Source organism: Ruegeria sp. CG11 (assembly GCF_056537245.1).
Genome location: NZ_JBQFRE010000008.1, coordinates 55334 through 141834, shown reverse-complemented (window position 1 = coordinate 141834; position 86501 = coordinate 55334). Strand labels below are relative to the sequence as shown.

General features: G+C 60.5%; 79 protein-coding genes and 1 pseudogene (1 of these 80 cut by a window edge). 45 read left to right on the top strand and 35 right to left on the bottom strand.

Annotated features, from left to right (window positions below):
* The 4 genes from ACR0KW_RS16725 to ACR0KW_RS16710 all read right to left on the bottom strand — a co-directional run.
* Positions 1 to 106, bottom strand: a 106-nt coding sequence (locus tag ACR0KW_RS16725; protein WP_480806022.1) for a hypothetical protein, incomplete at its 3' end; no start/stop codon positions are given.
* A 55-nt stretch (positions 107 to 161) separates the two neighbouring features.
* Positions 162 to 1577: a polysaccharide biosynthesis/export family protein gene (locus ACR0KW_RS16720; protein WP_480806016.1), complete on the bottom strand. Its 1416-nt coding sequence runs from the start codon at positions 1575 to 1577 to the stop codon at positions 162 to 164.
* The gene (locus ACR0KW_RS16715; protein WP_480806015.1) at positions 1567 to 2220 is read right to left on the bottom strand and encodes a YjbF family lipoprotein; all 654 of its coding nucleotides are present in this window, start codon (positions 2218 to 2220) and stop codon (positions 1567 to 1569) included. Before ACR0KW_RS16715 ends, ACR0KW_RS16720 begins: the two co-directional genes overlap by 11 nt.
* Complete coding sequence (locus ACR0KW_RS16710) at positions 2217 to 4274, bottom strand: YjbH domain-containing protein (RefSeq protein ID WP_480806014.1); 2058 nt, start codon at positions 4272 to 4274, stop codon at positions 2217 to 2219. The genes ACR0KW_RS16715 and ACR0KW_RS16710 overlap by 4 nt, the downstream gene beginning before the upstream one ends.
* 344 nt (positions 4275 to 4618) lie before the next feature.
* Here ACR0KW_RS16710 and ACR0KW_RS16705 point away from each other — a divergent pair, with 344 nt between their 5' ends.
* Entirely contained in the window at positions 4619 to 4921 is a 303-nt protein-coding gene (locus ACR0KW_RS16705; protein ID WP_480806013.1) for a hypothetical protein, read from the top strand.
* Positions 4922 to 4978: 57 nt separating this feature from the next.
* Here the strand turns inward: ACR0KW_RS16705 and ACR0KW_RS16700 are convergent, their stop codons facing one another.
* The gene (locus ACR0KW_RS16700; RefSeq protein WP_480806012.1) at positions 4979 to 7114 is read right to left on the bottom strand and encodes a polysaccharide biosynthesis tyrosine autokinase; all 2136 of its coding nucleotides are present in this window, start codon (positions 7112 to 7114) and stop codon (positions 4979 to 4981) included.
* A gap of 96 nt (positions 7115 to 7210) precedes the next feature.
* Positions 7211 to 7897, bottom strand: a complete 687-nt coding sequence (locus tag ACR0KW_RS16695) for a sugar transferase (RefSeq protein WP_480806011.1) — start codon at positions 7895 to 7897, stop codon at positions 7211 to 7213.
* A gap of 522 nt (positions 7898 to 8419) precedes the next feature.
* Between ACR0KW_RS16695 and ACR0KW_RS16690 the strand changes: the two genes are divergently transcribed.
* The 8 genes from ACR0KW_RS16690 (at position 8420) to ACR0KW_RS16655 (ending at position 18930) form a co-directional block, all read left to right on the top strand.
* Positions 8420 to 9409: a BMP family protein gene (locus ACR0KW_RS16690; protein WP_480806010.1), complete on the top strand. Its 990-nt coding sequence runs from the start codon at positions 8420 to 8422 to the stop codon at positions 9407 to 9409.
* Between the two features lie 38 nt (positions 9410 to 9447).
* Positions 9448 to 10959 carry an ABC transporter ATP-binding protein gene (locus ACR0KW_RS16685; RefSeq protein ID WP_480806009.1) on the top strand — a complete coding sequence of 504 codons (1512 nt, stop codon included), beginning with the start codon at positions 9448 to 9450 and terminating at the stop codon, positions 10957 to 10959.
* Positions 10959 to 12029, top strand: a complete 1071-nt coding sequence (locus tag ACR0KW_RS16680; protein ID WP_437436619.1) for an ABC transporter permease — start codon at positions 10959 to 10961, stop codon at positions 12027 to 12029. The genes ACR0KW_RS16685 and ACR0KW_RS16680 overlap by 1 nt, the downstream gene beginning before the upstream one ends.
* On the top strand, positions 12029 to 12970 hold the full coding sequence (locus ACR0KW_RS16675; protein ID WP_480806021.1) for an ABC transporter permease: 942 nt from the start codon (positions 12029 to 12031) through the stop codon (positions 12968 to 12970). Before ACR0KW_RS16680 ends, ACR0KW_RS16675 begins: the two co-directional genes overlap by 1 nt.
* Positions 12971 to 12978: 8 nt before the next feature.
* A complete protein-coding gene (locus tag ACR0KW_RS16670) occupies positions 12979 to 14262 on the top strand; it encodes an amidohydrolase family protein (RefSeq protein ID WP_480806008.1) in 1284 nt (427 codons plus the stop codon).
* A gap of 224 nt (positions 14263 to 14486) precedes the next feature.
* Positions 14487 to 17756 (top strand): adenylate/guanylate cyclase domain-containing protein, encoded by a 3270-nt coding sequence (locus tag ACR0KW_RS16665; protein WP_480806007.1) that lies wholly within the window; start codon positions 14487 to 14489, stop codon positions 17754 to 17756.
* A gap of 10 nt (positions 17757 to 17766) precedes the next feature.
* Positions 17767 to 18069 carry a hypothetical protein gene (locus ACR0KW_RS16660; protein WP_480806006.1) on the top strand — a complete coding sequence of 101 codons (303 nt, stop codon included), beginning with the start codon at positions 17767 to 17769 and terminating at the stop codon, positions 18067 to 18069.
* Complete coding sequence (locus tag ACR0KW_RS16655; protein WP_480806005.1) at positions 18070 to 18930, top strand: hypothetical protein; 861 nt, start codon at positions 18070 to 18072, stop codon at positions 18928 to 18930.
* Here the strand turns inward: ACR0KW_RS16655 and ACR0KW_RS16650 are convergent.
* Positions 18927 to 22517, bottom strand: coding sequence for a flavoprotein (locus ACR0KW_RS16650; RefSeq protein ID WP_480806004.1), 3591 nt, complete (start codon positions 22515 to 22517; stop codon positions 18927 to 18929). The genes ACR0KW_RS16655 and ACR0KW_RS16650 overlap by 4 nt on opposite strands.
* A gap of 491 nt (positions 22518 to 23008) precedes the next feature.
* Here ACR0KW_RS16650 and ACR0KW_RS16645 point away from each other — a divergent pair, with 491 nt between their 5' ends.
* Complete coding sequence (locus tag ACR0KW_RS16645) at positions 23009 to 24115, top strand: saccharopine dehydrogenase family protein (protein WP_480806003.1); 1107 nt, start codon at positions 23009 to 23011, stop codon at positions 24113 to 24115.
* A gap of 18 nt (positions 24116 to 24133) precedes the next feature.
* Positions 24134 to 25630 carry an L-piperidine-6-carboxylate dehydrogenase gene (amaB, locus tag ACR0KW_RS16640; RefSeq protein WP_480806020.1) on the top strand — a complete coding sequence of 499 codons (1497 nt, stop codon included), beginning with the start codon at positions 24134 to 24136 and terminating at the stop codon, positions 25628 to 25630.
* A 35-nt stretch (positions 25631 to 25665) separates the two neighbouring features.
* Here amaB and ACR0KW_RS16635 read toward each other — a convergent pair whose 3' ends face one another.
* On the bottom strand, positions 25666 to 27243 hold the full coding sequence (locus ACR0KW_RS16635; RefSeq protein ID WP_480806002.1) for a DUF5928 domain-containing protein: 1578 nt from the start codon (positions 27241 to 27243) through the stop codon (positions 25666 to 25668).
* Between the two features lie 141 nt (positions 27244 to 27384).
* Here ACR0KW_RS16635 and ACR0KW_RS16630 point away from each other — a divergent pair, with 141 nt between their 5' ends.
* On the top strand, positions 27385 to 28203 hold the full coding sequence (locus tag ACR0KW_RS16630) for a sulfotransferase family protein (protein WP_480806001.1): 819 nt from the start codon (positions 27385 to 27387) through the stop codon (positions 28201 to 28203).
* Positions 28204 to 28400: 197 nt separating this feature from the next.
* On the opposite strand, the gene ilvD is transcribed toward ACR0KW_RS16630, so the two are convergent.
* Complete coding sequence (ilvD, locus tag ACR0KW_RS16625; protein WP_480806000.1) at positions 28401 to 30233, bottom strand: dihydroxy-acid dehydratase; 1833 nt, start codon at positions 30231 to 30233, stop codon at positions 28401 to 28403.
* Positions 30234 to 30340: 107 nt separating this feature from the next.
* Between ilvD and ACR0KW_RS16620 the strand changes: the two genes are divergently transcribed.
* From ACR0KW_RS16620 to ACR0KW_RS16605, 4 genes are all read left to right on the top strand, one after another.
* On the top strand, positions 30341 to 30904 hold the full coding sequence (locus ACR0KW_RS16620; RefSeq protein WP_480805999.1) for a helix-turn-helix domain-containing protein: 564 nt from the start codon (positions 30341 to 30343) through the stop codon (positions 30902 to 30904).
* Positions 30905 to 30933: 29 nt separating this feature from the next.
* A complete protein-coding gene (locus tag ACR0KW_RS16615) occupies positions 30934 to 31203 on the top strand; it encodes a CBU_0592 family membrane protein (RefSeq protein ID WP_170327862.1) in 270 nt (89 codons plus the stop codon).
* A gap of 80 nt (positions 31204 to 31283) precedes the next feature.
* A complete protein-coding gene (sseA, locus tag ACR0KW_RS16610) occupies positions 31284 to 32138 on the top strand; it encodes a 3-mercaptopyruvate sulfurtransferase (RefSeq protein WP_480805998.1) in 855 nt (284 codons plus the stop codon).
* Positions 32138 to 33322 carry an amino acid aminotransferase gene (locus tag ACR0KW_RS16605; protein WP_480805997.1) on the top strand — a complete coding sequence of 395 codons (1185 nt, stop codon included), beginning with the start codon at positions 32138 to 32140 and terminating at the stop codon, positions 33320 to 33322. The genes sseA and ACR0KW_RS16605 overlap by 1 nt, the downstream gene beginning before the upstream one ends.
* Before the next feature lie 133 nt (positions 33323 to 33455).
* Here ACR0KW_RS16605 and ACR0KW_RS16600 read toward each other — a convergent pair whose 3' ends face one another.
* The gene (locus ACR0KW_RS16600) at positions 33456 to 34781 is read right to left on the bottom strand and encodes an ammonium transporter (protein WP_480805996.1); all 1326 of its coding nucleotides are present in this window, start codon (positions 34779 to 34781) and stop codon (positions 33456 to 33458) included.
* Between the two features lie 34 nt (positions 34782 to 34815).
* Complete coding sequence (locus ACR0KW_RS16595; RefSeq protein ID WP_480805995.1) at positions 34816 to 35154, bottom strand: P-II family nitrogen regulator; 339 nt, start codon at positions 35152 to 35154, stop codon at positions 34816 to 34818.
* Between the two features lie 259 nt (positions 35155 to 35413).
* Between ACR0KW_RS16595 and ACR0KW_RS16590 the strand changes: the two genes are divergently transcribed.
* Positions 35414 to 37600: a transglycosylase domain-containing protein gene (locus ACR0KW_RS16590; protein WP_480805994.1), complete on the top strand. Its 2187-nt coding sequence runs from the start codon at positions 35414 to 35416 to the stop codon at positions 37598 to 37600.
* 58 nt (positions 37601 to 37658) lie between these two features.
* On the opposite strand, the gene leuB is transcribed toward ACR0KW_RS16590, so the two are convergent.
* Positions 37659 to 38762: a 3-isopropylmalate dehydrogenase gene (gene leuB / locus ACR0KW_RS16585; protein ID WP_480805993.1), complete on the bottom strand. Its 1104-nt coding sequence runs from the start codon at positions 38760 to 38762 to the stop codon at positions 37659 to 37661.
* A gap of 132 nt (positions 38763 to 38894) precedes the next feature.
* On the bottom strand, positions 38895 to 39788 hold the full coding sequence (locus ACR0KW_RS16580; protein WP_480805992.1) for a LysR family transcriptional regulator: 894 nt from the start codon (positions 39786 to 39788) through the stop codon (positions 38895 to 38897).
* Between the two features lie 83 nt (positions 39789 to 39871).
* Between ACR0KW_RS16580 and ACR0KW_RS16575 the strand changes: the two genes are divergently transcribed.
* On the top strand, positions 39872 to 40762 hold the full coding sequence (locus tag ACR0KW_RS16575) for a Rossmann-fold NAD(P)-binding domain-containing protein (protein WP_480805991.1): 891 nt from the start codon (positions 39872 to 39874) through the stop codon (positions 40760 to 40762).
* A gap of 6 nt (positions 40763 to 40768) precedes the next feature.
* On the opposite strand, the pseudogene ACR0KW_RS16570 reads toward ACR0KW_RS16575, so the two are convergent.
* From ACR0KW_RS16570 to leuC, 5 genes and pseudogenes are all read right to left on the bottom strand, one after another.
* Positions 40769 to 41799: pseudogene (locus ACR0KW_RS16570) on the bottom strand (endonuclease/exonuclease/phosphatase family protein).
* The gene (locus ACR0KW_RS16565) at positions 41796 to 42575 is read right to left on the bottom strand and encodes a hypothetical protein (protein ID WP_174826192.1); all 780 of its coding nucleotides are present in this window, start codon (positions 42573 to 42575) and stop codon (positions 41796 to 41798) included. Before ACR0KW_RS16565 ends, ACR0KW_RS16570 begins: the two are co-directional and overlap by 4 nt.
* A gap of 410 nt (positions 42576 to 42985) precedes the next feature.
* On the bottom strand, positions 42986 to 43591 hold the full coding sequence (gene leuD, locus ACR0KW_RS16560) for a 3-isopropylmalate dehydratase small subunit (protein WP_480805990.1): 606 nt from the start codon (positions 43589 to 43591) through the stop codon (positions 42986 to 42988).
* Between the two features lie 42 nt (positions 43592 to 43633).
* Positions 43634 to 44188 (bottom strand): HdeD family acid-resistance protein, encoded by a 555-nt coding sequence (locus ACR0KW_RS16555; protein WP_480805989.1) that lies wholly within the window; start codon positions 44186 to 44188, stop codon positions 43634 to 43636.
* Positions 44189 to 44225: 37 nt separating this feature from the next.
* A complete protein-coding gene (leuC, locus tag ACR0KW_RS16550; RefSeq protein ID WP_480805988.1) occupies positions 44226 to 45629 on the bottom strand; it encodes a 3-isopropylmalate dehydratase large subunit in 1404 nt (467 codons plus the stop codon).
* Positions 45630 to 45869: 240 nt separating this feature from the next.
* Here leuC and ACR0KW_RS16545 point away from each other — a divergent pair, with 240 nt between their 5' ends.
* The 4 genes from ACR0KW_RS16545 (at position 45870) to ACR0KW_RS16530 (ending at position 48748) form a co-directional block, all read left to right on the top strand.
* Positions 45870 to 47222, top strand: a complete 1353-nt coding sequence (locus ACR0KW_RS16545) for a mechanosensitive ion channel family protein (protein WP_480805987.1) — start codon at positions 45870 to 45872, stop codon at positions 47220 to 47222.
* 164 nt (positions 47223 to 47386) lie between these two features.
* Positions 47387 to 47746 carry a ribosome silencing factor gene (gene rsfS / locus ACR0KW_RS16540; protein WP_480805986.1) on the top strand — a complete coding sequence of 120 codons (360 nt, stop codon included), beginning with the start codon at positions 47387 to 47389 and terminating at the stop codon, positions 47744 to 47746.
* A gap of 44 nt (positions 47747 to 47790) precedes the next feature.
* Positions 47791 to 48261, top strand: a complete 471-nt coding sequence (gene rlmH / locus ACR0KW_RS16535) for a 23S rRNA (pseudouridine(1915)-N(3))-methyltransferase RlmH (protein ID WP_480805985.1) — start codon at positions 47791 to 47793, stop codon at positions 48259 to 48261.
* A 1-nt stretch (position 48262) separates the two neighbouring features.
* A complete protein-coding gene (locus ACR0KW_RS16530; RefSeq protein WP_480805984.1) occupies positions 48263 to 48748 on the top strand; it encodes a flavodoxin family protein in 486 nt (161 codons plus the stop codon).
* Here ACR0KW_RS16530 and ACR0KW_RS16525 read toward each other — a convergent pair whose 3' ends face one another.
* Together ACR0KW_RS16525 and ACR0KW_RS16520 are read right to left on the bottom strand one after the other, a co-directional pair.
* Positions 48749 to 49096 (bottom strand): hypothetical protein, encoded by a 348-nt coding sequence (locus ACR0KW_RS16525; RefSeq protein ID WP_480805983.1) that lies wholly within the window; start codon positions 49094 to 49096, stop codon positions 48749 to 48751.
* A gap of 35 nt (positions 49097 to 49131) precedes the next feature.
* The gene (locus tag ACR0KW_RS16520; protein ID WP_480805982.1) at positions 49132 to 49842 is read right to left on the bottom strand and encodes a DUF599 domain-containing protein; all 711 of its coding nucleotides are present in this window, start codon (positions 49840 to 49842) and stop codon (positions 49132 to 49134) included.
* Between the two features lie 81 nt (positions 49843 to 49923).
* Here ACR0KW_RS16520 and ACR0KW_RS16515 point away from each other — a divergent pair, with 81 nt between their 5' ends.
* From ACR0KW_RS16515 to ACR0KW_RS16485, 7 genes are all read left to right on the top strand, one after another.
* Positions 49924 to 51372, top strand: a complete 1449-nt coding sequence (locus ACR0KW_RS16515; RefSeq protein ID WP_480805981.1) for an FAD-linked oxidase C-terminal domain-containing protein — start codon at positions 49924 to 49926, stop codon at positions 51370 to 51372.
* A 25-nt stretch (positions 51373 to 51397) separates the two neighbouring features.
* Positions 51398 to 52498 carry an FAD-binding protein gene (locus ACR0KW_RS16510; protein ID WP_480805980.1) on the top strand — a complete coding sequence of 367 codons (1101 nt, stop codon included), beginning with the start codon at positions 51398 to 51400 and terminating at the stop codon, positions 52496 to 52498.
* Between the two features lie 4 nt (positions 52499 to 52502).
* The gene (gene glcF, locus ACR0KW_RS16505; RefSeq protein ID WP_480805979.1) at positions 52503 to 53819 is read left to right on the top strand and encodes a glycolate oxidase subunit GlcF; all 1317 of its coding nucleotides are present in this window, start codon (positions 52503 to 52505) and stop codon (positions 53817 to 53819) included.
* 118 nt (positions 53820 to 53937) lie between these two features.
* A complete protein-coding gene (locus tag ACR0KW_RS16500; RefSeq protein ID WP_480805978.1) occupies positions 53938 to 54729 on the top strand; it encodes a trypsin-like serine peptidase in 792 nt (263 codons plus the stop codon).
* The gene (locus ACR0KW_RS16495; protein WP_480805977.1) at positions 54726 to 55541 is read left to right on the top strand and encodes a trypsin-like serine peptidase; all 816 of its coding nucleotides are present in this window, start codon (positions 54726 to 54728) and stop codon (positions 55539 to 55541) included. The genes ACR0KW_RS16500 and ACR0KW_RS16495 overlap by 4 nt, the downstream gene beginning before the upstream one ends.
* 122 nt (positions 55542 to 55663) lie before the next feature.
* Positions 55664 to 56131: an Hsp20 family protein gene (locus tag ACR0KW_RS16490; protein ID WP_480805976.1), complete on the top strand. Its 468-nt coding sequence runs from the start codon at positions 55664 to 55666 to the stop codon at positions 56129 to 56131.
* Positions 56132 to 56438: 307 nt separating this feature from the next.
* Positions 56439 to 56990, top strand: coding sequence for a tetratricopeptide repeat protein (locus ACR0KW_RS16485; RefSeq protein WP_480805975.1), 552 nt, complete (start codon positions 56439 to 56441; stop codon positions 56988 to 56990).
* 56 nt (positions 56991 to 57046) lie between these two features.
* On the opposite strand, the gene ACR0KW_RS16480 is transcribed toward ACR0KW_RS16485, so the two are convergent.
* Both ACR0KW_RS16480 and ACR0KW_RS16475 read right to left on the bottom strand, forming a co-directional pair.
* Positions 57047 to 59230 carry an esterase-like activity of phytase family protein gene (locus ACR0KW_RS16480; protein ID WP_480805974.1) on the bottom strand — a complete coding sequence of 728 codons (2184 nt, stop codon included), beginning with the start codon at positions 59228 to 59230 and terminating at the stop codon, positions 57047 to 57049.
* Positions 59231 to 59358: 128 nt separating this feature from the next.
* Positions 59359 to 60834, bottom strand: a complete 1476-nt coding sequence (locus ACR0KW_RS16475) for an NAD-dependent succinate-semialdehyde dehydrogenase (protein WP_480805973.1) — start codon at positions 60832 to 60834, stop codon at positions 59359 to 59361.
* Positions 60835 to 61107: 273 nt separating this feature from the next.
* Here ACR0KW_RS16475 and ACR0KW_RS16470 point away from each other — a divergent pair, with 273 nt between their 5' ends.
* The 7 genes from ACR0KW_RS16470 to ACR0KW_RS16440 all read left to right on the top strand — a co-directional run bounded on the left by ACR0KW_RS16470 (position 61108) and on the right by ACR0KW_RS16440 (position 68547).
* A complete protein-coding gene (locus tag ACR0KW_RS16470; RefSeq protein WP_480805972.1) occupies positions 61108 to 62187 on the top strand; it encodes a hypothetical protein in 1080 nt (359 codons plus the stop codon).
* A 337-nt stretch (positions 62188 to 62524) separates the two neighbouring features.
* A complete protein-coding gene (locus ACR0KW_RS16465) occupies positions 62525 to 63643 on the top strand; it encodes a hypothetical protein (RefSeq protein WP_480805971.1) in 1119 nt (372 codons plus the stop codon).
* A gap of 86 nt (positions 63644 to 63729) precedes the next feature.
* Complete coding sequence (locus tag ACR0KW_RS16460; protein ID WP_480805970.1) at positions 63730 to 65661, top strand: AAA family ATPase; 1932 nt, start codon at positions 63730 to 63732, stop codon at positions 65659 to 65661.
* The gene (locus ACR0KW_RS16455) at positions 65658 to 66284 is read left to right on the top strand and encodes a hypothetical protein (protein ID WP_480805969.1); all 627 of its coding nucleotides are present in this window, start codon (positions 65658 to 65660) and stop codon (positions 66282 to 66284) included. The genes ACR0KW_RS16460 and ACR0KW_RS16455 overlap by 4 nt, the downstream gene beginning before the upstream one ends.
* On the top strand, positions 66284 to 67621 hold the full coding sequence (locus tag ACR0KW_RS16450) for a DUF6638 family protein (RefSeq protein WP_480805968.1): 1338 nt from the start codon (positions 66284 to 66286) through the stop codon (positions 67619 to 67621). The genes ACR0KW_RS16455 and ACR0KW_RS16450 overlap by 1 nt, the downstream gene beginning before the upstream one ends.
* Positions 67622 to 67888 (top strand): hypothetical protein, encoded by a 267-nt coding sequence (locus ACR0KW_RS16445; protein ID WP_170405867.1) that lies wholly within the window; start codon positions 67622 to 67624, stop codon positions 67886 to 67888.
* Between the two features lie 11 nt (positions 67889 to 67899).
* Positions 67900 to 68547, top strand: a complete 648-nt coding sequence (locus ACR0KW_RS16440; protein WP_480805967.1) for a DUF1523 family protein — start codon at positions 67900 to 67902, stop codon at positions 68545 to 68547.
* A 38-nt stretch (positions 68548 to 68585) separates the two neighbouring features.
* Here the strand turns inward: ACR0KW_RS16440 and ACR0KW_RS16435 are convergent, their stop codons facing one another.
* From ACR0KW_RS16435 to ACR0KW_RS16410, 6 genes are all read right to left on the bottom strand, one after another.
* Positions 68586 to 69680 (bottom strand): flagellar basal body P-ring protein FlgI, encoded by a 1095-nt coding sequence (locus ACR0KW_RS16435; RefSeq protein ID WP_480805966.1) that lies wholly within the window; start codon positions 69678 to 69680, stop codon positions 68586 to 68588.
* Complete coding sequence (locus ACR0KW_RS16430) at positions 69677 to 70684, bottom strand: flagellin (RefSeq protein WP_480805965.1); 1008 nt, start codon at positions 70682 to 70684, stop codon at positions 69677 to 69679. Before ACR0KW_RS16430 ends, ACR0KW_RS16435 begins: the two co-directional genes overlap by 4 nt.
* Positions 70685 to 70686: 2 nt before the next feature.
* The gene (gene flgK / locus ACR0KW_RS16425) at positions 70687 to 72138 is read right to left on the bottom strand and encodes a flagellar hook-associated protein FlgK (protein WP_480805964.1); all 1452 of its coding nucleotides are present in this window, start codon (positions 72136 to 72138) and stop codon (positions 70687 to 70689) included.
* Between the two features lie 33 nt (positions 72139 to 72171).
* Positions 72172 to 73467 (bottom strand): flagellar hook protein FlgE, encoded by a 1296-nt coding sequence (locus tag ACR0KW_RS16420; RefSeq protein ID WP_480805963.1) that lies wholly within the window; start codon positions 73465 to 73467, stop codon positions 72172 to 72174.
* Between the two features lie 98 nt (positions 73468 to 73565).
* Entirely contained in the window at positions 73566 to 74402 is an 837-nt protein-coding gene (locus ACR0KW_RS16415; RefSeq protein ID WP_480805962.1) for a flagellar motor protein MotB, read from the bottom strand.
* An 81-nt stretch (positions 74403 to 74483) separates the two neighbouring features.
* Positions 74484 to 75803 carry a FliI/YscN family ATPase gene (locus ACR0KW_RS16410; protein WP_480806019.1) on the bottom strand — a complete coding sequence of 440 codons (1320 nt, stop codon included), beginning with the start codon at positions 75801 to 75803 and terminating at the stop codon, positions 74484 to 74486.
* 105 nt (positions 75804 to 75908) lie between these two features.
* Between ACR0KW_RS16410 and ACR0KW_RS16405 the strand changes: the two genes are divergently transcribed.
* The 9 genes from ACR0KW_RS16405 to ACR0KW_RS16365 are packed head-to-tail and all read left to right on the top strand — an operon-like array spanning position 75909 to position 80467.
* Positions 75909 to 76295, top strand: coding sequence for a FlgB family protein (locus ACR0KW_RS16405; protein WP_480805961.1), 387 nt, complete (start codon positions 75909 to 75911; stop codon positions 76293 to 76295).
* 12 nt (positions 76296 to 76307) lie between these two features.
* Entirely contained in the window at positions 76308 to 76694 is a 387-nt protein-coding gene (flgC, locus tag ACR0KW_RS16400) for a flagellar basal body rod protein FlgC (protein WP_480805960.1), read from the top strand.
* Positions 76695 to 76706: 12 nt separating this feature from the next.
* On the top strand, positions 76707 to 76997 hold the full coding sequence (gene fliE / locus ACR0KW_RS16395) for a flagellar hook-basal body complex protein FliE (RefSeq protein ID WP_480805959.1): 291 nt from the start codon (positions 76707 to 76709) through the stop codon (positions 76995 to 76997).
* Between the two features lie 4 nt (positions 76998 to 77001).
* Entirely contained in the window at positions 77002 to 77274 is a 273-nt protein-coding gene (locus tag ACR0KW_RS16390) for a flagellar biosynthetic protein FliQ (protein WP_058282142.1), read from the top strand.
* Positions 77274 to 77984: a flagellar hook-basal body complex protein gene (locus tag ACR0KW_RS16385; RefSeq protein WP_480805958.1), complete on the top strand. Its 711-nt coding sequence runs from the start codon at positions 77274 to 77276 to the stop codon at positions 77982 to 77984. The genes ACR0KW_RS16390 and ACR0KW_RS16385 overlap by 1 nt, the downstream gene beginning before the upstream one ends.
* A gap of 22 nt (positions 77985 to 78006) precedes the next feature.
* The gene (flgG, locus tag ACR0KW_RS16380) at positions 78007 to 78792 is read left to right on the top strand and encodes a flagellar basal-body rod protein FlgG (protein WP_480805957.1); all 786 of its coding nucleotides are present in this window, start codon (positions 78007 to 78009) and stop codon (positions 78790 to 78792) included.
* Positions 78792 to 79208, top strand: coding sequence for a flagellar basal body P-ring formation chaperone FlgA (flgA, locus tag ACR0KW_RS16375; protein ID WP_480805956.1), 417 nt, complete (start codon positions 78792 to 78794; stop codon positions 79206 to 79208). Before flgG ends, flgA begins: the two co-directional genes overlap by 1 nt.
* The gene (gene flgH / locus ACR0KW_RS16370) at positions 79208 to 79939 is read left to right on the top strand and encodes a flagellar basal body L-ring protein FlgH (protein WP_480805955.1); all 732 of its coding nucleotides are present in this window, start codon (positions 79208 to 79210) and stop codon (positions 79937 to 79939) included. The genes flgA and flgH overlap by 1 nt, the downstream gene beginning before the upstream one ends.
* Positions 79940 to 79951: 12 nt before the next feature.
* Positions 79952 to 80467 (top strand): flagellar basal body-associated protein FliL, encoded by a 516-nt coding sequence (locus ACR0KW_RS16365; protein WP_480805954.1) that lies wholly within the window; start codon positions 79952 to 79954, stop codon positions 80465 to 80467.
* Positions 80468 to 80491: 24 nt separating this feature from the next.
* Here the strand turns inward: ACR0KW_RS16365 and ACR0KW_RS16360 are convergent, their stop codons facing one another.
* The 7 genes from ACR0KW_RS16360 to ACR0KW_RS16330 all read right to left on the bottom strand — a co-directional run.
* Positions 80492 to 80875, bottom strand: a complete 384-nt coding sequence (locus ACR0KW_RS16360; RefSeq protein WP_480805953.1) for a hypothetical protein — start codon at positions 80873 to 80875, stop codon at positions 80492 to 80494.
* Positions 80872 to 81960: a flagellar type III secretion system protein FlhB gene (gene flhB / locus ACR0KW_RS16355; RefSeq protein WP_480805952.1), complete on the bottom strand. Its 1089-nt coding sequence runs from the start codon at positions 81958 to 81960 to the stop codon at positions 80872 to 80874. The genes ACR0KW_RS16360 and flhB overlap by 4 nt, the downstream gene beginning before the upstream one ends.
* Positions 81957 to 82730, bottom strand: a complete 774-nt coding sequence (locus tag ACR0KW_RS16350; protein ID WP_480805951.1) for a flagellar biosynthetic protein FliR — start codon at positions 82728 to 82730, stop codon at positions 81957 to 81959. Before ACR0KW_RS16350 ends, flhB begins: the two co-directional genes overlap by 4 nt.
* Positions 82727 to 84754, bottom strand: coding sequence for a flagellar biosynthesis protein FlhA (flhA, locus tag ACR0KW_RS16345; RefSeq protein WP_480806018.1), 2028 nt, complete (start codon positions 84752 to 84754; stop codon positions 82727 to 82729). Before flhA ends, ACR0KW_RS16350 begins: the two co-directional genes overlap by 4 nt.
* A 69-nt stretch (positions 84755 to 84823) precedes the next feature.
* Positions 84824 to 85516, bottom strand: coding sequence for a lytic transglycosylase domain-containing protein (locus tag ACR0KW_RS16340; RefSeq protein WP_480805950.1), 693 nt, complete (start codon positions 85514 to 85516; stop codon positions 84824 to 84826).
* A 73-nt stretch (positions 85517 to 85589) separates the two neighbouring features.
* Positions 85590 to 86018, bottom strand: a complete 429-nt coding sequence (locus tag ACR0KW_RS16335; protein ID WP_170327810.1) for an Lrp/AsnC family transcriptional regulator — start codon at positions 86016 to 86018, stop codon at positions 85590 to 85592.
* A gap of 35 nt (positions 86019 to 86053) precedes the next feature.
* Positions 86054 to 86501, bottom strand: partial view of an MFS transporter gene (locus ACR0KW_RS16330; protein WP_480805949.1) — the 3' end only. The gene runs 485 nt beyond the window's last position; only the last 448 of its 933 coding nucleotides appear in the window; the start codon falls outside the window, past its right edge — the gene reads right to left on this strand; the stop codon is at positions 86054 to 86056.

Here is an 86501-nt window from a genome sequence, read left to right as displayed (position 1 = left end):
TCACGCGGTCCTCTGACACGTCCAGAGCCACCACGTTGTGGTTCTGCGCCAGCAGCACCGCGTTGGACAGGCCCACATAGCCGATACCGGCGACCGCAATCTTCATGGTTGAATTCCTTTTGTAACCTGGGCCCGGACCAGTTGGTGGGGCGATTTCCTTGTTAATTCACAGCAGCGTTGATTGGAGTTGTAATGAGAGAAGGTGTTATTTGTGAGATGGTTCTACCCCATCTTGTGACGGGGTTTTCCGCGATGAAGATGATGTCGTTGTTGCGCAGTTCGAACTGCGCGGCCAGCGTGAGGTGAGCGGCGTTTCTTGTGTCGAGGTGCCAGGCGGTGACGGCGCCGAACTCGCGGGGGTCCTGGGCGGCGCGCAGGACGTAGACCTCCGACGCGTCGCCGGTTTCCTTGGCCACGCCGCCGCCGGTGTCGTAAAGCGCGTCGGCGAGGGTGGCGGAGTGGTTGAAGGGCAGGGCATAGCGGCCCTGGGTGCGGACCTCGCCGGAGAGATAGACGTAATCGCGGTCGATCGCGTCCAGTTCGATGGACTGGATGAAGTTGTCGCGGCGTTCATCCAGGTCGGCGCGGCGCAGGTTGACGGCGGTGTTCAGCTCCTGCAGCGCGGTCTGGCGGCCTTCCAGCACGGTCTCGCGCAGGGCGATCTGCTGGGCAAAGTAGCGCTCGGCACGGTCCAGATCATAGTCGGTGTCGACAAAGACCGAGTCGTCCGCGATCAGGTTGAGATTCTGCAGTTCGGTGCGGGAATAGAGGTCTTCCAGCGGGATTTGATAGACATTGCCGTTGCGGTAGATGCGCACCGAGGAGTTGTCGATATCGCTGACCGAGACCGAGCCTGCGGCCGAGAGCGCCTCGCCCAGGGTCAGCTGGGTCAGGGTGATGGGCTGCACGCCGGGCTGGCCGACGGCGCCGCCGACCGAGACGCGGCGGGAATTGAACTCGGCAATTTCCAGGCTGAAGGTTGGGTCGATCTGGTTTTCCACCAGGCGCTGGAACAGCAGCGCCTCGGCCTCGTCCACGGTCAGGCCGACCAGGCGCACGCGGCCGACATCGGGGATGTTGATGGAGCCGTCATCCTGCACGGTATAGCCGTTGCGGCTGTTCTGCGCGGCCAAGAGGCCCGACAGCTCTCCGGCAGTGCCTTGCGTCGAGGGCGTCGACAGCACCAGCACGTCGCCGATGCCGATCGTGTAGGGGCCGGGATTGACCTGAGGCGGCGGGTCCAGCTGCAGGCCGGCGCGCGATCCGTCTTGGGTCGAGGGCGCCTCGGGCAGCGGGCCGGTGCCGCGCAGGCTGTTGGAGGAGCCCGATCCGGCCGACAGCGCAAAGACCGAGGGCAGGGTCTTGGGCGCATAGGGCGAGCGGTTGGCCACCAGCACGGTCTCGGGCGTCACCGGCACGACGCGGACCTTGCCGGCCTCCGACACGCCTGCGGTCACCGAGGGGCTGCGGTAGATGGTCGAGCATCCGGCGATCAGGCCAACTGCGGCCAGCGCGCTGAGGAAAAGGGGGATGTGGCGCACGATGCGTCCTCCGCTGTTCAAAACCTTAACTATCATCGGGCACTGCCTTTATGAACATGTTGCCCAGGAAATCGCCGATCCATTGCGAGGACTGGACGATGCGGCCGGTGCCGGTCTGCACCCAGTAAATGTTGGTGAACTGCTGGGCCAGCCCATAGCAGTCTTCCTGCTGTTTTTGCGTGGCGACGGGGGTGCCGCCCAGCACGACCATGTCCGCGCCCAGCGGGGTGATCCGGCATTTATAGGCGTGCAGCTCGATCTCGTCATCGCCGTTGAGAAAGCTGTGGAACCGCTCGGCGTGGCCCGAGCCGCCGGTCAGGATCAGCGCGGCGCTCTGGCGCAGATCCGACCCGGACATGCCGCCGCCGAAGCCGATGGCCGAGGTCAGCAGGCCCTGTTCCAGCGTGATGGTGGCCCCATCCGCGGTCAGCCAGGTCTGAACCCCGTCGCGCTCGGTCTCCAGCAGCATGACACCGGCCAGATCGCGGCTGGGGAAGCCGACCTCGAGCCGGGGCGGGATAGGGCGGCGCGCGGCCAGTACCTCGGCGCGCGGATGGAAGCGTGGCGCGTTGGGAAACAGCGCGCCTTTCAGCAAATCGACATCCTCCTGTGCCTCGCCGCAGGAGATCAGCATCAGGGCCAGCAGGGCCAAAGGGGCAGGACGTCGCAGGGCCTTCATCGCCAGAACCTCCCCCAGCCGCGGGACAGGTCCTGCGCGCGGGCCTCACGGGTGACGCCGTAAAGCCGGTTGCGCACGTTCAACCGCGCGCCGCCGTCGCGCAGGACCGGGCGGATGGTCTGGGCGATCTTGTTGCGCGAGGGGCGCCCGGTGATCCACGAGACGGGAACCTCTATCCGGATGCCCTTGTCGAACGAACCTTCGCCGAACTCCTCGGAGCTGACATCGGTCAGGGTAAAGAAGGCGCCGACCTTGAAGCCGTTGTTGAACTCGCGATCCAGCGCAAAGGTGGCGCCATAATCGCCCGCCAGATAGCGCCCGACATCGACCTGCGCGTGATAGTCGCCGGGCAGGTCGTAATAGGCCGAAACGTGCCCGGTGGCGACATTGTAATCCTGAAAGCCGAACAGAACGTCATAGTCGCGTTGGGCCACGTAATTGGCCTCAACCCCCAGGGCCAGGCGGCTGTCGGTGGGGTACCACAGCAGCTCGGTCGAAAGCCCGCCGAACATGGTCTCGAGATAGCCCAGCGTGGTGCGGGCATAGAGATCCTTGCCCGGCCGCCACAGGTACTCGGCGGTCATATGTTCGACGCGCAGGTTGGATTCGCGGGCATAGATCGCCCAGTCCGAGCGCACATGCTGCAGCGGCGAATCCGAGACGCGGGTGCTGTCATCCAGCGTGCTGAGGATCGGCTGGCGCAGCCCGGTCGACAGGGTGAAGCCGGGTGACAGGGTATAATCCAGCCCCAGCGCGGCCCCCAGCTCGTACCGCAGCGGATCGTCGGGGTCGAAGAAAGAGAAGTTCAGATAGGGCCCGAAACGGTAGGAGAAATGCGGATAGGCATCGCTGAGGATGCCGCCCTGCAGCAGCGGGATCGTGTCCGAGATCTCGGCCCGGGCAAAGCTGCGCCAGGCGTTGTCGGGGTCGTGTTCCAGCTCGTAGAGGTCGTCGCGATTGACCCGCACCGCACTCAGCGGCACGCCGTTCGACATCAGCGCGATGTCGAACTGTTCGGTTTGCGGCGGTTCTTCGTTGGCCAGCACGCGGGCGGTGCGTCCCAGCGCCTGGGCGGACTGGCCATAGCGATTGTTTTCGACCCCGACCTGAACGGTGTCGCCGGTCTCGGACAGGTAGACAAGCCGCAGCCCTTCCTGACCCAGCGCGCGCTGCAACCGGTAGCGGATGTCGCCTTGGGTGCGGTCTGCGGTGGCGACGGCAACCTGCGATCTGGGCCGCAGCGGCGGCGGCGCGGCGCCCTGCCCACCGGGCGTCACCGCTTTGCGCGGATCGATGAAATAGCTGAAGGTCAGTCCCAGCGTGGTGCCATAGAGGTAAGAGGTGGTCAGCTGGGTGCCGTTCTTGAACCGGTATTGCACCCCGACATTGATCGGCGAGCGAACATCGAACCCGATATTGTCGCCTTCGGCGGTGTAGAGATCGGGGGAATACTCGGCCAGAAATGTCAGTCGGTCACTATACTGCCAGCTGGCGCCACCGAACAGGGCCGCGTCACCGCGGAACCAGTTGCCGAAATCCAGCTGGCCGGTTTCTCCGTCATTCGAGGAAGGCCGGGTGTCGAACCGGTCGCCGAAGACGCCCAGCGGGTTGGAAAACGCGCCGCGCCCGGCCATCCGCCCCCAGCCGATGCCGCCGGTCAGTTTGAACCGGTCCCGAAAGGTTTTTGTGGCCACAAAATACTCCGCGGCATAGATGCCGGTGCCGCCGAAATCGCGCAGCCCCATCACGATGGCCGGGCTGTGCTTGCTTTCCTCGTGCAACCGGAAATGCAGGTCGAAGCTGCGGTCGTAGCGGTCGCCGACCGCACCGTCGAACCCTTTGATATAGGCATAGCGGAAGCTGCCATGCGCCCAGGGCAGCATCTGGAAGGTCATCGTGCCCCGCCCGGTGTCCCGGAACCCTGCGGCGGTGAAGACCAGCGCGCCATCCTCGAACATCTCGGCGGTCGGGATCTCGAGCAGGCCGGGCGTGCCATAGGTCGAGACCGACTGCGCCTGTGCCATGCCGGTCGCCGTCGCGCACACCACTGCCATCAGGCCTTTCCGCCTTGCTGATACCGCTCGAATCTTCACGTCAGATTATCACTTTTTTTCGGCGCCTGATTAGCGGGTTTTGCCTGTGCCGTCTTGTGTCAATTCGCTGCTGCGGGCTTTCCCGCAGCTTTGTGGCCTATCTGCAATTTGGTCGGACGGTTGTGCTGCTTTTTAAGCACGGTGCGGCACAGGCCTGGCGGCGGTGGCGGTTCGGCGGGTCTGTGGCAAGCTGCTGAAAAACAGAAATTTCCCGGCAGATCCGTGCACTTTTTTGCGGATGCGGCATTCTCAGCTCCGGTCAGCTGTGATAGCCTCGGCCCAAGACTTGTTTTAGGAGATTCAAGATGATCAGAACAGCAATTCTGATTCTGGCCCTTTCAGCCACCGGTTCCTATGCCCAGGACGCCTCCGGCGCAGCGGCAACGGCTCAGGCCACCGCTCAGACCGGTAGCGCAGGCGGCGCTAGTGCCGCAGCAGGTGGCGCAGGAGCAGCAGCCGGCGGAGCCGCAGCTGCAGCTGGCGTGACCGGCTTCGTTCCGCTCGTCGCACCCGCGCTCGGCGTGGCCGCAGCCGCAATCGGCGTCGCTGCCGCAGGCAGCGGAGGCGGATCAGCAAACAGCACAACAAGCACCGTCAGCACAAACTGAACCAGACCGTATCAACAACAAGGCGCGCCCCTCCCAATCCGGTGAAGGGGCGCAGCCTTAGTTGTTGTAATAATTGTTGGCATAGTTGCCGTAGGAATACCCGTAATGCCGCGCTCCTCGCGCATTGATTTGACCAAGAACCAAACCCGTCAACCGCTGATTGTCCGTGTGGAACAGGCGCATGGCTTCGGTGAGATCCTGTTCGGACGTGTCGTTCCATTTGACGGTCAACAGCACTGCGTCCGCATTGCGCGCAATCAGGCGCGCGTCAGAAACCAGCAAGGTTGGCGGCGTGTCGATCAGGATGACGTCATACTGCTGGCGCATATCCTCCAGGAACAGCCGGAACCGTTCTGACGCGAAGAGATCCGCCGCATTGGCCGAGGTTTTCTCACCCGCGAGAATGTCACAACCCAGCAGCGGGTCCTGAAAGATGGCTTCTTGCGCCGTCGCATCGCCGGCCAGAACAGACACGATCCCCTTGTTCGGGACGCCATGCAATTGCGCCGTCATGGTCAGGCGTCGAATATCGCCTTCGACCAGCAGTACCTTTTTGCCGATCCCGACAAAGTTCTGCGCCAGAGCCAGCGCGTTTGTTGTCTTGCCTTCGCCCGGCAACGAAGAGGTGATCACCACCACCTGCGGCGGGCGGTCCACATTTGACAACATCAGCGAGGTACGCAGGTTGCGCACCGCCTCGGCCGTGGCAGATGAGGGCTTTTCGGCGAGATATTCCAGAATCTTGCGGCGCCCGCGGGCAGGGAAGACGGGAATCTGACCCAGAACGCTGTACCCGGTTTCGCGTTCCAGCTCTTGTGCTGAACGGAATCCTTTGCGCCGCGACTCGGCCAGCAACACGATACCAGCGCCCAGCAAGAGGCCCAGAATGGCCGACAGCGCGAGGATCATGGATTTGCGGGGCGATGCCGGATTGCCGGGGATCACTGCGCGGGACAGCTGCCTGCTATCCGCTTTCTGGATGCCTTCCTGCGCCGAAGTCTCTTTCAGTCGGGCCAGGAAATATTCATACAGCAGCCGGACCGCTTCGGCTTCGCGCACCAGTTGCTGTAGTGTGATCAGATCCGCATTCTGCTGGGCGATCTGCTGACCCAGCTCTTTGGCCGATTGCGTCAGCGCCTGAACCTGCTGCGCCGCCCGCCGCGCATCGAGCGCAGTGCGCGCGAGCAGGCGCTGGAATGCGGTGTCAAAGGTGGCTTCACCAGTGTCCGAGTCCCCGACCTGTGAATACAGCCGTTGCAACTGCGGGTCCTGACTGGCTTCGGCCTGTGCCGCGCGGGTGTCGGCGGCCTCCAGTGTTTCATACCGGTCCTGAGCCGAGATACGGTTTGCCTCGGCAGAGATGCGGCGTTCCCGCAGGTCTTTCAGCTGAATTTCCTGCAACTGCAACGCCTCGGGCGAGATCAGCGCCGTCGTCGCGTTGAACTCGTTGACTTCCGCTTCGGCGGTTTCCAACTCGACCTGCAGCTCGGCCACCCGGTCGGTCAGCCATGCGGTCGCCTGTTCGGTAGCCTCGAACTTCACTTCGATCTGATTCAGAACGTAGAGCTCGACAATTGTATCCGCGATCAGGGCCGACTTGCGCGCCGCTTCCGTTTCGACCGTTACCTCGAACACCAGGCTTTGCGGTATGTTTCGGATCGAAACCTTGTTCAGCAATGCGCTGATAACATTGTCGCGTGTAATCAGCGCCGCGATGTCAGGCTGGACTTCCACAGGTTCCGGGCTGAGTCCCAAGGCGGATTTCAGGCCACTCTTGATGACTGTGAGGGTCGACGGCGCGGTCAGCGCGCCGTTGAATTCAGGATCAGAAACCAAGTTGAGCTTATCGACAACCTTGCCCATCAGTCCGCGGGACCGGAGCACTTCCAGCTCGGAGTTGACCTCGGCAGTGTCTCCGGCCAAGCCGCCCACCACGCTTTGCAGGTCGACCACGCTGGCCTGATCGGTTTCCAGCATGACCACGGCGGTAGATTTGTACAATGGGACGGCGGCGACAAAGGCGTAGTAGGCCCCCAATAGAATGGCTGCGGCTGTGGTCACCGCGATGATCCACTTGCCACGCCACAAAGTTCCCGCCAAAGCGGCCAGGTCGATGACGTCATTTTGCGGCGCGTCACTTGCCGGGGACCGGTTCGGTTTGAACTGCGCGTCGTGTATCGGAGTTTGCTTCATATCGAATATATGATCCCAAATGCCTGACACACGCGAAACGCGTGTGCCACTGCGCTCTACACGGTCCCCAAGCAAGAATAAAGGTCTGTGCGCCTGTTACCGACCGGTTCTGAGAAGCATGGCCGACGCGGTCAGAGAGATGATCTTGATGTCGCTGAGAAAGCTGCACCGGGTCAGATAGGCGACATCCAAAGCGACGCGCTCGCTGTAGCTGATATCGTTGCGCCCCGAGACCTGCCACAGCCCGGTGACCCCCGGTTTCTGTGCCAGATAGGCCGATGCCGAACTGCCGTATTTGACCAGTTCGATGGCTACAACGGGGCGCGGGCCGACAAAGCTCATCTCGCCTTTCAGCACGTTCCAGATCTGCGGCAGCTCGTCCAGACTGGTCTTGCGCAGGATGCGGCCCAGCCGGTTGATGCGCGGATCATCGGTCAGTTTATGGTCGCGTTCCCACTCGGCTGCGGCTTCGGGATTGGCGTCCAGATAGGCCTGCAGCCGCGCCTCGGCATCGGCCACCATGCTGCGAATCTTCCAGCATTTGAAGGGCTTGGCATTCTGGCCCACACGGGTATGGCCGAAAAAACCGGGACCTCCGTCAAGGCGCACAAGGCACCACAGCACCGCAATGACCAGCGCCACAACGGGCAGCAGCAGCACTGCGAGCACGATGTCAAAGACACGCTTACCAAGACTCGAATACAGCCCAGACGGTACCCGGTGTTGCACCGGCTGTCCCGCTGATCTGTCTTGTGAAGCCGTTGAGGAAGCGAAGTCCAGCATTTAAAAATATCCTGACATCTTGAGAGCAGATGCTAATGCATCAATTAAGCAATCAAACGGCGTCCCGGATAAACCCGCGACGTGAAATATTTAAGGGGCAAAACAACTCTAGGACTAAAAGATTTCTACACCTGCACGATTGTTGCGCAGTTGCATCATTTGCCATCGGGTTAATAAACAACGACTCGGTGATTTGCAACCTAAGATTGAGTTACGCAGCGCATCTCCGACGCGCAAAACCACAGACGCGGGCGAACTTCACACAGATTTTGCGCGGAAAATGCTCATAGCTTCAGTGCATGTCAGGCGTTGGAACGATGTGCCGGATATTGCATCAGATACGTGCTGGCCGCGATCACTCAGAGAAGTGGCGAGCAGTGATGTTCCTACGACCATTACACCCGGTTGCCTAAACAACGTTCGAACAGGCAGTGGATTGGCCGGGGTCCTCGTGTGCGTGGATGAAAAAATTGACTGAACAGTAAAAAAGTGCTGCCATCCCACCACACAGGAGAAAGAGATATGACCAAAAGAACATTTACGCGCAGAGTGTTGCTGGCTGCGGCCGCCGCAGTTTCAATATTGTATTCCGCCGGGCTGGCGGCGGCAGAAACGGTTAAGGTGGCGGCGATTTACACGCTGCCCGTGGAACAGCAATGGATCAGCCGTATCCACAAGGCCCTGAATACCGCGGCCGAACGGGGCGACATTGAATATGTGTTTTCGGAAAACGTCGCCAACACCGACTATGAGCGCGTAATGCGCGAATATGCCGAACAGGGTGCCCAGCTGATTGTGGGCGAGGTGTTCGGTCTGGAACGCGCCGCGCGCAAGGTGGCGAAGGACTACCCGGATACAGCGTTTCTGATGGGTTCGTCCTTTGGTCCGGTTGCCCCCAATTTCTCGGTCTTTGACAACTGGATTCATGAACCGTCTTACCTGACCGGCATGGTGGCTGGCGCTGCGACGGAATCGAACGTGATCGGCATGGTCGGCGGCTATGCCATCCCCGAGGTGAACCGTCTGATGAACGCCTTCATGGACGGCGCGCGCGAGGTGAACCCGGATGTCACCTTCCTCGTGACCTTCATCGACAGTTGGTATGATCCGCCCAAGGCCAAGGAAAGCGCCATCGCGATGATGGATGCAGGCGCTGACATCATGTACGCCGAACGCTTTGGCGTGTCGGACGCGGCGGTTGAACGAGGCGTCAAGGCCGTGGGCAATGTCATCGATACGTCGGGCGATTACCCCGGCACGATCATGGCCTCGGCCCTGTGGCATATGGAGCCGACCATCGACAAAGCGATCGCCAATGTCGCCAGCGGGTCATTTGAGGCTGCGGATTATGGCCAATACAGCTTTATGGGCTATGGCGGCGGATCGATGGTTCTGGATGAAGAACTTGTTCCGGCTGACGTGCTCGAAGCGGTGAATGCGCGTCAGGCCGAGATTCTGGACGGGCTGTTCCGCGTGAACGTCAACGATGACCGTCCGGTCTCGGACAACTGAGTGCAATCGGGCCGGTTTTGCATCGGCCCGCTTTCCCCATGACCACAGTTCTCAAGCTCAACGGGCTGAGCAAGCATTTCGGCCCGGTCATCGCCAATGATGATGTCAGCCTGACCCTGAACAAGGGTGAGGTTCTGGCCTTGCTGGGTGAAAACGGCGCGGGAAAGACCACGCTGATGAATATGCTGTTTGGGCATTATTTGCCCGATTCAGGGTCTATTGAAGTTGCTGATGAGGCGGGTGTTTTGCAGCCTCTGCCGCTGGGCCATCCGCAGGTGGCACTGGCCGCAGGTGTCGGCATGGTGCACCAGCATTTCACGCTGGCCGAGAATATCTCGGCTTTGGACAACATTACCTTGGGGGCCGAACCCTTGTTCGCCCTGCGCCGCAACCGGCGCGCAGCGCAACGCAAGGTCGAAGAAATCATTGCCCAAAGCGGCCTGACCGCGCCATTGGATACGCCGGTCGGGCGGTTGTCGGTGGGGGAACGTCAGCGGGTCGAGATCCTCAAGGCGCTCTATCGGCAGGCGCGGATTCTGGTGCTGGACGAACCCACCGCCGTGCTGACCCCGCAAGAGGCCGACACGCTGTTCGAAAACATCCGCATGATGACGGCCGAAGGGCTTTCGGTCATCTTCATCAGCCATAAACTGCGTGAGGTTCTGGCCTTTTCCGACCGGATCGCCGTGCTGCGCCACGGGCGGAAAGTGGGTGAAATGGCGACCTCTGAGGCCGATGAGAAATCCATTGCCCGGCTGATGGTCGGGGCGGATACACCGGAACTGGCAAGCGCTGCGATGGCGCCGGATGAGCCGGTACTGGCCCTGTCGGGCGTGTCGGTCACTGGCCGCTCCAAGCGCGATACGCTCAACGATGTGGACCTGACGGTGCACGCGCATGAAATCCTCGGGATTGCCGGGGTTTCGGGCAACGGTCAAAGCGGGTTGGCCAATGTGATTTCGGGCCTGACCCGACCTGAACAGGGTCTGATAAAGGTGAATGGCGCCGAAATCGGTGCTCCGAGCCCCTCGGCCATGGTGCAGGCGGGCGTTGGCCGCATTCCCGAAGATCGCCACCACGAAGGTATTGTCGGAGCGATGAGCGTCGCCGAGAACATGATCATCGAACGGCTGGATGACGCGGACGTGCAATCGCGCGGCCTGCTGCGGCGTGAAGCAATTGCAGAGAACGCCGAGCGTCTGGCCCAAGCCTATGACGTGCGCGGACCGGGTGTTGAGGCCCCGGCGCGGCTGCTGTCTGGCGGCAATATTCAGAAACTCATTCTGGCGCGCGTGTTCGATCGGTCGCCGAACCTGATCTTGGCCAACCAACCCACCCGCGGTCTCGATATGGGTGCCGCAGCCGAAGTTGGCCGCCGCCTGCTTGAGGCGCGCGAACGCGGCGCGGGTGTGGTGCTGATTTCCGAAGATCTGGACGAAATTCTGGGCCTTGCCGACCGGATCGTGGTGATCCGCGATGGTGAATTGCACGAGGCCCCCAGCCGCGACCGCGAACAGATCGGGCTGATGATGGCAGGAGAACCGGCATGATCCGCATCGAACCTCGTCAAACCCAATCGCGGACCTTCACGCTGGGCGTTCCTGTCCTTTCCGCCGTGATCGCGCTGGCGTTTGCGGCAATCCCGCTGCTGGCTGCTGGGGCGAACCCAATCCAAGCATACGCTGAGATGTTTCGCGGCGTGTTCGGCTCGGTTTTTGCCTTTTCCGAGGTGCTGACCCGCGCCACGCCGCTGATTTTCACCGGTTTGGCAGCCGCTTTGGCCTTCCGCGCGAAACTGTGGAACATCGGGGCCGAGGGGCAGCTTTATCTGGGGGCGATGGCTGCTGTGGCCATCGGGTCCGGCGCGCTGGATGTGCCCGGCATCCTGCTCTTGCCGCTGATTGTCCTGCTGGGCGCAGCGGCGGGGGCGGCGGGGATGGTTGCGCCCACGTACCTGAAAACCCGCTTCGGTGCAGATGAGGTGGTGACCACGCTGCTGCTGAATTTCATCATCCTGATCTTTGTGCAGATGATGCTGGAGGGGCCGTTGCAGGACCCGATGAGCTTGGGTTGGCCGCAATCAGCCCCTGTTCTGGATCAGGGAATGCTGCCGCCGTTGATGGATCGGATGCGGGTGCATTCCGGTCTGATTGTGGCTCTGATACTGGCCGGATTGGCCCAATTCATGCTGGCGCGCTCGGTCTGGGGGTTCCGGTTGCGGGCGGTGGGAGAGAACGCCGCCGCCGCGCGCCATGCGGGGATCAACGTGAACCGTTCGCTGTTTGGTGTCGCCATCCTGTCCGGAGGGTTGGCCGGTTTGGCTGGCGTCAGCGAGGTAGCCGGGCTTAAAGGTTATCTGACCGCCGATCTTTCGCCCGGCTTTGGTTATACCGGCATCGTTGTCGCGATGTTGGCAGGATTGTCGCCAGCAGGCGTGGTTATTGCCGCACTGTTCATTGCGTCTGTGTTTGTGGGCGCTGACAGCATGAGCCGCGCCATGGGCGTATCCTCGTTTCTGGCGGATCTGGTGGTGTCGGTCTCGCTGCTTTGCGTGCTGGTCGGCGGGTTCTTTGCCCGTTACCGGATTGTCCGGGCCAGCACCACGAGGGCCGCGTCATGATGGACATCCTCAACATTCTGGTCAGCGAAAGCTTTTGGGCGGCCTCCCTGCGTATCGCAACACCTTTGATCTTTGGCGTGCTGGGCGCGCTGATCTGCGAACGGGCAGGGGTGCTGAACCTCGGGATCGAGGGGATTTTCGTCGTCGGCGCCATGTGCGGCTGGATGGCGGTTTGGCTGGGTGCGGGCCTGTGGGGCGGGGTGCTGGTAGCTGCGCTGGCCGGAGCGTTTTTTGGCCTGTTGCACGCGATCCTGACGGTGCCCTTGGGCCTGTCGCAACACGTGTCAGGGCTCGGGATCACGCTGTTTGCCACCTCGGTCAGTTACTACACCTATCGTACGGCACTGCCGAACGTGTCATCGCCACCCCGGATCGAACCGTTTCAACCGCTGGACTTGCCAATATTGTCCGAATTGCCCTTTTTAGGGTCTGTTTTGTTTCAGCAAACGGCCCTCACCTGGCTGGCGCTGCTGATGGTGGCAGTGGTCTGGTACGTGATGAACCGCACCGCTCTGGGCGTGGCGATTAAGGCCGTGGGTGACAATCCGGACAGCGTCGATGCGCAGGGCTTGTCGGTCTACGGGTTGCGGATCGGGGCCATCGTTGCCGGGTCTGCCCTGATGGCGCTGGGCGGGGCCTTCCTGACCATGAGCGCCTTTGACGCGTTTTTCTTTGGCATGGTGAACGGACGCGGCTGGGTTTGTATCGCGCTGGTGATCTTTGCCAGTTGGCGGCCGGGCAAGGCGCTGCTGGGCGCGCTGCTGTTCGGTGCGTTCGACGCGCTGCAAGTACGGCTGCAAACCGAAATTGGCGCGCTGGTGCCCGGTCAGGTGTTCCTGATGGCGCCGTACATCCTGTCGATCATCGCGCTTGTGGTTGCCGCACGGTCGGCGGATTATCCGCGTGCACTGCTTACCCCCTGGTTCAAAGGCCAACGATAGGAGCCGCCATGTTTGATCTGATCGTCAAGAATGCCACCCTGCCCGATGGCCAGACCGGCGTGGACATCGCCTGCAAGGGCGGCAAGATCGCGGCTGTCGAGGCCGGGATCACCGCTGAGGCCCAGGAAGTGATCGACGCAAATGGGCAGCTGGTTTCCCCGCCCTTTGTTGATCCGCATTTCCACATGGACGCAACGCTTTCACTGGGCACGCCGCGGATGAATGTCTCGGGCACGTTGCTGGAAGGGATTGCGCTGTGGGGAGAGTTGAAGCCGATTCAATCCGTCGACGACATCATTGCCCGCGCGATGCGGTATTGCGATCTGGCGGTGTCGATGGGCATTGGCGCGATCCGCAGCCACGTGGACACCTGCGACAACGAGTTGAAGGGAGTGCAAGCCCTGCTACAGGTGCGTGAGCAGGTCAAAGATTACCTGGACCTGCAACTGGTGGCTTTCCCGCAGGATGGCGTGCAACGCGATCCAACCGCTTTGCAGAACACGATCCGCGCGCTGGACATGGGCGTGGATGTCGTTGGTGGCATACCGCATTTCGAGCGCGCGATGACCGACGGGGCCGACTCTGTGCGGCTGCTCTGCGAGATCGCGGCCGAGCGCGGGCTGATGGTCGATATGCATTGCGACGAAAGCGACGATCCGCTGAGCCGTCATATCGAAACGTTGGCCTTTGAAACCCAGCGTTTGGGCCTTCACGGCAGGGTTACGGGCTCGCACCTGACATCGATGCACTCGATGGACAACTACTATGTCTCCAAGCTGATCCCGCTGATGGTCGAGGCCGAGGTTCATGCCATTCCGAACCCGTTGATCAACATCATGCTGCAGGGACGGCATGACACTTATCCAAAACGCCGAGGCCAAACCCGTGTGCGTGAGCTGCGCGATGCCGGGATCACCGTGGGGTTCGGTTCGGATTGCATGATGGACCCGTGGTATTCGCTGGGGAAAGCCGACATGCTGGATGTGGCCTTTATGGGGCTGCATGTGGGGCAACTGTCCAGCCGCGCCGATATGGCGTGGTGTTTCGAGGCGGTCACCGAGAACTCGGCCAAGATCATGGGGCTCGAGGGGTACGGCGTCGCCAAGGGCTGTGCGGCGAATTTCGTGCTGCTACAGGCGGCCGACCCGATCGAGGCAATCCGGCTGCGCGCCCACCGGCTGGCGGTGGTGCGCAAGGGCCGCGTGATTGCACGATCAAACCTGGTCACCTGTGATCTGGCCCTGCCCACCGGGCAAAAAACACTGGACGAGGCGCGGGTACCATTTGCCTGATTCATGCTGATCGCACCGGGTTTGCCTTGGGTCCGTACGGCAACGCCGAATTGATCCAGCGGTCAGACAAGCTCGTTCTGCTGACGGGTTGAGCGCCGAGGCCCGGTGCCCGTATTTCGGGCATATGAACGTACATAAATATTAATTTCGTTAACCATTGCAGACTCAAAGGGGTCTGCTGTGCTAGGTCTGTCTCTGAAGTAAGGGGGCTTCAGAGGGGCGACATGTCTCAGGACCTTAGGGACTGGCTGGGCGCGCTTGGACTTTCTGAATACGCGCAAGCCTTTTTGGATAACAAAATTGATTTCGCAATTCTGCCCGATCTTACGGGCGAAGACCTGATCGAAATCGGAGTGACCGCTGTCGGAGACCGCCGCAGGCTACTGCGCGCGATTTCCGAACTTGAGACCGTTGAAACCGTTCAGCCCTACGAACCCGACACCCCACCCGAACCCGCCAAACGGCAGGTGACGGTGATGTTTGCCGACCTTACCGGATTTACCCGCCTGACCAGCGAGCTGGATGCCGAGGACATGCACGCGCTGCTGAACGCGTTTTTCGCCAAGGTGGATCACGTGGTCGAGAAATTCGGCGGCCGGATCGACAAGCATATCGGCGACGCGGTCATGGCCGTATTCGGGGCGCCGATTTCCCACACCAACGACACCGAACGCGCGGCCCGCGCGGCGCTGGAAATTCACGCGGTTCTGCCCAGCCTGAATCCGCCGGTTTCCTGCCATATCGGCATCGCCTCGGGGCAGGTGATCGCCAGCACCACCGGCAGCGAGGCGCATACGGAATACACGGTGACCGGCGATGGCGTGAACCTGGCCTCGCGCATCACTGACATGGCCGTACCGGGCGAAACCTTTGTCTCACACGACATTCAGCGCGCGTTAGGGCCGCTTTTTGTCGGCGAGAGCATGGGCAAGAAGGACATCAAGGGCCTGAATGAGCCGGTCGAGCTGTGGCGGCTGGACCGGCTGGCGCGCAACATTCGCTCGCGCCGTCACCGCTTTGTCGGGCGCGAGCGCGAGATGTCGTTGTTCTCGGCCACGTTTGACCGCTGCCAGCAGCATGGCAAAGGTGAGGTTCATATCGTTCTGGGGGAACCGGGGATCGGCAAGACACATCTTTCCGAACAAGTGGCCGAGATGGCCGGAGGCCTGAATTATTCGATCCACAATGGCGTCGTCATGGATTTTGGCACGCGCGAGGGGCACTCGGCCATTCAGTCCGTTGCGCGCAGTATTCTGGGGCTTGAGGCCGCAGATGACGCCGCCACCTGCGCTGCAATGGCGCAGGATGCGGTGGCAAAGGGCTGGGTTTCGCCCTCGAACGCCACCCATCTGAACGCGCTGCTGGAACTGGAGCAAGACCCCGGACTGGCCGAGGTCTATGCGGTGATGGATAACGCCACCCGTCTGCGTGGACGGCGGCAGGTGATTGACGAGTTGATCGCCGCGCGCAGCCGTGAAGCGCCGATGCTGATCCAAGTCGAGGATATCCACTGGGCCGCGCCGGATATTCTGACGGCCTGCGCCCATATCGCCGCCACCACGCGGGATTTGCCCTGCGTCCTGCTGATGACCAGCCGCGTCGAAGGCGACCCGATCAACCGTGAATGGCAGATGAGCACGGATGGTGCGCTGATCTCGAAACTGGAACTGGCGCCGATGGGCGAGGATCAGGCCCGGCAACTGGTCGAGGAGTTCACCGGCATCGACCCCGAGCTTCTGGACGCCTGCGTGCAGCGCGCCGGGGGTAATCCGCTGTTTCTGGAACAGCTCTTGCGCAATATCGACGTGCTGAAGCGCGAATCCGTTCCCGGCAGCATTCAGGGCATCGTGCAGTCGCGGCTGGATGCTCTGGACCGCTCCAGCCGTGCGGCGATTCAGGCGGCTTCGGTATTGGGCCAGCGGTTCTCGCCCGAGGTGTTGAACTTCATTCTGGGCGAGGGGCATCTGGATGTATCTACCCTAATCCGCTCGGCCCTGATCCGTGAGGCCGGGACCGATCTGATGTTTGCTCATGCGCTGATCCGCGACGGATCTTATGCGACGCTGGTCAAATCGGAACGCGCGCGGCTGCATCGTCAGGCTGCGAAATGGTTCGAAGACCGTGACGCCACCCTGCGGGCACAGCATTTGGATCGGGCCGGGGCCACCAACGCCGCGCAGGCCTATCTGGATGCCGCTGAGAACCTGATCCGGGCGTTCCAGTTCGACGATGCAAGTCCGCTGATCGAACGGGCGCTGGAACTACCCGCACCGTCTGGGGTGCGGTTCGATCTGTTCTGCGCACGGGGCGAGACGCACCGCTTGCAAGGTTTGTCGGATGACGCCTTGCGCGAATTCAAAGAGGCCGCAGATTTGGCCGAGACCGATGAACAGGTCAGCCGGGCCCATATCGGGTTGGCGCAGGCGGCGCGGCAGGCCAGCTTGTACAAGGACGCGCTGCAAAGCCTCGATACCGCCGAGGAAGCAGCAGAGCGCTGCGGGTCCGAAAGAGACATCGCCCAGATCAACTATGTGCGCGGCAATGTCTATTTCCCGCTGGGCCGGGTTGAGGACGCGATGCAGAGCAATGAAAAGGCTCTAACACTGGCCAGAAAGCTGGAATCGGCCCGGTTGGAGGTCGGGGCGCTCAGCGGATTTGGCGATGCCAATTTCATGAATGCCACGATGCAGACGGCCGCCGGGTTCTATACGCAGGCGGTCGAGCGTGCCCGCGAAAAGGGTCTGGTGCGGGATTTGGCGGCGAACCTGCACAACCTCAGCGTGGCGCGCAGCTATACCGGTGATGTGGCGCAGGGAAAGCGCGACGCACAGGAGGCCATCGAGGTTTCGCAGAAGTATTTTGCCTTTGTTCCGGAATGCGTGGCGCAGACCTGTCTGGGTGTGGCGCACACCTTTCTGGGCGAACTGGATCAGGCGCTTGAAACCTTCACCGTTTCCGCCGAGATCGCCAACCGCGTGGGTGCCAAGCGGCTAGAGGCGCAGGCGCTGGAGCATCTGGCCCGTACGCAGGTCTATGCAGGGCAGTTGGAACAGGCGCGTGCGACCGGTGAGCACGCTGTTGAGATTGCGTTGGAACACGGTCGCAATTTTGTGGGGCCAAAGGCGCTGTCAGCGCTGGCCATGGCCGAAACAGACCCTAACAAACAAGATCAGCACCTGAAACTGGGCGCTCAGATCATTGCCGAGGGCTGCGTGGGGCATAGCCATCTGCATTTCTATCCCGATGCCAGCGCCGTCATGCTGGCGCGGCAGGAATGGGATAGGGCCACGGAATACGCGGATGCTCTGGCCAAGTTCATTGCCGAAGAACCCTTGCCGATGGTCGATCTGTCGATTCAGCACGCAAAGGTACTGGCCGCGTGTGGCGGATGGGGCATTCCGATGTCCGCGCATGAAGACTTTGACGCGCTGGGCGCGCGGTTTTCTGAGATGGGAATTACGCAGTCCCTGGTCGGCAGCTGGACCACGTCATGAGAGGGGATGAATGAGCATCGAAAAGAAGGTTTGGTGGATTTCCGGTGCCCTGACCTTTGGTCTTGCGGTGCTGCTCTTCAGGCTTCTGGTCGCGCTGAACCATTTCGAAGGCGACCCGACCCAGCTTCCGGATCAGGCCTCAGTCGATGATTATCTGAAAAAACTGGGAAATGCGCCGGAATACCGGGTGAAGACCGGCATTTTCATCAAATCCTTCAGCTTTATCGGTGCCAGCGACGTGCATGTCAGCGGTTATATCTGGCAGCACTACGAAGACGGCATCCATGATGCGATCAAACCCGCCGAGGGCTAGGTGGGGTTCATCCTGCCCGAGGCTACCGATGCCGCAAATGGCCTGATCGAAGAGGTCTATCGCATGGACCAGAACGGGTCGGAACTGATCGGCTGGTATTTCGAACAGACCCTGCGGCAGAGCTTTGATTACACCAGTTACCCGTTCGACCACAAAACCGTCTGGGTCCGGTTCTGGCCCGGTGAGTTTGACGTTGATGTGGCTCTAATACCGGACTTTTGGGCCTATCCAGCCACCGGCCCCGAGGATATCTTTGGCATCGATCCGCGCATCGTCATGGGCACATGGGAGCGCGAGAACACCTATTTTGACTATCGTCAGTCCGATCTGGGTACCACGCTGGGTATCGGGGAAAACGAGTTTCAGACCAACTTGCCGGAACTGCACTATAACTTCGTCATCAAGCGGAACTTCGGGAATGCTTTCATCGTCCATATGATCCCGCTGATCGTGGTGACGATGTTGCTGTTCGGCGCGGTGATGACCGTCACCCGCCGCCCCAATCTGGTGGAACGGCACGATTTCAGCACCTCCAGCGTAATCGGCACCTGCTCGGTCCTGTTTTTCGTGATCCTGCTGGCTCATGTGCAACTGCGCGAAGGCTTTGCCGGATCGCCGGTGATCTACATGGAATCGTTCTTTTTCCTGATGTATTTCCTGCTGCTGGCGGTCTCGATCAACACCTACCTGTTCGCGTCCGAGGCGGTGCCCTCGCTGCGGTTCATCCACTACAAGGACAACCTGTACCCCAAGGCCGCGTTCTGGCCCTTTGTCCTGTTGTGCATGGTGGCGATCACGGCCTACAATCTCAGCCTCAAGACCGGGCCCGAGGACGAGGCCGTGATCGAGATTCAGAACTAGGCCGGCGGCTGATAACCCGGCTTGGGCGTGCCCGTGGCCATATCCAGCGTGTATTCGGCGACGACCTCGGATGTGCCCTGCTCCCACTGATCCAGATACTTGGTGGGATGCGCGATCACATAGGTATAGGCGGGTTTTTTCACGCCGTTGATCAGCACCTTGATCCGCTTGCGCACATAGACATTCTCGGGCGAGTCGGGACCGTGGTAACCTTCCAGCTTGTCCAGCTCTTTCATCCCGCTGGATGAGACGCGATAGACCTCACCTTTCACCGCTTTGCCACGGCCTTTCTGGTCGACCAGCGTGGCCATGCGGTGCAGGAAACCGCAGTTGGGGTTGTCGCAATGCGGCTCGTGCGGCACGATCAGGGGCATCCGTTGCCGGGTTATGGCCTCACCGACGAAATCATCCAGCACCTCGGTATGGGCATCGTGGTTCGGGAATCCCTTCTTGAGCGAGCCGTAGGTGAAGTAGAGATAGGTCTTTTCCCTATCCTCGATCAGATCGCTTTCGTCCTCTTCCTCCAACTCAGTCAGGGTGTGGGTGTTGGCCCAGTCGTCCAGCATCTCGACGATCTCTTCCGAGAGCTTGATGCCCCTGGTGTTGTTCGGATTCTGCAGGAAATGGATGCAGGAACTGGCGTCGATCCCGTCGGCCCCCAGCAGGATTTCCACCATTTCGACCGAGTTGTTCATCACCGCCACATGCAGGCTGGTAAATCCGTGGTCATTGCTGGCGTTGATGTTGATGCCCCGGTTGATCAGCGCCTGCGCGGCTTCAAGGTCGGGCTTGCCCAGATCCACCCCGTCATCCTTCAGCTCACCTTGGCCGCCAGCCGCATAGTGCAGCAACGTGTCGCCGTTGCTGTCATCGACGATGTCGATCCCGGCCATGCCGTTGTCGATGGCCTGGAACACCCGTCCCCATTGCGCGAAATTGTCCGAGGCGGCGGCCTCTTGCGCCCATTTACAGATGTTGTGTTCCTGATCGGCCAGTTCCTCGAAGGCTTCGTCCAGCACCTCCATGATCTGGTCCGGGGTGGCCATCATGCCGATCCCCATCCTGCCGTTGGACAGCCGCCCCTTGCGCGGGCCGACTAGATCAATGCCCAGATCGCGCAACTTTTCCACGTTTCGCTGGGTAGTGACGTTGTTCCACATATTTGTGTTGCAGGCCGGGCAAAGGATCGCCGGCTTGTTCCGGTACTGCCACGCCACAAACACCGAGGACAGCAGGTTGTCTGCAATCCCGTTGGCGATCTTGCCCATCGTGTTGCAGGTCACCGGAGCGACAATTACGCAATCGGCCCAGTCGCACAGCGCCAGATGCGAGGCGCGCAGGGGCATTCCGAACTCGATATAGCGAAAGTTCCATTCGTCATCGTCGCGGTAATAGTCGTTGTGCGAGATACATTTCTCGATCCGCTCGGTGCCGAAATCGCGAAAGAATTTCTCGGCCGAGATCGAGGGGATCAGTTTCACGTTGTGACCGGCCTTGGTGATCCGTTCCACCAGTTCCGGCACCTTGTCCGCCGCCGATGATCCGCAGGCACATAGCAGCACATTGCGCTTTTCGGTGGGGGCATCGGTCAGCCCGCCCTTGGGATAGCCAAAGATGTTCTTGTCCAGGCTGGGGGATTCATGGCGCAGCAGAACCGGCAGCCCGGCCTCGTGCACCCGTTCCTGCAAATGCCCTTTCAGGATCATGTCGACAATATCGGTGCGTCGGCCCAAGCATTCGCCCTGAAAGAACAGGTAAGGCGGTTTTTCCTTGCCGGTCAGCACGTTCAGCTGCCGCCGCATCTTCATCACATTGGCCCCGTGGCCTTCGATGTCGATCAGCTTGACGCTGGTGATGCCGATATTGGCCAGAATACTGCGCAGCATATAGGACCACGGGTCTTCATCCGCATAGAACATGACGATCGGGTGGTTCGCCACGATGCGGGCGACGTCGGTCGGGTCTTCGGGCGGCTCATGCTCTTCGATCACCAGCATCGCCGGGTTCTTGAGGTCGCGCAAACCGCGGAAGATATGCCCGCGTGGAGCCTGCCAAACCTGCGAGGTGGCGGGGCTCATGTCCACCACGGTCACCAGATCGCTTTCCTCGTCATAGGCGATGCAGAGGCACCAGAACTCTTCCAGCAGCGCGGTTTCGCGATACACGTTCTCGGGCGGACGGATGACTTCGAACCCCAGCACGCGGTTGAAGTCGATATTGATCATCAGGTGCCGGTCCTGATCGTCGTTCAGGCTGCGCAGCTTGTCGCGGAACCAATCCTCGGGTGACTTGTCGCCTTGACCCCTGCGGGTGGCAAAGCCATGGAAAGTACTGCCAAGATGCACGTCGGGCGACTGGCTGAGATAGCGCTGCGCCAGCGCGTGCATCTCTTTTGCGGTGGATACCCGGCTGAGCGCATCGGTGAAATTGGTTTGCGTTGCAATCAGCAGCTTGTCTTCATCGACCTGCGCATCGCCCAGAATCGCAAGGCTTTCGGCCAGCACCCCCAGTGAGTTCATGTTCGGGCTGGCCCGCCGGAACAGGTTGCGCCGTTTCTTGGGGTCTTTGGCCAGATATTGCGTGCTGTCGACATAGTTGCAGTCCTGCTGCAACGTCTGCAGGTTGGTTTTCACCGCCTCGCGCGCCGAGAACCGCAGGATACCCCGCGACCGCATCGAGGTTCCGTCGCGATCCGACATCCCGGCCCAGATACGATCCACCGTGGTCACCCACAGCTTGCCGTATTTCTCGGGGTGCACGTCCATCATGTGCACCAGCCCGGTGCTGGGGTTACATTTGGCGATGATGGCAAAATGCCCGCCCGGCAAGTTCGGTTTGCCATGGGCAACGCCGACCTGGAAATTCGCCACCAGAATGTCGTTGTCGCCGCCCAGCCGGTTGGATTCGTCAATCGCTTCCAGCAACAACTCGACCGAGGTGGTGGCCTCATCCATGAAATAGGCCTGAACCTGCACTTTTTCGCGCAGTCCTTGCGAGTGAATGAAGGTACAGGCAACGTCATAAAGCTCACCCAGCGAGATACCGTCATTTACGACGAATGAGGTTGGCAGGCCGCATTCGCGGAAGATGTCGTTGACCTCGCAGCTGAATCCCAGCGCCGACATGCTGAGCGCCGCTGCTGTGACACTGCAGCAATTTATGGGCTGCTGGAAGTTTTGCAGATGCACGCTGACCAGATCACCGAACAGGGTGTCGTAACAGGCCTCGCGGATCTTGGTCGGAATTTCGAACCAGTGGTTGCTGGACAGGTAGGCTAGCTTGGTGCCGGGCGTGGCCAGCGCCTCGAGGCTGACGGGGATGTCAAAAATCTCAAGATGTTCTTCGTAGAAATAATCGCCGGTATCGGCGGTGGCCAGAACCTTTCCGTCCTGGCGCAGCTGCACCTCGCCGTCCAGTACAACATACATGCCCCGCGAAGGCAGAACCGTTTCCTCGGACACTTCGAAACACTCGAAATGCGGCCTGATGGCTGACGGGTCATCCGCCGGCAGGATATCCTGTATCAATGCCCATTCGGGTTCGGTTGGAGTAAAGGAAATGGTGTTTTCAATTGGGTCCTTAGGCACGTCTGTTCCCCCCTGAACTTAGCCATGAAACGCATAAAAAACCAACGCTGTATCTGGTGCCTGCGTCAGGCTGCGGTGGTCATACGGAATTTCATGACCGGCCCGACGGGGCGTTCTGCGCTGGCCGGGCCGCGCGGCCGCAGGAAATTGTGCGAACAAATGGGCCCAATTGGCTGTACCGTAGCTTATTCGGACACAAAAATCACGGATGTTGTTGATTTGACTATGCGAGTTTCAACGAGCCCGACCCTAAGCCAGCCCGAGCTTTGATGTCAGCCTTTGCCCGCCCCGGACTCGGAAAGCTCTACTTGCTGACACCGGTGCCGCGTCGGCTCCCAGGCGGTTGCGGTGCACATGGCACGGATCGCATGAGACATGATGACGAAAACATCGTCAAAGTGACGTAACTTTCGGCGTTTTCGTCAAGATACCCCCTGCGGATCGAACAGCCCGCGCCCCATACTTTCCATAAACGTAAGAGGAGGCGCGTTTTGAGCTGGAACATTTGTGTCATAGGGGCAGGCAAAATCGGTCAGATGATCGCTAGCCTGCTGCAATCATCCCCCAATTACTCGGTCACCGTGGCGGACCGCGACTTGGCCGCATTGTCGGTGCTCAACAAGCAGGGAATTGCGACCCGGCAGATTGATGTGGGGGATGAAGCGCAACTGGCGCAGGGGCTGGCCGGGTTCGACGCCGTAATCTCGGCAGCGCCGTTCTTTCTAACGCCCAAAATAGCCAAGGCCGCCAAGACAGCAGGCGCACATTACTTTGATCTGACCGAAGATGTTGCGGCCACCAATGCTGTGCGTGAACTGGCCGAGGACAGCGACACCGCCTTTATGCCGCAATGCGGTCTGGCGCCGGGCTTTGTCGGCATCGCTGGGGCGGCGCTGGCGTCGGAATTCGACGAACTCGACAGCCTGCATATGCGCGTTGGCGCTCTGCCGCTTTATCCGACCAATGCGCTGAAATACAACCTGACATGGTCCACCGACGGGCTGATCAACGAATACTGTAACCCCTGTGATGCTATCGTGAATGGCGAACGTGTGAAAACCGCGCCGCTGGAAGACTATGAGGTGTTGGGCCATGACGGGGTGGAGTATGAATGCTTCAACACGTCCGGCGGTCTGGGCACCTTGCCGGAAACGCTGGAAGGGAAGGCGCGGGCGGTGTCCTACCGTTCGATCCGCTATCCCGGCCATTGCGATATCCTGAAGCTGCTGCTCAAGGATCTGGGTCTGGAACGCCGTCGCGATCTGCTGAAGGACATCTTTGAAACCGCGCTGCCGCGCACCGATCAGGATGTGGTGCTGGTCTATTGCACCGCCAAAGGCACGATCGACGGTGCGCTGCGCGAGAAATCCCTGATCAACAAGAGCTTTGCCCGTGAGATCAACGGACAGGTCTGGAGCGCTATTCAGGTCACCACCGCCGCAGGCGTTCTGGGTGTGGTCGATCTGATGCGTACCGGCGCTCTGCTCAGCACGGGCTTTGTCCGGCAGGAACAGGTGAACCTGTCCGATTTCCTCAACACCGAATTTGGCCGGCTCTATCGCGCCGGTGACGTAACCCAACAGAACAAGGCGGCCTGAGATATGAAAGACATCGTGATGACTGCGCAAACCACCCTCGAAAATCTGGACCTGACCGAGGCTGAGCTGACCGGAGGCACTCTGGCCGTTCGGTCCCCCATCGACGGCAGCCTGCTGGCCGAGGTGCATGAAACGCCCGTCGACGAGATGGATGCGTTATTTGCTCGCTCCAAAGCGGCGTTCAAAGCATGGCGCACGGTTCCGGCCCCGCGCCGGGGCGAGTTGATCCGCCTGCTGGGCGAGGAACTGCGCGCCGCCAAGGACGATCTGGGCGCACTGGTCAGCTGGGAGGCGGGCAAAATCACGTCCGAAGGCCTGGGCGAAGTGCAGGAGATGATCGACATCTGCGATTTTGCCGTTGGCCTGTCGCGGCAGCTATATGGCCTGACCATCGCATCCGAGCGTCCCGGTCACCGGATGATGGAGACTTGGCACCCTGCCGGTCCGGTGGGGGTGATCTCGGCCTTCAACTTCCCGGTTGCGGTCTGGTCGTGGAACGCGGCATTGGCGCTGGTCTGTGGGGATACCGTGATCTGGAAACCGTCCGAGAAAACCCCGCTGACCGCGATGGCCTGCCAGAAAATTTTTGAACGCGCACTGGCCCGGTTTGGCGATGCGCCTGACCACTTGTTGCAGACCCTGATCGGCGGTGCTGCGCTGGGCGAGGCGCTGGTGGCCAGCGAGGACGTGCCGGTCATCTCGGCCACGGGCTCGACCCGTATGGGTCGCGCTGTTGCGCCCATCGTGGCGCAGCGGTTCGGCAAGTGCATTCTGGAGCTGGGCGGTAACAACGCAATGATCGTCGGCCCCTCGGCCGATCTGGAAATGGCAGTACGGGCGATCGTGTTCTCGGCTGTGGGGACCGCCGGTCAGCGCTGCACCACGCTGCGCCGCCTGATCGTGCACAAATCGATCCGCGCGGAACTGGTGAGCCGTCTGAAGAAAGCCTATGCCGGTCTGCCCATCGGCAATCCGCTGGATGAGGGTACGTTGATCGGCCCGCTGGTGGACGAAGCCTCGGGTGCGGCCATGACGGCCGCGTTGAAAGCGGCTGAAGCCGATGGTGGCACCGTGTTTGGCGGCAACCGGGTGACCGAAGATGTGCCCGCTGGCGTTTACATGCAGCCTGCCATCGTCGAGATGCCCGGCCAGACCGCGACGGTGAAGACCGAGACCTTTGCCCCGATCCTCTACGTGATGGAGTATGGTGATTTCGACGATGCCATCGAGATCCAGAACGACGTACCGCAGGGCCTGTCCTCCTGTGTGTTCACGCTGAACATGCGCGAGGCCGAGCAGTTCCTGACCGCAGCCGGGTCGGATTGCGGTATCGCCAACGTCAATATCGGGCCTTCGGGGGCCGAGATCGGTGGCGCCTTTGGTGGTGAAAAGGAAACCGGTGGCGGGCGTGAAAGTGGTTCGGACGCGTGGAAGGCCTATATGCGGCGTCAGACCAATACCGTGAACTACTCGGCCGAGCTGCCGCTGGCGCAAGGCGTCAAGTTCGATATCTGATCATACGGCCCGGCGGCTGCAGAAGCGCCGCCGGGTCAATCCGCAAACAGGTAGTCCAGCCGCATCACGGCTTGTGCCGTGTCTTGTGAGACACCCAGAAACTCGGCCACGGCGGCCTCGTTCTTGGTGCGCGGGCTGGATTCCCGAATACGCAAATACCCGTCAAACCCTGCGCCCCGGATCAGTTCGGATTCGTAGCTGATAGAATTGCGCAGCGTCGGCACAAGTCGCGCAACCCTCGCGGTTGGGCTGTTTTCACCGGCCAGGCCAACCCTGCGGGCGTGACCGATCAGGTATTCGTCGGAATATTCACACTCGATTTCCAGAACGTGGGTCTTGGCCTGATCGGCGCAGAAATCCTGAATGATGTCCAGATTGCCCGGGTCCACGCAGATCACCAGCTTGTCGGTCTCGAAGTGGTCGAACAACATCCGCACCACTGCTCGCCGGTGGCGCGAGCGTTTGAGCAGCGTCGTCTCGATCCCGCCGAGATCGGGCAGGGGAGTTTCTTCTTCGTTGAACAGGTATTCGACGCAGGGAATATCCGTTTCGGAAGTGATCTGATCGACCAGACGTTTGGCTACGTGCCATTTCTTGCAGGCGATCAGGAAAATCTCGCGCTCGGGGCCCAGCGTATTACCGGCCTCCCAGAAGCGCCGCCCGAACCGGCGGCCAACCCGCCCGCGCCCGGTCAGGAAACCATAGAGGTTGCGACCTTCATCCGAGATTTTGAACTCGACCCCTTCGCTGGCGTACAGCTTGCCCAGTCGCTCTTTCAGCTCATGCGCCTCGGGGCTGATTTTGCGGGCGAACAGATAATCCTGCCCCAGCAGCATGTCATAATGGTCGTTGTAGAAGGTCACCGGCATCCCGTAATCCGAGAACATCAGGAAGGTCGGAGTGCGGTTTTCAATCTCTTCCTTCGGGATCAGGTGCCGGACGAGGGTCTGAAAGAAGGTTTCATCCGGAATCCAGGTGGTCGAGAAAAAGCGTTTCACATCCGGGCGCTGTTGCAGAAAGTCGAGGATCATCTCGACCGTGAGGCGACGCAGGCACCACCACTGGCTGCCGATCATGACCTGAATATCCGCCGGGATGTCGCGGGTTAGGCCAAAGCGTTTCTGCAGGTCGTATGAGATGTAGAACAGCTTGCTCTGGGTGCGTTCATTGAAGAAATGGCGATAGATCAGCCGGTCGTCCTTCATGCCGGTCTTGATCCAGTTGCTGGCAAAGAAATCGTGGCTCTCGACAAAGTCCTTGTCGTTTTCGGCCAGAAACCGATGGGCGTATTCGGCCGTTTTGATCGCCATGCAGTCGCCGGACAGCATGTAGAAATGCGTGGCGCGGGGAAAGGCAACCACCGCAGCCTGCAGGGCATTCAGCGTTGCCTGAACCAAAGACCACTCGCCCCAGCCGCATTTGATGCGTTTTGCCGCGAAGGTGACATTCGGATTGTCCTTCAGGGCGGTGCGGATACTGTCATAAGCCGCAGCGCTGGCCCGCGCATCAAAGTGAATGGCCATGCAGTCCCCGGCAGCGGTCAGTTGCTCGGCCTGGGCAATGATCGCCTTGGGGTCTTTGTGGCACAAAAGAATATAGGCAATCTTTGCCATATCGTATCTGTGAAGTCCGTTTTAGCCTGTTTGATCCGTGATACTGAGGAAGAGCGATTGAATAAACAGAATATTTTTGGTTCTTTGGCTACAAAAGCAGGCGTGTTTATCGAGTTTTGACCTGTTAAGGAGGCGCAACATATGGGTTTTCCCGGCACCTGGATGACCGAAAGTGAAAGCATGGTTTACCGTGTCGTGCCGAAATGCGCCTGCTCAACCATCGGGCAGATCATGTATTACTCGGATCATGGCCGGTTTTTTGACGGCGATATCCACGACGCAAAAGACGGGATGCACAAATGGGCGTTCGACCATAGTCAAGATCGCATTTCGGGCAATATCCGCAACCATGCGTCCTATTCCTTTACCTGCGTGCGCAATCCCTACACGCGGATTCTGAGCTCGTTCTTCGACAAGATCTGCGGCATTCAGCGGAACGGGAAACGCTATCGCGGCAATCTGGTCCCGACGCTGATCTACAATTACGGGATCGAAGTGGGGGGCGATGACGGCAAGGGCGAGTTCGACCAGATCGCCAGCTTCCGCCGCTTTCTTCTGTTCGCACGGGATACGATCCGCTGGCGCAGGCCGATGGACCCCGACATCCACTGGTCTGCCATGTCAGGTCATGTCTCGACCTTCATCGTAAATGGTGGGCGGTATGACAGGATTTTCTGGACCGAGAAGTTCAACGACGGGATGCAGGGTGTTCTGGACAATCTGGACACGCCGCACGCGGTGAACCTGACAGACATCCCCCGGTTCAACGAATCCGAGGGCCACGGCCCCAAGCGCGCTCATCCGGTCGAGGATTACTTCGACGATCTGTCGATGCATCTGGTCTATGAGATCTACAAACAGGATTTCGAGCTGTTCAAATACGATTTCGAAAATCCGGCAAACAAGATGCCAACCGGTGAAATTGATCTGGATGAGGTTCACGCCAAACTCGGCGACTGACCCCGCCTCAGAGCGCTCCCGCCCATCGTCAATGTCTCTGACGAGACATCTCCTCAGGTTGGGCCCGGCGCCGCGCTTTGCGCGGCGCCGGGCCCAAGACCGAACGTGGCATTGGCGGAGCCGATGGTGCGTTTCGGGCGCGGGGGCCCTTTGACGCTTGAAGGAACCGGCCCCAATCAGGAACCGGTTCATATCGCTCAGACCTGACGTACGGCGCCTTTGGCGGCGCTGGTGGTCAGTTTGGCATAGGCCTTGAGTGCCGTGGACACCTTGCGCTTGCGCGGCTCGGCTGGTTGCCAGCCCTTTTCGTCCTGTTCTTCCCGGCGCGCGGCCAGTTCTTCGTCGGACACGGCCAGGTGGATCGAACGGTTGGGGATGTCGATCTCGATCTTATCACCCTGGCGCACCAATCCGATCTCACCGCCCTCGGCGGCCTCTGGTGAGACGTGGCCGATCGACAGACCCGAGGTGCCGCCCGAGAAACGACCGTCGGTCAGCAGGGCGCAGGCTTTGCCCAGCCCTTTGGATTTCAGGTATGAGGTCGGGTACAGCATCTCTTGCATCCCCGGACCGCCGCGCGGGCCTTCGTAGCGGATGACAACCACGTCGCCTGCTTCGACCTTGCCGGTCAGGATGTCGTTGACTGCCTGATCCTGGCTTTCGCAGACATAGGCCGTGCCAGTGAAGGTCAGGCTGGCCGGATCGACGCCTGCGGTTTTCACGATGCAGCCGTCGCGGGCGATATTGCCGAACAGAACCGCCAGACCGCCGTCCTGACTGAAGGCGTGCTCTTTGCTGCGGATCACGCCGCCCTCGCGGTCGGTGTCCAGTTCCTTGTAGCGGTTCGACTGGCTGAACGCCTGCGTGGTGCGAACGCCACCCGGCGCGGCCTTGAACAGGTCTTGCGCCTTGGGGTTGTTGGCGACCTTGATGTCCCAGTTGGCGATGGCCTCACCCATCGTACCCGAATGCACCGTGCTGCAATCTTCGTGCAGCAACCCGGCGCGGCCAAGTTCTCCGAGGATCGAGAAGATACCACCGGCGCGGTGGACGTCCTCCATATGCACATTCTCGGTGTTCGGCGCGACTTTGCACAGGCACGGCACTTTGCGGCTAAGCCGATCCATGTCTGCCATGGTGAAATGCACCTCGCCCTCATGGGCGATAGCCAGCAAGTGCAAAACAGTGTTGGTTGAGCCGCCCATCGCGATATCCAGGCTCATTGCGTTCTCAAATGCTTCGAACGTAGCGATTTCGCGGGGCAGGAAGCCCTTTTCATTCAGGTCATAGTGGCGCTTGGTGATCTCGACGATCCGGCGACCGGCCTCAAGGAAGAGCTCTTTGCGGTCCGCGTGTGTCGCCAAGGTCGAACCGTTGCCCGGCAGTGCCAGACCCAGCGCTTCGGCCAGACAGTTCATCGAGTTCGCTGTGAACATCCCCGAGCACGACCCGCAGGTGGGGCAGGCGTTTTCTTCGATATGTTTGACCTGCTCATCGGTGTAGTGGTCGTCGGCGGCAGCAACCATTGCATCAACCAGATCGATTTTCTTGACGTCCAGATCGGCGATATCGATCTTGCCGGCCTCCATCGGGCCGCCCGAAACAAAGATCGCCGGGATGTTCAGACGCATGGCGGCCATCAGCATGCCGGGGGTGATCTTATCGCAGTTCGAGATGCAGACCATGGCATCGGCACAATGGGCGTTGACCATGTATTCCACCGAATCCGCGATTACTTCGCGCGAGGGCAGAGAATACAGCATGCCGTCATGGCCCATGGCGATGCCGTCATCCACCGCGATGGTGTTGAATTCCTTGGCCACACCGCCCGCGGCCTCAACCTCGCGCGCGACCATCTGGCCCAGATCCTTCAGGTGCACGTGACCCGGCACGAACTGGGTGAACGAGTTGACGATGGCGATGATAGGCTTGCCGAAATCGCTCTCGGTCATGCCTGTGGCGCGCCACAGGCCGCGGGCACCGGCCATGTTGCGGCCATGAGTGGAAGTTCTGGATCGGTACATTGGCATGATGCTGTTTCCCTTTTGCCCCGGTTGCGATATGCGGGATATGTGCGTTATAGCGCACGTACCACATGTGCGCTATAACGCACAAGGGGATTCGAAAGACGATTACTATGGCACCGAAAGACATAACGCTGAAACTAAGGGATGTACGGGCGGCCTCGGGGCTGAGCCTGTCCAAGGTGGCTGAAATGACCGGCGTCAGCAAAGCCATGCTGGGCCAGATCGAGCGTGGTGAATCCAGCCCGACCATCGCGACGCTGTGGAAGATCGCCAAAGGGTTCCAGCTGCCGCTCAGTGCCCTGATCGGCTCGGAGACCTTGCGCGATAGGGCCACACCGGACGTGTTCCGCACCGTGACCTTTCCCGGCAGTATCGAGGTCAAAATCGTCTTTCCTTTTGATCCTGCCCTGCGGGCCGAGACCTTTCACGTCGATCTTGCGCCGAACCAAAGCCACGAATCCGCGGCCCATGCCACTGGCGTGACCGAGGAGGTCTTTGTTCTGAACGGCTCACTCGAGATTCTGCGGGATGGCGAATGGGTGCCGTTGCAGGCCGGGCAGGGGCTGCGGTTTGCGGCGGATCTGCCGCATGGCTACCGCGCAGGCGACCAAGGCGCGGCATTTCTGAACATGCACCATTACGCGCAGCTTGATGCGCTGGCCGCGATCGGCTGAACGCGAAACCAACACGCCCGGGGAACGACATGGCCGCTTTTCTTGAAACTCTGACGCTGGCGGATGCTGTTGGCTCGTTCGGTGCGCTGGTCGTTGTGGCGGCGTATTTCGCCACCCAGATGCGGATGATGAATTCCGACGATCTGGCGTTTCCAGTGCTGAACTTGGCCGGATCGATCCTGATCGTCTATTCGTTGCTTCAGAACTTCAACCTGGCCTCGATGTTGATCGAATCCTTCTGGATTCTGATCAGCATGATCGGGATCGTACAGTTTTTCCGCCTCAGGCGCGCGCGTTAGGCAGGCTTGGCGCCATCCAGCCTTGAACCCCAATGCCTGCGCGTATAGGGAAAAACAAGCTCGCTCTTGGGGAGGCTTTGATGCAGGACGATCCGAAAACCCTCGTTTCAACCGAATGGCTTGCAGCCCACATCAAGGACCCGGATCTGCGGATTCTGGATGGGTCGTGGTATTTGCCGCAGCAGGGGCGGGATGCCAAGGCGGAATACGACGAGGCGCATATTCCCGGCGCACGGTTTTTCGACATCGATGACATTTCCGACCGACGGTCGGACTTACCGCACATGGCGCCTCCGGTCGAAAAGTTCATGTCGCGCCTGCGGGCGATGGGTGTGGGCGATGGCCATCAGGTTGTGGTCTATGATGGTGCCGGTCTGATGTCGGCCGCGCGGGTCTGGTGGCTGTTTCGCCTGATGGGGCAGGAAAACGTTGCCGTTCTGGACGGCGGCTTCCCCAAATGGCAGGCCGAGGGCCGCGAGATCGAGGATTTGCCCCCCGTAATCCGTGACCGCCACATGACGGTACGCGTGCAGAACCATCTGGTGCGCGACGTGACACAGGTGTCGGCGGCAACCAAACTGGCCGATCATGAGATCATCGATGCCCGCTCGGCCGCTCGCTTCGCCGGGACCGAGGCGGAACCGCGTGAAGGCCTGCGTTCGGGCCATATTCCGGGCTCGCGCAACGTGCCCTTTGGCAACCTGTTGAACAAGAACGGCACGATGAAGTCACCCGACGAATGCCGCGCCGTGTTCGAGGCCGCAGGCGTGGACCTTTCCAAGCCCGCCATCACCTCTTGTGGGTCGGGCGTGACTGCTGCCATCCTTAGTCTGGCGCTCGAGCGCTTGGGCAAGAAAGATCATTCGCTTTATGACGGCTCCTGGGCTGAATGGGGTGCCTTCCCGACCCTGCCCGTCGCAACCGGAGAGAACTGATGTTCGAGAACCTCAAACCGCAGCCCGCCGACAAGATTCTGGCGCTGATGCAGATGTACCGCGAAGACCCGCGCGATCAGAAGATCGATCTGGGCGTGGGTGTCTACAAGAACGCCGAGGGCGTGACGCCCGTGATGCGCGCGGTCAAAGCCGCCGAAAAGCGCATCTGGGAAGAGCAGGAATCCAAATCCTATACCGGTCTGGCCGGTGATCCGGCCTATGCCGACGCGATGATTGACCTGATCCTTGGCACTTCGGTTCCGCGTGGCAACATTGCCGCCGTGGCGACCCCCGGTGGTACCGGCGCGTGCCGTCAGGCGTTTGAGATGATCCGCATGGCCAATCCTTCGGCGCGTGTGTTCGTGTCGAACCCGACTTGGCCGAACCACCTGTCGATCCTGAACTATCTGGGCATGGAGGCCGTCCCGTACCGTTATTTCGACGGTGAGACCCGTGGTGTCGATTTCGACGGCATGGTCGAGGACCTGAAAACCGCCAAGGCGGGCGACGTGGTTCTGCTGCATGGTTGCTGTCACAACCCGACCGGCGCCAACCTGAACATGGTGCAGTGGCAAGAGGTCGTGAACATCATTAACGAGCTTGGCCTCGTCGCGATGATCGACATTGCTTATCAGGGTTTCGGCGACGGTCTGGAAGAAGACGCACAGGCAACCCGTCTGGTGGCCTCGTCCGTCAAGCGCTGCTTGATCGCAGCGTCCTGCTCGAAGAACTTCGGCGTTTATCGTGAGCGTACCGGTCTGCTGATGGCGATCAGTGACGATGCGGCACAGACCTCGCTGAATCAGTCGACGCTGGCCTTCCTGAACCGCCAGAACTATTCGTTCCCGCCGGATCACGGTGCGCGCGTCGTGACGACGATCCTGAACGACGAAGCTCTGCGCGCCGACTGGAAAGCTGAGCTGGAAGAGATCCGTCTGTCCATGCTGGGTCTGCGTCAGCAACTGGCAGATGAACTGCAGCGCCTGACCGGCTCGGACCGCTTTGGTTTTGTCGCGCAGCACCGCGGCATGTTCTCGCGTCTGGGTGCGGCACCGGAACTGGTCGAGAAACTGCGTGCCGATCACGGTATCTACATGGTCGGCGACAGCCGCCTGAACATTGCCGGTCTGAACGCCACGACTGTGCCGATCCTTGCGCAAGCGATTGTCGACGTCGGCGTCTGAGCCAGCCACCCGAAATTGACAAAAGTCGCGCCGACCAGCGCGGCTTTTTTTGTTTTCCAGCCCTATCCTGAAGATCCTTCCCAAAGAAAAAGCCGGACGCGAACGCCCGGCCTTGGAGTGGTTAACTCAGGTTTTAGCCCTTGGAGAACTCGGGGTAGGCTTCCATACCCAGCTCGCCCATATCCAGGCCGTTGATCTCTTCTTCTTCACCAACCCGCAGACCAACAGTTGCCTTGATGATCGAGAAGAGGATGAAGCTGACCACGAAGACAAAGATGCCGATCGCAGCGAAGCCGATGATCTGGGTCACAAAGTTCGCGTCACCGTTGGTCCATGCCACGATGAAAGTACCCCAGAAACCGGCGATCAGGTGAACCGGGATCGCGCCGACAACGTCGTCGATCTTCATGCGGTCCAGCATCGGAACGGTCAGGACAACGATCACGCCACCAACTGCACCGATGATCAGCGCCTGGAACAACGACGGGGCCAGCGGTTCGGCGGTGATCGAGACCAGACCGGCCAGCGCGCCGTTCAGGACCATGGTCAGGTCGACCTTGCCATACATCACCTGCGTCAGGATCAGGGCCGCAACGGCACCCGCTGCAGCGGCCATGTTGGTGTTGGCGAAGATGCGGCTGATGTCTGCGATGTCACCGATGGTGCCCATTGCCAGCTGCGAGCCGCCGTTGAAGCCGAACCAGCCCAGCCACAGGATGAATGTACCCAGGGTTGCCAGCGCCAGGTTCGAGCCGGGGATCGGAACCACCTTGCCATCCTTGTTGTACTTGCCGATCCGCGGGCCCAGCACAATGGCACCTGCCAGCGCTGCGAAACCACCTGCGGCATGCACCAGGGTTGAGCCTGCGAAATCGCTAAAGCCCATCTCGAGCAACCAGCCGCCACCCCACTGCCAGGACGCTTCGATCGGGTAGATGATGCCGGTTAGGACGATCACGAAGATGAAGAAGGGCCACAGTTTGATCCGCTCGGCCACGGTGCCCGACACGATCGATGCGGTGGTGGCGCAGAACATCAGCTGGAAGAAGAAGTCCGAGCCGACGGTTGCATAGGACAGGTCAGCATTCACGCCTTCCAGGCCCACGGCCTCAAGCGACGCAGGGGCGATTGCGCCCAGAACGCCGGGGATCATCCAGCCATCGCCGGGATACATCAGGCCATAGCCGACCAGCCAGTACATGATGGCGGCGAACGAAAACAGGCCCATGTTCTTGACCAGCTGCATGGCGACGTTCTTGGAACGCACCAGGCCGGCCTCGAGCATGGCAAAGCCCGCAGCCATCCAGAACACCAGGAAACCGCCAACCAGGAAGAGCAGTGAGGTCAGGATAAATTGCGTGTGCTGCGCGGTCTCGCCACTGGCGGCCTCTTGCGCAAGACCCATCTGCGGCAACGCGACGATCGCGGCGGCAGGGATGAGAGATTTCATCAGGTTCATTGTCAGTCCTCGAATGATTGTGAGTGGGGGCGCCTTACAGCGCCTCTTCGTTCGTTTCCCCGGTCCGCACGCGCAGTGCCTGCTCGACATCAAGGACGAAAATCTTGCCGTCACCGATCTTGCCGGTCTTGGCGGTTTTGGTGATGGTGTCGACGATCTGATCGGCCATCGTGGCTGGGACCACGATTTCCAGTTTGATCTTGGGTACGAAATTCACGGCGTATTCGGCGCCGCGATAAATCTCCGTGTGACCGGATTGCGAGCCGAAGCCCTTGATTTCGGTCACCATCATGCCGCGCACGCCTGCCTCGGTCAGTGCCTCGCGCACCTCCTCGAGCTTGAACGGCTTGATTGTCGCAATGATCAGTTTCACGTTCTTCCCCTCTGCTTCCCCGGTCTGCCCGGCTTGTTTGCACCTGCAGAAAAAAAGCGCAGCTGCGCGTGGTAAGGAACGTTTCGGGTAGTGAAACGTCGGGGAAAATAGCGGCAAGTTGCACAATTTTTGCACATAATACGGTGAATGATTAAAAAATAGGCAGGCTGAGGAGGGTGACTTCCTGAATTTCCGCCCTCTACTTCACCGGTGTGTCAGGGTATGGTGCCTCAAAATGATAACCGGGCAGAGTTTGAGCATGACTGAGTCCAGGCGCCGAAAGACACCGCTGGTTGCGGACAAGAGATACCCGTCGAAAGGGCGCAAGCCCACGGCAACCAAGCGGGCTGCCAAGCCCGCGGGAAAGAAGGCGACCGCGCGCAAGACAACAACCCGCAAGACCGCCCGGAAGAAGACACGCCGGAAGTCCAGTGGCGGAGGCGGCGGGTTTTTCCGTCGGCTGTTCCGCTGGATTTGGCGGTTGATTTGGGGGGTTACGTGGCGCGTGGGTGCTGTGGCCGGGTTGCTGCTGGCGCTGGCGGTTGGGGTTGTCTACACCTCGCTGCCTGACGTGGATGCCCTGCTGGATGGCCGAGCGCGTGGCTCGGTCACGTTGCTGGACCGCGATGGCAAGGTCTTTGCCTGGCGCGGGGACCAATTCGGCGGGGTGATCACCGCCGACACCGTCTCACCGCATCTGAAAAATGCCGTGGTCGCGACCGAGGACAAGCGATTCTATCGCCATTTCGGTGTCAGCCCCCGCGGTGTCGCCAGTGCGGTCCGCATCAACCTCAGCGAAGGGCGCGGCCCGTTGTCCGGCCATGGTGGCTCGACCATTACGCAACAAACCGCCAAGCTGTTGTGTCTGGGTGTGCCTTACGTGCCCAGCGAGTGGGAGTCCGAGGCTGCCTATGAGGCCGATTGCCGTCAGGGCTCGCTGTGGCGCAAGGCCAAGGAAGCGGTCTATGCGATGGCGATGGAGGTGAAATACTCCAAGGATGAAATCCTCACCATCTATCTGAACCGCGCGTTCCTTGGTGCCGGTGCCCGCGGGTTCGAGGCGGCAAGCCAGCGTTACTTTGGAATTTCGGCCGCCGAGGTGAACCCGGCGCAAGCGGCGATGCTGGCCGGTCTGTTGGTGGCGCCGACACGCTATGCACCCACCAACAACCTGCAACGCTCACAAGACCGGGCGAAGCTGGTGATCGGGTTGATGGAGGCGCAGGGCTATCTGACGACTGCGCAGGCCAGCAGTGCCCGCAGCACCCCGGCGCAGCTGTCCGAGGCCGCTGCAGCGCGGGCGGGCGGTTATTTCGCCGATTGGGTGATCACCGAACTGCCCAGCTATTTTGGCACCGACACCACCGATGACGTAGTGATCCGCACCACGCTTGACCAGCGCCTGCAGAAATCGGCGGAAGAGGCGCTGAAATACATCTTTCAGGAAAAGGTGCGTGAAGGGTCCAAGGCGCAGGCCGCGATTGTGGTGATGTCGGCCGATGGCGCTGTGCGCGCCATGGTCGGCGGACGCAAAACGCGCGTGTCGGGCGCGTTCAACCGGGCGACGCAGGCGCTGCGCCAGACCGGATCCTCCTTCAAGCCGTTTGTCTATGCCACTGCGCTGGAGCTTGGCTATTCACCGCTGGATACGGTTGTGGACGAGCCGTATTGCGTCAACATTCCCGGATCGGGTCAGTGGTGCCCCAAGAACTATACCAACAAGTTCTATGGCCGGGTAACGCTGGCGGACGCGCTGAAGAACTCGCTGAACATCCCGGCCGTGAAAGTGGCCGAGGTGGCCGGGCTGGAAAATGTGCGCACCGTGGCCAGCGAGTTCGGAATCGAAAGCAACCTGGCCGAAGGTCCGGCGCTGGCGCTGGGCGCATCGGAAAGCACGCTGATCGAGATGACCGGGGCGTACGCGGGTATCCTGAACGGTGGCTCTGCCGTGGAGCCTTATGGTCTGTCCGAACTGAAATTGCTGGGTGACGACACGCCCATGATGGTGACCAGCTCGGGCATTGGCGAACGAGTGATCAACGACAAGGCAGCCAAGCAGCTGACATGGATGATGGAGCGCGTGGTGTCCGAGGGCACCGGTGGGCGCGCCAAGCTGCCGGGCTGGCAGGTGGCAGGCAAGACCGGCACCACGCAGGCGGCGCGGGACGCGTGGTTCATCGGCTTCACTGCGGATTATGTGGCGGGCGTCTGGATGGGCTATGACGACAACACGCCGCTGTCGGGTGTGACCGGTGGTGGCCTGCCTGCGGAGATTTGGAAAGAAACCATGCTGCGCGTGACCGAAGGCATGACGCCCACGCCGCTGCCGATGCTGGCGCCCGATCCGCCGGTGCGGACGGCGCAGCCTCAGCAACAGCGCCGTCGACAAGGGCGTGGTTTTGAGGACGCCATCAATAACTTCTTCAAGAACGTTTTTGGCAACTGAGGCATAAAAAAAGGCGGTGCACCGGGCACCGCCTTTTACTTTGGAATATCAGACCTGATCAGAGGCTCTCGTCCAGAGCAGCCAGAATCGCGTCACCCATTTCGGTGGTCGAAACCGGCTGAACCCCTTCTTCGGCCAGCAGATCGCCGGTACGGACGCCATCCGCCAGAACTTTTTCGATCGCGGCTTCCAGGCGATCGGCCTCGGCGCCCTGATCAAAGCTGTAGCGCAGCGCCATGGCGAAGCTGAGGATACAGGCGATCGGGTTGGCCTTGCCCTGACCCGCGATATCGGGCGCCGAACCGTGGACCGGTTCGTACATTGCCTTGGGGCGGCCATTGGTCATCGGGGCACCCAGGGATGCCGACGGCAACATGCCCAGCGAACCGGTCAGCATCGCGGCGCAGTCCGACAGGATGTCGCCGAACAGGTTGTCGGTCAGGATCACGTCAAACTGCTTGGGTGCGCGCACCAACTGCATTGCGCCGTTGTCGGCATACATATGGCTCAGCTCGACCTCGGGGTAGTCCTTGGCCACACGGTCCACGACCTCGCGCCACAGAATGCCCGATTCCATCACGTTGGCCTTCTCCATCGAGCACAGCTTTTTGTTCCGGCGCATTGCCAGTTCAAAGGCGGAACGCGCGGCGCGTTCGATCTCGGATTCGGTGTAACGCTGGGTGTTGATGCCGACGCGTTGGTTGCCTTCCTCGAAGATGCCGCGCGGTTCGCCGAAATAGACGCCCGAGGTCAGCTCGCGCACGATCATGATGTCCAGACCGGCAACAATGTCTTTCTTCAGCGACGAGAAATCCGCCAGCGCGTCAAAGCACTGCGCCGGGCGCAGGTTCGAATACAGGTCCATTTCCTTGCGCAGGCGCAGCAGACCGCGCTCTGGTTTTACGCTGAAATCCAGGTCGTCGTATTTCGGACCACCTACGGCGCCCAGCAGAACCGCGTCGACCTCTTGCGCCTTGGCCATGGTCTCGTCCGACAGGGGCTTGCCATGCGCGTCATAGGCGGCACCGCCGACCAGATCCTCGCTCACGTCGAATTCCAGGCCGCGGTTCGCACCGAACCAGTCAATTACGCGGCGCACTTCGGCCATGACTTCGGGGCCAATTCCGTCTCCGGGCAGGATGAGGAGCGAGGGGTTGGACATGAAGGATCTCCTTGCGTTTCGTCGCAATGGCCCTAGCGCCTGCGCCGCATCGGGTCAATGAGACGAACCGGCCTTTATGGGCCGGAAATCCGCTTTCCGGGCCGAAACCGCCGCCGAACCCGCGCTTTCCGGTCAAAGACTGGCCTTCAACCCCTCGGCCAACAGGTCCCAGACGCGCCGGATTCGGGGCGTCTGGCGCATAGCCTGTGGCGCGGCTAACCAGACGGGCAGCGGTTCAATCTCGACATCCAGATCCAGCACTTCGACATCCGGGTCGGCCTCGGCCACCTGAACCTGTGAGAAGCCGATGCCGCACCCGGCCCGGACCAGCTGCCAATAGGCGCTTTGAAGATCGCATCTGGTAGCGAAACTGTTTTTGCTGGCGGGCCAGCCCCGTTGCTGCATTTTTTTGATAATCTGCTCGTTGGCGTCAAAGCCGACCAGATCATGATCGAACAGGTCCTCGGGATTTTGGGGTCGTCCGGCCCGATCCAGATAGGCCCGGGCAGCGCAAAAGCACAGGTTCACATCCCCCAGATAGCGCGAGATGATGTCCATCTGCGCGGGGCGGTACATGCGCACGGCGATGTCAGCCTCACGATACAGCAGATTCTCGGTGGTGTCGGTGGCCACCAGTTCAAGCTGGATCGCCGGTTCCAAAGCGCGGATCTGCGCCAGAATAGGCGGCAGCAGGTGGTGCGAGGCAAAGACCGAGGCGGTGATGCGTACCGACCCCTCCAACTGCTGCGACTGTCCCGCGGCTGCCAGGCTGAACGATGTCATGGCCGTATGCATCTGCTGCGCCATCGGCAACAACTGCGTGCCCACCTCGCTGAGTTTCAGGCCGCGTGCGTGACGGTCGAACAGGGACACGCCCAGCTCATCCTCAAGCGCATGGATCTGGCGGCCCAGCGTGGGCTGGCTGCGGTCCAGCTGCCGCGCCGCCGCCGACAGTGAACCGGTTTCGGCCACTGCCAGAAAGCTTTGAATCAGGGACCAGTCTGCGTGAGTGAGTGATTTGTCCATTCAAATATGAATACACGTTCTGCATTTCCCGGCAATTGCTCGATTGATTTGAATTGATAGTTTCGATTTGAAAGGAGTTCCCCATGACACAATCCGTTCTGATCCTGGGTGCAACCGGCCGTTTTGGGCGAAACGCCATGGCTGCGTTTCGAAACGCGGGGTGGGCCGTTCGCACCTTTGACCGCTCCACCGAAAGGCTGGCGCAGGCCGCGCAAGGTGCGGATGTGATCGTCAACGCCTGGAACCCGCCCTATCCGGATTGGCAGGCACAGGTTCCAGAGCTGACCCGGCAGGTTATATCGGCCGCGCGGGACACAGGGGCGACGGTCATCATCCCTGGCAATGTCTATGTGTTCGGGGCAGATTCACCGGGGCCGTGGTCAACGGCCACGCCACATCTGGCCCATAACCCTCTGGGCCGGATTCGGATCGAGATGGAGGAAGCCTATCGCGCCTCATCCGTTCGCACGATCATTCTGCGGGCCGGGGATTACCTTGATACATGCGCGTCTGGGAACTGGTTCGATCAGGTGATGATCAAACCTCTGGCGCGGGGGCGTTTCATTTATCCCGGGAATCCCGACATCGCCCATGCCTGGGCCTATCTGCCCGACCTTGCGCGTGCGGCGGTTGTCCTTGCCGAAATGCGCAAGAGGCTGCCCCGTTTTTGCGATGTGCCTTACGAGGGGTACACAGTGACCGGCTCTGAAATGGCGCAGGCGCTGTCTCGGGTCACGGGTCGGCATGTGTCTGTGCAGCGAATGAACTGGTTGCCGATTCAGCTTGCCCGCCCCTTCTGGCGGATGGCGCCTCATTTGCTTGAAATGCGGTATCTGTGGAATACGCCACACAGTCTGGAGGATGCGTTTTTCCGAGAACTGGTCGGGGATTTTCAGCGTACGGATCTGGATGCCGCTCTGAAACGAGCGATCCCTGATGCGCTGCGTTCGGATGGGGTTCTGGCCCCCGCCTGATCGCCACTAGGGTGCGGTTACGTCAACCCAGACCAGACGGTGCCTGCTGGCTTGTTCGGCCGCCGCGCGCTCGGGCGAACCCGGGGCGGGCCAGAACACGCCCGAGCTTGTCACCTGCAGATCGGTTGACGGTAGTACGTAGTCCACCCGCATCTCTCCTACCGCTTTCCATTCCACGGTGGTCAGCGCGCCCGACACGTCAGCGGGGCGAGGGTCTTGCAAGCGAGGGTCAGCCACAACAGCGCTTGGATCGCTTCCCGGCGTCCTTCGCCGCGTTCGGGGTCCAGATTGGCGTCCCCGGCGATCACGAACGGGCTGTCGGGTTTGTGACCAAGCTGGCCGTCCAAAATAACTGACCAAAGGCGGATTTCATCGCGGTTGCGCAGCCCGTTGCGGTCTTCGGGTCCGTCGAACACCGGCGGGGCGGCGTGGAAGGTCATCAGGTCCACCGTTCCGATGGGCGTATCCACCGGCACGATCCAATGGGCCACGGCGGACAGGCGCTGAATGCTCTGCGCTTCTTCCGAGGGGAAAGGGCCGTTGTCCGAGACCGGCATCTGCGCGCCGGGCAGGTCACGCCACAGCAAGTCGGTGAACGCCTGCACGTCGCCAGAGTGAATCGGATAGCGCGACAGCACCGCAAGCCCGTCCTGACCAGTGAACCGGCCCCAGCCCTGCGCGTCTGCCGGGCCATGCGCCCGGCCATCTCCGTTCAGGTCTAGGGACGTTTCAAGACCGGCATTGGGCTGCGCAGCAAAGTGATGGGGATAATCCAACCCCGCGGCGCGCAGCTGTTCGATCAACGCGCTCAGAGCCTCGGCGTTCAGGTCCCAGTCGATGCCCTGCAGGGCGAGAATATCCGGCTGCGTGGCCACCAGCACCTCGACCACTGCCTGCACCTGCGGATCACCGCGCCGGATGTCCCGCAGCAGCAGGCCCGGCCCGTCGCGGCTAAGCTCTGTATTGTAGGTGGCAATGCGTACTGTCTGCGCCTGCGCCATCACCGGCAAGAGCAGCAGCAGAAGGATGCGGATCATGCAGCCTGCGTGGACTCGGCAGTGGAGTAAGCGCGGCGCTTTTCGACGATCAGATTGGCGATACGCAGGGTTGCCATGCCGCGCATGATCATGCTGGCGGGCAGGAAGGCCCAAGCGCTCAGGGTCCAGATCAGGGTCTGAGGGTTGCTCAGCGAGATCGGGTTGGCGTAATCGGTCAGCATCTTGATCAGGGCCGGGATCAGAAACGGCAGCAACACCCCGATCGAGATGTTCAGCCGTCCGTCCCGTTGCAGGCGCGTAACGACGTCGCCACCCTTGGTCGGATCGAACAGCGGCAGGTTGGTCCAAACGTTGAAGGCGCCGTTGCCCGTCGGCCAGCCGCGCATCTTCACCGCATAGGCAAAGCTGCCGATGGTCACCAACGCCGCGACATAAGCCACGCTGGCGGCAACGCGTACCAGCTCGATCAGCGGCGCGCTGGCATCTGCGGGCAGCATCAGCACCACCAGACGAACCGGAGAATAGGGGAAGTCGACCACATTGGCGACGCCCAGACCCAGCGAGTAGAAAACAGCGGTCAGGCTGCTGGGCGCGTAGGCGTTCTTGCAGATCAGCGTCAGGAACATGATCATCGACATCAGCCCGACAAACCGAAGGCGGTTCACCGGCGGTGCGTCGCGGAATTCGATAAAGCTGGGAAAGGCCGAGTTGTATTCGGCAAAGGTCAGAAAGAATGCGAGAATGGCGAGAAATACGACAATCTCGGTCCCATTCGTTGACGATACGGGCAGGTACAACGCGGGGGTCAGCACCATCAGTGCAACCAATATTCCCCGAATCGCCGCCCCTGTTGTGCGCGCAATCACTATCCGAACCCTTTCAAACTGGATTAGCCGATTCTTCGCCGACTTCACTTCCAACTTGTGCCCACCACTAATGGTTGTGGCGGATGTCTTGAGTCACCAATGTTCAACTGGTGGGTGCCTGTACCCGCCACATTGGCGATAAGCGACATTTCGCTCAAGCCAAGGCGCAGAAAACACGTGATTTCGGGCAAAATGATGGCGCAACTGGTGCGGGATTGCATCATTTTTGACGCAAATCCGACGTGTGTATCAATATGAAACCTACATATTGTGGTTTCTGAATGCGCAGCCCCAAGAACGCGAACGGGGCCGCCTTGGCGACCCCGTAAAGTTGTGCATTCCCGGATTCGTTTCCAGAATCACACCCAGGGACGGGCCTGGCTTGCGTGGTCCTCGAACTTGTCGATGTGATGGTCTTTTTCCATCGTCAGGCCGATATCGTCCAGACCGTTCAGCAAGCAGTGCTTGCGGTGCGGGTCGATCTCGAACGCGATCACGACACCATCCGAAGTGGTAATCTGCTGATCTTCCAGATGCACGGTCATGCGGGCGTTTTCACCCTTATGCGCATCTTCCATCAGGATCACGTGATGCTCTTCTGCTACCACGATTGGCAGAATGCCGTTCTTGAAGCAGTTGTTGAAGAAGATGTCGGCAAAGCTGGTCGAGATCACGACCTTGATGCCGAAATCCTTGATCGCCCAAGGCGCGTGTTCCCGCGACGAGCCGCAGCCGAAATTGTCGCCTGCAACCAGAATCTCGGTTTGGCGATAGGCGGGTTTGTTCAGAACGAACTCTTCGTTCTCCTGCCCGTCATCGTGATAGCGCATTTCGTCAAACAGCACGACGCCCAAGCCAGACCGTTTGATGGTCTTCAGGTGCACTTTCGGAATGATCATATCGGTGTCGATATTGATCAGCGGCATTGGGGCGGCCACCCCGTGGACTTTTTCAAACTTTTCCATGTTCACACTCCTGCGGGAGAGGGCCGACCCCTTGCCCCGCGTTTAAGCCTGTTTCGCTTCCGTTGTTTCGCCTTTGGGTGCGTTCTTGACGAAGAACGCCATGAAGACCAATCCGAACCCGTTGAACAGCATCTCGATGCCCAGGAAGATCCCCAGAATGCTCAGCAGCACCTGCGGATCGCTTCCGACGTAGGTCCAGATGATCCCTGCGAGGATGATCGACAAGATGCCCGAGATCATCGTGGGCCAAAAGAACTGTGTTCCTTTCATCTGGAACGACAGAATGACCCGCGCGATGCCGCCTGCCATGAACAGGATCAGCATCACCGTCGCAAGGGTCAGGGTTCCCTGCAGCGGGTGATCCAGAAAGGACCAGCCCAGAAACAGCATCACCGCACCCATGATGAGTGACAGAATCTTGTTGCCGGTGCCTTCAACCGTGAAGCCACCCACAAGTTGCAGCGCGCCCGAAATCAGCAGCAACACACCGGTTACCACCGTCACGGCGATCGACGCCACAACTGGCGCGCCCAGTACAAAGATACCGAACGCGATAGACAGAAGCCCCAGCAGGAGCCATTTGACCCAGTCACTCATGTTTTCAATCCCTCAAATATCTAGATATGAGGGGACCTTACATCAAATCACGGACGTCTGTCAGCCGTCCTGTGATTGCCGCTGCGGCAGCCATTGCGGGGCTCAGCAGGTGGGTGCGTCCACCGCGGCCCTGACGGCCTTCGAAGTTGCGGTTCGAGGTCGCTGCACAGCGCTCGCCCGGTTGCAGCTGGTCGGGGTTCATCGCCAGACACATCGAGCATCCCGCCAGACGCCATTCGAAACCGGCCTCTTTGAAGATATCGGCCAGACCTTCTTCTTCAGCCTGAGCGCGCACAAGACCCGAGCCCGGCACGACCATGGCGCGCAGACCGTCTTTGATCTTCTTGCCCTTCAGGATTTCAGCCGCGGCGCGCAGGTCTTCGATACGGCCGTTGGTGCACGACCCGATAAAGACAGTGTCGATTTCCACATCGCTCAGCTTTTGACCGGCTTCCAGACCCATGTATTCGATCGAACGGCGGGCCGCGTCGACCTTGCCGCCTTCGAAATCATCTGGATGAGGCACGGTTGCGGTGATCGGCAGAACGTCCTCGGGGCTGGTACCCCAAGTCACGACCGGCGCGATGTCTTCGCCGCGCAGGGTGATGACCTTGTCGAAATGCGCGTCTTCGTCGGTATAAAGCGTTTTCCACCACGCCAGAGCCGCTTCCCACTGTGCGCCTTTAGGGGCGTGCGGGCGGCCTTGGACATATTCATAGGTGGTCTCGTCCGGCGCGATCAGACCGGCGCGGGCGCCACCTTCGATCGCCATGTTGCAGACGGTCATGCGGCCTTCCATCGACAGATCGCGGATCGCTTCGCCGCAATATTCGATGACATAGCCGGTGCCGCCAGCGGTGCCGGTCTCACCGATCACGGCCAGAGTGATATCTTTGGCGGTCACGCCCGGCTGCAGTTTGCCGGTGATTTCCACCTTCATGTTCTTGGATTTCTTCTGGATCAGCGTCTGGGTGGCCAGAACGTGCTCAACCTCAGACGTGCCGATACCGTGCGCCAAAGCGCCAAACGCGCCGTGGGTGGCGGTGTGGCTGTCGCCGCAGACAACGGTCATGCCGGGCAGGGTCCAGCCTTGCTCGGGGCCAACGATGTGGACGATGCCCTGACGGACGTCATGCACCGGGTAATAGTGAATGCCGAAATCCTTGGCGTTCTTGTCCAGCGCTTCGACTTGAATGCGCGATTCCGGGTTTTCGATCCCGTTCACACGATCCGGCGTTGTTGGAACGTTATGATCCGGCACGGCGATTGTTTTTTCCGGCGCGCGCACCTTGCGGCCCGCCATGCGCAGGCCTTCGAACGCCTGCGGGCTGGTCACTTCGTGAACCAGGTGGCGGTCGATATACAGCAGGCAGGTGCCATCATCGGCTTCGTGCGCGACATGGGCATCCCAGATCTTGTCATAGAGTGTTTTGGGGGACATTGGTCCTCTCCCGTATTTAATGAGAAATAGCTGGCGAGTGGCTGGACGCCGCTTATAGGCGGGCCAGAACCGTGCGGGCGGCCCCAAAGAACCGTTCACGCAGGCGCGTGCGGTCTTGCAACGTCGGTGCTGGGGCCAAGGTGAGTCTCATGCGCACCAGATATATCGCGTCTGGCCGTCAATCAAGGTTCAATCCCCGACGGGCTTGCATCGCGCGGAAACGCTGTCCAAGCTGGGGCCATGAATCAGGATCTGATCCCCAGCTCGCTGTCGGACCTCTATGACAACATGGTCGCGGGCTTTTCCGTGCAATTCGAAAACCTTGTCGAGCTGGTTGTTACGCCGGGATGGCGCCAGCACCAGCTGGTCATCATTCTGGGCCTGTGGGCGTTGGCCTACGTTCTGAAATTGACGACGCAAGGCCGGTGGGAGGCCTGGGCCCGTGCCCGCGAAGGGTGGCCAAAGTGGCGCTTGCGGGTTCTGGTACAGCTGATGCAGCGCCTGACGCTGGTCTATTTCGTGGTGATGTCCTGGGTGCTGTATCTGTTGATGCAGCAGATCACATGGCCCTCGCGCAGTTATATCATCGGTGTTGTGGCGACCTTGGCCCTGGCGTGGCTGGCGATTGCGCTGGTGGCGCGGCTGGTGCGCAACCGGACTCTGCGGCGCATCTTCAAATGGGCAATGTGGGTCTATGCAACGCTTGTTGCCCTGAATCTGACCGATGACGTGGCCGAGTTTCTGGACGGCGTGGCGATTTCCATTGGTGATCTGCACATATCGGCGCTGGGAATTCTCAAGGCTGTTCTGCTGATTGGTGTCCTTCTGACGCTGGCCCGTATTGGCACTCGCGCGGCAGAGCGTGGGTTGATGAGCAACGATGACATCACGCCGTCAATGCAGGTCCTGCTGGCCAAAGGCATTCAAGTTTTGCTGTACGGCGCAGTGTTTATGGCCGCCATCCGCACGCTCGGGTTCGATCTGACCGGCATAGCGCTGCTGTCCGGTGCAATTGGCGTGGGGATCGGTTTCGGGCTGCAAAAGGTGGTGTCGAACCTGATATCGGGGATCATCATTCTGATGGACCGGTCGATCAAGCCGGGCGACGTGATCTCGCTGGGCGATACGTTCGGTTGGATCAACGCGCTGGGCGCGCGCTATGTCTCGGTGGTCACGCGGGACGGGCGGGAATACCTGATCCCGAACGAGGATCTGATCACCAATCAGGTGGTGAACTGGTCACATTCGGACAAGTTTGTGCGGTTGGATCTGGAGTTCGGCACCAGCTATGACGACGACCCGCACAAGGTACGGGCAACGGCCATTAAAGCGGTCAAATCCGTCACTCGCGTGCTGAGCGGCGGATCGCACGAGCCGGTCTGCCACATCACCGGGTTCGGTGACAGCAGTGTGGATTACGTGCTGCGGTTCTGGATCAGCGATCCGACCAAAGGGCTGACCAATATTCGGGGCAATGTCTACCTTGCACTATGGGACGCCTTTAAAGACGAAAGCATCTCGATCCCCTTCCCGCAGCGCGAGGTTCGGCTGTTGTCCGACAGCGCATACGCGCAACAGGTCGCCAAAGAGTGACCGCCCGTGCGCCCTGCGTGGCGGCCTTTCATTGAAATGTTGCATTCCCCTTGTTACCTTATTAGTACCCCTGCGCCGGGGTTTGGCGGCGCGCAGCAAAGGAGGACTATGTCCTGTCTCTACATACCCAGGCGGGTTTGCCCGCCGATGACGGAGCCGGTGTAATGGCTCACTCTCAGTCAATCAGCGACAAGCTGCTTGACCGCATCCTTTCCTCACTTTCCGATGACAAGGCCGAAGATGTCGTGCAGATCAACCTGCAAGGCAAATCCTCGGTTGCGGATCACATGGTGATTGCCTCGGGTCGGTCGACCCGTCAGGTCGCTGCCATGGCGGAAAAGCTGACGGATCGCATCAAGCAGGAATTCGGTTTCACCTCGAAGGTCGAAGGCAAGGATGCCGGCGACTGGGTGCTGATCGATACGGGCGACGTGATCGTCCATATCTTCCGCCCCGAAGTGCGTGAATTCTACCAGCTGGAAAAGATGTGGCTGCCTCAGGGCGGCAGCGCCTCGGCGAACTGAGGCGCCATCCCGGTCTGCATTAACAGGCCGGCGGCGAGAGAAATATGCGTATAAGCATTTGTGCGGTCGGGCGATTGCGTGCCGGACCGGAAAAGACCCTGCTTGACGATTACCTGACCCGTTTTGACCGGACCGGCCGCGCGCTGGGCCTTGGTCCTGCACGGGTGATCGAGGTCGAAGACAAGAAAAACGCCGGCATGGGCGCAGAAGCTGCGCTGCTGCGCAAGGCCCTGCCCAAGGGCGCTGTGATTTGCACATTGGACGAGCGCGGACGGGTGATGTCGTCGCCTGATTTTGCCAAAAAATTGGGCGGCTGGCGCGATGCCGGGCGACAGGATCTGGCGCTGATCATTGGCGGGGCTGACGGAATAGACCCTGATATGCGGGCCGAGGCCGATTTTTCCATTTCATTCGGGTCGATGGTCTGGCCCCATATGCTGGTCCGTGTGATGCTGTCCGAGCAACTTTACCGGGCCGCAACCATCCTGTCGGGCGGCCCCTATCACCGGGTCTGACATGGCGCAGCTTTTGATCGTTTACCATTCCCGCACCGGCGGAGCCCGGCAGATGGCCGAAGCGGCGGCTCAGGCCGCGCGGGATGAAGCTGAAACAATCCTGAAACGCGCCGATCGGGCCGGGCCTGACGATCTGCTGCGCGCCGATGGCTATATCTTCTGTGCGCCCGAGAATCTGGCCGCGATTTCGGGTTTGATGAAGGAATTCTTTGATCGCTGCTACTATCCGGTGCTCGGTAAGATCGAAGGCCGCCCTTATGCGCAGATGGTTTGCGCGGGGTCTGACGGGGGAAACGCAGCCCGCCAGATGGCCCGTATCGCAACCGGCTGGCGGTTGAAAGAGGTGCAGCCGCCCCTAATCATCTGCACCCATGCGCAGTCGCCCGAGGCGATATTGGCCGAAAAGGCCATTCCGCAAGATCAGCTTGAAAAATGCCGCGAGATCGGGCTGGCCATGGCTGCCGGGTTGGAAATGGGTCTGTTCTGATCAGGGCAAGGTGATGACAAACGTCTTTTCTGCCCAGCCATCCACATTTGTCCGCGCCTGTACCTGCACCTGTGAGGTTCCCTCGGGAATCGCGACGCCGCTCAGCGACCGCGTGAAGGGTTGTTCATTCTCGTGCGGGTGATGCAGCACGCGCATCCCCAGCTCATTGCCATCCATATCCAACACACGCCAGCTATCGGCGTAATCATCCCAGCCGGTTTCGGGATGTGAGACGGTCACATCGAATCGCCATGTATCCCCACTGCGCTGGGCGGTGGCATTTTCGATCACGGGGTCATCGGCAAGGGCGGGTAAGGCCAGAAAGGCGCTGAGAATCAGATAACGCATAGGGCGACCATACGAGGTGATGCGCGGTGGCGTCATCACGACTCTGTGTTGGGCGGCATGGTCAGCAGAACCGACCGGGAATGGGATGCGAATTCGCGCCGGTAAAGAACGCCCAGAGTGATGACGGTTCCGAGTATCAGGGCAAGCGGCCCTAATATCCACGCCAGCGAGGCCAGCGCGAAATAGGTGGCGCGCAGGCCGCGATTGAAGCTGCGCGCAGCCGTGACGCAAATCTCGGCCGCTTGTGCCGCGCGCGGATAGGCTTGCGGGTCTTCGGGGTCGTTCGGGACCGCAGCCATCAGCACCGCGCAATATCCAAACAACCGATGCGCCCAGACGTATTTCAGGAACGCATTGGCCAGAAACAGGATCACCACCAGAATCTTGATCTCCCACACCAGCGCCGGGGCGCTGCCGATGGCCAGATCGCTGGCGACGCCCGCCAGCCGTTCGGTGTTTCCCAGCAACGCCAGCCCGCCCCCGATGGCAATCATGGTGGTCGAAGCAAAGAAGGTACTGCCCTGCCGCATCGCTGCCACGACTTGCGCATCGAACATCCGGGGCTGCCTTGTGACCATCTCATGCATCCAGCCGCGCCGGAAGTCGTCCATCATCATCGCGACCGATTGTCTATGTGGCGCGGGATGCTCGATCCGCCAGCCGATCCATTGCCACGCGCCCAGCAACAGCAGTACGGCGGCATAATCCAGTGTTGAGAATAAAAGGGCGCGGTCGATCCATGTCATGTCGGTGACAGTAGGGTCAGAGATCAGAACTTGCCAGATAGGTAAATTGGTAATATTATTTTACCAAACGGAGGATCAGCGATGGAAATGCCCCGGCCAAACCCCGAAATCCTGGCGCGCAAGCAGGCCGTTCTGTCGCGCCTGTTGCAGGTGTTGCCTGCGGATGCCGTGATCCATGACCCGGCTGAAACCCGCGCTTATGAATGTGACGCGCTGACCGCCTATCGCTGCCCGCCGATGCTGGCGGTGCTGCCGTCGAACACGCAAGAGGTCTCGGACGTGCTGCGCATCTGCCATGATGAGGGCGTGCCGGTGGTGCCGCGCGGCTCGGGCACATCGTTGGCGGGCGGGGCGCTGCCCACTGCGGATTGCGTCATTCTGGGCGTCGCCCGGATGAATGAGGTGCTGGAGACCGACTACGATAACCGCTTCATCCGCGTTCAGACCGGCCGCACCAACCTGAGCGTGACCGGCGCGGTTGAGGAAGAAGATTTTTTCTATGCCCCCGATCCGTCCTCGCAACTGGCTTGCGCGATTGCGGGCAACATCGCGATGAACTCGGGTGGGGCGCATTGCCTGAAATACGGCGTGACAACCAACAACCTGCTGGGCGTGAAAATGGTGATGATGGATGGCAGCGTGGTCGAAATCGGTGGCGCGCATCTGGATGCCGGCGGGCTGGACCTGCTGGGCGTCATCTGCGGATCTGAAGGGCAGCTGGGTGTGGTGACCGAGGCCACGCTGCGCATCCTGCGCAAGCCCGAGGGGGCGCGGCCAGTGCTGATGGGGTTTGATGACAATGAGGTCGCGGGCCAATGCGTGTCCGACATCATCAAGTCGGGCATCCTGCCGGTGGCGATCGAGTTCATGGACACGCTCTGCATCAGGGCTTGCGAGAATTTCGCCCATGCAGGCTATCCGGATTGCCACGCGCTGTTGATTGTCGAGGTCGAAGGCTCCGAGGCCGAGATCGACCACCAACTGTCGAAAATCATCGAGATCGCCAGGCGCCATAACCCGGTAGAATTGCGCGAAAGCCAGTCGGCTGAGGAAAGCGCTAAGATCTGGCTGGGGCGAAAATCGGCCTTTGGCGCGATGGGGCAGATGAACGACTACATGTGTCTGGACGGCACGATCCCGGTGTCGTCGCTGCCTGAAGTGCTGCGCCGGATCGGAGAGTTGAGCGAAGAATACGGCCTGCCCGTGGGCAACGTGTTCCACGCGGGAGACGGCAATATGCACCCGCTGATCCTGTTCGATGCCAACAAACCCGGTGATCTGGAAAAATGCGAGGCGTTCGGGGCCGATATCCTGAAGCTCTGCGTTGATGTGGGCGGCTGCCTGACCGGCGAACACGGCGTTGGTATCGAAAAGCGGGACCTGATGACCCATCAATACGCACCTGCGGACCTTGAGGCGCAGATGGCCGTCAAGGATGTGTTCGATCCCAAATGGCTGCTGAACCCCGCCAAAGTGTTTCCTCTGGATGCGTCCGAGTCCCGCCGGGATGTGCGGTTGGCTGCGGAATAACAGGCTCTAATAAAGAAGATTTGCGATGAAACCCAAGACAGAGGCCGAACTGGCCGAAATGGTGGCCGGGCTGACGGAACCGGTGCGTATAGTCGGCGGCGGCACGCGTGGGGTGAGTGGACCGGAGGCCACGCTTGAGACCTCAGGGCTGAGCGGGATCACCCTGTATGAGCCCGGCGCGCTGACCCTCGTGGCGCAGGCAGGAACGCCCGTCGCTGAGATTGAGGCCGTGTTGGAAGCCGAAGGGCAGCAACTGGCGTTCGAGCCGATGGACCATCGCGGGCTGCTGGGCACCAGCGGGACGCCCACCATTGGTGGTGTTGTGGCCGCCAATATCTCGGGCCCGCGCCGTATTCAGGCCGGGGCTTGCCGCGATTTCCTGCTGGGCGTGCGCTATGTCGATGGCATGGGGCAGGTGATCAAGAACGGCGGTCGGGTCATGAAAAACGTGACCGGCTACGATCTGGTCAAGCTGATGGCCGGGTCTTGGGGCACGCTTGGGGTTCTGTCCGAAGTGTCGCTGAAGGTGCTGCCCAAGCCCGAAGCCGTTGCGACCTTGGCCGTTGAAGTGTCCGATGCTGAGACTGCGGTGCAGGTTCTTTCGGCGGGGCTGACGTCCCCGTACGAGGTCAGCGGGGCCGCCTATGACCCGAAAGACGGGCGGGCGCTGTTGCGGGTTGAGGGGTTCTCGGACTCGGTGACCTACCGGACAGAGCAGTTAAAATCCGCGCTTTCGGCGTTTGGCGAGATCACCGAGACTTCGGACCCTATTGAATTGTGGCGGGATCTGCGTGATGTCAGGCCGTTTCACGGGCGCGATGGCGATGTCTGGCGGATTTCGGTCAAACCAACCGATGCGCCTGAAATCTTGACCCGGCTTGAAGCGGATCAGACTCTGCTGGATTGGGGCGGCGGCCTGATCTGGGAGCGCGTTCCCGAAGGCTCCGATTTGCGTTCCCGGATAGGAATATTCGAAGGTCACGCGACGCTGGTGCGCACAGATGCGAAAACTGTCGAGGCCTTGGGCCGGTTTCAACCTGAATCCTCCAGTGTTGAGGCTCTAACAAAGGGACTACGGGCGCGTTTTGATCCTCGGGGTATCCTTAATCCGGGGCTGATGGGGTAAGCCGATGCAGACGACGTTCACGGAAAAACAGCTTCAAGACCCGGCGATAAAGCGTTCGAATGAGATCCTGCGCAGCTGTGTGCATTGCGGGTTCTGCACCGCCACATGCCCGACCTATCAGGTGTTGGGGGATGAACTGGACAGCCCGCGCGGGCGTATCTACCTGATCAAGGACATGCTGGAAAATGAGCGTGTGCCGGACGAAAAGACCGTCAAGCACATCGACCGTTGCCTGTCCTGTCTGGCCTGCATGACGACCTGCCCGTCGGGCGTGCATTACATGCATCTGGTCGACCACGCGCGGGAATATATCGAGGCCAATTACAAGCGCCCCTTCACGGACCGCGCGCTGCGCTGGGTGTTGGCGCAGATTCTGCCCTATCCGATGCGGTTCCGCTGGGCGCTGATCGGGGCCAAGCTGGGCCGCCCGTTCCGGTTCCTGATGCCCGATGCCCGGCTGCGGGCGATGCTGGACATGGCGCCGCAGCATATCCCTCCGGTCAGTCGCAATGACGACCCGCAAAGTTTTGCGCCAAAGGGGTCGCGTAAAAAGCGCGTCGCGCTGATGACGGGCTGCGCGCAAAAGGCGCTGAACACCGATATCAACGATGCAACGATCCGCCTTCTGACACGGTTGGGGTGCGAGGTCGTGGTGGCCGAAGGCGCAGGTTGTTGTGGCGCGCTGACCCATCACATGGGCAAGGTGCAGGACAGCCACAAAGCGGCAGAGGCCAATATCAGAGCGTGGATAGCAGAGATGAATGGCGACGGTTTGGATGCCATCGTCATCAACACCTCGGGCTGCGGCACCACAGTCAAGGATTACGGGCATATGTTCCGCAATGATCCTTTGGCCGAGGACGCGGCGCGGGTGTCGGGTATTGCGATGGATATCAGCGAACTGCTGGTGCAGCTGGATCTGCCGGAAGGCCCCGACGCGGGTTTGACCGTCGCCTACCACGCGGCCTGTTCCCTCCAGCACGGACAAAAGGTCAAAACTCATCCCAAGGACCTGTTGAAAAAGGCAGGTTTCGCTGTGTTAGAGCCTGCTGACAGCCATCTGTGCTGTGGCAGCGCGGGCACGTATAACCTGATGCAGCCCGAAATCTCGGGCCAGTTAAAGCAGCGCAAGGTCAGAACGCTTGAGGCGAAGAACCCTGATGTGATCGCTGCGGGCAATATCGGCTGCATGATGCAGATCGGGTCAGGCACGGATGTTCCTGTTCTGCACACGGTCGAGCTGTTGGACTGGGCAACCGGCGGTCCCAAACCGCGAGCCCTGCAAGATGACCGTGCGCCAGAAGTTCCGATCCTCAGGTAGACGTCAATGATGCAGCAGTGCATCAGTTTCCGGGTGAAACCGCATCCGGCGTTGCCGCCCTATTTTCGCCCCACCGGGGCCGTAGGAACGTAAGCCAACAGCAACGCCGGAGAACCGCTTGCGAAACTGGATCAGGGCAATCGCGCTGGCATTGATGCCGATGACCGCCATGGCGCAGGACAGCGGGCTGAAAAGCCTGGATACCACCGATGCAGGGCGGGCGTGGATGGCTGTGGGTCGCCTGGACATCAACGGTGCGGGGTTCTGCACTGGCACGCTGATTTCTCCAACTCTGGTCCTGACCGCCGCCCATTGCCTGTTTGACAAGGCGACGGGCCAGCGGGTTGATCTGTCCGAGGTCGAGTTTCTGGCCGCGTGGCGCTTGGGCCGGGCCTCGGCCTACCGCGCGGCGCGGCAGGCGGTGATCCATCCGGATTACCGCTACAGCCGCGAAACCCCGACGGCGCGGTTGGGCAATGACATTGCCCTGATCGAGCTATGGCAACCGATACGCAATACCACCGTGATTCCCTTTGAAACTGGCGACCGGCCGCGCCGGGGGGCCGAAGTCGGTGTTGTGTCCTATGCGCGCGACCGGGCCGAGGCCCCGTCACTGCAAGAGGTCTGCTCGGTCATGACCCGCCAATCCGAAGTTCTGGTGATGTCCTGCGATGTCGAGTTCGGCTCATCCGGTGCGCCGGTCTTTTCCTTTGACGGTGACCGCCCACGCATCGTGTCGGTGGTGGCGGCCAAAGCGGAATTCAACGGTCAGCGGGTCGCGGTAGGCACAGCGGTTGAGGGGTCGTTGCCCCTGTTGCAGGCCGAATTGTCCGCTGGTCGCGGGTTTCTTGCCGCCACACCTCAGGGGGGGGGTAACAGAAACATTGGCGCGAGGTTCATCAAGCCATGACACGATTTCTGCTGGCGGCGCTTCTGGGCCTGTCGCTTTTTGCCACCGTGTCCCATGCCCAAAGCAGCAAGCGCGAACTGACCGACCGCGAGGACCTTTTCGGCTGGGAAGCTATCGGCCGTCTGGACATCGGCAAGAGCGGATTCTGTACGGGCACGCTGATTGCGCAGGATCTGGTTCTGACCGCGGCCCATTGCGCGATCGACAAGAAAACGGGCCAAGCCTATGCCCCGGGCGAGGTGACCTTTCGGGCCGGGCTGAGCTATGGCAAATCGCTGGCCGACCGCAAAGTTGTCCAGATCGCGGTGCATCCGGATTACCTCAAACACCCCGAGCTTTCGGCCGCGTCCGTTCGGGCGGATGTCGCCCTGATGCGGTTGGAACAGCCCATCCCTTATTCCGTCGCTGATCCCTTTGTGCTGTTCAACGGCGGCGTGGCGGGAAAAGAGGTCAGCCTTGCCTCATACGGGCGCGGCCGGTCCGAAGCGATCACCCGTGAACGGTCCTGCCGCATTCTGCAAAGGCGGCAGGGGCTGATCACCTTCAACTGCGACATTACCTTTGGCTCATCCGGGTCGGCGCTGCTGGCCCAGAACGGCCCGCGCTGGCAGATTCTGTCGGTCGTTTCCGCGGTCGGAACCGACGGGCGGCAAAAGGTCGGTTTCGGGATGGAACTGGCTGGAATCATTTCGGAACTCAAGGCCGACCTGCGCCGCGACGCACCGAAACCCAAGGCCGCGATCCGCCGCTTGCAGGTGGGGTCGGGCAAGTCCGGTACCGGCGCGAAATTCATCTCCTCTGGCGGGTCTTGAACTCGGTCAAAAAGCTCCCCATGTGAACTGTACCGGGTCGCCGCAAACGGGGCCCGGCATACTGAACCGCCCGTCCGAACGGAGGGCAAAACACTGATCGCTCAGACATGAGGATATGACATATGCGTACGTTTGATTTTGCACCGCTGCACCGCGCCACCATTGGTTTCGACCAGATCGCCGACATGATGGACCGCGTTCTGACAAATGACGTGGCTCAGCCCAGCTATCCGCCTTACAACATCGAAAAAACCGATGCCGACACCTATCGCATCTCGGTCGCTGTCGCCGGTTTTTCGGAAGATGACCTGTCGGTCGAAGTGAAGGAAAATGCGCTGATCGTTGCCGGCAAGAAAGCCGCCGAGGATAAAGAGCGCAGCTATCTGCACCGTGGCATCGCCACCCGCGCGTTCGAGCGCCGCTTCGCGCTGGCCGACCACGTACGCGTCACCGGCGCAAGCCATGAGGACGGCATGCTGAACATCGATCTGAAGCGCGAAGTTCCCGAGGCCCTGAAACCGCGCCGGATCGAGATTTCTTCGGCCAAGGCCATCGAAAAGGACGTGGTCGACGCCAAAGCCGTGAACTGAGGCCGTTGACCCCAAAGCGACAGTCCCGCCTCTCTGGACTGTCGCAGACTGCACGCCCCGCGCACCTCCAGGCGCGGGGCGTTGTTTTTGGGGTATATTTCTCCGGAAGTCGCCTTTAGGGTGAGAAAGGTGGATCACGCTCTACATATGTGGTTTTATTATGTTTTTCAGATGTTTATGCGTGTTTTTGTTAATCCCGTTAAGCGTATTTGCCGAGCCCCATCTTTGCCAAAAGGTCAATCCCAACAGCAATCCGAATAGGAGTGTTGAGGTATGCACGGATCAGTTGGAGACGGATGATCTGCCAATGGAAATTCGTGCAACAGCCCTTGCCGATCGTGGTATTGCCTTCCGAGAGCTTGGGGAGTTTGAACGCAGCACTAATGACCTAAAGGCAAGCTTGGCCTTAATTCGTGATACATCAACTATGCGAATGCTGGCCTGGACCTATAGGGAAATGGGGCGGCCGTCCAAAGCTGAAGAAGTCTACACGGAATTGTTGTTGGAGGATCCGCACTGGCAAGGCTGGTTGTCCAGGTGTGTTGTACGTCAAGATCTTGAGCGATTTGAGGATGCCATAAAAGATTGTTTGGAAGCGCTTGATCGAGACCAAAATAACACAGACGTGCTCTACTTCACCGCGCGTGCATACAATTTTGTAGGACAGCCGGAAGAAGCGCTTCCTTTGGCGGAAGCCGCTATTGCTCTTGCTCCAAACGAGCCACGGCATATCGAGGAACAGGTTTGGGCGTTGTATCTAATGGGACGGGGCCGGCTCGCACGCGAGATCGCGAACAAAGCGCTAAACCGTTTCAGTGACGATTCCGGATTGTTGTTGTTTATGGAAGAAACAGAATAGATGAAAAAAAACCCGCGAATGGTATCCGCGGGGTCTAATAGTCTCAGCTTGCAGGTTTAATTCCCAGCCGTCACCGACCCGATCGACCAGAACATCGTCTCGCCCGAGGCATCGTCGACGCCGTCATTGTCGGTCATCACGAACGCCTCGCCCGAGGGCAGGATGGCCAGGCCTTCGATCTTGTCCAGAACGTAGCCGCCGGTCGAAGTCAGGTCGGGCAGCAGGTCGCGGACCTCTTGCTTGCTGACCACGGGCAGGGGGCCACCCAGCGGGGCCGGGGTCATCTCAGACAGCGGGATGCGGTAGATCTTCTTGGTCACCGCACGGTGGTCATGCTGGTTGTCGCGTTCGATGACATAGACATGGTCACCGAAGGCCACGATTTCCGACAGGCCGACCCAGCCTTTTTCCGGGTCTGCCTTGGGATAATGCACGGCGCCCCATTCCTTGGTGTCCAGATTGTAGGCGACCAGTTTCACGTCGTTCTCCGGGTCGTCTTTCCATTCGCGCTGAACGGCCATCCAAAGGGTGTCGCCAACCTTGGTGATGCCTTCGAACCCAAAGCGTTTCTCAACCGCCATCAGTTCCGGCGGCAGGCCGATCTCACCCTCGCGGTCCTTGATCAGGCCATCCGCCGAGACGTGATAGATCGCGTGCGGGATGACGCGGTCGGCGCGACCTTCGGAGGCGACATAGAAACCGCCCTTACCGTCCAGTGTGATGCCCTCAAGGTCCAGCTTCTGTGCCGGGTTACCGTCCTGGCGGTGAATGCGGATCACGTCCACGATGCGGGCGGGCTGCTGGCTAGGGTCGATCTTGAAGATCGAGGGCTGGAAGCCGTAGAAGCTGTCGTTGACCGCGTAGATCATGCCGTCTTCGTCTGCGACCAGACCGGACAGGGCACCCCATCCGATCAGCTCATCCGCACCGGCAGACGTCAGATGCGGATAGGCAGCGGGGGCGTCCTGATACTCAAAAATCGAAACATGCGCGCGCGGACCGCCATCTTCGATCAGGTCTTTTTCGTTGGCCGAGATCAGCAGGTTGCGTTCCGGGATCGCCACATAGCCTTCCGGGCCAACACCCGACGGCAGCAGCTGTTTCAGAACCGGGTTGACCGGGTCAGTGGCGTCATAGACACCCACGACCGAGGCGCGCTCGGCACCCACAAAGATCATCGGCGTGCCGCCAAAGGTCGCGGCCGTCACGCTTTCAGGCTCAACGCCTTTGCTGTCCGAGCGTTTGTCGGGGTAGTGGCCGATCTGGATGATGGCCTTTTCAAAATCGGTGCCGTTTTCGTAAACGACGGTGCCGTCCTTGTGGAAGATTGTCCAGCCGCGCGAACCGCCCTCATAGTCGCCTTCGTTGGCAGTGGCGAAGTGGTTGTCATCGATCCATTTCACCGCGTCCGGTTCGCGCAGGCGACCCGGCTGGCTTTCGGTGAAGATCAGCGCGCCGCGCTCATCCGTGGCGTCGATGCCTTCCAGATCCACGCTGCCGGCCGAGAAATGGCTGATCACGGTGCCGTTCTTATCAACAACGGCGATGTGGTTGTTTTCCTGCAGGGTGACGACGGTTTCGCCCAGGCTGTTGATGTCGACGAATTCCGGCTCAGGGTCAGTGGGCGCAACCTCGGCCAGACCTGTCAGCGACGCCATTTTCATGCCCGTACAATCCAGCGCGCCGTCTTTCAGCGGCACCAGCGCCAGCGATCCGGCGGGCAACTGCGGGATGACGCCGTCATTCAGGTCTTCGTCGCGCTCGTTTTCGATCGCAACGGCGACAAAGCTGCCATCGGGGGCGATGGCGACGCTGTCGGGCTGGCCGCCCAGATCACAGGCGCCGGTTTCTGTCTTACCCGCGATATCGACCGAGATCAGCTTGCCCGAAGGGGCGGTATAGCTTTCCGATGTGTTCACGCCCACAAAGGCCGTCGCGCCGACGATGCCTACGGATGTCGGTTCACCGCTCACCTCCATCGCGCCCAGAGGCGCAGGTCTCGCGGGATCGGTAATGTCGACCATGCCGATCACGCCCAGCGGACTGTCGGTGTAAACCAGCGTCATGCCATCTGCGGTCGCCGCAATGATCTCGGGCGAGGTTTCACGGGTAGTATCCGCCCCCTCGGCCATATTCTTGACGACCGGGAAGGACGCAATTCGGTTGAAATTCATCTCTGCCGCTGCCTGACTGGCGGTCAGGGCAAGGGCAGATGTCAGGCAGACAAAGCGCAGTGACATCGGTTGGTTCCTCTCTTGCTTGGCTGCAAGCGGGGATGACCGCAGGTCATTGCAGGGATGTGACGGTTTCTTTGCAGTTTTGTGACAAACCAAAAGGCCCCGGCGCGCCGCACCGGGGCCTTTTCAGATCAGACCGACAGGCAGACGTATTTCATTTCCAAATAGTCCTCCATGCCGTGATGGCTGCCTTCGCGGCCCAGACCGGACTGCTTGACGCCGCCAAACGGGCCCAGCTCGGTCGAGATGATGCCGGTGTTCACGCCAACGATGCCATATTCCAGCGCCTCGGCCACTTTGTAGACGCGGCTCAGGTCCTTGGCATAGAAATAAGAGGCCAGGCCAAAGATCGTGTCATTGGCCATGGCGATCACGTCATCCTCGTCCTCGAACTTGAACAGCGGGGCCAGCGGGCCAAAGGTTTCGTCCTGTGCCACCATCATGTCCTGGGTCACGCCGGTCACGATGGTCGGCTGGAAGAAGGTGCCGCCCAGATCATGGGGCAGACCGCCGGTCAGAACCGACCCGCCTTTGTCGGTGACGTCCTTGATATGCTCTTCAACCTTGGCGACCGCATCGGCGTTGATCAGCGGACCGGTTGTGGTGCCGTCAGCCAGGCCGTCGCCGACCTTCAACGCTTCGACCGCGGCTTTCAGCTTGGCGGCGAATGCGTCATAGACGCCAGCCTGCACGTAGATGCGGTTGGCGCAGACGCAGGTCTGGCCGTTGTTGCGGAACTTGCACAGCATCGCCCCTTCGACGGCGGCATCCAGATCGGCATCATCGAATACGATGAACGGCGCGTTACCGCCCAGCTCCATCGAGCATTTCATCACCTGATCTGCCGCTTGCCGCAGCAGGATGCGCCCCACTTCGGTTGAGCCGGTAAAGGTCAGCTTGCGCACACAGGGATTTTCGCAGAACTCCTTGCCGATCTCGCTGGCCTGCGAGGACGGCACCACATTGAACACACCCGCAGGTACACCGGCCCGCTCGGCCAGTGCCGCCAGAACCAGAGCCGACAATGGTGTTTCAGCCGCTGGGCGCGCGACAAAGGCGCAACCTGCGGCCAGAGCGGGCCCAGCCTTGCGGGTGATCATCGCGTTGGGGAAGTTCCACGGCGTAATCGATGCCGCCACCCCGATGGGCTGTTTCAGCACCATGATCCGCTTGTCGCGTTGGTGGCCGGGAATGGTCTCGCCATAGACCCGCTTGGCCTCTTCACCGAAGAACTCGATGAAGGATGCGCCATAACCGATCTCGCCAACAGCTTCGGCCAGCGGTTTGCCCTGTTCGGCGGTCAGGATCTTGCCCAGATCCTCGGCGTTTTCCATCATCAGGTCGTACCAGCGGCGCAGAACCACGGCACGTTCCTTGCCGGTCAACTTGGCCCATTCCTTTTGTGCAGCTTCGGCCTGAGCAATGGCCCCGGCCACTTGCGCCCGGCTGACATCGGCGACCTCGGCCACCACATCACCGCGGGCCGGGTTGGTCACCGCAAAGGTGCCGTTGTCGCCATCCACCCACTGGCCGCCGATATAGGCTTTGGTCACCAGCAGATCGGGGTTTTTCAGGATCGATTTCAGGTCGGTTGTTGCATCCAGCATGGGTCGGCCTCCGGCAGGAATTTGGTTCACGCGCACCCAATCAGGTGGGGTCCGAATTGTCTATGTCCACTGTGCCCTGCGGATCAATCCAGATTTGATCAAAAATTCGGTTTTCGCGGATGCCCAACAGATCGCAAACGGCGGCATCATGGCGCTATCTTTTTCGTGATGAGTTTGCCAAAGTCTGGATGATTTTTGGGCCCGAGGGGATGTAAAGCATCGTAACATTCCCTATCTTATTGGGTAAATAAACAAAAAAAGGGGATAGTGCAGATGTCGAACCATCAATTTGACGCCTTGATCGAAGAAACTCAGACAAAAGTCCGCGAAAGTCAGTCGCAGATTGAAAGCCTGACCTCGCGGATTGACGCCGCGCGGGCCAAGATTGGCACGGCCGAGGCGGATATCGACATCGAAAACGCCACGCTTGAGGACGTGCACGCCCATACCGAGGTAATGAACGCCAATATCGCCGAGCTGATCATGGGGCTGGACGATGTCACCAACGCGTTTTCCAAGGATTTCGACGAGATGCGCTCGAAAACCGGGTGGGAGTCGTTTGTCGGCATCTTCTCGCGTGGGAAGTCCGAGTCGATGCGGCAGGAACGTATGCGTACCGCCAATATCGATGACAAGCTGCAGGACCTGATCGCCAAATCCGACGTGATCGTGAAACTGCTGGAAGGCCAGTTGTCGGTGCTGGAAGAACAGCGCGTGAAGGTCGAGGACAACCTGAGCGGCACGCTGGACGACCGTGAGGCCACCGTGGCCGAACTGGAATCGCTGCGCGCCGAGCTTCAGGGCATGGACCCGACGATCATCACGTTGGAGAACAAGATCAGCGTCGAACAGGACGCCGCCGCACGCACCCAGCTGGAAACCGAGCTGGCCGAGCTGAACAAGCAATACAACGCCAAGGTTCAGGAAGAGCAGGTCAAGCTGGCCAAGTCGCAAACGCTCGAGCGCTATATCGAAAAGGGCAAGACCTGGGTCGACTCGCTACAGAACCAGGCGGCGACGCAGATGGTGCTGATCAACAAGCTGCAGACAGACACGCAACAGCGCGTTGTGCTGTACGATGCCCTGACCAAATCGTTGAAAACCGCGCAGCAGCAGGATGTGGCCCACCGCATCAACGAGATCGGCGTGCAGACCGACCAAGAGGCGCAGACGGCAATGGCCGCCATCGGCACCGCGACCAACCAGAAGATGGCCGACATGCTTGAGGCGCATGAGGACCACATGGTCTTTGCCCGCGACGTGCTGGAGAAAAAGGCCAAGGCCGACGAACGCTTTGCCCGCCGCTTTGCCTCGATTGTCGAGAAGCATGATAAGAATTTGTATGGTGGGTGATGCTCTTTGGATTTGTGAAGGACCACCGGCCCATCAAAATCAAGAGTGTCAAAGAACTGCAGCCGGGATTTAAACCTAAGTGGTTCCGAATTTGCATTGGGCTGTTCGCGGTAATGGCGGTATTCGCAATATTGGCGCTTGTTGGAATGCTTTCTGGCGCAAAATGGGTGGCTTCGATTGCCGGGCTAGGAGGTTTCGTCACGTACTGCGTGATGATTGCAATCGTATTTTTCCCAAAGGTTGTCAGATTTCTGGGATATTGGTGGCCGCAGCTAGAGCTCAAAGCTTCCAAGCTAATTTGTTGGCTAGAACATGACTTGGATTGGAGGTTCTACTAGTGACCAACCCCACCCAAGACCATGTCGGCCTAACCGACACCTTCGCCTCGCGCCGCTATTTCCGCAAATTCGAGGTGATCACCGTCCACCTCCTGCGCGTGGCCGCGACGATGGAGGCCGAGGGCGCGATCTCGAAACAAGAGGTGCGGATCGTATCGCGCTACCTTTCGGGGCTGCTCTACACGTTCCGTGCGTTGTCCATGAAATACCTGCTGGTCGGGCGTGATACGGGGCGGTTCTTTGGCAGCCTCGCCATGGACAAGCGCGACAGCGGCTTTCCGGTGGCGGCCGAGTTGCTGACCATGGCCAATGACGCGCAACAGGCGCAGGTACATCTGGCGAACATGCCCTCGGAAGAGGACCTGAAAACAGACATGGTGCGGACGATCATTGGCGACCGGGAAATCCCAACCAAGTTGCAATTCGCACTGTCTCAAAGGCTCTATTACGAGGAATTGCTGAAAGGTCAGCTATTCTGGGTCCGCAACGACCCCGAATGCCACTGGATCGGAAATGAGGGAGAGCGGCGCAGGTTCATGATCCACTGGGCGGTCTATGACAGCCAAATCAACCTGCCGGTGATCTACCTGATGCAGTTGGAGGACAGCGGCAAGACGGCCCTGCCCAAGGATCAGCGCCGCTGGCCCGAGGTGCAGGCGCATCTGATGGCGCAGTCTCTGGGCGGGTTGAAACTGGTGACCATCGCCAAGGGCTTCGATCAGGATTTCGACGACCTGCACCCCAAACACCTGCGCCGCATCCATGTGGGCCCGATGTATTCCTCGGCCTATACCGAGCAATCCGGTCCTTTGCGGCAAGTGTTGGAAGACGCGCAGGCACCCGAGGGTCAGGACTGGGCTTTGGCCTGGACTACCGAAGAGCTGGAAAGCGAAGAGGTGATCGAAGAGCGCGCTGGTTGGTTCTCCACCGTCGAGCGCGAGGTCTTCGCGCTGGACCCGTTCGGCGGGCAGGGGGCCGAGACCGGGGCCACGCGCACCCAACGCTCCATCATTCTGCCCCAGCGCCCATTTCAGGTGCTGGCTGAACGAAACCCGCCGGGTTTTGCCGATGTGCGCAAGTTCGTCGTCAGCAAGACCGGGCAGGTGTTGCGATATTGAAATTTTCACCCCGTTCGGACCCTGGAAGGGTCCTGCCGAGCAGCGGGACGACCGTATTTTGAACGAGAAGAAGCAGGGTTGAGCAAATGAGTTTGACGTCAGATCAGATGGAACTGCGCGAGGCGGATATTCGCAAGCATTATCCGGCTGCGACCGCTTTGCTGAACGGGTTCGAACATGCGCCCCGAATTGCCAAGGCTGTTGAGGCGTCGACCACGCGGTCTCCGGGGGTATCGACCGGGCGGCGGTTTCGGTCCACCACGCCGGGTCTGGTGACCCGACGCACAGTGCGCGCCGACGGGGTGCATCTGGTCGAGCGGATTGAGGCGTCAGATGATGGCGATACGCTGGTCTCTCCTCCGCAGGCGACTGTGCAGCAGGCGATCCGGCGCGCCATTGCAATCGCTTTGGCCGTGGCCGAGGCCTATGCGGAACAGACCCCGTTGGCCGACCTGAAGCGCGCGAACCTCGCCGGGGATTTGCCAGCCGCCCGCAAGACGGAATTCTCGGGACTGCTGACGGCTGAGGCTCTGATCACTTCCCATACGTTCGGCAACGCACTGGCCTATTTGATGTCCTCTCATCTGGGCGAAACCACGGTTGATATTGGCGAGATCGAAGAGGTTCTGGCCGACAACGGCCAACTCGCACTGCACGGCGCGCTGTGGGAACTGGACCAAACGCTTGCCAAACACGCCCCCGACGACGCCCACCTTATCGCGGCTGCCAGCGCCTATGCCGAGCAACTGTTGGAAAAGGCCGCTCTGCGCGCCCAGTCCGCTGGCCATTTGGCCCCATTCCAGAACGCCGCTTGGCATATCGAGGCCGACGACCTGACCATCCGCGGGTTTGAGCCGGCCTCAAAAGCCAAGTCCACCACGCTCACCATGACGTTCAAGAAACCGAACGAGGTGGTGGGCAACCATATCGCCAAGTATCAGGCGATGAAGCTGGCCAAGATGCTGATGGCCTATGATTTCGACCGCCGTTTGAACCCCTTCGCCGAGCTTGGCGGGTTCATCTTTACCTTCATGGGCGACGGCAAACCGGGCACCGGCAAAACGACTCTGATCCAGATGATGGCGGGGCTGATCAACGACTATTGCCAGAACGCGGGCTACCCGTTCCGCTATCAGAACCTGAGCACCGACAATATCGACAGCTATCAGGGCAAGTCCGGTCAGAACGCGAAGGCCTTCATCAACACGATCATCGACCCCTCGGTGATCGGTTTTGGTACCATCGATGACATCGACCAACTGGCAGGCAAACGCGGCGACCGGCAATCCTCAGCCGGACAACTGGAAATCACCGCCGTGCTGATGGAGAGCTTTGCGGGCGCCAACACCGTCGTGCGCGGCAACTGCACCTTTGGCATGTTCTCGAACTACCCCGAGAACGTGGACGACGCCCTGCGCCAGCGGGCGGGCGCGCGGTTTCTGGTGGACGGCCCGCAAACGCGCGAGGATTACATCGACATCCTGCACCTGCTGATGGGCCGCAACCACGACATACCCTTAGGCGAACACGAAGCTTATGCCGCGCAGGAAATCAAAAAGGCCGTTGCCGCCAGTTTCGAAAGCCACTCCCGCCCGCATGAGGACGCCTTGCTGCAGGTCTATGACCAGGTCTCCGGCGAGATTGGCCAGATGGACACAATCGCCAAGCTGGGCACCTACCTCAAGGCGATCCAAGCCGCGGATGAACGCTTCACTGGTCGCGCGATCAAGAACATCACCGATGCGGTCAAGGTCCGTGCGATGGATTTCGAACTGCCCGACGAATGGATGGAGAACCCCGACCTGTTCCTGTTCCGTGACTACGACACCAAGAAGGCCATGATCGAGGACCTGCGCCAGCCGATCACGGTTGAGATGGTGATCCAGGAAATCAACCGCTACGCCGACAGCGAGTTCCGCTATGCCGACAAGAGCGACGAGGTCGCCATCGAGAACGCCGTCCGCGAGATGGGCCGGATGGAAGAGGCCAAGCGGCGGTATCTGGAGGGGAAGGAATGAGTGAAATACCAGCTGTCATTTCAGCTTTTGCCAACAGCGTTACCGCAATTGCAGCGGTTGTGGCTGCTGGTGCTGCTTATTTTGGGCTAAACACATGGAAGTCCCAAGTTTCCTACCAGACAGACCATAGGCTTGCTACCGATATACTTAAGCTTTTGTACAAACATCGAGATGCCGTGGAAGCAGCCCGGCATCCCGCAATCTTGGGGGCTGAAATAGCCGCAGCCGTGGAAGGCAAAGATCAACCTGAAGATGCAGATTACGCGAGCAAACGTTTTTCGGAGATTTTCGCTGTTTATGAGAAGAGATGGGAGAAAATTTCAGAAGTTAGGTCGGACCTTTATCCGCTATTGTTGGAAGCAGACGCAGTTTGGAATATTGACTCAAGAGAATTGTTTAGTCCGGTTTTCGATCTTGAATGGGAGTTAAAACTCGTTCTGGAAGATTATCTCAAAGCATCAAACCCTTCTCTTTCGAGGGCTGAGAAGATTGTGGCTCAGGATAGCTTCAGCGATAAACGATATTTTCTGTATGGTAGGTTGGATAGCGATGACAAATTTCGGAGTGACTATAATAGTGCGATGATTCCTATTGAGAACTTTCTTCGGAAGAAGCTCAAGTAATGATCCGCCTCATCAAAAAAGGCCTGATGTTCGGCAACCTCGTCCACATCTCCAGCCCGGCTCTGGTCGAGCGGTATAACCGCGCGCTGCAGCATCTGGCGGGCAAGACCACGGAACTGACGGATTTCCATGTCGATATCTCGGGCTATTCGCCCGAGGTGGGGATTGAGCTGGACGACCCGCTCTACCTCAATCCCAACGGGGTCAACCGGCAGTTCATCCTGCTGACGACCGAGCAGAAACGCGCGCCTCTGCTGAACGTCAAATTCTCGACCTCACGCGATATCCTGCGCGAATTCATCGAGATGAACGAGGCGCAGCTTTTCGCCCTGACCGCCACCGATGCGGTGGCCGGAGAGCTGGTGAACTCGGTCTTCAAACTCACCACGCCGCGCGACCTGCTGAACCTGCGCAAGATCGAGATCGAGGCCGACACGGTCGGCGGCACCCTGCGCAAGGCCGAGCAACTGGCGGGTATGGTCGAGCGGTTCAAAACCGAAGAGGACGCCTGGTTCGATGACGTGCTGATCGCAAAGATGATCGAAACCGCCAGGGAAACCGGCGACGTCACCCGCAACCCCGTCCACCTGCGCCACACCGCGTTTGAGCAGCGCAACTTCTGGACGGCGCACTTCGGCGGGCTGTATCTGTTTCCCGATCTGGATGATCCGGCGGCAATTTGCATGGGCGACCGGCCCGATGACATGCCGATCGAGCACGTGTTCGACGCCTCACAACGGCATCGGATTGCGGCCTTCCTGAACGACAACAATCTGGTCGAGACGATCATCGAGGCGCGCGGCGTAAACTCGGCCGCCGTTCTTCAGCAAAAGATGGACTTCCTGACCGTCCACGCCGCCGCCGACGCAGGCGTCGACCTGACCGGGCTGGACCGCAGCGACATGCGCCGTCTGGCCCGAAACCACGCCGACCGCCTGCCCGAGGCTTTTCACGGCCTTGCCCAATTGCTGCGCTGGGCCAGCGATGGCGGGCCGTGGCCGCGCATCACCTCGGACCATCCGGCCTATTTCTATACGCTGCGGGCCTCTGATACGCCCAACCGCGATCTGGTGAACATGCTGCTGGCCGAACTCGCCCCGCTGGACCCGCGCCAGATGTTCATCTGCCATAAGGAATTGTTCTACCGCACCTATTCCACCTGGCCCGAGACCAAGAAAGCCTATGTTGCCGACTTCCTCGCGCGCGAGTATCAGGTGGACAAGGCAGGTGCCCGCGCCGCGTTGTTCGGCCATGAACCTGACATGAGCGGCAATGACCGGGTCAGCGATGACATCATCGCGCGCGTCGGTCCCTGGGGCGCTGTTGGGAGGAACTGAATGATCGTTGCAATCCGTTTTCTGATTCCACTGCTGATCATTCTGACGGTGATCTATGTCGGACTGTCGATCTATTCCCGCCTGGTTCGGCGGCGCAAGCTGATCGCGCATTGGGAAAAGAAAGGGCTGACCGGAGATCGCGACGCTTTTGTCGCGCGAGGGTTGAAGAAATACGACAACTCCTTTCGCAGGAAACTGCTACTGGGCGTTTATGTCGTCCCGCTTGGGGCAATTGCCCTGCTGATCTATATTACGAATTTTATGTGAGGGCCGGATAGATGGTCTATGTCAAATGGGCGTTCATCATAGTTTTCTGGGGCTTGGTCGCCGCAGTCCTAGAATACACTCTGCCGCAGCAGGACGTGGTGCGGATCGTCAAAACCGAGGTGAGGCGCGTCGACTTCGGCGAGAACTCGATTTTCTGGGCGCAGCAGGACACCGGTCAGGAAGGGGCTCAAACCACCAACCGCGATGTGCGTTTCGTCGAAACATTCCGCCCCAACGGCAAGCCGCGCGTATATCGCAACGAGGATACCGGCTGGGGCTGGCCGCCCTATTTCAAGCTCGACAGCTCGAACCTGCAAGCCGAGTTGACCAATCTCGTATCAACGGCTGCAGACCCGCAATGGGTGGTGATACGCCATTATGGCTGGCGCAACCAGCTCATGTCGATCTTTCCCAACGTGGTGTCGGTGCGCCCGGTGGACAGCCCCGATGTCCGGCTGATCCCGTGGTTCAACATCATCTTCCTGACGGTGTTCTTTGCCATCGTCTGGGCGATCTGGGTGCGCTGGCGCAGGTTCCGGCAGCGCAGCATTGACCCGATGCTGGAAAATGTCGAAGACGGCTTTTACGCAGCAGGCGACGCGATTGAAGAGAAACGCAACGGTTTTCGCCGTTGGCTGGACAGCTGGAAATCCAAGTGAGGGCGCGGGTCGTTTGACCCATGCCCCCACGGCTTTCGTTATCTGACCACGAACTCGGCATGCAGCGCCCCGGCGGCCTTGATCGTTTTCAGAATGTCGATCATGTCGCGGGGCGATATGCCCAGCGCGTTCAGGCCCGCCACGACCTCGGAAAGGGTGGTGGCTTCGGGGATTTCGGCCAGTCCGGTGCCTTCTTCTTCTTCGATGCCGGCGAATGTGCGGGGGACGACAACCGTTTCTCCACGGGCAAACGGGTTGGGTTGGACCGCGATCGGCGACTCTTCGACCGTCAGAGTCAGATTGCCCTGTGATACCGCTACGCGCGATATCCGAACCTCTTGCCCCATGACGATGGTGCCCGAGCGCTGATCGACCACCACGCGGGCCTTGGTTTCGGGCTCGACCAGAATGTTTTCGATCCGACCCAATGCGTGCGCTGTCGATATCGCCTGCGTTGCTGCGATGTTGAGTTCGACCGTGCCGGAATCGCGCATGATCGCAACCGCTCGGTTGAACTCAGTGTTGATCGCAACCTCGATACGGCTGGCGGTGGTAAAATCGGGCTCGCGCAGGGCCAGCCGCATTTGCGTCAGTGTCGAGAGGTCAAAGTCGATCTCGCGTTCCACTCGCGCACCCGACGGGATCACGCCAGAGGTCGGAACCCCCTGTACGACCGAGGCAGCCTCGCCCTCGGCCACGGCGCCGCCGGCCAGAACCGTGCCCTGCGCTACAGCGTAGATTTGCCCGTCGGCCGCGTTCAGCGGTGTCATGATCAGGGTGCCACCCAACAGACTTTTGGAATCGCCGATGGCTGACACTGTCACGTCGATCTGCCCACCGACCCGGGCAAAAGGTGGCAGGCTGGCGGTCACCAACACGGCCGCAACGTTTTTGGGGCGAAAATCCTCTCCGTTCACATTGACGCCCAGCCGTTCGAGGATGTTCGACATGATCTCTTCGGTGAAGGGCGAGTTGCGCAGCCCGTCCCCAGTGCCGTTCAGCCCGACAACCAGACCATAGCCCACCAAATCATTGCCTCGCACCCCGTCGAAGTCCACAAGGTCCTTCAGGCGGATCGCGCCGGCTGAAGCGATCCCGGGCAGCATCATCAATAGGAAAACAAGAAGTTTCATCTCAGGAAATTCACCAGAGACAGGTTCGCGCTGCGAACGGTGACGGAATAGAGGCTTTCCAACTGGAACTGCACGGTTTGCAGCTGCGCGGCGGTTTCATACGGGTCCGCTGCAATCAGTTTGTTGCGGCTGTATTCCAGGCTGGTTTGTGCGGCACTGTTGCGCGTTGCGGCCTGTTCGATCCGTGCCTCGGCCGACCCCACCAACGCTCGCAAATTCACGATATCATTCTGGGTATTGGCCAGATCGACGCCCAATTGCGTGAACAACGCGGTACGCTGATCACGCGGTAAGTTCAGCCTGTCATCCGACACCAAGGCCGCTACAGAAATATCCCGCAACGTATCCTTGATTGCGGGATCCGTTACTGTGATCGGGATACGGACGCTTTCGTTCTCGGAGATCTGCATCGCCGCCAAGGCGGTGTCCGATCCCTGATAGATCACCGCGTCAAACCCGGCCGGGTCGTTGAACCAATCCTCTGCCGCCTGCCGGATATCCGACGCAGTGGCGTGTCCGGTCAACTCTGCCTCTAGTGAAGTCAGCAACGTGTCGGTTGAGGGCAGGGGCGAAACATCCGTTGCGATGCCGGAATACAGGCTGCGCCCGCCGGCCCGCGTGTTCAGCGCAGACATGATCGTATCCAGTTCGTTGCGCGCCTGCACTGATGCGTTTTCGTGGCTGACCGCCTGGTTCGAAGTGCCAAAAGACAGCAGGGACGCGGTGAATTCGCTGACAGAGTCATCAATCGTCGTCAGGCTCAGCTGCATGGCATCGGTAAACAGCCCGGCCTCGGCCGCGGACACCCGATAGGCGTCAAGCCGCGACAGGCTGCGATCCAGATCCAGAAGGTGCGAGTAATCGCCATCCAGCCGCCCGGACACATCCTGAACCTTGCCGGTGGACATCTCATAGGACAGGGTTTCGATCTGGGTTTTCAGTTCGGTCGAGCGGGTCTTCAATGTCATGCCCCGCGCCAGATCACCGATAGACGTCAAATTCATCATCACAACCTCAACAGAGTATTCATCAATTCATCCACCGCCGAGATGACCCGGGCGTTGGCGGCATAGGCCTGCTCGATCTCCATCAGGCGCTGCAGTTCCTGATCCGTGTCGACACCGTCTTCGGCCTCGATCCGGGCCATTTCCTGCTGGGCGCTGTTGGCGAAGGTCAGGCGCTGGCTGGCCGTGTGGGCGTTGGCGCCAGCTTTGGACGAAAGCGCCTCGGTCAGGTCCGAGGCCCGCATGGCACCGGTGCCAAAAGGCGAACCGGCAACCGGGCGCGCATCGCTGAGAATGGCGCCGAAGGCCTGCAACTGCGTGGCGTCGCCCGGATCGCCGGGGCCCACCGCGCCCAACCCGTCACGCAGCCGCCAGCTGTCGCCGCCATTATCCGGATCGACGATCGTGTTCAGGGTGATGCGCGAGGCCAGCCCCGCCGGGGCCGTCACATCGAACCGGTTTCCGGCATCGGTGAACAGGCCCGTATCGGTGGGCAGCGCGGTGGGGTCCAGACCGGGGGTTTCGAACCGTCCGATCAGGTCCCGGGCGACCGAATCCAGATTGGCCTGAGCCTCACCCGCCAACTCATCACGGATCTGGAACTGGGCCATCAGCGCGCCGCCGCGAATCTGGGCGCTGTCGCCACTGGTGCGCACGGGATTGCCGTTCATCTCCAACACCGACAGTAGGCCGTTGCCCACCGTCATGTGGGGTTTGGTATCGCCGGTGGTTGTAAAGGAAAACTGCGCCGCCGTGCCTTCCAGCAGGATCAGGCCGCCATCGGAATACAGCGATACCTGATCGTTCGCCCGCGGCACCGCGTTGACCGGCACCAATTCGTTGACCTGATCGATCAGCACCTGCCGTTGGTCCAGCAAGGCCCCGATGTCACCGCCCGAATGTTTGACCGAGGGAATTCTGGCGTTCAGCTTCTCGATATCCTTGAGGGTCTGGTTCAGGCTGTCCACCTGCTTGCCAATGGTGCGGTCCGCGTCCGAGCGTAGCTGCCGCACGCCTTCGGAGGCGGAATTGAGCCTGCTCGCCAGATCCCGCCCGGTGCGGGCGACCTGATCCAGCCGCTCGGATGAGTCCGGCAGGCTGGCCGCCGTAATCAGGCTGCTGTCGAAATCGGCCAACCGGGCGGCGAGCGAGGCGGGGTCATCGACCTTGCCGATATGGCTTTCGACCTTGCTGTGAAATCCGGACACAGCGGTTTGAAACGCCAGATCCGCATCTGTCGCGCGACGATTGGCGGTCAGGACCGGGTCTTGGTTGCGCACCACGCCAACCGTTCGCACCCCATGACCCGAGATCGCATTTGTCGTTAATTCCAGCGACCGTCGGGCAAAGCCGGGGGTCAGCGCGTTGGCAATATTGTCCGACACAACCGACGTGCCTCGGCCCGCGGCCGTCAGACCGCTTACTGCGTTGTTGAATGCCGTCGTCAAATTCATCGGACAGCCCCCCTTTCCGGGTCAAAACCCAAATCAGCGTTTGATGTTGGTGGTTTCCTGCAGCATCTCGTCGACCGTTTTGATCACCGTCGCGCTCGACGAATAGGCGCGTTGCGTCTGAATCAGCGAGGTCAGCTCGGTTGCGATGTCGGTGGTCGATTCCTCGCGTGCAAAGGACACAAGGTCTCCGGTCGGCCCTTCGCCTGCGTTCCACAGGAAGAAGGTGCCGCTTTCACGGGACGGCGCGTAAGTCTGGCTGTCCAGTGCGGTCAAACCGTTGGGGTTGGGTACATCCGCAAGCGGAATCTGGAACATGCGGCGGCTGACACCGGTGTCATAGAACGCATAGACATAGCCGTTCTCGTCGACCTGAACGCTGGTCATCGTGCCCACGGCCGAGCCGTCACGCGTGATCGATACCGGCGCAAAGGTGTCAGACAGTTGCGTGATGCCGTCCGCGTCGCCGATCTGGCCGATATTGACCTCCATCGGGCCACCGGCCACGTTCACCACAAGGCTGCCGGTGGTTGGATCGTAGGCCCCGCCAGATACAGTCGTAACGCTTGCCAGCGTGCCACCGGCGGTCCGGCTGTCAGTGAAGGTCAGAGTGTATTCCCCGATCACCGCCCCGCCGGACGCAGAATCCCGCAGGATCATGGTCCATTCATTGCTGCTGCCGGCTGCAGGAACGGTTGGCACAAGCTCGATATCGACGCTTTCGGACTTGCCCAGGTTGTCGAAATACTCAACCGACAGGGGCTGCGTATCGCCCGGTGCCCCGGCGTCGGTTGCCGTTGCCGGAAGATTCATGCGCAGGTTCATCGCCGTGGTCGGAGAGCCGGACAGCTGATTGACGCTTAGCTGGATGGGTTCCAACGCTGCCGGGGTGTCCCGCGGCACCGCCGGAATCGACCCATCGGGATTTGCACGCCAACCCAGCAGGACCAGGCCGGATTCGGTGACGAGATACCCTTCTTCATTGGTGCGGAACGATCCGGTTGTGGTCAGCTGCATCTCATTCGAACCGCCCGCGATCTGCGAGCTGGGGCGCACTGGCAACATGCCCCGGCCCCGCACCGCCAGATCGGTCGAGTTGTTGGTGGTCACCAGAGATCCGCGCTGGTCGATCAGGCGCTGACTGGTGGTTCTGACCCCACCCGCCGAATAGCTGCCGCCCTGACCCGACGTGACCATCGAATGAAAATCCGTTTCGACCCGCTTGTAGCCGAAGGTTGAAGAGTTCGCGATATTGTCCGAAATGGTGGCCAGCCGGTTGGCGTTGGCCTTCAATGAGGCCACACCGGCATTCAGCGAGGAAGAAATCGTCATTGGCACGCCCTTCTGTTGCGTCAATCTTTGATGCAACAGCTAACGCACTGCCCCTTAACAGCGCGCTAACAGGTAAAATGCCGTCTATCCTTTGGCCGTCAGGTTTCGCGCAGGAAGATGATTTCGATCCGGTTGTTACGCACTGCCATCGGATTTTCATCCGACAGTTCCCGGTCGGCATGACCGGTGATGCGATCCAGCCGCTTCGTCGTAAACCCCTTATCTTCAAGCAGTTGCCGCACCACCTGCGCGCGTGAGGTCGAGATATCCCAGGACGGATCGCGCGCCAGAACCACGGGCGAGGCGCTGACATGGCCCTCGACCGCCACGTCATTGGTCACCAGATCCGAAGACCGCGCCACCAGCAATGCCAGCGCACGCATCATTGTTGTCGGCTCATCCGTACCCAATTCGAACAACGGCTGATCCTCGGTGTCGAACAGCTCGACCACCAGACCTTCGTCGGTGACGCGCGTGACGATGTGTTTTAGCACTTTGTCCGAGACCATGCTCTCCCCGGTATGCCCCAGCAGCTGGGCCTCGAGCGTCGAGAAATCGTCGGACACTTCTTTGCCACCATCCGGATGAACCCCGATCGAACCCCGTGCCTGCCGAGCGACCGTGGGGTGCCGTTTCGCAGCCCCCGAGCCATCCATTACCATTGTCTTCTCGGAAAACATGTTATTGCCGCCAAAGGCGCCGTCACCGCCGCCTGAGACCGGGTTCACCGGAATCGTCGGCGAAAAGTAATCCGCCAGCCCTTTGCGTTGTTTTTCGGTCGTTGCGTTCAGCAGCCACATCAACATGAAGAACGCCATCATGGCCGTGACAAAGTCGGCATATGCGACCTTCCACGCACCACCGTGATGGCCATCGCCACCCGACACACGTTTCTTCTTGATGATGATTGGCGCCGCATTGGATTGCGCACCCATCTCCACCACCTTCTTTTCACCCGCTACCGGGGTAGCAGCGCAGGTCTTAAGGCGGCCTTAACACTTAAAACTGTCCCGATTTTAGCGCGGCACCTGCGGGCCCGCCCGGCGCAGGATCAGAGACAGACGATCGAAACTGTTCCGGATGCCCTCGGGGTCGGCCTTGCCAAAGAACGCATCCAACTCCTCATGCACGCGCACGGCCTGATCCAGAAACGGGTCTGCGCCCTCCGTATAGAGCCCGGCCTTGATCATCACCTCGGACTGTTCATAGCTGCCGACCAGTTTGCGGGTTTCCGAGATCATCTGGTTTTCCTCCTCGGTCGCCGCACCCGGCAGGCTGCGCGAGACTGAGCGGCTGAGGTCGATGGCGGGGAACCGCCCGCGCTCGGCAATGTCGCGGTTCAGCACGACATGCCCGTCCAACACGCCGCGCAGGATATCGGCGACGGGCTCATCCATATCCGACCCGGCGACCAGAACGCTGAATACGGCGGTTATGTCGCCCTGATCTGCGGTGCCGGGTCCGGCGCGTTCGCACAGGCCGGCGATCAGCGGTGTGACCGATGGGGGAAAGCCGCGCAGCGAGGGCGTTTCGCCCATCGCGACGGCGATCTCGCGATGCGCTTCGGCAAAGCGGGTCACTGAATCGGCCAGAAACAGCACGTTCAGCCCCTGATCCCGCAGGTACTCCGCCACCGACATCGCCGACCAGGCGCAGCGCCGCCGTGCCAGCGCCGACTGGTCAGAGGTGGCCGCCACCACGACCGAGCGTTTCATCCCCTCGGCCCCCAGCGCGTGCTCGACGAATTCGTTCACCTCGCGCCCACGTTCACCCACCAGCGCGACCACGACAGCGTCCGCCTGCATCGATTTCGCCAATGTCGCCAGCAATGTGGATTTACCCACACCCGAACCGGCGAACAGGCCAATGCGCTGTCCTTGCACCACGGGCAGCATGGTGTTGAGCATGGTCAGCCCGGTCTCCATCCGCGCGCCCAACGGTTTGCGTGCCACAGCCGGAGGCGGTGCGTGCATGATATCCTGTTCCTGCGTGCCCGGCAGCAACGGCTTTCCGTCCAGCGGTTTGCCAAACGGATCAACCACGCGTCCCAGCCAGTGCATACCCGGTGCAAAAGCGGGTGTCTGGTCCAGAATCACCCGGTCGCCCAGGCAGACCCCGTCGGGCGCGGCGGTCGGCATCATGTGAATCAAATCCGATTCGACATGTAGCACTTCGCCGGGCAGATCCGGCCCGCTGCGCCGCCGCAAGGTCAGGTGGTCGCCGATCCGCGCCTGCCCCTCAAGCCCCTGTATTCCAATGACACCCCGCGCCACACCGGACACGCGGCCCATATGGCGCACAGCCGAAAGACGGTCGAATTCGCATTTCAGAAGCATCGGGTCGAGATCGGACATCGTGGGTTCTCCAACGGGTTTCTGAAAACGCTTTCTAAAGGAATCGGGGTTAAGCCTTGATTGAAATCGATCGAGGGAGAAGCCCCGATGTTCTATGACCTGAACGTCTTTAAGACCGCGCACGCAATGGCAACCCATGCCGGGCAACGGCAGGCCGTCATCGCGCGCAACATGGCCAACGCGGATACGCCGGGCTACCAGCCGCGCGATATTGAGGCCTTTCAAAAAGCATTCGAAAACTCGGGCCGCGAGGTCGCCATGACCGCCACGCGGGCTGGGCACCTGAATGGAACCTCAGGCCCGCAGCCCTGGGCCGAATATGAGGTCGCTCCCTCGGGCGATCCCAATGGCAACGGCGTGTCCGTCGAGGAAGAGATGTTCAAAGCGGTCGAGGTCAAGCGCCAGCATGACCGCGCGCTGACGATCTACAAATCCTCGATGAACATCCTGCGCAGCAGTATTGGCCGGTCATAAGGGGGCAGAAACATGAGTGATTTTTCCCATTCCCTCGCCGCTTCGACCAGCGCCCTGCGTGCGCAATCCGCCCGCCTGCGGCATGTGTCCGAGAATATCTCAAACGCCGACACGCCGGGATATCGCCGCAAGACGGTGCCGTTTGAGACGGTGCAGCAAGACGGGCGCGAAGTGGTGCAGGCCGGGCGCGTCAAGCTGGATCGCCGGGATGGAACGCGCATCTATGACCCCGGCCACCCGATGGCCGATGAAACCGGTCATTATCGCGGCTCGAATGTCGATCTGATGATCGAGATCGCCGACGCCCGAGAGGCGCAGCGCAGCTACGAAGCCAATCTCAAGATGTTCGACCAGACACGCCAGATGTCGTCGAGCCTGATGGAACTCCTCAGAAGATAAAAGGACACCAGAATGGACATCCGATCCCTGACCGCAGCCCAGAACTATGCTGTTGCGCGCCCGGCCACGCAGGCCGATCCCAACCACGCCGGACTGGCGCAGGGGCTGCGCAACACGTTTCAGGACTTTGCCGCAACGCTGAATCAAAGCGAGCAAGTCTCACAGGCCGCCATGACCGGGCAGGCCGACCCGCATGCGCTGGTTCAGGCGCTGGCGCAGACCGAACTGGCTGTTGAAACGGCCGTTGTCGTGCGCGACAAGGTGGTCGAGGCCTATCAGGAAATCCTGCGAATGCCGGTCTGACGAGATGCTGAGCGAAGGTCTCTTCTATGACATCGTGCGTCAGGCGCTATGGGTTGCGGTGATCACCTCGGTCCCGATCCTGGCGGTGGCGCTGGTGTCGGGCCTGATCGTCGGCCTGTTCCAGGCGCTGACCTCGGTTCAGGAGATGACGCTGACCTTCGTGCCCAAGCTGATCGCCATCGTCATCGTGTTCTGGATTTCCATGGGTTTCATGACCCAGACGCTGGTGACGTTTTTCACCACAACCCTCATCCCACTGATTGCAGGAGGCCGCTGATGGATACCGCCTATGTCACCCTGTCCCGCCAGTCCGGGCTGATGAATGAAATGCGGCTGGTGGCGAATAACATCGCCAATGCCAACACCACCGGATACCGCGCGCAGGGTCTGGTGTTCTCGGAGTTCGTCCAAGACGTACCGGGCAACCCGTCCCTGTCGATGAGCCGGGCCGAGGCGCGCAACACCTCGCAGCAACAGGGCTTGCTGACCGAGACCGGAGGCCAGTTCGATTTCGCCATCGAGGGCGACGGGTTTTTCATGATCGAAACCGCGTCGGGCAACCGTCTGACGCGGGCGGGTGCCTTTTCCCCAAGCGCCGAGGGCGATCTGGTCACGATGGACGGCCACCGTGTGCTGGACGTGAACGGCGCGCCTGTTTTCATCCCGCCTGATGCGGCCTCGATCGATGTGGGCAGCGACGGGACGCTCAGTATCGAAGGGCAACTGCTGGGGCAGATCGGCGTCTATCGCGTGGCCGACCCCAGCACGCTGGTACGCGAGGGCAGCACACAATTCCGTGCCGAGGGCGAGATTGAACCGGTGGAAAACCCGGTTGTTGTGCATCGTTTCCTCGAAGGGTCCAACGTCAACGCCGTTCATCAGGTGACCCGGCTGGTCGAAATCCAGCGCGCCTATGAGCTGGGGCAGAGCTTTCTGGAAACCGAAGACGAACGCGTACGCGGGGCGCTGAAAGCGCTGATGCGCTGATTTGTGAAAAGGAGATTTCAACATGCGGGCTTTGAAAATTGCAGCGACGGGCATGGCTGCGCAGCAGATGCGGGTCGAGACGATCTCGAACAACCTGGCGAACACGAACACCACCGGCTACAACGCCCGCCGGGCCGAGTTTGCGGATTTGCACTATCAGCAGATGGCACGGGCCGGGACGGTGAACGCCAATGACGGCACAGTTCTGCCCACCGGCATTCAGTTGGGTCTGGGCGTGCGCCCGGCGGCCGTCACGGTGCAGCTGGCGCAGGGTGGGTTGTCGGCCACCGGCAACGATCTGGACGTCGCCATCGAAGGCCGCGGTTATCTTGAGGTGACGCTGACCAACGGCCAGTCCGGCTTTACCCGAGATGGCAGTTTGAAACGCTCGGCCGAGGGGTTGATTGTGACGTCGGACGGGTACGCGGTGGCACCCGAGATCACCATTCCCGACGATGCGCACTCGATTTCCATCAACGCGGCGGGCGAGGTCTATGCCTATTTCGATGACGCGCCCGAGGGGCAGTTGTTGGGGGAAATCACGCTGGCCAGTTTCTCGAACACCAAGGGGCTCGAGGCGATCGGCAGCAACCTGTTCAAGGAGACCGAAGCGTCCGGCGCGCCTGTGGTTGGCACCCCGGGCGAGGACGGGCTGGGCACCTTGCGGCAGGGCTATCTTGAGGACAGCTCGGTCGATGCGATCCGCGAGGTGACCGAACTGATCGAGGCACAGCGCGGATATGAGATGAACGCCAAGGTCATTTCCGCCGTCGATCAGATGATGGGCGCAACGACGCAGGTGCGGTGATGCGGGTCCTGGTCCTGATAGTGGGGGTGCTGATGCCGGTGTTTGCACTGGCCGATATCGTCGTGCCGACACGCACCATCCGTGCCAAGGAAATCATTGCGGCCACCGATCTTGAAATCAAGGCGCAGCAAGTGCCCGGAGCGGTGATCGACCCCGAGTTTCTGGTCGGGCAAGAGGCCCGTGTCGCGCTCTATCCCGGGCGCCCAATCCGCCCCGGGGATGTCGGCGCGCCGGCGTTGGTGGATCGCAACGATCTGGTGGTGCTGATCTTTGACCGCAAACCGCTGTCGATTACGGCGGAAGGCCGCGCGCTGGGGCGCGGGGCTGCCGGGGAGCGCATCCGGGTCATGAACTTGTCCTCCCGCACGACCGTGATCGGCCTTATCCGGTCCGACGGCCAAATCGAGGTGAAATAATGTCAGGCCTATCGAAATCTCTGTTGTTTGCGGTGCTTGCCGTGTCGGCCTGCGGTCGGGTGGATCATCTGGGCAAGCCACCCAGTTTTACCCCCAATGAGGACTCGCCCGAACATGTCGCCATGCTGTGGCCGGGCCTGCCGTTGCACACGCAACCGCAGCGCAACGTCGACCGGTCCTCGTTGTGGAGCGGTGGCCAGCAATCGCTGCTGGGCGATCAGCGGGCGATCAAGAAGGGTGATATCCTGACGGTCGTGATCGAACTGGACGAGAAAGCCGAGTTCTCGAATGACACGGAACGCTCGCGCTCGGCCTCGGAAAGCCTGGGAATCGTGGGCCTGTTCGGCTTGCCGCAGCGCGCGGACAAACACTTGCCGGACGGCGCATCGCTTGCTGACGCGGTTGAGATCGACTCGTCCTCGGAAAGTACAGGCGAGGGGTCGGTCAAACGCAAGGAAAAGCTGACCCTGCGTGTGGCCGCTACCGTGGTCGATGTGCTGCCGAACGGTGTGTTGTCGATCTCGGGCTCGCAGGAATTGCGCGTGAATTTCGAACTGCGTGAGCTGCTGGTCGCGGGGTATGTACGGCCGCAGGACATCTCGCGCCAGAATGAGATCACCTATGACAAGATCGCCTCGGCCCGTGTGTCTTATGGTGGTCGCGGGCAGATCACCGATGTGCAGCAACCGAGATATGGCCAGCAGATTCTGGACGCCGTACTGCCGTATTAAGGAGTAGATGAGATGAAGAAATTGTTGCCCGTCATCTTTCTGCTGGTCGGTCTGGGGGCTGGGATCGGCGCTGGCGTCGTGCTGTCACCCTCTGAATCGAAAGAGACTGCAAAGCAGGAGAAATCGGAACCGAAGGCGGAAATACCCAAGGAGAAATCCGTCAAAGCCAAGGATGGCAAGGCGGGGAAAAAGGACAAGCCAAGCGACTATGAATACCTCAAGCTGACCAAGCAGTTTGTGGTGCCGGTCGTAGATTCCGAGCGCATCGAGGCGCTGGTCACCATGTCGCTGAGCCTTGAGATCACTCCCGGCATGACCGAGGCCTTTTACGCGGTCGAGCCAAAGCTACGCGACGGGTTCTTGCAGGTCATGTTCGACCACGCCAACACCGGGGGGTTCGATGGTGCCTTCACCGAGTCCGACAACTTGAAAGTGTTGCGCAAAGCCCTGCTGGAGACGGCGCGCAGGGATCTGGGCGATGACGTCTCGCAGGTTTTGATCATGAGTGTCAGCCGCCAGGACGTCTGATCCAGACGGCGCAGCCGTAGCCAGTTAATTTGAAAACTTCTTGTTCAGTGCGCGTTTACGCACTTCTCTCTGGGCCGCCGACAGGTTCGCTACAGCCTGTTTGCGGCCAAATGCCGTCCGTAACGCCTCCATCGCTGTCAGTTTTTGCGCCCGCAGCCGGGCGCGTTCCATGTTCAGCTGGCGGCGCGTGGCCGATTCCCATCCATTCCACAGAACGTCCGTGCCAGTGACCCGATACCCCTCGGCCGAAACACTGTCCTTGCGGGTTTGCTGAACCTGAGCATCCAGCCGCGCCAGTTGTTGCTGGACCCGGGCTTCGGCTTCGATCAGCGGACGTAGGACGTTGTATTCCTTTTGGAACGCCGCGTCGGTGACTTTTTCGAGGTCTGAATACCCGTCCTGTCTCATCTGATCTGCCCTTTTGCCCGTTTGCGCATCGCCTCAGCAAATCGGATTGCGGCGGCAACGGAGCGATAGTGTTCTTCGGCGATTTCCTGCCCGATCTCGACGGCCGCATGAAGCGCACGTGCGGTGGGCGGATCGGAGTGAATGGGAACACCGGAATCGGCGGCGCGTGCACGGATCGCGGCGGCCACTTCATCCACGCCCTTGGCTGCGCAGACCGGCGCCGAGCCCGCCGTGCGGGCCCATTTCAGCGCCACCGCATAGTGGGTCGGGTTGACGATCACCACATCCGCCGAGGGCACATCCGACATCATCTGGTTTGTCACGATATCCTGCGCGCGCTGGCGGCGTTGCTGTTTCACGTGCGGATCGCCCTCGGCATCTTTGGTTTCGTCCTGGATTTCCTTGCGCGACATCCGGTTCTTGCGCATGTGTTCTGCGTATTGCCACAAGTAGTCCACCACCCCGATTGCCAGCGCTATTGCGATGACGATGAACAGGAAACGAAACAGCAGGTTCATCATCAGCATCACCGAGGACCGCGCGGGCGCGGCGCTGGCCGACAGGATCTCGCTCAGGTTCGCACGCAGGAACAGCGCCAGGCAGGTGCCGTAGATCACCAGTTTCACAAAGCTCTTGGCAAATTCGAACAGCCCCCCGCGTCCGAACTTGTTCTTGGCATTCGACAGGATCGAGATGCGGGACAGCTTCGGTTTCAGCTTGCTGGGCGCAAAGATCAGCGCGCGCTGAGCGATCAGGCTGAGCAAAACCGCACTGGCGGGCAGGGCGAACACGATCGAGACCGACAGCAAGGCGGTTTTCAGCATCCCGCCGACCGGGCTGGCCGCCGGGCCGTCGGTCACCAATGGGGCGAAGGTATCGGCCTGGTCAATCAGGACAACAAACAGCGTTCCCAAGTGCTGGACACCAAACTGGCCGGCTGCAAACAACGCGATGAGAAATCCGCTATAGGCCGCCACAACGGACAGGTCGTTGGATTTGGCGACCTCGCCCTTTTCCCGCGCCTTCTGCAGTTTCTGCGGCGTCGGCTCATAGGACTTGTCACTGTCGTCATCCGATCCGCTCATCGTGTGCTCTCAAGCGGGTTTACCATAAAGGCGAACAGGGCGTCGGACCACACCGACAGGATCAGAGGGGTGCCCGCGAACAGCAGGAACAGGCCCGCGAATGTGATGGCCGGGGCACCGACAAAGGCTACCATCAACTGCGGCATCGCGCGGTTGATGACCCCGAGCGCGAGGTTATAGATCAGCGAGGCGATGACAAACGGCATGGTCAGCGCGAAAGCCATGCCAAAGCTGCGCGCGATCTGCTGCACGCCCCATTGCGACAGGTCGGGCGCTATCGGGGCCATACCCATCGGAAACAGCGAGTAGCTGTAGATCAGGAACTGCGCGACGCGGATGTGCAGGCCAAGCAGCACCGCCAAGGCCAATCCCGCCAGAGTTAGCAGGTATCCCATCGCAGGGACCGGGTCTGCCGCCGCACCACCCAGAATCTGAGACAATGAGGTCGCCTGCGCCGCAATCGATCCTGCCGTTTGCAGGGCTAGAACGAACAGGCGCAGGCCCAGTCCCAGAACCCCTCCGATCAGGGTCTCGACCACAATCATCCGTGCCAATGGAAACAGGTCGGGTGCGGTCCCCGCAGCCTGCACCGCAGGCGCCACAATCAAGGTGAACGCCACCGCGATCCCGAGCTTGACGCGGGTCGGGATGCTGCGTTCCCCGAAGGCGGGCAACAGCGAGACCATGACAGAGACGCGTAGAAAGACGGCAAACATGTGCCACAGACCCTCGCCCAGTTGGGGCAGAAGCTCTGGCGGCAGCGCGATCACGCGGGCACCGTTCCGACCAGTGCGGGGCGTGCCTCTAGCCCGATTTCCTCGAAGGAGAGAACCGGATTTGCAATGCCGCGCGCGTGCATGATGGTGCGCAGCAGCCTGCGTCGGCGGGTGGATGTGACCAGTGCCGGGAACAGCCCGTGATCGGCGGATTGTGCCACACTGTTGACTACGCCATCGGCCAGCTTGTTGAACAGGTTCGGCGGCAGCGCCACGTCCAGTCCGGCATTTGGCGCGTCGATCTGGTAGGTGGCGAAGGTATCTTCCCATTCCGGGGCCAGCTGAATCAGGGGAATCGAGCCATCCTCGCGTTTCATTTCGGCGACCAGCTGGAAGCCCAGCCGTTGCCGGACCAGTTCGCAGATGCCCTCGGGCTGGGTCGTGGTCAGCCGCGCCTCGGCCACGCTTTCCAGGATCAGGGCCATGTTGCGGATCGAGACACGTTCGTCCAGCAACAGTCGCAGCACTGCGTGCAGTGTGTCGATTGGCACCTTGTCGGGGATCAACTCGTCCAACAGCTTGCGATTGGCCTCGGCGCGGACCGGATCGCTGAGCCGCGTCATCTCGGACAGAAGGCGTCGTAGGGATTTCAGGGTCAGCAGGCGCGAAAAGTTCTGTTTGATGATCTCAAGCAGATGTGTGGCCAGAATCTCGGGCGGAGAGACGATGGTGGCCCCGCTCATCGCGGCGGCCTCGCGGTCCTTGGGTAGAATCCAGCGGGCCGGGGCGCCATAGACCGGCTCGGTCACGTCATTGCCTTCGGGCAGCATGTCGCGGTCGTCCTGTACCAGCGCCAGCACCAGATCGGGGTTCAGCACGCCGCGGGCCTGTTCGACCCCCTGCACCTTGACCACATAGGTGCCCATGGGCAGATCGGCGCGGTCGGTCAGGCGGATATCGGGCAGGATCAGGCCAAAGCTTGAGGCGACATAGGTCCGCATATTGGCAATCCGCGCGTCCAGACCGGTGCCGGGGTTCAAAACCATGCTGACCAGATCGGGGGCAAACTCCAGATGCACGTCGTCCAGATCCAGAATATCGCCGATGGCCTGCGAAACGGGTGTTTCGTCCTGAGGCGTGGGCTCCAGCGCCGCCTCTTCCTCGGCCTTTTGTTTGCGGTGCACGTTGAAGGCGGCATAGCCCAGCACCCCCGCGCCCAGAATGAAGGGCAGGAAGGGCAGGCCGGGCACCAACGCAAACAGCACCATCAGAATCGCAACCGTTCCCAGTGCTGCCGGATGTTTGCCCAGCTGCGAGAAAATCGCGTTGTCGGTGGCGCCTTGCGTGCCGCCGCGGGCCAGCAGCAGGGCCGAGGCGATGGAGATGATCACCGCCGGGATTTGCGACACCAGCCCATCGCCGACGGTCAGGATGGCATAGGTCTCGAACGCGGACGAGATCGGCATTCCGTGCACGATCACACCCATGATCAGGCCCATCACAAGGTTCAGCAACGTGATCAGAAGCCCGGCAACCGCATCCCCTTTGACGAATTTCGACGCCCCGTCGAGTGAGCCGAAGAAGGTCGTCTCCTGCTGTTCCCTCTCGCGCCGTTCCTTGGCCTGCTGGTGGTCGATGGCCCCGGCGGACATGTCGCTGTCGATGGCCAGCTGCTTGCCGGGCATCCCGTCCAGAGCGAACCGCGCGCCGACCTCGGCCATGCGCGCGGCACCTTTGGTGATGACCATGAAGTTCACGATCAGCAGCACGCCGAACACAACCAGCCCCAGAAAGATGCTGCCGCCCATGACGAAATCGGCAAAGCCCTCGATCACATCGCCGGCGGCGTTGGGGCCGGTATGCCCCTGGCCAATGATCAGTTTGGTCGAGGAGACGTTCAGCGACAGCCGCAGCATCAGCGAGGCCAGCAGGATTGTCGGGAAGGATGAGAAATCCAGCGGCCGTTCGATGAACAGCGTCAGTGTGAAGATCAGAATCGCCAGAGCGAAGGACGCCGCCAGCCCAACGTCCAACACCCAGGCGGGCATCGGCAGTATCATCATCACGATGACTGTCATCAGCGCCAGCGCCAGCAGCACGGTCGGAGAGAACAGGGAACGGGCGTCGATCTTGGGCACGCAGGTCTCCTAGTTGAACGAGATAAAGGCGGTGGCGGTGCCCGAGGTCGGAACCAGTGACCCCAAAACGTTGCCGGATTGCGGCAGGTTGACCGGGATCAGAGGGGTTGCGACGGAGGTGAACGGGTCGCGCGCCACCTGCAGGGGCGCATCGGGTACGGTTTGGCCAAGCTGTGCCAGTACAGTCTGGAACCGACCGGAATAGGCCTTGGCCAAGGATGGCGTGCGGGAATGATAGGCCCCGACGGCGGCGGGCCACGAGCCAAGCTCGGCATACAGGTCTTTTAGGAAACGGGCTGCGTAGGAGGCGTTTTCATCCGGGTCGAACATGGCGTCGATCGACCGGAATGCTTTGCCATGCCAGCGGTAGTTGATCTGAAAGCAGCCGATGTCAAAGCTGCGCTTGCCCGCTTTGAAGATGTTGAAAACGTATGATTTCGCCTCGAATTCCGAGGTGAACCAAAACCCCTGGCCCTCGACATTGATGGTCCAGGGCCAGGGTTCCAGCCGCCCGTCCCTCAGTCGCCCGGTTTCCACCCGCGCAATCGCGCGCAGAACATCCAACGGGACGCCTTCCGCCTGCGCGGCTCGTCGTGCGGCTGAGTCGCAGACTTCGGCCACACGCGCTTCAGGCATGGCAAAGCCCTGTTGCGCCGCACACAGCGCAAGGAAACTCAGGCCAAAGATCAAACGATGGGGCATTCTGCCGGTCCGGGATTCTGATCAGTCCCGGCCAAGCTAGTCCTGCTTGGGTTTACAGAGGGTTATCAGCCACCTAATTCCGGTCGATCCGGCGGCCGAAGACAACGCTGGTATTGGTGCGCAGCACGCCGGGGATCTTGGCCAGATCGTCGACCAGAATGTCCAGATCCTCAATCCGCGGGGCCTCGGCCGACAGCAGCAGGTCAAACTCGCCGTTGATGGACAGGCAGAGTTTCACTTCCGGGTAGGCCTCAAGCCGCTTGATGATGCGCGTGGTTTCCTTTTGCTGCACTTCCAGCAGCACCACGACCTGAACACGCGGGGCGTCTTCAGAGCTGTTCAGAACAACCGAGTATCCGGCGATCACGCCATTTTCTTCCATCCGCCGAATGCGTTCATGCACGGTGGTTCGGGCCACGCCCAGTTTCGCGGCGATCTTCGAGGTCGTCTCGCGGGCGTTGTGCTGCAGGGCAGCGATGATGCGGCGGTCTAGCTGATCCATGATCCCCAAGGTGTAATGCACAGGGGCCGGGGGGCTCAAGACATGTCAGAGCGTTCTTTTGAAACGGCTTTCCGAGGCGGACGCGGCCAGATTAGGGCCGCTGCCGCAAGGCCGGGCGAGGCAACCACAGACATGACCGCAAGTGTCGTTGCGGTGTTGGTCGTCGTCATGATCCACCCTGCCAGCGGATACAGCACCAGCCAGCACGCATGGGACAGCGTGAACTGCGCTGCAAAAACCGCTGGTCTGTCTTCGGAGCGGGCCGAGCGGGTTAGCAGGCGGCCTGAAGGTGTCAGGGTTGCGGAATAGCCGAACCCGACGCAAGCCCACAGTATTGTCAGCCCGATCAGCGAGACTTGCGTGACGGCAAATGAAACGGTAGCAACTCCCATCGCCAAGGTGCCGATCGCCGCCCCGGTCAGCATGACGCTGCGGTCTTTGTAGGTATCCAGCAACTTGGGAAGGGTGAACGCGGCCAGCATT

Excerpts from the sequence above, each read along its gene's own strand:
- ACR0KW_RS16710 (WP_480806014.1), bottom strand. The coding sequence starts at position 4,274 with ATGGCAGTGGTGTGCGCGACGGCGACCGGCATGGCACAGGCGCAGTCG.
- rlmH (WP_480805985.1), top strand. The coding sequence starts at position 47,791 with ATGCGTATAAGCATTTGTGCGGTCGGGCGATTGCGTGCCGGACCGGAA.
- ACR0KW_RS16685 (WP_480806009.1), top strand. The coding sequence starts at position 9,448 with ATGACCACAGTTCTCAAGCTCAACGGGCTGAGCAAGCATTTCGGCCCG.
- ACR0KW_RS16705 (WP_480806013.1), top strand. The coding sequence starts at position 4,619 with ATGATCAGAACAGCAATTCTGATTCTGGCCCTTTCAGCCACCGGTTCC.
- ACR0KW_RS16520 (WP_480805982.1), bottom strand. The coding sequence starts at position 49,842 with ATGACATGGATCGACCGCGCCCTTTTATTCTCAACACTGGATTATGCC.
- ACR0KW_RS16460 (WP_480805970.1), top strand. The coding sequence starts at position 63,730 with ATGAGTTTGACGTCAGATCAGATGGAACTGCGCGAGGCGGATATTCGC.
- ACR0KW_RS16445 (WP_170405867.1), top strand. The coding sequence starts at position 67,622 with ATGATCGTTGCAATCCGTTTTCTGATTCCACTGCTGATCATTCTGACG.
- ACR0KW_RS16630 (WP_480806001.1), top strand. The coding sequence starts at position 27,385 with ATGGGTTTTCCCGGCACCTGGATGACCGAAAGTGAAAGCATGGTTTAC.
- ACR0KW_RS16690 (WP_480806010.1), top strand. The coding sequence starts at position 8,420 with ATGACCAAAAGAACATTTACGCGCAGAGTGTTGCTGGCTGCGGCCGCC.
- ACR0KW_RS16565 (WP_174826192.1), bottom strand. The coding sequence starts at position 42,575 with ATGGTGCTGACCCCCGCGTTGTACCTGCCCGTATCGTCAACGAATGGG.
- ACR0KW_RS16670 (WP_480806008.1), top strand. The coding sequence starts at position 12,979 with ATGTTTGATCTGATCGTCAAGAATGCCACCCTGCCCGATGGCCAGACC.
- flgG (WP_480805957.1), top strand. The coding sequence starts at position 78,007 with ATGCGGGCTTTGAAAATTGCAGCGACGGGCATGGCTGCGCAGCAGATG.
- ACR0KW_RS16615 (WP_170327862.1), top strand. The coding sequence starts at position 30,934 with ATGGCCGCTTTTCTTGAAACTCTGACGCTGGCGGATGCTGTTGGCTCG.
- leuB (WP_480805993.1), bottom strand. The coding sequence starts at position 38,762 with ATGTCCAACCCCTCGCTCCTCATCCTGCCCGGAGACGGAATTGGCCCC.
- ACR0KW_RS16450 (WP_480805968.1), top strand. The coding sequence starts at position 66,284 with ATGATCCGCCTCATCAAAAAAGGCCTGATGTTCGGCAACCTCGTCCAC.
- ACR0KW_RS16430 (WP_480805965.1), bottom strand. The coding sequence starts at position 70,684 with ATGAATTTGACGTCTATCGGTGATCTGGCGCGGGGCATGACATTGAAG.
- ACR0KW_RS16480 (WP_480805974.1), bottom strand. The coding sequence starts at position 59,230 with ATGTCACTGCGCTTTGTCTGCCTGACATCTGCCCTTGCCCTGACCGCC.
- ACR0KW_RS16420 (WP_480805963.1), bottom strand. The coding sequence starts at position 73,467 with ATGACGATTTCTTCCTCGCTGAATGCCGGTGTGGCCTCATTGAAGGCC.
- ACR0KW_RS16720 (WP_480806016.1), bottom strand. The coding sequence starts at position 1,577 with ATGATAGTTAAGGTTTTGAACAGCGGAGGACGCATCGTGCGCCACATC.
- leuD (WP_480805990.1), bottom strand. The coding sequence starts at position 43,591 with ATGGAAAAGTTTGAAAAAGTCCACGGGGTGGCCGCCCCAATGCCGCTG.
- flgH (WP_480805955.1), top strand. The coding sequence starts at position 79,208 with ATGTCAGGCCTATCGAAATCTCTGTTGTTTGCGGTGCTTGCCGTGTCG.
- ACR0KW_RS16660 (WP_480806006.1), top strand. The coding sequence starts at position 17,767 with ATGAGCATCGAAAAGAAGGTTTGGTGGATTTCCGGTGCCCTGACCTTT.
- ACR0KW_RS16405 (WP_480805961.1), top strand. The coding sequence starts at position 75,909 with ATGTTCTATGACCTGAACGTCTTTAAGACCGCGCACGCAATGGCAACC.
- flgA (WP_480805956.1), top strand. The coding sequence starts at position 78,792 with ATGCGGGTCCTGGTCCTGATAGTGGGGGTGCTGATGCCGGTGTTTGCA.
- flhB (WP_480805952.1), bottom strand. The coding sequence starts at position 81,960 with ATGAGCGGATCGGATGACGACAGTGACAAGTCCTATGAGCCGACGCCG.
- sseA (WP_480805998.1), top strand. The coding sequence starts at position 31,284 with ATGCAGGACGATCCGAAAACCCTCGTTTCAACCGAATGGCTTGCAGCC.
- ACR0KW_RS16555 (WP_480805989.1), bottom strand. The coding sequence starts at position 44,188 with ATGAGTGACTGGGTCAAATGGCTCCTGCTGGGGCTTCTGTCTATCGCG.
- flgC (WP_480805960.1), top strand. The coding sequence starts at position 76,308 with ATGAGTGATTTTTCCCATTCCCTCGCCGCTTCGACCAGCGCCCTGCGT.
- ACR0KW_RS16490 (WP_480805976.1), top strand. The coding sequence starts at position 55,664 with ATGCGTACGTTTGATTTTGCACCGCTGCACCGCGCCACCATTGGTTTC.
- flgK (WP_480805964.1), bottom strand. The coding sequence starts at position 72,138 with ATGAATTTGACGACGGCATTCAACAACGCAGTAAGCGGTCTGACGGCC.
- ACR0KW_RS16360 (WP_480805953.1), bottom strand. The coding sequence starts at position 80,875 with ATGAGACAGGACGGGTATTCAGACCTCGAAAAAGTCACCGACGCGGCG.
- ACR0KW_RS16475 (WP_480805973.1), bottom strand. The coding sequence starts at position 60,834 with ATGCTGGATGCAACAACCGACCTGAAATCGATCCTGAAAAACCCCGAT.
- ACR0KW_RS16580 (WP_480805992.1), bottom strand. The coding sequence starts at position 39,788 with ATGGACAAATCACTCACTCACGCAGACTGGTCCCTGATTCAAAGCTTT.
- ilvD (WP_480806000.1), bottom strand. The coding sequence starts at position 30,233 with ATGCCAATGTACCGATCCAGAACTTCCACTCATGGCCGCAACATGGCC.
- ACR0KW_RS16365 (WP_480805954.1), top strand. The coding sequence starts at position 79,952 with ATGAAGAAATTGTTGCCCGTCATCTTTCTGCTGGTCGGTCTGGGGGCT.
- rsfS (WP_480805986.1), top strand. The coding sequence starts at position 47,387 with ATGGCTCACTCTCAGTCAATCAGCGACAAGCTGCTTGACCGCATCCTT.
- ACR0KW_RS16415 (WP_480805962.1), bottom strand. The coding sequence starts at position 74,402 with ATGGGTGCGCAATCCAATGCGGCGCCAATCATCATCAAGAAGAAACGT.
- ACR0KW_RS16575 (WP_480805991.1), top strand. The coding sequence starts at position 39,872 with ATGACACAATCCGTTCTGATCCTGGGTGCAACCGGCCGTTTTGGGCGA.
- ACR0KW_RS16435 (WP_480805966.1), bottom strand. The coding sequence starts at position 69,680 with ATGAAACTTCTTGTTTTCCTATTGATGATGCTGCCCGGGATCGCTTCA.
- ACR0KW_RS16605 (WP_480805997.1), top strand. The coding sequence starts at position 32,138 with ATGTTCGAGAACCTCAAACCGCAGCCCGCCGACAAGATTCTGGCGCTG.
- ACR0KW_RS16525 (WP_480805983.1), bottom strand. The coding sequence starts at position 49,096 with ATGCGTTATCTGATTCTCAGCGCCTTTCTGGCCTTACCCGCCCTTGCC.
- ACR0KW_RS16390 (WP_058282142.1), top strand. The coding sequence starts at position 77,002 with ATGCTGAGCGAAGGTCTCTTCTATGACATCGTGCGTCAGGCGCTATGG.
- ACR0KW_RS16440 (WP_480805967.1), top strand. The coding sequence starts at position 67,900 with ATGGTCTATGTCAAATGGGCGTTCATCATAGTTTTCTGGGGCTTGGTC.
- ACR0KW_RS16385 (WP_480805958.1), top strand. The coding sequence starts at position 77,274 with ATGGATACCGCCTATGTCACCCTGTCCCGCCAGTCCGGGCTGATGAAT.
- ACR0KW_RS16715 (WP_480806015.1), bottom strand. The coding sequence starts at position 2,220 with ATGAAGGCCCTGCGACGTCCTGCCCCTTTGGCCCTGCTGGCCCTGATG.
- ACR0KW_RS16485 (WP_480805975.1), top strand. The coding sequence starts at position 56,439 with ATGGAAATTCGTGCAACAGCCCTTGCCGATCGTGGTATTGCCTTCCGA.
- fliE (WP_480805959.1), top strand. The coding sequence starts at position 76,707 with ATGGACATCCGATCCCTGACCGCAGCCCAGAACTATGCTGTTGCGCGC.
- ACR0KW_RS16620 (WP_480805999.1), top strand. The coding sequence starts at position 30,341 with ATGGCACCGAAAGACATAACGCTGAAACTAAGGGATGTACGGGCGGCC.
- ACR0KW_RS16590 (WP_480805994.1), top strand. The coding sequence starts at position 35,414 with ATGACTGAGTCCAGGCGCCGAAAGACACCGCTGGTTGCGGACAAGAGA.
- ACR0KW_RS16410 (WP_480806019.1), bottom strand. The coding sequence starts at position 75,803 with ATGCTTCTGAAATGCGAATTCGACCGTCTTTCGGCTGTGCGCCATATG.
- ACR0KW_RS16510 (WP_480805980.1), top strand. The coding sequence starts at position 51,398 with ATGAAACCCAAGACAGAGGCCGAACTGGCCGAAATGGTGGCCGGGCTG.
- ACR0KW_RS16495 (WP_480805977.1), top strand. The coding sequence starts at position 54,726 with ATGACACGATTTCTGCTGGCGGCGCTTCTGGGCCTGTCGCTTTTTGCC.
- ACR0KW_RS16470 (WP_480805972.1), top strand. The coding sequence starts at position 61,108 with ATGTCGAACCATCAATTTGACGCCTTGATCGAAGAAACTCAGACAAAA.
- amaB (WP_480806020.1), top strand. The coding sequence starts at position 24,134 with ATGACTGCGCAAACCACCCTCGAAAATCTGGACCTGACCGAGGCTGAG.
- ACR0KW_RS16700 (WP_480806012.1), bottom strand. The coding sequence starts at position 7,114 with ATGAAGCAAACTCCGATACACGACGCGCAGTTCAAACCGAACCGGTCC.
- ACR0KW_RS16515 (WP_480805981.1), top strand. The coding sequence starts at position 49,924 with ATGGAAATGCCCCGGCCAAACCCCGAAATCCTGGCGCGCAAGCAGGCC.
- ACR0KW_RS16340 (WP_480805950.1), bottom strand. The coding sequence starts at position 85,516 with ATGCCCCATCGTTTGATCTTTGGCCTGAGTTTCCTTGCGCTGTGTGCG.
- ACR0KW_RS16335 (WP_170327810.1), bottom strand. The coding sequence starts at position 86,018 with ATGGATCAGCTAGACCGCCGCATCATCGCTGCCCTGCAGCACAACGCC.
- ACR0KW_RS16695 (WP_480806011.1), bottom strand. The coding sequence starts at position 7,897 with ATGCTGGACTTCGCTTCCTCAACGGCTTCACAAGACAGATCAGCGGGA.
- ACR0KW_RS16530 (WP_480805984.1), top strand. The coding sequence starts at position 48,263 with ATGGCGCAGCTTTTGATCGTTTACCATTCCCGCACCGGCGGAGCCCGG.
- ACR0KW_RS16635 (WP_480806002.1), bottom strand. The coding sequence starts at position 27,243 with ATGGCAAAGATTGCCTATATTCTTTTGTGCCACAAAGACCCCAAGGCG.
- glcF (WP_480805979.1), top strand. The coding sequence starts at position 52,503 with ATGCAGACGACGTTCACGGAAAAACAGCTTCAAGACCCGGCGATAAAG.
- ACR0KW_RS16545 (WP_480805987.1), top strand. The coding sequence starts at position 45,870 with ATGAATCAGGATCTGATCCCCAGCTCGCTGTCGGACCTCTATGACAAC.
- ACR0KW_RS16665 (WP_480806007.1), top strand. The coding sequence starts at position 14,487 with ATGTCTCAGGACCTTAGGGACTGGCTGGGCGCGCTTGGACTTTCTGAA.
- ACR0KW_RS16675 (WP_480806021.1), top strand. The coding sequence starts at position 12,029 with ATGGACATCCTCAACATTCTGGTCAGCGAAAGCTTTTGGGCGGCCTCC.
- ACR0KW_RS16455 (WP_480805969.1), top strand. The coding sequence starts at position 65,658 with ATGAGTGAAATACCAGCTGTCATTTCAGCTTTTGCCAACAGCGTTACC.
- flhA (WP_480806018.1), bottom strand. The coding sequence starts at position 84,754 with ATGACAGTCATCGTGATGATGATACTGCCGATGCCCGCCTGGGTGTTG.
- ACR0KW_RS16600 (WP_480805996.1), bottom strand. The coding sequence starts at position 34,781 with ATGAACCTGATGAAATCTCTCATCCCTGCCGCCGCGATCGTCGCGTTG.
- leuC (WP_480805988.1), bottom strand. The coding sequence starts at position 45,629 with ATGTCCCCCAAAACACTCTATGACAAGATCTGGGATGCCCATGTCGCG.